Here is a 114,181-nt window from a genome sequence, read left to right on the forward strand (position 1 = left end):
ATGCCGGCACCGGCCACTCGGCCCTGGCCGAGCTGAACTACACGCCGGAAAAGAACGGCAAGATCGACATCACCAAAGCGGTGGAGATCAACGAGTCGTTCCAGATCACCCGTCAGTTCCTGGCCTGGCAGGTCAAGCAGGGCGTGTTGAAGAACCCGCGCTCGTTCATCAATTCCACGCCGCACATGAGCTTTGTCTGGGGCGACGACAACATTCGCTTCCTCAAGAAACGCTACGAAGCACTTCAGGCCAGCCCGCTGTTCCGTCCGATGCAGTACTCCGAGGACCACACGCAGATCGCCAAGTGGGTCCCGCTGATGATGGAAGGGCGCGACCCGAGCCAGAAGCTCGCCGTGACCTGGACGCCCATCGGCACCGACGTCAACTTCGGCGAGATCACTCGCCAGTACGTGAGCTACCTGCAAAGCCGGCCGAACATCGACGTCAAGGTGTCCACCGAAGTGCAGGACATCAGCCGCAACGACGACGGCACCTGGCACGTCGAGTACAAGAACCTCAAGGACGGCAGCACAGGCGCCACCAACGCCAAGTTCCTGTTCATCGGCGCTGGCGGCAAGGCGCTGACCCTGCTGCAGAAGTCCGGCATTCCCGAGGCCAAGGAATACGCAGGCTTCCCGGTCGGCGGCTCGTTCCTGGTCACCGAGAACCAGGACGTCGCCATGCGCCACATGGCCAAGGCCTACGGCATCGCTTCCACCGGCGCACCGCCCATGTCGGTACCGCACCTGGACACCCGTGTGCTGGACGGCAAGCGCGTGATCCTGTTCGGACCGTTCGCGACCTTCTCCACCAAGTTCCTCAAGGAAGGCTCGCTGCTCGACCTGTTCGGCAGCATGACCCTGCACAACACCTGGCCGATGGTGCGGGTGGGCGCGCGTGAGTTCGACCTGGTCAAGTACCTGGTCGGCCAGGTCATGCAATCGGACGACGATCGCTTCGCGGCGCTGCAGACCTACTTCCCCCACGCCAAGAAGGAAGACTGGCGCCTGTGGCAAGCCGGCCAGCGCGTGCAGATCATCAAGAAGGACGAAGAACAGGGCGGCGTGCTCAAACTGGGCACCGAAGTGGTGACCTCCAAGGACGGCACCATCGCCGGCCTGCTCGGCGCCTCGCCAGGCGCTTCCACCGCGCCGCCGATCATGCTCGACCTGCTGCAGAAAGTGTTCAAGGACAAGCTGGCGACCCCGGCCTGGCAGGACAAGGTCAAGCAGATCGTGCCGTCCTATGGCACGCACTTGAACGACGACCCGGTCAAGGTCCAGGAGGAGTGGGAGTACACCAGTAAGATCCTCGAGCTGACCCCGCCGCCGCAGATCGACAAGCGTCAGGACCCGGCCAATCCCGAGCACATCGATCCGTTGGGGCAGGATAATGTCGACAAGGACGCCGATTTGAACCTGTAAGGGCCGTAAGGGCTGTAAGACAAAACCCGGTCGCATGGTGCGCCGGGTTTTTTGCCTTCTCGATACCCCTTTTCCGATGAGGGCGCGGCGGCGATGCGTCCAAGCAGGTTCCGCGCCCGTGCTGCGGACGGACGGCTCAAACGCGCCGACCAGCGCAGTGGACATGCCTTCACTGGCCTCGGCCACAAGCGGCCACTCACAAATCCCGAGCGACGATCCTGACTCGTTCGCAATCGGATGGCCCCAGCGGTTTGCCGCTCGCAGAACGTACGGCCATCGCCATCAACGGCTCACCTGATGCTTTGTCCACTAGCGCCGAGCGCGTCTCATGGGGTTCGAACTGGAAGCGCTCACCCCACTGGCGCAGGCTGACCACGATCGGAAAGATCGCTCGCCCTTTGTCCGTTAGCACGTATTCCTTGTAGGCACTGCCGTCCGACGCCGGGCAGATTTCGAAGACACCCACCTCGACCAACGCTTTGAGCCTCGAAGTCAGTATGTTCCTCGCAACGCCCAGGCTTTTCTGAAATTCGCTGAAGCGACGGATATCGTCGAACGCATCGCGAACGATCAACAGCGACCAACGATCACCGATCACTTCAAGCGTTCTTGCGACTGGGCATTCGCGACCGTCGTGAAATACGGTTCCGGTCATTTTTAACCTCCGGTAACGAGTCTGGAGCGGCTAGCGCTCAACCACACAAATTTGGTTGCAATTTGAAATTGGATTGGGCAACAATCCTATAGAGTTTCAATTTGAAACTAGATTACTCCAATGGAGGCCGTCATGACAGCCAAGTCAAAATCACTGATGACGCGACCCTCAGAATTCGCCTCAGCCAGAGTGCATTCGAGTGGGGATCAGAAAGATGATCAAGGATTGACCAGCCTTTCCCCGTCCATCGCCCTGCTGTTCTCGGTGACCTGTGGACTGGCGGTCGCCAACGTCTACTTCGCTCAGCCTTTGCTCGACTCGATGGCGCACAGCCTGGGCGTCGCTACGGAGCGGATTGGCATCGTGGTCACGATGACTCAGATCGGTTACGCGCTGGGGTTGCTGCTGCTCGTTCCTCTGGGCGATCTGGTCAACCGCAAGCGGCTCGTACTGACTCAGATCGTGCTGTGCGCATTCGCACTGGCTGCGGTCGGTGCTTCATCGACATGGCCGGTGTTACTGGCCGCCATGGTCGGCGTCGGTCTGATGGCAGTGCTCGTGCAGGTGCTGGTGGCCTATTCGGCTGTGCTGGCGGCGCCGTCACAACGCGGGCAGGCTATCGGGACCGTCACCAGCGGGATTGTGCTGGGCATTCTTCTGGCACGTTTCATAGCGGGGCTGATCGCCGACCTGGCCGGTTGGCGAGCGGTCTACTTTGTCTCCTCAGGGCTGATGCTGGCCCTCGCTGCGGTAGTGTACAAATACGTGCCCGACATCCCGACGCGACAGACCAAGGGCGGTTATGCCGGGCTGATCCGCTCTCTGTTCGCTCTGCTGCTGAACGAACCGGTGCTACAGATCAGGGGGCTGCTGGCGCTGCTGATCTTCGCTGCATTTTCCGTGTTGTGGACGGCGCTGGTACTGCCACTGAGCGCGCCGCCGCTCTCTTTACCGCATACGGTGATCGGGTTGTTCGGCTTGGCAGGCGTGGCCGGCGCGTTGGCCGCCAGGAGGGCCGGCGGCTGGGCGGACCGAGGGCTGGGCTCGCGGGTCAGCGGCTTGGCTTTGGGCCTGTTGACGCTGTCATGGTTGCCCATCGGCTTCGCCCAGACCTCGCTGTTGGCTCTCGTCGGCGGGATCGTCGTGCTCGACTTCGCCGTCCAGGCCGTTCACGTCACCAACCAGAGTCTGATTTTCGCCGCACGACCGGACGCCCAAAGTCGTATGGTCGGTGTGTACATGTTTTTCTACTCCACCGGCAGCGCACTCGGGGCGACCGCCGCAACGCAAACCTACGCGCGCTGGGGATGGCCTGCCGTCAGCCTGTTGGGCGCCGCGATCAGCGCCACCGCGTGGGGCTTGTGGTTTTTGACCTCCCGTTGCCCGACATCGCGTCAGGGAAGACCGCTGTGAAGCTCAGACACCTGCTGCTCGCCCTTTCGATCACTGCCGTATGGGGCCTCAACTTCTCGGTGATCAAATTGGGTTTGACCCGCGTCGACCCTTTCATCCTGGCCGGTATCCGGTTCACGCTTTGCGCGCTTCCCGCGATTTTCTTCATCCCTAAACCTGACGTGCCGTGGCGCTATATCGCTGGGTACGGGCTGATCTTCGGCGTCGGTTTGTGGGGTGTGGTCAACCTGGGGATCACATCAGGGCTATCGCCAGGTATCGCTTCGCTGGTGCTTCAATTCAGCGCGTTTTTCACCATTCTGTTGGGGGCAAGGGTCTTCAAGGAGAGCGTGTCGCGTTATCAGATCGCCGGAATGGTCATCGCCCTCTGCGGGTTGCTCAGCATCATTCCCATTACCGACGGGACCGTTACGTTGACTGGCTTGGCGCTGGTACTGCTGGGGGCGATGGCGTGGAGCGTGGCGAACGTGGTCAGCAAGAAAGCCCGGACCACCCAAGTCTTCGGTTTTCTGGTGTGGTCCAGCGCATTCTCACCCATTGCGCTGTTTGCTATCGACTATGCACTGAACGGCACGACCGGGTATCGAACGTTGATCGACCAGGTGGACACGCGGGCCGTGCTTTCCATCCTGTTTCAGGTCTACCCCAACACGCTGTTCGGCTACTGGGTGTGGAATTCCCTGATGAAACGCTATCCGGTCTCTACGATCGCGCCGTTATCGCTGCTGGTGCCGGTGTTTGGTCTGATCGGTTCCGCCATCCTCTTCGAAGAGAACCTGTCACTCGATAAGGTGGTCGCTGTCGTGCTTGTCGTGACGGGACTGGGAGTCGGGCTTTATGGTCAACGCCTCCTGAGCGCGATCATCGACCGCACAACACAGCCTCAGCGCTGAGGCGCCAGGCCGCATTAAAGCGCAAGGTGATCGACCGGCTGTTGGGTTGGCTCCAGGTAAAACGTCGGATCCGTACCCGACATGACAAGTTGGCGAGTGGCTTCAGTGCCATGGCCACGCTGTGCTGTAGTGAAAAGTGCGTGCGGGCCGGCCCTTCAGGGACGTCTTAGACAACGCCTTAGAAAAACCGCCGCTGCGCCCGCAACGTCACCATGCTGTCGCACATGCTGTTGATCCCCGAATACGCATCGCAGCCGCTGCCGGTCAGGCTCGAATTGCTGTACTCCAGGTCCAGATCCACCCCGCGCCAGGGGCGCGAGAACTTCAGCGACCAGTCGTTGAAGCTGTCGATCTGCCCGGCTTCGCCGATGGTGAACGGCGTACCCAGCTGATGGTGGGCGACCTTCAGGGTGAAGTCGGCGTCCAGCAAGGGCAGCCGCCCCAGGTTGGCGAACAGTGTGCCGGTGCGGTTGTCGGGCGAGTCGTTGAAGGCCCCGCCGAAACGGCTGCCGAACAGCGACAGACCACCGTACAGCGCGTAGCTGTTGGCTTCGGGCTGATTGGGCTGGGTGTAGTGGATCACGCCCACTTCGTAGCCGAGGCTGTCAGTGAATTCCTGCTTGTAGCCGGCGTAGTTGTCCAGCTTGAGGGTCGAGGCTTTGGTCAGGCCCATGCTCGGGGCGTACTGGCCGAAATACACGCCATTGGGGTGGCTGAGGTCCACACCGCCGTGGAACGAGCCGACGGCGGCGGGCGAGATCAAGCCTTCGGCCATGGTGCGCGTGGGGGTGGTGGCCAGGGTGAAATCGAAATCGCCAAGCTCACGCTTGATCTGTTGGGCCTGGGTCGTCGGGCTCAGCAGCACGACTGCGGTGAGCAGCCAGAAAGGCCTGTTCAAGGTCATCGTCGAGGGGTTCCTGTGCGCGAGTGGGTCAGGATACCCGGCGCTGCCAGCGAGGGCAAAATTGACCGGCGAGCGGCAGGCTAGAGCCATGTCACAAGGCTTGGACGAGAGCCGCAAAGGGCAAGGCTATGGGTGGCGCGCTGGCTTGGAGGCAGGGGAGAGGCGAAGCTCTGGCGCTGCGGGTGGTGCAAAAGGCGCGGGCCGCGCAAGGCGGCCCGGGCGGGGGTACAGCAGGTCAGTCGATGCGTGGATGCTGCTGGGCCAGGCTGGCGCGCTTGGCTTCCAGTTCGGCGATCTGCGTGTCGATGTCTTCGATCTTCTGCTCGATGGTGTCGTGGTGCTCTTCGAGCAGTTCACGCGCTTCTTCGATGTTCGAAGCCGAAGGCGCCGCGCCGCGCAGCGGCTTGTTGGCGGTTTCCTTCATGGTGACGGCGGTGACGAAGCCGATCACGGCGATGACCATCAGGTAGTAGGCCGGCATGAACAGATCGTTGGTGCTTTCCACCAACCACGCGGCCAATGTCGGCGTGATGCCGGCGATCAGCACGGAAATGTTGAAGGCGCTGGCCAGGGCGCTGTAGCGGATGTGCGTGGGGAACATCGCCGGCAGCGTCGAGGCCATGACGCCGATGAAGAAGTTCAGCAGGATCGCCAGCATCAGCAAACCGCCGAAGATCATGCCGGAGTCGCCGCTGGTGATCAGTTTGAACGCCGGAATCGCCAACACGAACAGGCCGGTGCTGCCGACCAGGATGAAAGGGCGACGGCCCCATTTGTCGCTGAGGAAACCGATCACCGGCTGCACGAAGAGCATGCCGACCATGATCGCGATGATGATCATGACCCCGCTGCTTTCGGTGTAGTGCAGGTTGTGCGTGAGGTAGCTGGGCATGTAGGTGAGCAGCATGTAGTACGTGACGTTGGTCGCGATGACCACACCCACGCAGGTCAGCAGGCTGCGCCAATGCTTGGTGGCGATTTCCTTGAACGAGACTTTCGGGCCGGAGGCCAGGCCGTCGCGGTCGCCTTGCTCCAGGCTGTCGACGTGCTGCTGGAAGGCCGGAGTTTCTTCGGCGGCGTGGCGCAGGTACAGGCCGATGATACCCAGCGGCAGCGCCAGCAGGAACGGAATGCGCCAGCCCCAGGATTCGAACTGCGCCTCGGTGATCATGCTCTGAATCAGCACCACCAGGCCTGCACCAAGCACGAAGCCTGCGATGGAACCGAAGTCCAGCCAGCTGCCGAGGAAACCACGACGGCGGTCTGGTGCGTATTCGGCGACGAAGATCGACGCGCCGGTGTACTCGCCGCCCACCGAGAAGCCTTGGGCCATCTTGGCCAGCAGCAGCAGGATCGGCGCCCAGATGCCGATGGCCGCGTAAGAGGGTATGACACCGATGGCGAAGGTGCTCAGCGACATGATGATGATCGTCGCGGCGAGCACTTTCTGCCGCCCGATGCGATCGCCGATGGCGCCGAACACCAAGCCGCCCAGCGGGCGGATGAGGAAGGGCACGGAGAAGGTCGCCAACGCCGCGATCATCTGCACGCTGGGGTCTGCACCCGGGAAGAAGACTTTACCCAGAACGAAGGCAACGAAGCCGTACACACCGAAGTCGAACCATTCCATGGCGTTGCCCAGTGCGGCGGCGGAGATGGCTTTGCGCATCTTCACGTCGTCGACGATGGTGATGTCCTTGAGCCCGATGGGGCGTACTTTTTTCTTGCGTAATTTCATTCTGCTGTTTTCCTTTCACGTGCCTGGCACGACCGAGCCAATGCGTTCGATAGGGACGCCCGGTCTCAGGGGTGAGATACAAATGGACACTAAATAATTCAGCCCCGGGCCGCATATTTTTTCAATGGTGGCGGGCTGCGGCGCCTTACCCGAGCAAGTTCTTCCACGCTATGAGAGGATGACCACCCATACCCACATGGCCGACCGGACAGGACCCAGACCCGAGCTGATGAAGACGCCAAAAAGAATCGAACCCCTGATCGAAGACGGCCTGGTCGACGAGGTGCTGCGCCCGTTGATGAGCGGCAAGGAAGCGGCGGTGTATGTCGTGCGCTGCGGCCAGCAGGTGCGTTGCGCCAAGGTCTACAAGGAAGCCAACAAGCGCAGCTTCCGCCAGGCCGCGCAGTACCAGGAAGGGCGCAAGGTGCGCAACAGTCGCCAGGCCCGGGCCATGAGCAACGGTTCCAAGTACGGCCGCAAGGAAACCGAGCAGGCTTGGCAGAACGCCGAAGTGGCGGCGCTGTTCCGCCTGGCAGGGGCGGGCGTTAGAGTGCCCAAGCCCTATGACTTCCTCGACGGCGTGCTGCTCATGGAACTGGTGGTCGATGCCGACGGCAACGCCGCGCCGCGCCTGAACGATGTGCACCTCGAAGCCGAGCAGGCGCGCGAATACCACGCCTTCGTCATCCGCCAGATCGTGCTGATGCTCTGCGCAGGGCTGGTGCACGGCGACCTGTCGGAATTCAACGTGCTGCTGGGCCCGGACGGCCCGGTGATCATCGACCTGCCGCAAGCGGTAGACGCCGCCGCGAACAACCATGCCCTGGACATGCTCGAGCGCGACGTGGCGAACATGAGCAGCTATTTCGGCCAGTTCGCCCCGGAGCTCAAGCGTACCCGCTACGCCCGTGAGATGTGGGCGTTGTACGAGGCGGGCGAGTTGCAACCCGATTCGCCGTTGACCGGCGAATTCGCCGACGACGAGCACGATGCCGATGTGCATGGCGTGCTGCGCGAAATCGATGCGGCCCGTGCCGAGGACGCCCGACGCCGTGCGGCGCGGGAAGATGCCGAGCGCGGCCCGGCCGAGCGCAAGGGTGAGGAGCCACCGCCGCCCTGGTTGCAATAGGGCTTGGCGGAGCAGGGGGCAGTCGCATCGAGTGCTGCCCATCCGCAAGGTCGCTGCCCATCGCGCCGCCTCGATGCGCAGCCTGCCGTTTGCGTCGGTGACCCCTCTTCCAGTCTTCCAAGCCTCACGCTAGAGCGCCTGCGCAAGCCTCGCCGCGAAAAAGATGGAACCCGCGGCAACCACCGACTGCCCACTCTTCGTGCATATTACACATCGATCGCAAACGAGGAGCATGCAATGCCTAAACCAGACCGCAAGATTCGCTACGGTGTCGTCGGCGCGGGCGCCATTTCCCAGGGCGCGTTCATGCCCGGCGTCGGCCAGACCGACAACTCGGTGATCACCGCCATCGTCACCGGCGATCCGGTCAAGGCCGACCAGCTGGCCGAGCTGTACGGCGCCAAATCCTATTCCTACGAGCAATACGCCGAGCTGCTCGACTCAGGCGAAGTGGACGCCGTGTACGTCGCCACCCCCAACTTCCGCCACGTCGAGTTCGTCGTGCCTGCGCTGGAGAAGGGCATCCACGTGCTGCTGGAAAAGCCCATGGCCAGCACCGAAGAGGATTGCCAGACCATCCTCGACGCCGAGCGCGAATCCAAGGCCAAGCTGATGATCGCCTACCGCCTGCACTGCGAGCCAGGCACGGTGGACATGATCGAGCGCGTGCAAGGCGGCGATTTCGGTGATCCAAGGCTGTTCACTTCGACCTTCACGCAGACGGTCAAGCCGAGCAACCACCGTGCTCAGGACGGCTTCGCAGCCGGCCCGGTTCTGGACATGGGGCCGTACCCGCTGAACATGGTGCGTCAACTGTTCAACGCCGAGCCCATCGAAGTGTCGGCCATCGGCGTCAAGTCGCCCGGCAGCGAGATTTCGACCTGGGATACCGTGACCGTCAACCTGCGTTTCCCCGAGGAGCGTCTGGCGCAGTTCACCGTCAGCTACACCTTGCCCGATGCCGAGCACTTCCTGCTGCTGGGCAGCAAGGGCGTGATCGATGCTTCACCGTGCTTCGGTTATGGGGAAGGGGTGGCGATCAAGTACCACGCCGAAGTGGAGGGCGACAACCGCGTCCACGTCAGCCCTGTGGTAGACCAGTTCGCCGGCGAGACCGCTTACTTCTCCGACTGCATCCTCAACGGGCAAAGCCCGGAGGCCAACGGTGACGAAGGTTGGCGCGACGTGCGGGTGATCATGGCGATCAAACGTGCGCTGGAGACCGGCCAACCACAGACCCTGCAAGCGCTTGCCGCCCGCCCGCACGCGCGTCGCGAGCAGCGTCGGACGTTCTCGCTGGGCGAGCACCCGGACTACATCAACACCGAGTCGCCCACCGAGTAAGCGGGCGACTCGCAGGGCTTCATGGGTAGCGATAGGTGCCTAAACGCACCACGCTATCCGGCCCAGCACGCAGCGTACCCTCCAACCTGCCCGTCGCTTGGCTGCGCAGCGTTATCCGAACGCGGCGCGGTTCGCTGCCGTCGTCCGGCAGGTGCAGCAGTAGCGCTTTACCCTCACCCAGGCTGGCCTGTGGAGCGGGGTCGATCCGTTCCACGGTCGATTCGCGCAACAGCGGGCCTGCGAGGATCAATTTGACTACCTTGCCGGATTCGCCGCGGACACTGATGTCCAGTGTCTGCGGTGCGCCACTGCGCACTGCGCGGGCATAGTCCACTTGCACCCGTCCATCACTGCTGACCGCTAGAGCCGTGCCCAACCATGCGCGACCTGCATGGCCCACGAGCATCGCCAGTGCGATGAGCCCTCCCACTAGCGCAACCGTCCGCCAGCGGCGGGCGGGGCGGGCGGGGCGGTGGGGGCGCAGACCGTATGAGGGATGCATCGGTAGGGGAGGTTGGTTCATGGCGGCAGACTCGCAGGCTTGTATGGCGAATTCGACGATGCGCTGTGGGCATCGAAGCGCCTTTGACACTCCGTCTGTCCCGGAGGTGCCACTGCGGATGAACTTTATCCCGCCGATCGCCTTCATCTGTACCAGTGGCGGTGCGAACCGCTTTGGCATAAGGCATCACGGAGGACGTGCGACATGTTCGAACTCAACACCTACGTCTGGATCGGTAGCGCAGTGATCGTGTTGCTGGTGGACCTGTGGATCATCGTCAGCGTGTTTCGCAGCGAGAAGTCGCCAGGCACCAAGCTGTTCTGGGCTTTGCTGGTCGTGCTGCTGCCGGTGCTCGGCATGGTCATCTGGGGCGTCGCCGGGCCGCGCGGCATCAAGCCCGGTACTGGCCCTTCCTCACCCAATCACAGCAAAGGCTAAGGAGTTCCCATGAACGACAGCAAACTGCCCGACGCTCGCCCACCTGCCGGCCCGTCCAAAGGTGAGCAGGAGCGCGACAACGACGCCCATCGCCCCGATGCGACCCAAGAGGGCGAACACGAATCCACGGCGCAGCAGACCGGCCGTGAGCAAGGCAAGACACGACCTGACTGACAGCAGGCGCAGATTCTTGCGGTTCGCCCGGCATGCGGCAGGTTGGAGCCAGCTCCGTCAGCCGCACTGAATCTTTCCAGGGCGCGCCGCTCTATTCAGCATCCCGGTGTCTGCGATGGACGCAGGCGTCCATCTAGGCAGGCACATCCTGCAGGAGCCCGACCGTGTCACTGATCATCACGCCCTCCACTCCCGAAGACGAGATCGAGGCGCGTAACACCCATGTCTTCGGTACGCTCAAGGAGCGTCTGGATTTCTACCGCAGCGAAATCCAATACGAGACCAGCATCCTCGCCAACCGCACCGACGCCTATCTGGCCGCTCAATCCTTTCTGGTGATCGCCTTCGTCTCGGCCATGGGCAACCTCAACCCCGAGTGGGGCAAGATGTTCACCATGATCGTTCCCGCATTTCTGGCGTTGCTTGGTGTACTCAGTTCCCTCAATGCCTGGCCCGGTATTCGGGCTGCATACAAGATCATCGACCATTGGCAGATCAAGCAGAGCCACTTGCTGCGCAGCCAGCCGATGATGACCCTGATGTACGACGAGACGCCGCTGTTCAGCGAAACCGAGACTTCGCGTGCCGGCCACAAGAAATCGTTGCTGTTCTCGCTGCGTACCCCGTGGATCTTCCTGGTGTTCTGGATGCTGCTGGGCAGTTATGCCGTGTATATCCAAGTCACCTGACGCCGCTGGTACAGCCTCGGCGCTTTTTATTGAACGCTCGCACTCGGTGTGAACCTGAACATGAGTAGGGCGCAGATCGCCGCCCAGGTTCAGGAGAGCATCATGCAAAAACATCATTACTTGGCTGCGGCGACCCTGCTGGGGCTGGCAGTCGCCATCGGTGGCTGCGCCCGTGATCCGCAGAAGCGCTCGGTCTCGGAGTTGGCCGTTAGCGGGACCAAAAGCATGCTGCGCGCCGATGCGGACATGCAGACGGTACTCAACAAACTGGCCGGCCTCGACGGCAAGGCCATCGAAAAGACCGCACCGCCCGAGGCGAGGCAACAGCCGACTCTGGCCGACGCCGTGAAGGGCGTTCTCACCGATGACAAGCGCAGCACCGATCCACAAACGTTGGTTCCCGGCGTGACCACCCGCGAGGTGACCATACCCGGCGCTGCGGGGAATCTGCCGGCAACGGTCTATACCCCGGCAGGTAGCGGTCCGCATCCTGTCGTGCTGTATTTCCACGGTGGTGGCTGGGTGATCGCCGATCGCACCGTGTATGACGCCGGCGCTCGCGGCCTGGCCAAGCAGGCCGACGCCGTAGTGGTCTCGGTCGACTACCGCCGCGCCCCCGAATACAAATTCCCTGCAGCCCATGACGACGCCTTGGCCGCCTACAAATGGCTGACCACCCATGCACAATCCCTGCAGGGCGACCCTCAACGTCTGGCTTTGGCTGGAGAGAGTGCGGGGGGCAACCTGGCCGTGGCAACCGCAATTGCCGCGCGTGATGCAGGCCTGCCTGCGCCGCGCCACATCCTCGCGGTCTATCCGGTGGCCCAGGCCGATACGCACACCGCATCCTACGAAAAATACGCCGATGCCATGCCGCTCAACCGTCCGATGATGCTCTGGTTCGTCGACCAGATCAGCCGCACGCCGGCCGACGTGCAGGACCCGCGTATCAGCCTGGTCAAGGCCAACCTGCGTGGTTTGGCGCCCGTCACCCTGATCAATGCCGAGATCGACCCCCTGCGCGATGACGGCGCGCAACTGCAACAGGCGCTGGTCCAAGCGGGCGTCAGCGTCGAGCGCAAGGTGTACGAAGGTGTCACCCATGAGTTCTTCGGCGCCGCTGCGGTGGTGGAAAAAGCCCAGCAAGCCCAGGCCTATGCCGGCCAGCGACTCAAGGCCGACCTGACTGCTCGTTGAGGCGCAAAAAATGCTGAACCCCGCGCTTCAGGCGCGGGTCTGACCCCATAACACCTCACTGTTCAATGGAATCAAGCCCAAGGAGTTACGCATGAACATCAAACTCAAAGCCGGTATCTGCGGTGTCCTGTTCGCCTTCGCCAGCCACGCAGCACTGGCTGCCACCAGCGCCGCCGACTTCGTCGACGAAGCATCTGCCAAGGGCATTGCAGAAGTGGAAGCTGGCAAACTGGCGCTGGAAAAGAGCCAGTCGGCCGACATCAAGACCTTCGCTCAGATGATGATCGACGATCACACCAAGGCGAACGCAAAGCTCAAGGCCATCGCCCAGCAGAAGAACATCAAGGTCGCGACCGACGCTGAGCTGTTGGATAAAGCCAAAAAGCTGATCCTCGATATTCGTGAGGAGTCGTTCGACCGCTCCTATGCCAACAACCAGGTCAAGGCGCACGAAGACACCGTCAAGCTGTTCCAGGAAGAAGTGAACGAGGGTAAAGACGCCGAAGTGAAAGCCTTCGCCGGTGAGACGCTGCCTAAGTTGAAAGAACACCTGGAGGCCGCGCGTAAGCTGGCCGCTGCACACGGTGGCGACGCTGCTCACGACAAGGAAGCTGCCAAGCAGTGACCTAGTGACGGCGTGCTTTAAGACGGGTGCTTTGGGCCTATGCCGGTAGTGAAGGCACTTGGGACCGCTCTGCGGTCCATCGCGACTGAAGCCGCTCCCACAGAATCATGTCTATTCTGCGGGAGTGGCTTCAGTCGCTTTAGCGGGTGACGCTATTTTGCAGGACCGGCTTCAGTCGCTTAATCGGGATGGCGTCTTTTTTATGGGTGAGACTTCAGTGTTTCTTGAGGAATGACGCCTTTTTTTTGTAGGAGCGGCTTTAGCCGCGATGGGCTGCGCAGCAGCCCCAACAGACGCTACCAAGGCTAGACGGACTGGCGCCAGCCAGGGCGCTGCAATTTTCCAGTCAGAACTCCGGTTTGGTATGGATGGGTCAAGAACCGCCGCCCTCGATGAAAAGGCGGCGACAGTCTCAACGATCGCGACGGCCGATCGATATGCCGATCAGCAAACCTAGTGCGAGGCCGGCAAAGCCAGTCAACAGCAGGTTGGTGGAGGGGCTTACCGGGCAAGTGTCGGATTCGGACTTATCCGAACCGCTGGTGCCACCGGCATCGTCGGTATGGTCTGCACCATCTGCACCATCTGCATCGCCTGCATTCCCAGCAGCGTCACCGCCAGCGCTCGTCTTCCGCTTTCCGACAATGTCTTCGTCCTGGCCGGTTTTTCCAGACTCACCGGTATCGGCCGTTTGGTCGGATTGTCCTTCGGCACGCTTCGCGGAAGTTTTTTTCGGCTGTGATTCTTCGGCATCGGCACCGGCATCGGTATCTGCTTCCGCCCCGACCGTCGCTTGATCCTCGATTTCATCCATCGGCGTCAAGGCCAGCACCGGCCCATCGATCACGGCCAAGTTCAGATCGCTGATATCCCCCGCATGACGTTCGGGGAACACAGGCTCGCCTTTGCCATCGACCTGGTCATAAATGAAGCGCTGGCCTTCCAGCCAGCCGACCGCCGTCAGCAGATCGGCATCGAGGAAGTATTTGCCATCGAGGAAGAAGCCTTCGAAAGCGTGGCCACTTTCGTTGGGCTCTACCCGATAACGTTGCCCGATTTTCATGCCCGTGGCCGGGTCGAGCGCAGCGATGGCGGATTTGGCGTGTTCAGGCGCGGACATGGTCATCTCCCAGCGTACCTGCGGCGGCGCCCGGAACCAGGATCACCTTGCGGCAGTTGTCTTGTTGTTTGTCGAACAGATCGTAGCCCAGTGCCGCCTCTTCCAGCGCCAGGGTATGCGTGACGATCTCATCCGGTCTCAGGCTGCCGTCCTCGATGTAGCTGAGCAGCTCGGGCAGGTAGCGCTGCACGTGGGTCTGGCCCATTTTGAAGGTCAGGCCTTTGTCGAAGGCATCGCCGAACAGGAAACCGTGGATGAACCCGGCGTACACGCCCGGCACGCTCACCACACCGCCACGGCGTACGGCGGCGATGCACTGGCGCAGTACCTTGCCGCTGCTGCCCTCGAGCTTGAGGGTGGTGAGGATGGTCTCGGTGGTGCTGCCCTTGGCTTCGAAGCCCACCGCGTCGATCACGGCCGCCACGCCCCTTTGGCCGGGCGTCTGGCTGATGATGGTCTGGGCGGGATCGTCGTCTTCGGCGAAGTTGATCGGGATCACGCCATAGGCCTTGTTGGCATAGGTCAGGCGATAGTCGTTGTCGTCCACCATGAAGATCTGTTCGGCGCCGAGTTTGCGTGCGCAGGCTGCGCTGAGCAAGCCGACAGGGCCTGCGCCATAGATGGCCAGGCTAGACCCTTGGGTGACACCGGCATTGATTACCGCCTGCCAAGCCGTGGGGAGAATGTCGGAAAGAAACAGGACTTTGTGGTTGGGCAGTGTGTTGGGCACTTTGAAGGGGCCGACGTTGCCTTTGGGCACGCGCACGTACTCGGCTTGACCGCCCGGGATGCCGCCATAGAGGTGGCTGAAGCCGAACAGCGCGGCGCCTGGCGGAATCTGCTTCTTGTTGAGGATCGCGCCACGTCCTGTGTTGGTGGTCTCACAGGCGGCGAACTGGTCAAGGTTGCAGAAGAAACAGCTACCGCAGGCGATCACGAACGGAATCACCACGTTGTCACCGGGCTGCACAGCCGTCACGCCACGTCCGACGTCCACCACTTCGCCCATGAACTCGTGGCCGAAGATGTCACCGTGCTCGGTATGCGGGATCTTGCCGCGGTAGAGGTGCAAGTCAGAACCGCAGATAGCCGTCGCGGTGACCTTGAGGATGATGTCGTCCGGTTCTTGGAGTACGGGATCGGGAACGGTGTCGACCTTAACGTCGTTTGCCCCGTGGTACGTCAATGCTCTCATGGTGCATAGCTCCTGCTCAGGCGTAGAGACGAAATCGTCTAATGCAGAGGAAGCCTTGGCAGTGGACAAAGTTCAGGTGGAGGGGGCGAGCGGTCTGCAGGAGCGCATTGGATCATACGTGTTAGCTGCTGCCTCGGACGGCACGTACGGTCGGCGAATCGCAATCCTGCTGGTCGCTTTACGCCCAGTCGGGCTGGGCGAGGTACTGCGTGGCGATGACGGACGAAGGGTCTAGGCGCCGCCTTTGCTGATCCAGGCACGGTAGTCGGCCACCAATGGCGCCGGCAGTTCGGGCAGCAGGCGGTCGATCGCGTCGGCCTCGGCCTCACTGCGCAAGTGTTCGGCCAACCAAGTCACCAGCAGCAGGCGCGAGGTGGGGCAGGGGGCGATGGTCTCCAGGGCGTCGGCCAGGCGGCCAAGGCGCTCGATGTTCTGCTCAAGCTGATCGATTGGGTTCATGCAGCGGCTCTCAGGATACTCGGTCGATGAAACGTCGGGCAGGCGCAGGGTGAAGGTGGTCCCCGCCGCCGCGCTGGAATGAACGCCGATCGCTCCGCCATGGGCCGAGACGATCTCCTTGACGATGAACAGCCCCAGCCCCACCGAGCGGACCCCGGCACTGCGGTCGGTGGCACGGGTCATGGGCTCGAAGAGCTGCTGGGCCAGCGGCTCCGGGATCACTGGGCCGTGGTTGTGCACACACAGCGTGACGAAGCCTTCGCGGATGTCGCTGGTCAGGGTGATGCCGTGCTGCAGGTCGCCGTAGGCGGCGGCATTGCCCACCAGGTTGCCCAAAGCCTGATGCAGCCTGTCAGGGTCGACCCAGGCGGCGCCTTTGCCCTTGGCGAGGTGGCGGATGCATGCCTGGGGCAGGGCGATGCGCCACTCGTCGACGCCGTCGTCTATCAGCCTTTGCAAGTCCATGCGTTGCTGCTGGATGTGGATACCTTGGCCCAGGCGTACCGAGGCCAGGTCGAGCAGGTCGGCGATCATCCGCTCGGCGCGGTCGCACGACTGGCTGATGGTGCTGATCAGTTGCGTCTGGCGGGCCGCCCAGCCGCCACGGGCCAGCAGCCCTGTGGCCATCTTGATCGCGGTCAGCGGATTCTTCAGGTCGTGGCTGGCGACCGCTACCATCTGCTCGGCCAAGGTGGCACGACGCTCGGCATGCTCATAGGCCTCGGCGAGCTCGGCGCGGGTCGCCTGCAAGGCGAGGTCGGCGGCGGTGCGCTCGGCCAGCAGTTGCTCTGCGCGTTTACGCGCACCGAGCAGTTCGCGCTCGTAGCGGTCGCGGTCGACCGTGCCGAACATCGCCAGCTCGTAGTGCACGCCGTGTTGCGTTTCGCGGCGTACGCCGTTGAGCAGCATGGTGATCAGGTGGCCATCGGCATGCCGCATCTCCAGCTTGACCTCGGCGACCGAGCCTTGCATGCGCATCAGCGGCGCCCAGTGGGTCTGGTGGAAAATCCGCCCACCGACGGTGAGCAGATCTTGGAAACGTCTACCCAGCAGTGCAGGCGGCTCGAGGCCGAGCCAGCGCGAAAACGTCTGGTTGTAGCGCAGGATGGTGCCGTCCTCGGCCGTGACCACCAGCCCGCAAGGGGCTTGGTCCAAGAGCGCCTCGGCGTCCGGCAGGCAACGCTCACCGACCAGCATGATGGCCAATCCTATTGGCCAGGAAGGCGTCCATGGCAGCTGCGCAGGCGCTGGGCGCGCTCATGTGCGGGCAGTGCCCGATGTTGGGCACGATGGCCAGCTCGCTGTTGGGCAGCACTTCGTGCAAATAGTGACCGACGGCCTGAGGGGCGATGATGTCGTCGGTCGATTGCAGGATCAAGGTCGGCGTCGGCAGGCCGGCCACGTCTTCGCGGTTGTCCGAGAGGAAGGTCACGCGGGCGAAATGGCGGGCGATGTCAGGGTCCGTGCGGCAGAAGCTGTTGGTCAGTTCCTGGCCCAGCTCGGGTTCGCCGGGCGCACCCATGATCACCGGCGCCATGGTGCTCGACCAGCCCAGGTAGTTGCTGTCGAGCGTATCGAGCAACGACTCGATGTCGACCCGGCTGAAGCCGCCGACATAGCCGTCATCGTCGATGTAGCAGGGCGAGGGGCCGATCATCACATGGGCCGCCACGCGGCCGGGATGCAGGCGGTCGGCCAAGGCGCCGATCATCGCGCTGACCGAATGGCCGACGAGCATCACCGTGCCTTCGGCGAAGCGGTCGATCAAGGCGTTGAGGTCGGCGGCATAACCCCACAGCTCACCGTAGCGGTGCGGGTCGTAGGCGCTGAGGTCGGACCCGCCGGCACCGATCAGGTCATAGCTGATGGTGCGGTAGCGCTGGGCGAAGTGGGGGAGCAGGAAGCGCCACATGGCCTGGTCGCAGCCAAAGCCGTGGGAGAAGATCAATGTAGCGTCGCCGCTGCCAGACACGTGCACATTGTGACGACGTTGCAGATCCATGAGAGATTCCAACATACAAGACGGCGAAAAAGCGCGATGCAAGTCGCGCCAACAGGCGGCGATTGTTTACCGGGCAGGCTGCCCGGTGCAATGCTCAGGCCGCCGGGCGCAGCGAAGAACGTCGGGCCAGTTGGCCCTCGATCACTTGGTAGAACTGATCGATCGACCAGGGTTTGGGCAGGAACACGGCGCCCTCGGGCAATGGCATGTTGAAGCCGTCGTGATAGCCGCTCATCACCACCAGACCCAGACCGGGAGAGCGCTCCTGGGCGCGCCAGGCCAACTGCATGCCGTCGAGCTCGCCCGGGGTCTGCACATCCGTCAGCAGCAACGACCAAGGGGCCAGCTCCAGTGCGGCAAAGCCTTCGTCGGCAGTTTCCACCGCTTTGACGGTGGCGCCCAAATCTTCCAGCGCGAATACGATCAGGTCGCGGATCATGCGTTCGTCCTCCACCAGGAGGATGTGCGGTGCGCGGGCCGGCGATGGGGCTTCGATCATTGCGGATGCTCTATGTACGGGTACTTGCAGGGTAATCAGGGCCTGTAAATGGTCCTACGAAAACCCCTCCGATCTCGCTGTGACATCACGGCATTGCAGGAATTCCTCGATCCTCCTGCATTTGCCCCTCCAGCGAGGCTGGAAGGGCAAGTCACGACTCAGGCCAACGCTTTGGTGATGGCGTCGTTGAAGGCATCCAGGTCTTTCGGGGTGCGCGAGGTGATGAGGTGCCAGCCGTTGGCGTCGCAGGTTTGAACTTCGACATCGACCCACTTGCCTTTGGCGTTGACCAGGTCGGTCTTGACGCTGGCGAACGAGGTCAGGGTTTTGCCTTCGATCACACCGGCATCGATCAAAGCCCAGGGACCATGGCAGATGGCAGCAACCACTTTACCGGTGCCGCTGAAGGCCTTGATCAGGCGCAGGGCGTCCTGGTCCTGGCGCAGGTTGTCGGCGTTGACGGTGCCGCCCGGGATGACCAGAGCGTGGTAGTCGTTGGCCTTGACGTCGGCCATCTTGGTGTCAGACTTGACCACGCGATCCTTCTCGGTGTCCTGCAGGAAGGTCTGCGTGTCGGCGCCTCCGATCGACGCATGGGTCACTTCAGCGCCTTGGGCTTTCAGGGCTTCGAGAGGCTTGAGCAGTTCGTCGCGCTCGATGCCGGTGTCGGAAGTGATGATCAGTACGCGTTTGCCTGTCAGTGTCGAGCTCATGGTGTCTCCGAAAAGGTCTGTTCATGAAGCCGCCTGTGCTCAGTGTTCAATGAGGCAGGGGCAAAACGTTGCCTCTGGTTGATCCGCGTAGGCGAGCAAAGGTTTAAATTTATTTGCGCGGTTCGTGCATCGGGCAGCCGTTGTGGCTCGCGCGAAAGCCCGACGACATCTCATAGGAAGGCTTGCGCGAGCGCATGACACCGCCAATCGGGCGGTGTGCCGCCAGGCCGTGCCAGGGGCTGAACGCCATGCCGTCGTCGATGGCACGCACCTTTTCCTCCGACCAGGTCGGCTGCGCCGCCACGTCGAGGCGCGCGACGGTCACGTACGGGCTGAGGTCTTCAGGCCATTGCACCGAAGCGTCTTCGATCGGCATCTGCTCCAGGTCGGTCGCCAACTGCACGCGCACTTCCCACGTGCCGCCGTGCTGCTCGAAGAACGCGCTGACCGCTGTCCGCAAACCATTGGGGTCGCCCTCGAAGTCGACGTGCTGGTCGGTGAGGGCGGTCAGCGCCGGTGCCACCGGCACCAGCGCCACCTTGGCGTAGTAGGGCCCGTACAGCACCGGCACGACGGTTGAGAAACTTTCGCCCAGAATGTGGGTTTGCGGGTGGCCGCCCAGGCTCTTGAGCGTGCCGCTTTCGCCGCCCACCGCTTCGATCGTGGCTTCCACGCCACGCAGCACCGCCGACATCACCTGCTTGGTGCGCGGCATCTTGTCGGTGGTCTTGGCCAGCAGCTTCAAGGTCTTGAGGAAGTCCTTGGGGGTAGCGGCGGTGAAGGCCTTGGCGTTCTGCATGACGAAGTCCTGGGTCACGTCGCCTTCGCTGCCCGGCAGACGCGCGCCTTCGACGCCCACCATCTTCAGCGCCAGGCCACGGGGTGTGGAGACCTTGTCGTCGAGGATGTCGCCCGGGTTGGTCGAAAAGCGCAGGTACGCTTGGAACGTACCCGGTTTGGCGAACGCCCCTTGGGCCAGGTGGGGCGGCAGATCGTCCAGGACCGTCACCTGGCCTTCCAGCAGGCCGTGGCCCTTGGCGTGCACGCTGCGGTCGGCGTGGCCGCGATGTTCGAAGGTGGTCTGCATGATGGTGCGCAGCGTGTCGGCCAGCTCCTGGCTGGTCTGCGCTTCGTCATCGGGAATCTGTTCGAAGCCGGGCTCGAAGACCAACGGCAGGGTAGCAAGGGCAGGGGCGCTCATCGGTATCTCCTCGGCTGATTGCTCAGCGCACGGACGTTGGCTCCGCCTCTGGTCGCGCTGAATATTCGGCAGAGTCTGGCCATGGGCCATGAGTTCCAGGCCGCCCGCAGCTTGCCGACCACTGGATTTGGCATCGTTACCGCGCTGGTTGGCGGCATGCAACGCCGATGAACAGGCAGCGCCTGGTTTGCCGGCCACCGGCGTGCGCTTGAACTTTCATTGGCGCGGTACCTTCGAAACCATGACCCCACCATCACATCGCCCGAGGCGTGCCATGTCGCTCATCCACCCCACCGCTCACTTCAAGCCTTACCTGTCAGCCGCCGGTGGCTGGGGCTCGGCGCGTTCGGTCATGCAGATCCTGTGGCGCGAACAGGCGCTGGCGCAGGGGCCGTTGGCATTGTTCAAGCAGAACAAACCCAAAGGATTCGCCTGCGTCAGTTGCGCCTGGGGCAAACCGGGAGACCCTCACGCCCTGGAGTTCTGTGAGAACGGTGCCAAGGCCACGGCGTGGGAGATCACCCGCCTGCGCACGGGGCCGGACTTCTTCGAGCGGCACACCTTGAGCGAGCTGCGTACCTGGAACGACCACGACCTGGAGCAACACGGGCGCCTGACCCATCCGCTGCGCTACGATCCGGCCACGGACCGCTACCGCACCACCACTTGGGCCGAGGCTTACGCGGGCATCGGCGAGCAGCTGAAACACCTGCCGCCCGAGCAGGTGGTGTTCTACGCTTCCGGCCGCGCCTCGCTCGAAGCCTCGTTCATGTACCAACTGTTCGCCCGCGCCTATGGCAGCAACAACCTGCCCGACAGTTCCAACATGTGCCACGAAAGCACCTCGGTGGGCCTGCAGGAGAGCATTGGGGTGCCCGTTGGCACCGTGACCCTGGAAGACTTCGAGCACACCGATTGCATCTTCTTCTTCGGGCAGAACGTGGGCAGCAACAGCCCGCGCATGCTTCACCCGCTGCAGGAAGCGCGCAAACGCCACGTGCCGATCATCACCTTCAACCCGTTGCGCGAGCGTGGGCTGGAACGTTTCGTCAACCCGCAGTCACCGATGGAAATGCTCGGCCCCGACTCCACCGTGATCAGCACCCAATACCATCAAGTGCGCATCGGCGGCGACCTGGCGGCGATCACCGGCATCATCAAAGCGATATTCGAGCTGGACAGACACGCACGCGCAGCCGGACGCGCAGCGGTGTTGGACGACGATTTCATCGCCCAGCACACCGATGGACTGGAAGCGCTGCGCGCCTGGGTCGAGGCGCAAGACTGGATCGATCTGGAGCAGCACAGCGGCCTGAGCCGCGCTGCACTGGAAGCGGCGGCCACCGTGTATGCCCGCAGCCAGCGGGTGATGGTGATCTGGGGCATGGGCATGACTCAGCACCGCAAGGGCGTGGAAAACGTGCAGATGATGGTCAACCTGCTCCTGCTGCGCGGCAACATCGGCAAGACCGGCGCGGGTGTGTGCCCGGTGCGCGGCCATTCCAACGTGCAGGGCCAGCGCACGGTGGGCATTACCGAAGACCCGCAGAAGGTGCCGGTCGACAAGCTGCGCGCGCTGTACAACATCGCGGTTCCGGAAAAGAAAGGTCTGGCCACCGTCGACACCTGCGAGGGCATCCTCAATGGCACGGTCAAAGGCTTCATCGGCCTGGGTGGCAACTTCCTGCGTGCCGTGCCCGACACCGACCGCATGGAACCGGCCTGGGCCGACCTGTCGTTGAACGTGCAGGTGGCCACCAAGCTCAACCGCACCCACCTGGTGCCTGGCGGGCAGACCTGGCTGCTGCCTTGCCTGGGTCACATCGAGATCGACCGTCAGGACGGGCGCGAGCAGGTGTACAGCACCGAGGACAGCACCGGCTGCATGCGCGCCTGGCAGGGCACGACCGAGCCGGCTGGGGATATGCTGCGTTCGGAGGTGGCCATCATCGCAGGCATTGCCGAACAGACCTTGGGCGTTGAGTGCCATGTGCCGTGGGACGCCTGGCGGCACGACTATGCGCTGATCCGCAAAGGCATCAGCGAAACCTACCCGGAGATTTTCCACGACATGGAAACCCGCATGTGGGAGCGTGGCGGCTTTCACCGCCCGCTGGGTGCTTGCAAGCGTGAGTGGCACACCGAAACCGGCAAGGCGCGCTTCACCACGCCGACGGACCTTGAAGAGAATCCGGACGCCGCGCTTGTCGGCGAGCGCCGCGAGGTGCTGAACCTGATGACGTTGCGCAGCAACGACCAGTTCAACACCACCGTGTATGGCTACGACGACCGCTTCCGCGGCGTCAGCGGCACGCGCAGCGTGGTGTTCATGAACCGCGACGACGTGGTCCGCCTGGGCTTCGCGCCGGGTGACTGGGTCAAAGTGCGCACGGCTGTCGAACCTGAGGTGCGTCGCGAGGTCGGCCCTTTGCAGATCATCGCCTACGACATTCCCCAAGGGTGCGCGGCCGGATATTACCCGGAATGCAACCCGCTGGTGCCGCTGTGGCACCATGCCGAGCGCAGCAAGGTTCCTGCGTCAAAGGCGGTGCCGGTGACCTTCCATCGGGTGGAACCTGGCCGGGCCGATCTGGCGCATGCCGTGCCCGCCCGCGATCAGGTTCAGTGAATGTGGGCGCCCGGCCGGCGCTAGCGCAAAACTGCACGCGGTCACATGGAACACTGTGGCTGCGAGGCCTGCCATTCAGGCCTTTACGGCTGCTCGATGCATTGGATTGGCCAACTGCACACCGACTGCATAAATATTCATTCGAGGGTGAAGAACGTTCGTTTCAGCGGCCAGGTCTACGCTGAAACCACCCCTTGAGTGCCACCCACCATGCAACGTCGCGACCAACGTTCCCTCGATTGGCTCAACTTCTTCCTGGCCGATGTGCGCGACGGCCTGGGGCCGTACCTGGCCATCTATTTGCTCGCGGTGCACAAGTGGGAGCCGGCCAGCATCGGTCTAGTGATGAGCCTGGCCGGCATCGCTGCCTTGCTCACGCAAACGCCGGCCGGCGCGCTGATCGACCGCGTCCGTGCCAAACGCACGGTGGTCGTGGTGGCCGCTCTGGTGGTCACCGGCAGTTGTCTGCTGCTGCCGTTCGTGACCTCGTTCAGCCTGGTGGCCATCACCCAGACCCTGAGTGCCATGGCAGGCTCGGTATTCGCACCGGCCATCGCCGCCATTTCCTTAGGGATCGCCGGCCCGAAAGCCTTCACCCGCCGTACCGGCCGCAACGAAACCTTCAACCATGCCGGCAATGCCTTCTCGGCGTTGTTGGCCGGGGTGTTGGCGTGGCTGTATGGCCCTGTGGTGGTGTTCTATCTGATGGCCGCGATGACCCTGGGCAGCATCGTCGCCGTGAGCCTGGTGCGGGGCGAGGCCATCGACCATGACGTGGCGCGCGGTTTCAGCGAAAGCGACAGCGACAGCCATCAGGCCTCGGGCATCAGGGTTCTGCTGGGCAACCGGCCGTTGCTGGTGTTCGCCGTCTGCTGCGCGCTGTTCCACTTGGCCAATGCGGCGATGTTGCCGTTGGTGAGCCAGAAGCTGGCGCAGGTCAACCTGCACCTGGCCACGCCGTTGACTTCCGCCTGCATCGTCGCCGCGCAATTGGTGATGGTGCCGGTCGCCATGCTGGTCGGGCTCAAGGCCGACGCTTGGGGGCGCAAACCGCTGCTGTTGGCCGGCTTCCTGATTCTGCCACTGCGCGGCGCGCTCTACGTGTTCTCCGACAACCCCTTCTGGCTGGTCGGCGTGCAACTGCTCGACGGTATCGGTGCCGGCGTGTTCGGTGCGCTGTTCCCGGTGGTGGTCAAGGACCTGACCCAAGGCACCGGCCGCTTCAACGTCAGCCTGGGGGCGCTATCGGCGGCGTTCGGCCTGGGGGCGGCGCTGAGCCCGGGCTTGGCGGGGTTGGTGGTGCAGAGCCAAGGCTACGACGCGGCGTTCCTGACCTTGGCTGCCATCGCCGCCGTCGCTTTCTGCCTGGTCTGGCTGGGTATGCCGGAAACCCGCAACTATCGTGGGGATCTGCAAGCGGCGCCGCGTTCGGCGATGACGCCGAGCGCCAGTTGATCGGATTTGGCGCAGCGGCGCCAGCGGATCGAACGGCCGGCTCAGGCGGCCGAGCGTTCCAGGGTGACCGCCGTTCGCCCCAGCGCCACCACCACGCCCAGAGCGCCTGCCAGCGCCCAGAACGCCCCATGCAGCGAAGACCACTGCGCCAGGTGGCCGATGAACCCCGGCCCGAGCAGAATGCCCAGGTAACCCAGGGTCGCCACCGCGCTGAGGCCACTCGCGGCAGCCATGCGTGTCTGGCGCAGGGCTGCGCGGAACAGTACCGGCACCGCATTCGCCAGGCCCAGACCCGCCAGGCCGAAGCCCAGCAAGGCGCCGTTCAACGGCAGGGTCTGCGCCATCACCAGCCCTACGAGCGACAGCAAGGCCCCGCCAACCAGCAGACGGGTATCGCCCAGCCACTGCGCCAGACGATCGCCCACCAGACGGACACAGGCCATGGCCAGGGTGAACAGGCTGTAGGCGATGCCCGCAGAAGCCAGGTCCACCTCGTGCACGTCGCTCAGGTACAGCGCGCTCCAGTCGAGCATCGCCCCTTCGACCAGCAGGGCGATGAACGCCAGCAGGGACAGCACCACCACGATGCCTTTGGGCCATTGGAAACGCGCATCGTCCAGCGCGTCCAAACGGGCAATCTGATAGCGATAAGCCAAGGCCAGGAGCGCCAGCGCCAGTAGAGCTGCGCACAGGGCTGCTTGCCAGGGCGTCAGGCCCTGCTTGAGCAGTGCCGTCACGCCTGCCGCACCGGCAAAGGCGCCCACGCTGAACACGCCATGAAAGCCTGACATCAGCGGTGTGTCGGCGGCCTTTTCGACCATGGCGGCGTGCAGATTCATGCAGATGTCACCCATCCCAAGGCAGGCGCCGAACAGCAACAACGTCAGCGCAAATGCCCAAGGCGTTTCGATCAGCGCCAGCGCCACCAGCGATGCGCTGAACGCCATACCTGCCAGTTGCAGAACCCTGCGCAAGCCCAGCGCCTGGGCCAAGCGCCCGGCGAACGGCATGGCCAGCAACGAACCCAGGCCGATGCACAGCAGCAGACTGCCGAAGGCCCCGTCGCCCAGGCCCAGGCGCTGCTTGGCGTAAGCCACCAGCGGCGCCCAGGCGGCCATGGTGAAGCCCAGCGTGAAGAAGGTCAGGCGAGTGGCGTGACGATAGGCGCTGGCGCCATGTGAAATAGACATGCGAACTCCCTGTAGGCGCAGCGGTGCACTGCTCGGTGACAGCGCAACTGACCCGTCCGGGCTGCTCCAGTTCGGAACAGGAGTGCAACGAGCCTCAGGACGCCGCGCTTCAAGTTGAGCAACTTTAACGTTCATCGCGAAGTTTATGAGTTTGTTTCACCGCGCCAGCGTCGGGACAATGCCTGCCATTGCATCCACCGCACACGAGATCGAACCGCATGGCACTGGCACACACTCTGGGCTTCGCACGCGCCGCCCACGACCTGCAACTCGAGGCCCTGTACACAGCCTGGTGCCTGGGGGAGCGCGATGCAGCCCGATTGCAGGCCTTCGTCGCGTGCCGCCGCGCCGAGCAATGGCAAGCCGAGTGCGACGCCGGCATGTCTCTGGTGTCGGTGGGCGATGGCATCGGGTTCGATCCGGTCCTGACCCAGGCGTTGACCTTCGGGCTCGTTCCCGCGCCGCGGCAATCGGCCACCGAGGCGCAGCCGACGCTTGCAGCGCTCTTCGACTTGGCGGCCAGGGACGGGTGCCGCGCTGGCGAGGCCTCACGGACAACGTTCGGTGAAGCCGCGCTGCGCCAACTCGCGCCTTTGACCGCCGCGTCGTCCTTCACGTTGCACAGTGCCTGGCTGCTGGAAGCGATCAAACAGGCGCAAGCGCTTGGGCATGCCGTCAAACCGGTGCTGCTGGGCCCGCTGTCTTACCTGTGGTCGAGTGAGAGAGCCGGCGCGGCGTTCGACCCGTTGACCCTGATCGACCGTCTGCTGCCGCTCTACGACACGCTGTTCAATCAACTGGCCGCACAAGGGGTGGAGTGGGTGCAGATCGACGAGCCGATCCTCGCTCAAGCCTTGCCCCAGGCCTGGAAGAACGCCTACGAGCGGGTCTACAACATGCTTCAGCGTGCACCGCTGAAAAAGCTCGTGGCCACCTGCCATGGCGCATTGGCCGACAACCTGGGCCTGGCCGCCAACCTGCCGGTGGACGGCTTGCACATCGATTTGGTGAGCGCGCCCGAGCAATACCCGACCCTCGTCGATCGGCTGCCGGCCTACAAGATACTGTCGCTCGGCGTCGTCAGCGGCGGCAATGCGCAGCCGGGTGACGCCGCGCAAACGCAGACGCTGTTGCGCCATGCCGCCGCACGTCTGGGCGAACGACTGTGGGTCGCGCCGTCGTGCCCGCTGCCTTATGGCGAAACGGCGTTCGTGGGCGCTGAAGAGACTGCGTCGTCGCTGGCCAGGCAGAAATGTCGCGAAGTCACCGAATGGGTCGAGGCAGTGCGCGCTTGGGAAAGCGCCGCCTGCGCCCGCGCCGCAGCGTGAGCAAGCGGCGGCGCCAGCCGTGGTCGAAGATCGCTCTGCGCTGGCATACCTTGGCGCCACACCAGCCGTCTGCGTCGCCGAGCGACTCCAGCGGGCGATCGCCGTCCGCCCGAGAGCGAACTGGCGTGTTGCTATCACTTGCGCTGGATCAACACCGGGTCTCGGCCCAAGGCCCATCCTCGGCGCCTTACCCGCCGCTTCGAGGACCGCGTCATGAGCAGCACGTTTTTCATTCCCGCCGTCAACATCATGGGCCTGGACTGCCTCGACGAAGCGATCGCCGCCATCGCCGGCCTCGGCCTGCGCAAAGCGCTGATCGTCACTGACCAGGGCCTGGCGCGCGCCGGCGTGGCGACGCGCATCGCCGGGCTGCTGGCCGAGCGCGACATCGATTCGCGGGTCTACGACGGCGCCAGACCCAACCCCACCGTCGCCAACGTCGAGGCGGGTCTGGCGCTGTTGCAGCGCGAGCGCTGCGACTGTGTGATTTCCCTGGGCGGCGGCTCGCCCCACGACTGCGCCAAGGGTATCGCCCTGTGTGCGACCAACGGCGGGCACATCGGCGACTACGAGGGCGTCGACCGCTCGGGCAAACCGCAGTTGCCGCTGATCGCGATCAACACCACCGCCGGCACCGCCAGCGAGATGACCCGCTTCTGCATCATCACCGACGAGGTGCGCCATGTGAAAATGGCCATCGTCGACCGCAACGTCACGCCCATCCTCTCGGTCAACGATCCCTCGTTGATGGTCGGCATGCCGCGCTCGCTGACCGCCGCCACCGGTATGGACGCCTTGACCCACGCCGTGGAGGCCTACGTTTCCACCGCCGCCACACCGATCACCGATGCCTGCGCGCTGAAGGCCGTCAGCCTGATCAGCCAGCACCTGCGCCAGGCGGTCAGGCAGGGCGACGACCTGCAGGCCCGCGAGCAGATGGCCTATGCGCAGTTTCTCGCCGGCATGGCTTTCAACAACGCCTCGTTGGGCTACGTGCACGCCATGGCGCACCAGCTCGGCGGCTTCTACGACTTGCCCCACGGTGTGTGCAACGCCGTGCTGCTGCCCCATGTGCAGCGCTTCAACGCCCAGGTCAGCGCCGCGCGCCTGCGCGATGTGGCCCATGCAATGGGTATCGAGGTGGCGGGCATGGACCCAAGCCAGGGCGCAGCGGCCGCCATCGAGGCCATCGAGCGGCTTTCGGCCGAGGTGGAGATTCCCAGTGGTTTACGTGCCTTGGGCGTGAAGGTCGAAGACGTGCCATTGCTGGCCGCCAATGCGCTCAAGGACGCCTGTGGCCTGACCAACCCGCGCAGTGCGGCGCAAAGCGAGATCGAGGCGATCTTCAAAGCCGCGTTTTGAGGCATGGCGTCGTGCGGGTGGCGGCTCGCGCCATCCTGCCTGCACGGCGCCGCCCGCTGTCGGCGCCCTTGCAATGAATGCCGTGGCTCGATCCGCGCCTCAGCGTTCGCGCATGAAGAAGCCGGCCACGTACTTGCGGAAGGTCTCCAGGCTCTTGAAGTCGGCATAGCGCTTGAAGGTGTCCACCTCCGGCTCCGGGCCGATCGGCTGTTCGAGCAAGGATACCGACAACACCCGGTCCTGGTCGGACGTCAGCACCAGCTCGTCCATCACCTGGCCGCCGATCACCGGCCGGCGCATCTGCACCTTGACCCCTTTGCCGGCCATCCAGTCGATCAGCGACACCAACGCCTTGAGCGGTTCGCGTTCTTCGTCGCGGTACACCGGAAACAGGTGCGCGCGCGACAGCACCGGCACGCTGGCGATGTGGATCAGCTCAAAGAACTGGCTGCCTGCCGTGGTCGGCGAGTACAGCGCCAAGGCCAGCAACGGCCCGTCGGTGCGGCTGCCGCCCCAGTACAGGTGATGGCCCTGGAAGTCGAAGCCGTCCTCGCTGCGCGTGGTGAAGACCTTGCGCCCTTGGATGCGCTCGACGCAATCGAGCAGCAGGCCATGGCGGCGGTGGGTGCCGAACGCCGTGGCGTCGCGCAGGCGGGCCTTGAGCATCATCATGTGCTTCATGTCCAGGCGCGTTTCCAGGTAGTTGCTGGCCGGCACCCGTGCCAACAGCGGATAGCGTGCGGCCACGGCGCGCAGGGCGGCGAACTGCGCGGTCAGGTCGTGCTTGAGGTGGGTGGCGTAGAGGTTCAAGCCGCTGGTTTCGATCCAGGTCAGCAGCAGCGAGACCAGTTGCGAACTGTCCTGGGGCGTGCCGACGCGGCCGCGCGCGGCAACCGGCATGGGCGAGGCGGGGGCGGCGAAGTCGTTCAACAGGCGCAGCGGCGTGTCGGGCGCCAACCAGGCCGGGGGCGGCGTGCTGCCGGCATTGGCATCGTGGGTGTCGCGCATGGCCTTGCTGAACGGGCAGCCAGGGGCGTGTTCGGCGGTGCCGGGGTTGTTCTTCAGAAACAGCGTGCCGGTGCTGCCGTTCAGGCTGACGTTGAGCACCGGCACGGCATCGGCGCGGCACTCGCACGCCAGCCAGTGGTTGGCGCTGCGCACCTTCATCAGCCACTGGTTGGCCTGCAGCAACTGTGGGCCGACCAGGCTGGCCTCGACGAAACCGGTCAACAGCACGTCTTCGGCGGGGGTGAGGGTGCGCACCAGCGCAGCATTCTTGTCGATGATTCGCATGTCGGATTCCAGGCAACGTGCCACCAGCTTCGGGCAAAGCCGCCAGGCTTTCAAGCCGGCGGCTGGTGGCGCCGTCCGAGCACGGTCAGAACAGGTAGTCGGTGGTCAGGAAACTCGAAGTGCGCTGCCTGAGGATGTCGCCGATCAGCGCTTTGTTGGCAGGTTGCAAGCGGGTCGCCACCAGGGTGCGGATGGAAAACACGCGCAATGCGTCGTGTACCGACAAGGTGCCTTCGGCGCTGTTCTTGCGACCGTTGAAGGGGTAGGTGTCGGGGCCGCGCTGGCATTGGGTGTTGAGGTTGATGCGCCCGACCTGGTTGGCGAAGGTGTCGATCAGTCGGCCGACGGTATCCGGGTCATTGCCGAACAGGCTCAACTGCTGGCCATAGTCCGAATCGAGCACGTAGTCGACCACCGTGTCGAGGTCGCGGAAGGGCACCACGGGCACCAGCGGGCCGAACTGTTCTTCGTGGTAGACGCGCATGGCCGGGCTGACCGGGTAGAGCAGCGCCGGGTAGAAGAACGCGCCGCGGCTCGCTCCGCCTTCAGGGTTGAGCACGCGCGCGCCGTGTTCGCAGGCATCGGCCACCAGGCCTTGCAGGTAGTCGATCTTGCCGGGTTCGGGCAACGGCGTCAGGGCTACGCCCGGGGTCCAGGGCATGCCTGGGACGAGCGCCGCGAGCTTGCGCTGGAAGCGCTCCAGGAACGCGTCGACCACGTCTTCGTGCACGAACAGGATCTTCAGCGCCGTGCAGCGCTGGCCGTTGAACGACAGGGCACCGGTAAGGGCCTCGTCGACCGCGTTGTCCAGGTCCACCTGGGGCAGGACGATGCCAGGGTTCTTGGCGTCCAGGCCCAGCGCGGCGCGCAGGCGATGCGGGCGCGGGTGGAGTTTTTTCAGCGCGGCCGCCGCCTTGTGCGTGCCGATGAAGGCGAACACGTCGATCTTGCCGCTGGCCATCAACGCGCTGACGGTGTCGTGGCCGCGGCCGTAGATGACGTTGATCACCCCAGGCGGGAAGCTGTCGCGGAAGGCTTCGAGCAAGGGCCGGATCAGCAGCACGCCGAACTTGGCCGGCTTGAAGACTACGGTGTTGCCCATGATCAGCGCCGGAATCAGCGTGGTGAAGGTTTCGTTGAGCGGGTAGTTGTAGGGCCCCATGCACAGCGCCACGCCCAGCGGCGCGCGGCGGATCTGGCCAAGCGTGCCCTGTTCGAGCTCGAAGCGGCTGGAGCGGCGGTCCAGGGCCTTGAGCGCGTCGATGGTGTCGGTGATGTAGTCGCAGGTGCGGTCGAATTCCTTTTCGGCGTCCTTCAGGTGTTTGCCGATCTCCCACATCAGCAGCTTGACCACTGCGGTGCGCTGTCCGCGCATGCGCTCGAGGAAGCGCTCGACGTGCTCGATGCGCTCGCCCACGCGCATCGTCGGCCAGGCCCCGCGGCCCTTGTCGTAAGCCAGCACGGCAGCGTCCAGGGCGGTGAGGGCGGTGTCGGCATCGAGCAGCGGGGCGCTGCCCAGGACCACCTGGCGCTCGCCGTCGGGGTGTTTCAGCCAGACCGGGCTGCGCACCGTGGCAAGCGGCCCGGCCCAGTGCCGCAGTTCGCCGGCGACCAGGTAATCGCGCTGTTCCAGCGGCTCGTCCAGGCGCCATTGCTGCGGGACGTCTTCTGGGGCGGGGTAGAGGGTATCGAGCAGATGATCCATGGTTCAGGCACCTCGCAGTCAGCTATCGTGTAACGATTCAGCCGGAGCATGGCCCCAGCCTGGAAAAAACACCAGTGTGGCTCAACATTAGCGTTCCGCTGCCGATACACAGGCAATCGAGTGATCAGCAGGCCTATGAGCACCCCGACCCCAACGCCGCCCATCGACATTCCCTTGCCCGGTGCCCGCAGCCGTCTGCAACGCCTGTTGCCGCTGGCCTTCGCCGTGGCCGGGCTGGGCCTGTCGTTGCTGCTCGGGCATCTGGACACCCAGCGCGACCAGAGCGAGCGCCTGGCCATGCTCAACGCCCGGCTTTCGGCCCTGGGCGCCGGTCTGCAGGCGCAATTGCGCGCCACCTTCGGCGAGACCGAAGGCTTGGCGCAACTGATCATCGCCGACGGCCAGATCAGCACGGTGCACTTCCAGAGCATGGCCCGCGAGGCGCTGCGGGTGTCGCCCTACATGCGCAGCATCACCCTGGCGCCGGACGATGTGATCGCCGAGGTCTACCCGCTTGGCGACAACCAAGCGGTGATCGGCCTCGACTATCGTCTGCTGCCTGACCAATACCCGCTGGTGCAACTGGCCCGCGACCGTCGCGAGGCGGTGCTGGCCGGCCCGGTGGCGCTGCGTGAAGGCGGTACGGCGCTGATCTACCGGCGGCCGGTGTTCCTGCACGGCAACCGTGGCGTGAAATTCTATTGGGGCAGCGTCTCGGTGCTGGCCGACATCGACCGTTTGCTGCGTGCGGCCGGCTTGAACACCTACCAGGATTTCGAGCTGGCCATCCGTGGCGCCGATGCGCGCGGCGCCCAAGGCGGGATGATCTGGGGCGCCGCCGAGGGTTTCGAGGCGCCCAAGGCCAGCCTGCTCCTGGAGGTGCCAGGCGGCACATGGCAGATGGTCGCCGCGCCGCTGGGGGGCTGGCCGCAGCCCAACCCGGTGCGCTCGCCACTGTTTCTCCTGGCGATCGGCTGCACCTTGCTGTTCAGCCTGTTCGTGGCGCAGCTGACCCGTGGTCAGCGGCTCTTGGCCGAACGCAACCTGGCCCTGGACGAGTCCCGGGCCAAGCTGGAACGCCTGGCGCATTTCGACGTGATCACCGGTTCGCCCAACCGCGTGCTGTTCCAACAGCGCTTGGCGAGGGCGCTCGAGCAGGGGCAGAGCCTGGCGGTATTGATGCTGGACATCGACGGCTTCAAACAAGTCAACGACAGTCTGGGCCACGCCATGGGTGACCTGTTGCTGGCACAGGCCGCGCAGCGCTTCATGCAGGCCCTGGACCCGGAGGACTCGCTGTGCCGCCTGGGCGGCGACGAGTTCGCGTTCATGCTGCGCGGCAACCAGGACGCGGTCATGGCGCGTGTAGAAGCCTTGCTCACGGCGCTGCAACGCCCGTTCGACCTGCATGGCACCGCCACCCTGATCACTGGCAGCGTAGGCCTGGCCTGGTACCCGCAGCACGGGATGGAAGTCGACAGCCTGCTGCGCCACGCCGACACCGCCATGTACGTGGCCAAGGAAGCCGGCCGCAACGGCTGGCGCACCTACCACGCCGACATGACCGCACGCTTGCAGGCGCGCCTGGAGCTGGAGCGCGATCTGCGCCGCGCCGTGCAGCATGACGAATTCGAATTGTGGTACCAGCCCAAGCTGGCCTTGGCCGACGGTCGTCTGACCGGTGTCGAGGCGCTGTTGCGCTGGCGCGACCCGGAGCGGGGTTTGATCCCACCGGGGGCGTTCATCCCCTTGGCCGAACGCACCGGCCTGATCATCCCCATAGGCCAGCAGGTGCTGGCCCTGGCCTGTGCGCAACTGGCGCAATGGCGCGACGCCGGGTGCCTGCCCGGCACCTTGGCGATCAACGTCGCGGCCTTGCAGATCGAACGCAGCGACTATGTCGCCAGCCTGCGCGATGCCTTGGATCGGCACGGCCTGGCGGCCAGTCTCTTGGAGGTGGAGATCACCGAGAGCGTGTTGATGGAAAGCCAACAGCAGGCGTTCGCCGTGCTCGAGCGCTTGCAAGCGCTGGGCGTGGCCACCGCAGTGGACGACTTCGGCACCGGCTATTCGTCGCTGGCCTACCTGCGCGCCTTGCCCATCGACCATTTGAAGATCGACCGCGCGTTCGTCAAGGACCTGCCGGACGATGCCGATGCGGTGGCGATCGCGCGGGCCATCATCGATCTGGGCCATGCGCTGGGCTTTCGCATCACCGCCGAAGGCATCGAAACGCCGGGTCAGTACGCATTCCTGCGCGAGGCGGGGTGCGACGAAGGTCAGGGCTACCTGCTGGGTCGGCCGATGCCGGCCGCCGACCTGCAACGCTGGATGAGCGAGCACCATGCTCGGCAGGCATTGCCGGACGTGGCCGGCTGAGGCTACTCGCCCAGGCGCTGCTCGCGCGAAGGCGGATAGCCGAAATAGGCCGCGTAGCACTTGCTGAAGTGCGACACCGAAACGAAGCCGCAGGCCACCGCCACTTCCATCACCGACAGGTCCGAGTACTGCAGCAGGCGCCGACTCTTGGTGATGCGCAGTTCCATGTAGTAGCGCCGCGGCGAAGTGCCGAGCTGGGCCTGGAACAGCCGGTCGATCTGCCGCCGCGAGCGGCCGCTGTAGGCCGCCAGTTGGTCGAGGCTGAGGGTCTCTTCGAGGTTGTTCTCCATCAGCTCGACGATGGTGCGCAAGTGCAGGCTCATGGACTTCTTCGCCCCTGGGCCGACCTGCCGGTAGCGCGCGCCGGAGAACGACAGGATTTCTTCCACGCCCTCGGCCAACGCATCGCCATGCAGGCGTCGGACCAGGCCCAGCATCAACTCCATCGCACCGTTGGGGCTGGCGGCCGTGAGCCGGTCGCGGTCGAGGGTGAAGCTGGCCGGGGTGAGGCGGGTCTGCGGGCTGCGCTCGGCCAGGCTGGCGCGTTGTTCGGGATGGATGCTGCAGCCATAGTCGGCCAGCACACCGGCGCGGCCGAGGAACCAGGCGCCGCTCCACAGCCCGCCCAGGGCCATGCCGTGTTGTGCGCAATCGTCCAGCAGCCGGTCCAGCTCCGGGTACTTCAAGGGCGTGCGCAGGCCGCCGCAAACCACCAGCAGGTCATGCCCCTCCAGTGCGCGGGGTTGCAGGGGGGTGGCGATCAATTCCAGGCCCAGGTCGCTGAGCACCCGATCGCCCGACATCGCCAGCGGCGTGAAGCTGAAACTGTCGGCGCGCAGCAGGTTGGCGGTGACCAGCACATCCATGGCCACCGTGAAGCTGGCCATGGAGAAGTGTTCGAGCAGCACGAAATCGACGCGGTAGGGCGCCTGCGCCTCGACCACACCGGGCTTGAGCCGCAGCATGTTGCTGGTGCTGGCCTTTTTGCTGAACTGACGGGGAATGGTGGCCACTCTGGACTCCGCTGGCACGTGACGGCGCTGAGTGTGCGGCGGGCGTCGGGGAAAGACAACACCGGCGCACGGCGTGGCGCTGGCGACTATGTGGAAGGCGCGTGGGCGGCCGCGCCCGCAGCACCGCCATGCGCCTTCGGCACCAGACCGAGGGCGGGCCTACGTCGCTGGCCGACGCAGGCGTGGCAACGCTGTGTTCAGGGCAGCTGGAAGCCGTGGCGAAGCGGGTCCCGGTCGTCGACGAAGATCGTGTTGTGACCGATGATGTGCGCCCAACCGCCGATGCTGGGCCGGATGCCTGCGTAGGGGCCGATCTGCTGGGCTGCTTCCACGCGGCCTTCGAAGACGGTTCCGATCAGGCTCTCGTTGCGGTAGGTATCGCCGACCTTCAAGCGACCCTTGCCGACCAGTTGGGCCATGCGCGCGGAGGTGCCGGTGCCGCCCGGCGAACGATCGATGGCTTTGTCGCCGTAGAACACGGCCCCGCGGCCATCGGCCGCCGGCGAATGCCCGCCGTCGCACCAGATGGCGTGATGCACGCCGCGGATCCGCTCGTTTTCGGGGTGGACCGGGTCACAGACCTTGGCCAGCGCGGCGCGCAGTGCACGGCTCAGGTCGGCGATGTCGGCCGTGGTCATGCCTTCGAGGCCTGACCAGTTGCGCTGTGGCTCGACCACCGCATAGAAGTTGCCGCCATAGGCGATGTCCACCACCAGTTCGCCCACGCCCGGCACGTGCACCGCCACGTCGGCTGCATGCAAGTAGCTGGCAACGTTGAACAGACGGACCGAGTCGACCTTGTCGCCATCCAGGGTGTAGGCCACATCGACCCGGCCTGCAGGGGTTTCGACGGCCAGCGTACCTGGATCCTGCGGCGTGACCAGGCCCTCTTCGATCACCACCGTCGACATGCCGATGGTGCCTGCCCCGCACATGGGCAGGCAGCCACTGACTTCGATGAACAGGGCGCCGATGTCGCAGTCGCTGCGCACCGACGGGTAGAGCACCACGCCCGACATGATGTCGTGCCCCCTGGGTTCGAACATCAGCGCGGTGCGCACCCAGTCATGCTCGGCTACGAACAGCTCGCGGCGCTCGGCCATCGACACGGCCGGCAGCAGCGGCGCGCCTGCGGCGACGACGCGCACCGGGTTGCCGCAGGCATGGGCGTCGACACAAAAAAAGCTACGTTTCATCGCAAGGTTCCCCAGTCAGGAAGCGAGAGGTGCGTGTGGCGGCGCGGGGCGGACTTCTCCGACCTTTCCCAGGCACGCCATGGCGTGGGTCAATCGACTACGCCATTAAGTAACAAATGACCTGCAGGGCCGTTGTCAGTAGACGCGACAAAAGCTTGCCTGCGCGCGGCAACGGCTTTTGCAACCCCAATCGAAATGGAACCCTTGGCCATTCTTGCGACCGAACGTACTACTCGCTCATTGGGAGAACGTATATGGAAATCGGAACGATCTGGATCATCATCGCGGCGGTGATCATCTTGCTGGACATCTGGGCCATCTGGCACATCATCGGCAGCGAACGTCGCGCCGAACGCAAGATGCTGTGGATTGTATTCGTGGTCTGGGCGCCGATTCTGGGCCTGCTGTGCTGGATGATCAAAGGCCCGCGCGTCGTCAAAGGTCGCGACGTGCTGGAAGAGAAGTAGTCCGATACCCCTGCGTGGTTCCCGTCTTCATAATGCCGCTTCAGCGGTAGGCTCATCGGGGTCGCCTGGTCATTCCGGTTTCATGCCGGTGCCAGGCGACCCTTTTGCGTTCGAGGGTGGCTGCATGAAGCCGTGGCTCTTTCCATGCTTCTGGGCTTCATGTGCGGACGCTGCTTGACGCGGCCTGGGTGTGGGGTCTAATAGGCGCTCGATTTTTCCCAAGAGCGATCCCAACATGGATGTTTCAGCTTTTCGTCTCGCCAATCCGTCCGGGCTCTACGACCCTAGCGCCAATGCCTATTCCCACATTGCCGAGGTGCGTGCCGGGAGCCGCCTGTTGTTCGTCGCCGGACAAGGTGGTGAAGATGCGCACGGCAATCTGCCACCGACCTTCGCCGCACAGGCCAGACAGGCCTTGGATAATCTCGCGACGGCCCTGGCGTCCCAGGGCGCCGGCTTGGAACATGTCTGCAAGTTGACGTTGCTTGTGGTCGACCATAGCCAGGCGCGCTTGGCCGAATGGGTCGAGGTGGCTGGCCAGGCTTGGGCCGAGCGCCTTGCGCCGGTCTGCACGCTGATTCCCGTGCCGTGCCTGGCGTTGGACGGCATGCTGGTGGAAGTCGATGCCGTCGCGGCACTCACCTGACCCCAATCGCCCGCCACCGACCGGTCAATGCGCCGCCAACGGCTTGACCGGCTCGCAGGCGGCCAGATTCACCAGGTAGTCGCCAAAGCCCTCCCGCGCCCGGGCGTCGCCACGGCTACTGGTGGCCACGCTATGGCGTGCGGTCCAGACGATTTGCGCGCCGCTGGCCTGCAGCGCTTGCACCAGGTGCACGTCTTCATGGGCCGCCAGTGGTTGGAAACCGCCCACCCGCTCGTAGGCCCGCGCACAGACCCCCAGGTTCGCACCATGAATGTGCCGATGACCCTCACGCGCTTCATACCGGCTACGGTACAGCGCGCGTAGCGCAGCGGTCTGCCAGGGCTGCCAGCGCTCGATGTGCACGGTGCCGCATACCGCGTCCGCAGTGCATTGCATCTGCCAGCTGAGCCAGTGCGGCGGTACCCTGCTGTCGGCGTCGGTGCAGGCCAGCCAGCGCGCGCCGCGTTCGAGCATGTGCTGGGCACCGGCCTGGCGGGCAACGCCGACATTACCGGCATCCACGCTCAGGGTGGCTACGCCGTGGCGCTTGGCGACCGCTGCGGTGCCGTCCTGACAACGGTCGAGCACCACCAGGATTTCCACCCGATGCCCAAGGGTCTGCGCCTGTGCGGCGGCAGCCTGTACGGCGCGCAGGCAGTGCCCCAGACGTCGAGCCTCGTTGTGTGCAGGAATCACCACGGCAATCATGAGCAGGTCTCCTCGAGGTCGACGGCACGCGGTTGGCGAGCCCAATAGGCCAGTTGAAAATCGATTTCGTCGTGCAGCACCACCTGGTGCAGGCCCAACTGGTCGGCCAGCGCGGCTTGCACCTGCGGGCCGGTCTGTGGGCAACCCTCGATGGGGTGGCGGTAGTGACAGGCCAGCAGTCCGCCGTCTTCGGTCAGGCTGTCGCGGGCGCGTTCGATCACCTGGAGCCAATCCTGCGCCGACAGGTAATAACCCACCTCGCTGAGCACGATCAGGTCGAAGCGCTCTTGCGGCCAGTCATCGGGCATGCGCGCCTGTTGCACGCTGACATGCTCGAAGCCGCTCAAGCGTGCGTGCGCCAGATCCACGGCCCTGGGGTCGAGGTCCTGGCACACCAATCGCTCGCAACGCTCGGCAAGCGATGCGCTCAATTCGCCGTTGGCGCAAGCCGGTTCGAAGATGCCGGCATAGCGTTGGCGGGGCAGGCAGGCCAGGATCAGGTCGCGCTTGCGCCGCTCGTACCAGCGGGTGCGGAAAGCCCAGGGGTCGTCGTTGTCGGTGTAGAGGTTGGCGAAATAATCGGCATCGACGCTCATAGCGACCAGTCTCCCGAAGCGCTTTGCGCAAGCTGTTGGCCCAAAGCGGCGAGGTCGCGCTCGGCATGGCTTTGACGCAGGTAGACAGGCAAGTCGGCGCTGAGCCTGGCGAAATGCGCGGTGCGACAGAAGGGCGTTGCGCCCAGGGCGCGTCCCACATGATGGATGACCTCTTCGGCGGCGGCTTCGACCAGGGCACGGGTGCGCCGCACCGGTCGTTCGGCATCGAGCGCTGGATGGCGGTCGATCCAGTGCGCGCAATCACGCAGGGCAAGGCGAGCGCCTTGCAAGGCGACATCCACCGCGCCCAGGTGCGCCTGGGCATGGGCATCGGCACGCGGTGTGCGGCAGTGCTCACGCAGGTAACGCGCCAGCGCTTCGGTCGCACCGTACCAGCAGGCTGCGATGCCGCCGCCGCCTTGCCAGAAGCCTGGCCGATCGAGGTACTGGCCGGGTGCGCCGATGGCCGTGCCGGGGCTGCGGTCGAAGTCGATCTCGACGCTTGCCGTGCTGGCCATGCCCACGGCCTGCCAGCCCATGGCGGTAACGCGTTGGGCGGGGTGCTTGAGGTCGATGGCCACCAATTGCGGACGATCGTCGTCGCTCCAGGCCGTGATCAGCGCCCGGTCGATCTGCAAGGCGCCCGAGCACCAGGCCTTGCGTCCGGCCAGATGCACCTGGTCACCGTCCCGGGCGACGATCCGCGCCCGTGCGTCCGGCGGTTCGGCCGCCCATACGCCCCAGATACCCTCGCGGGCGAAGCTGGGCGGTGCGCACTCGGCCAGGATGGCCAATGCATCGGTATGGCCTTCGTAGAGCTTGGCCAGGCCCAGGTCGCAGCCTGCCACGCGCGCAAGGGTCTGCCAGCGTTGCAAGGTGCGGCCCTGGCCCGGCAGGGGCAGGGCGTCATAGTGGCTGCCGTGGAGCGAGCGCATCAGCGTCTCGAGCGCAGCGTCGAGCCCAGGCACGGCAGGCCTTGCGGCGAAGTCGTCGAGCAGCGTGTCGAGCGACGGCGGGACGGTAGCGGCGCAACGTGTCATCGGCTCAGTTCCATTGTCCGTTGGGTGGGGGTTGAGGGTGTCGGCGGCGGGTGTGGTGATCATCCATCCAAGCCCAACTGCCGGCGCATGCCTTTGGTGATCGACTGGCGCGTGGTGTGGAGGTCGGCCCAGGGGTCCTGGAGGTCGGTCAGGCGTTCGAGCACCGTATCGATGTTCCATTGGTCGGCGCCCTTCAGGCGCGTGATCTCCTCGCGGGCGATGGGCACCGACACGCTCATGCCCGGTCGGGCGCGCAGCGAGTAGGCACACACGGTGGTGGCGCCCAAGCCATTGCGCAGGTAGTCGATGAAAATCTTGCCAACCCGGTTCTTCGGGCCGGCCACTGCGCTCAGACGGTCGGGGAAGAGCCCGGCCAGATGCTCGACGATGGCCTGGGTGAAGGTTCTGACTTCATCCCATCCGGCACGGCGGATCAGAGGCACGACCAGGTGCAGCCCTTTGCCCCCGCTGGTCTTGATGAAGCTCTTCAGACCCAGGGTGTCGAGCAGGGTCAAGGTCAGTTGGGTCGCTTCGATCATGGCCTTCCATGGCAGGGCCGGGTCGGGGTCGAGGTCGAGTACGAAGCGGTCGGGCTTGTCGAAGGCGGTCTCGGTAGCGTTCCAGGTGTGCAGCTCGACGGTGTTCATCTGCACCGCGCCCAACAGGGCAGTGGCGCTGCCAAGCACCATCGCCGCTTGGCCGGCCTCGGCTTTTGCGTAGGTGCGCAGATCGGGCAGGTTGAGGTGCGCAGCATGCTTTTGGAAGAACAGCTCACCGTCCAGCCCCTCCGGTGCACGGACCAACGCCACGGGACGATGTTGCAGGTGCGGCATGATCCAAGGGGCTATCTGCGCGTAATACTCGGCGATCCGGCGCTTGGTCACCCCCGTGCTGGCATCGATGACGCGCTCGGGGTGGGTCAGGTGCAGATCGCCGCCAGGGTTGGGTCGGCGTCCGGCCGTTGCCGTGCTGGAGCGTTGTTTGCTTACGGCAGGCTCGGCCTGCTCATGGGCGATGCTTTGGGCAGGCTTGTCTTCGCGCAGGCCATGGAACACTGCATGGCGCACGATGCCGTCGCGGGTCATCTGCGCATAGGCGACTTCGGCCAGTAAGGTCGGGCTCAGCCAATGCACGCCACGTGCGGCTGTGCCGGCAGGAGGGTTGAGCAGGGCGGGCTGCTCGGCGTGCAAAAGGTGCAGCCGATCGTGCAGGTGTTGCAGCGTCTGCGCGCTGAAACCGGTGCCGACCCGGCCCGCATAGCGCAATTGGCCTTGGTCGTCGTGCAGCGCCAGGAGCAGGGCGCCCAGGCCCTGACGACTGCCCTTGGGGTCGGTGTAACCGACGATGATGAATTCCTGACGCTGCTGGCACTTGAGTTTGATCCAGTCGTGACTGCGCCGTTCTCGGTAAGGGCTGTCGGCGCGCTTGCCGATCAGGCCTTCGAGCTGCAACTGGCAGGCGCTCGCCAGCAACGAATCGACCGGCGCCTGGAAATCTTCGGAAAAGCGTAGGGCTTCGGAACCGTTGGCCTGCAGCACCTCTGCCAGCGCGGCGCGGCGTTCGTGCAATGGGGCGTCGCGCAGGTCCCGGCCGTCGAGCCAAGGCGCGTCGAACAGGTAATAGGTCAGGGCACTGTCGTCATGCGCGTCGAACGCGTTTTGCAGTGCTTGGAAATCGGCCACGCCTTCGTCGTCGACCACCACCACTTCGCCGTCGAGCCAGCCCGACTTGAGTTTGAGCTTGCGCAGTGCCTCGACCTGGCGCGGCAGCTTGGCGCTCCAGTCGTGGCCGTTGCGGGTGAACAATCGGATGTCCTTGCCGTCGATTCGCGCCAGCAGGCGATAGCCGTCGAACTTCACTTCGTAACGCCAGTCCCCGGCCGGGGGCTCGTTCACCAGCGTCGCCAGTTGCGGGCTCATCTGCTCCGGCAAGGCCGCTTGGCGTCGGCTGCGCTTGCTGGGCGCTTTCGCCTTGCCCGTTTCAGGGGCAGCGGCGTCGGCGGTCCGACCAGGCAAGACGGCATCGCTCAGCACGCTGTCGGGAAGCGCCTGTACGATGCTGTAGTCGTCTTCGCTGCGTGCTTGTTCGTCGTTCGACTTGATCAGCAGCCACTGTTCTTTCTTGCCCGCCAAGTGCGTGCGAAACAGATTCCAGGTGCCCGACAGTTTTTCGCCTTGCAGACGAAAACGCAGTTTGCCTTTCTCGTAGGCCGCACGGGCGTCGCCTTCCGGCTCCCAGATGCCGCGATCCCAGACGATGACGTCGCCCGCGCCGTAGTGACCTTCGGGAATCGAGCCTTCGAAACTGGCGTAGTCGAGCGGATGGTCTTCCACATGCACGGCCAAGCGGCGCTGTTTGGGGTCCAGCGATGGGCCTTTGGGAATTGCCCAGCTTTTCAGGGTGCCGTCGAGCTCCAGGCGAAAGTCGTAATGCAGATGGCTGGCATCATGCTTCTGGATGCAGAACTGCAATGCCTGGGCCTTGCGGGTCTTGCGGCCCGTGCCTGCAGGTTCGGGCGTGGCGGCGAAGTTCCGCTTGCGCTGGTACTCCTGCAACGGCTTGGCCATGACGGTAGGCTCCGTAAGGGAATGGACGTCCGTCAGTTAGGAGCAGGGCCGCACCAGGTGAGTTCAATAAAACGGACGGGGCAAGACGTGCGAGAAACTGAATCATTCGGTCCCTGGCGCAGTCGACCGTATGGACTAAATTCGATGGAGTGCCTCCCATGGCCCAAGCAGACGAAAAGCGCGCGTATACCCCGACCGAGATCGACACCATCGAGGACCGCATCGGCAGTGTCCACCCCCTCGATTTCAACGAGGATGACGATGCTCCCAAAGGCCGCATCGGCGATGAGCTTCCCGAAGCCGAGGCCGATCTGGCGTTTCCCCAGGAGCGCGCTGCCGAAGCCGGCATGACCGGTGGCGAAGCGCTGGGCGAAGGTGTGCACGAAGATGGCGTCACCGAAGACGACATGAGCCCCGAGACGCTGCTGCCGGACGATGGTGCGCTCGACCAGCACGATCTGGGTAGCGCTGCGACCCCCGCCGATCAGGACCTGACCGAGGTGGATGGCAACGAGATTGGTGCTGGCCACGGCCAGGACGAAGCCGAACTGGCCCATACCCATCCGCTGGATGGCAAGCCATGGTCGGATGATGAGGATTCCGGACGACCGGAATAACGCGTGAAACCGGACCACCGGACACGTACATAAACCTTGGAGGAAAGCACGATGACCAGCCAGACCTGTGCCTGCCCGCACTGCAACTGCGAACTCGACAACCACGCCGTCGAGCGCGGCGGCAAGCGCTACTGCTGCGATGCCTGCGCCAGTGGCCATGCCCACGGCGAAGCCTGCCAGATGGGCCAATGCGGCTGCGCCAAAAACGCCAGCGGCGGCGACCGACGCTCGAGCTGATCTCCAGTAGCGGAGCGGACACGGAAAAGCGGTCTTGGCTGATGCCCGTCAACCAAGACCGCGCACAACCAGCCCGTACTACGTCCATGTAGGAGCGCCGAACTGGCCCCTTCTACAAGATCGCGACCCGTTACGGACAGATTTGATGCCGAATAATCTGTAGGAGCGACTTCAGTCGCGATGGCCGGCATCGCCGGCCCAATCCAAGCAACGCGATGCAGCAGATCGATAGTGTCGTTTTAATTAGGCCGGCTGCGCCGGCCATCGCGGCTCAAGCCGCTCCTACAAGATTGTGATGAAGCCGCTTCATGGGATCGTGACTGAACCCGCGCCAGAGGATCATGGGTAAAATCACTTTCATAGGATATTGGCCCTTTACAACAGGCTTGCTGTCGAATCAATGAATGCGGTGGGGAAGCGGAGCGCCGAATCAGCTGCGCTCACACAATCACCATCGCTCAAGATAGTTGGCTGCAAGCCATAGCCACAATCAACGCTTCTGCTCGCCCTCCGGCAGCGCGTACGCGATCACATAATCGCCACGGTCCGTCGACTGCCGCGCACCGCCTGCGGTGATCACCACGTATTGCTTGCCGGTCTTGGGCGACACGTAGGTCATCGGGCCGCCTTGGCTGCCTACCGGCAGACGGGCCTTCCAGATCTCTTCACCGTTGGCGCTGTTGTAAGCGCGCAGGTAGAAGTCCTGGGTGCCGGCGATGAACACCAGGCCGCCTTGGGTCGACAGGGTGCCGCCCAGGGTCGGCAAACCGATGTTGATCGGCAGATGCATGCGGATGCCCAAAGGGCCGGTGTCTTCGACGGTGCCGACCGGCACTTGCCAGGCGACCTGGCGGGTCTTCATGTCGATGGCGGTCAGGGTGCCGAAAGGTGGTGCTTGGCAAGGAATGCCGGCGATCGACAGGAAGCGGTTCTTGTTCACGGCGTACGGTGTGCCCTTGAGCGGTACCGCGCCCATGCCGGTGTTCAGCGCTTCGCCGCCCGACGAGGCAGGCGCGTTCTTCTGCGCCGGCACCATCTGCACCCACAGGCCCAAACGCATGTCGTTGACGAAGATGAAACCATGCACCGGGTCGGTCGACAGGCTGCCCCAGTTCATGCCGCCCAGCGAACCCGGGAAGCTCAGCGAGCGATCGGTGCCGGGTGCGGTGTACAACCCGTCGTAACGCATGCTTTTGAAGTCGATGCGGCACAGCAGTTGATCGTAGGGCGTGGCGCCCCACATGTCCGACTCGGTCAGGGTCTGTGCGCCGATCTGCGGCATGCCCACCGATTTGGGCTGGGTCGGCGAGTAGGGCTCGTTGGGGATGTTGCCGGGCTTGACCGGCACGTCCTCGACTTTGGTCAGCGGCTGGCCGGTGGCACGGTCGAGCACGTAGATCTGCCCCGCCTTGGTGCCGATCACCACGGCAGGCACGGTGGTGCCGTCGTCGCGGGTGAAGTCGATCAGGCTCGGCTGCATGGGCAGGTCGAAGTCCCAGAGGTCGTTGTGCACGGTCTGGTACACCCACTTCTGGTTGCCGGTGGAGGCGTCGAGCGCCAGTACCGATGCGCCGTAGGTGTGGTCAAGGCGCGTGCGTTCGACGCCATAGATGTCGGTCGACGACGAACCCATCGGCAGGAACACCGTGTTCATCGCCGGATCGTAGGACATCGGTGCCCAACTGTTGGGGGTGCTGCGCACGTAAGTCTGACCGGCCTGCGGTGCCTCGCGCTGTTCGGGATTGCCAGGGTCGAAGGCCCAGCGCATCTGCCCGGTGATGACGTCGAAGCCGCGCAGCACGCCGCCCGGCATGTCGGTCTGCACGTTGTCGGCCACGCGGCCGCCGACCACGACCGTGGTCCCGGCCATCAGCGGCGCCGACGACAGTTGGTAGTACGAATCGGGGACGTTGCCCAGGCCTTCCAACAGATCGACTTGGCCGTTCTTGCCGAAGCCTTCGCAGAACGCGCCGGTATCGGCATCCACGGCGATCAGACGGCCGTCGATGGTGTTGGTCAACAGGCGGCGCTGGCAGTTGGCACCGGGCGCCACTTGGGCAACGGGCACCGGCGTGCTGTTGGGCTGGGTCGGCTGCGCCAGTGGCGCGCTGGCGTCGAAGTAGGCCAGGCCGCGGCAGCGCTGCCAGACCTTGGACTGGGCGTTGATGGCGTTTTTCCACAACGCTTTACCGGTGTCGGCATCGAGCGCGATCAGGTTGTTGTGCGGCGTGCAGATGAACACCTTGTTGCCGATCTGCAGGGGGGTGAGCTGATCTTCGGCACCGTTGCCGTCGCTGATCGCCACATCGCCGGTGTGATAGGTCCAGGCCACCTCGAGCTTATCGACGGTGTCGCGGTTGATCTGGTCCAGCGCGGCGAAGCGGCTGCCGCCTTCGGTGTTGCCGTAATGGGCCCAGTCCTTCTGCGCGGCGGCAGGGTCGACCGGCGTCAGACCAGGACCGTTGCCGGTGGGCGCGACGCTGGGGTGGGCGACGAACATGTTGCCCACGGTCACCGCCAGCAGCACGGCCATGACACCCGCCACGCCATAGGCGCCGCGCCCGCCGTCACCGCCATTGGCACGCACCAGCAGTGGATAGACCAACGCCACCACCAAACCAATGGCGCTGAACATGAACAGCCGGGAGAACAGCGGCCAAAATGCCAGGCCGGCATCGGCCACCGCCCAGAGCGCGGTCGCGGCCAGAAACGCGGCGAACAGCCAGGCGCCGAGCGGTTTGCGCAGGGCGATCAGCACGCCGGCCAGGGCCATGGCCGCACCGCCGAGCAGGAAGTACCAGGAACCGCCGCGGCTGATCAGCTTGATGCCGCCAGCGGCCAGGAGCAGGCCGAGCAGGGCGATGACCACGCCCAAGCCGGCCAGAAGGAAAAGAGAAACGCGTGAAGGGCGCGATATGGGTTTCATGCCAAGAGTTCTCGCAAGTGGAATGGGCGAGAGTCTAAGCGCTTAGCAAGCTAATTAACAAGTTGGTACATAAAATTTAGTGACCAATTGTCGCAGGGTATTGCGCTCACTGCGGCGTGCCGAACAGCCCGGTCCAGTAGATTCCGGCGTCGCTTTTCGGGTCGACGGCATAGGCGGCGCCCAGTTCGTGGAAGGCAGGGTTCATCAACGTGGCGCAGTGCCCCGGGCTGGCCAGCCAGCCATCGACCACCTTGCGTGGCGTATCGCGGCCAGCGGCGATGTTCTCGCCGATCTGCTGATACAGGTAGCCGGCCAGCTCGGCGCGATCGCCTGGGGTGCGGCCGTCCCGGTCGATGTGGTCGAAGAAGTTCTGGTTGGCCATGGCCCGGGTATGGTTGGCGGCAACACCTGCCAGTACGTCGCTCCAGGTCAGCGGCGGGGCTTCGGCGAAAGGCTGGCCGCCGCACTGGCGCGGCAGCTTGCGTGCGGCGTTGACCTCTTGCAGCAGTTTCCGGCCTTCGGCCTGCCAATCGCCAAGGCGCCCGCTGAGCAGCGGCCGGGCCAGCACGATGCGCCAATCGCGGCCTTCCTGGCTGACGCCGATATCGACGAACTGCGGGTCGAGCACCACTTGGCAGAAGCTTTCCTTGACGACGTTCATCGCCGCGTTGGCATCGCGCGGCCCGGACAGGCTGATGGCCTGCACGTTGACCATCGGGTAGGCCGCGCGGCTCATGGCCTGTTGCAGGTCGCGGGTGCCCTCGGGCGAAAGTGCCAGGCGTGTGTCGCTGTTGAGCGGCGGCAGCTCCAGGGAGGCTTCGCCACCGCAGGGCTGGGCCTGGCTGCGCCAGAGGTTGATGGCGTCGATCAGGTGCGCTTCTTCGCCGCTGACCGCCAGCGCCTGGGGCGACAGGGTCAGGCCGAGCGACAGGACGGCGCAACAGGCCGCTGAGGTGAGGACGCGCATGGTGATCTCCCTATGACTGGCAGCGGCCCTTTCCCAGGGACGCGCTGCCATCCTACACAAGCGCCGGGCGTTTGGCCCTGCGCCGTGCATCGAGCTGAAGGCGCCGCCGGTAAGCGGCTAAAGGAGGCAGTAGACCGGACATGCCGGCAAAAGTGCGACGCAACCCACAAATGGGGGCCAACGGCTAGGTGCGACACGGCGTTGGTCTGCGATCGGCCACGGCCACATCCAGATCCGAGCACTCTGCGCCGCCTTAGCACGAGACGACCGTCTGGGCCTGGCGCCGAACGCGGGTCAAGCGGGCGGCCGTTCACCACGGCCACGTGCCCTGGCATGGCCATAGCCCTGGCTGATGCGGTCGATGACCATGGCCAGCGCTACGATGGCCAGGCCCGCTTGCAGCCCTTGCCCGACGTTGAGGGTCTGAATACCGGCCAGCACGTCCTCGCCCAGGCCGCGGGCGCCGATCATCGAGGCCACGACCACCATCGACAGGGCCATCATCACCGACTGGTTGAGCCCGGCCATGATGCTCGGCATGGCCAGCGGCAAGGCGACCCGGCGCAGGCCTTGCCAGCGGCTGGCACCCAGCCCCCGCGCCGCCTTGAGCAACGACGGGTCGATCTGCGCAAGGCCCAGGTGGGTCAGGCGCACCAGTGGGGGCAAGGCGTAGATCAGCGTGGCGAACACCGCCGGTACCTTGCCCAGGCCGAACAGCATCAGCACTGGAATCAGATAGACGAATGCGGGCAAGGTCTGCATGACGTCCAGCACCGGCAGCAGCAGCCGCCGCGCCAGCCTGCGGGTGGCCAGGAGCACGCCCAGCGGCACGCCGATCAGCACACAAAGCGCGGTGCTCACCAGTACCAGGGCCAAGGTCTGCAACAGTTTGTCCCACAAGCCGAGCATGCCGATGCCGGTCACCAGCGCCATCAGCACCAACGCACGCAGCACGCTGCGGTTGGCATGCCAGGCCAGAACACCGACCACGGCCACCAGCAGCCACCACGGCATGACCCGCAACAGGTCTTCCAACCCCACAAGAAGGCCCAGCAGCTGGTTGGACACACTGCGTAAATGGTCGCCGTAATGCAGCACCAGCCAATCGACCCAGGCGTTGATCCCGTCCGCGAAGGAAAACTGCAGATTCTCGGGAAAGCCACCGTTCACAGGGCGGCCTCGACCCTTGCCGCCTGCTCGGCAGGCAGCCAGGCTTTCCACACCTGCGGATGACCCTTGAGGAACGCCTTGGCGGCTTCGCGGGCAGGCTGACGGGTGCTGCTCATGTCGGCCAGGGTCTTGTTCAGCACATCGATGGGCAGGTCGACTTTTTCGAACACCGCGACCAAGTCCGGGTATTGCTGGCGAAACGCTGCCGACACGCCGATCGACAGCTTGGCCGGCAGCGAGCGGCTGCCGCGTGGCGCGGCGTTGCGCGGATCGGTCAGCGTGGCCCAGGCGGCCGCATCGTAGGGCGGCTCTTCCAGGCGCACCAAGTCATACCGGCCCATCAGCGGCGTGGGGCTCCAGTAATAGAACAACACCGGTTTGCCGAGTTTGATGGCCGACGTCACTTCGGCGTCCAGCGCGGCGCCCGAGCCGCTGCGGAAGTTGTTGTACTGGCCGTCGAGACCGTAGGCCTTGAGTTTCTGGCTGTTGACGGTCTCCGAAGTCCAGCCGCTGGGGCTATTGAGAAAGCGGCCTTTGTCGGGCTGTTCCGGGTCCTTGAATACCTGGGGGTAACGCTTGAGGTCGGTCACGCTGCGCAGGTCGGGTGCCAGGGCGGGCAAACCACGCGCCGCATCGCCCTTGATCACGTAGGCCGGCACCCACCAGCCTTCTTCGGCATTTTTCACCGTATCGCCCAGCGCGAACACCTGGCCGGCCTGCTCGGCCTTGACCCACGCTGGGCTGCGTCCCGCCCATTCCTCGGCGATCACCTGCAGGTCGTTGCGCGCCAGAGCCACCTCCATGCTCACCGTGCTGCCCGGCAGGGTGTCGGTGGTGTAGCCGTACCCAAGCTCGGCGATCAGACGCAGGACTTCGGTGGTCAGCGCACCGCTCTCCCAGCCGATGGCGCCGAAATGGATGGGTGTGGCGGGGGCGGCGGCCGCGACGCGCTCGGCGCCGAGCAGGCCCAGGCCCAGCGCAAGGCTGGCCAGCAAGGCGGGAAGGGTTCTCATGGCGGGGGTGTCCTAGGGAAAAGGTGAGGGCAAGTGTAGACGAGCCGTCACTTTTCCCAACGAGCCCCAGGGTCGGCGTTGCGGCAAGGCCGAATCGCCTTGCCCAGGGCCCGACCCGCCTCAGTGTGGCAGTTGCGCCAACGCCGTACGCAATTGCGCGACATCGCTGAAGCGGCGTTGCTGCACCATCTGCCCCTCTTCGAGTTGCACCCACTGCACGGTGTCGCGGTCGCCGCCGTAGCGACCGGCCACTGCGCCGGTCTGGTCGAGCACGATGCGGTAGCTCGCCGAGCGCATCGCCGGCACCATCACCATCTTCGCCACCGAAGGCATGCGCTCGACATCGGCCACGTAGATCACCTTGCGCGCTTCCAGGTAACCGGCAGGCTCATCGCCGAGCGCTGCGTTGACCATCTTGGCGCTGGCCATGCTGCGGGCCACCAGCAACACCTGGGTCGTGTCGTCCAAGGTATAGGGGGTGTCGTGCTGATCGAGCAACGTCCAGGGCGCGCGCGCATCGCTGCCGTCGGCGTTGCTTTCGGCGGCAGCCAGGGCAGGGGCGGACAGGCACAGGGTCAACAGCAGGGGAAACCACTTCATGGCGGGCCACTCAGGTCGAAAGGGCTGAACGATAATGGCTGAGCGCCAGATTGCCAACCGATGCTTTGACGGCGGGCCCGCTGCGCCGTGCTGGCTCGGTCCGTGAGGGATCGTATCCGTTGGTAGCGATGTGCCTGCACCCTGTGGAACTTAAGCGGCTTGGCGCCTGTCACTAGCACAGGCGCGCATGACCCGGGCCTGTATCAAGGCGCTTGCCAGGGGGATGCCGGATGGCTTCGAAAAAACAGCGTGAGACCAGACTGCGAGCCACCATCCTTTGCCTGCGCAGCCGCCAGGTCTTGCTAGTGAAGAAAAAAGGCGGCAAGTGGAATTTCCCAGGCGGCGCGATAGAGCCGGGCGAAACGGCCGAACAAGCCGCTGCGCGCGAACTCGAAGAAGAAGTCAGCCTCGGCGACCAAGGCTTGCTGGCGCTGTGTTCGGTGACCACCGACAGTACCCTCCACCACGTGTTCACTGCGCAGTTCGACGGACGCACCAAGCCTGTTCCCGCCAACGAGATAGCCGAGTGCAAATGGGTGGGCTTGGACGCGTTGCAACGTACGCCCTTGACGGCCGCCGCCATGGCGCTGCTGTCGATGCAACTGCCCGCGCTGGTGGACTTTTTCTAGTCAGGCGAATCGTTTAAGCCAACCGACGCACCTTGGCACGAATTTCTCATTCCTACGGCGGTTGTCCCGATAATGAGTTGATTCGCACACTTTCCTTTCCCCAACAACACAATAAGGGGGTTCCATGAGCTGTTTGATCTGTGCTGGCCAGGCAGAGTCCGTCGAGTGTTCCTCCGGTTGGGAGGAAAGAAGCTGCTCGCACTGTGGTTGTTACCGAATGTCCCAAGCCCTCATCCTGCAGATGATGGAGGAGGGACAGATCTTCGACTCCACCAAGATGCGTGCCTGGTTGACCCGTCAGCGAAGCCAGGTCGCCGTGCCGTCGATCGAGTTCTCCCACGCGATCCTGATGCAATGACCCTTCATCTCGCAACGCGCGGCGTACTCGATCGAGACGCCGCCCCATGCCTTCGATAGCCTGGCGTTCACAAACCCTGCAGCACGCATGAACCCCCATGCCGGCAAGCGGTCAGACAGTCCAGAGTCAGGACCGAGGCAAATGATGGACCTCTTCGACAAGCCCCCCGTCGATCCCCAGGAAAACGCTGAACGCGAGCCGCGCGCCCCGAGCGAAGCACAGGAACGTCTGCAGTTGGCACTCGATGCCGGCGCAATCATCGGCACCTGGGTGTGGAGCGTGCCTGACGACCGCCTGACGGCTGACGAGCGCTTCGCCGAAGCCTTCGGGCTGTGCCCGCAGCGTTGCGCAGCCGGCATCTGCGTGAAGGATGCCTTCGCCTCGATCCACCCCGACGACCGTAACCACGTCACTGCACTGATGAACGCTTCGCTGCAACATGGCGGTGCCTTTCGCTGCGAGTACCGCGTGTTGCGCAGCGACGGCCAGTACCACTGGACCGAAGGCAGCGGCCGCGCCGAGCTCGACGCCCAAGGGCGTGCGGTGCGTTTCCCCGGGGTTCTGCTGGACATCGAAGCGCGGCGCGCGGCCGAGGCCGAGCGCGACCGTGTCACGGCCATGCTGCACACCTTCACCTCGGCCGTACCGGGTGTGGTCTACGCCAAGGATCGCCAGGGCCGCATGCTGGTGGCCAACCACGGCACCACGCTGTTGATCGGCAAGCCGCCGAGCTTCTATCTGGGCAAGACCGACCTGGAGTTTCTCGAAGACGAGCGACAGGCGCGGCAGATCATGCAGACCGACCAGCGCATCATGCGCCAGGGCCGGCCCGAGCAGGTCGAAGAGCGTGTGGACATGCCCGACGGCACCGAGGCCATCTGGCTGTCGAACAAGGCGCCGCTGTTCGACAAGCAGGGTGTGGTGATCGGGCTGATCGGCTCGTCCGTGGACGTCACCGCGCGCAAGACCACCGAAGCGGCCTTGCAAGAGCTCAACCGTGAGCTGGAAACCCGCGTCGACCAGGCGGTAGCCGAGCGCGAGGCCGCCCAGGCCGCGCTGCGCCAGTCGCAGAAGATGGAAGCGGTGGGCCAATTGACCGGCGGCATCGCCCATGACTTCAACAACCTGCTGGCAGGCATCAGCGGCAGCCTCGACCTGATCAGGCTGCGTCTGGGTCAGGGTCGCCTGGCCGATGCCGAGCGCTACCTGGGCGTGGCCCAGGGTGCGGCCCAGCGCGCCGCAGCACTGACCCATCGCCTGCTGGCCTTTTCGCGGCGGCAGAACCTGATGCCGGTGCCCACCGACGTCAACGCACTGATCCGCGGGCTGGAAGACCTGGTGCGGCGCACGGTCGGCCCCTCCATCACGGTCAAGGTCGACCTCAGCAGTACCGCCGTCACTTGCCTGGTAGACCCGGCGCAGCTGGAAAACACCTTGCTCAACCTCTGCATCAACGCCCGTGACGCGCTCAAGGGTGGGGGGTGCATGACCATCAGCACCTGTGACCAATGGCTAGAAACCGGCCCCGGGTTGGACCCGGAGCTGGCCGCCGGGCGTTACTTCACTCTGTGTGTGGCCGATGACGGCACGGGTATGAGCCCGCAGGTCCTGGCCAAGGCGTTCGAGCCGTTCTTCACCACCAAGGCGGTCGGCGCGGGCACCGGCCTCGGCCTGTCGATGATCTACGGATTCGCCAAGCAGTCCGGCGGCCAGGTGCGCATCGAGTCGGTGGAAGGCGAGGGCACGCGCGTCTATTTGCAGTTGCCGAGCCAGGCCGTGGCCGCGACGCCCGTCGCCGAAGTGGCGCCGATCCTGCCCGAGGCCATGGCGGCCCGGGGCGAAACCGTGCTGGTGGTCGACGACGAGCCGTCGGTGCGCATGTTCGTCAGCGAAGTGCTGGTCAGCCATGGATACCGCGTGATGGAGGCCGCCGACAGTCAATCGGGTTTGCAATTGCTGCGCTCGGACGTGCACATCGATCTGCTGGTGACCGACATCGGCTTGCCAGGCACCCTCGACGGTCGCCAGATGGCCGACGCCGGCCGCCTTTGTCGGCCTGCGCTGCCGGTGCTGTTCATGACTGGCTTCGCCCAGCCCCATGTGCTCGAAGATCGGCCCCTGGAGACCGCGATGGCGGTGTTGACCAAGCCCTTCGCACTCGAGCGCTTCTTCCATGGCATCAACACCTTGCTGGGCAAGACCCCGGAGTCTGACGACGCGCCTGGCTGAGCCACGCCAAACACCTGGAAATAACCTACGCGGCAACGCCCTGGCGGCGTGCCGTTCTGATACCCTCATGCACACTTCGCCATTTACACCGATCGGCCTGCGAGCTGCGCCGATAGCACACGACCTCATCGAGGATAGGGAGATTCACCATGACCGTTACAGACCGTCTGAGCCTGCTTCAGTACGAGCATTTGAGCCTGGGTGGGTCCGCAGCGGCTCAGTTCACCCAATCCCTCGACGCCCTGCGCGTACTCAATCTGGCCGAACGCTACGAGCATCCGGCGGCGCTGTACCTGGGCGACATCGCCGACGTCGAAGACCGTGACGAACTGCTGTGTGCCAAGAGCCTGGCGTTGGGTTTCGTGCATGGCTTGATCGTCGCCAAAGTCATCAGCGAGAACCAGGGCGAGGACTTGCGCCAGGTGTTCCAGGACGCCGCCGACCGCGCCTTGGCAGCACTGGCCGACCCGACCTGATCACCGATCCCGATTGCAGGTCGCTTTCTAGCGCAGCCCACTTTGCACCCAGTACCTGTCTGGAATCACGCGCATGTATCCCACCACCCCCGACGGGCGCTACTTCGTGGTCAAGGGGCAGCTATGGCGTTGTACCAATCCTGGATTGAGCGAGGCAGAGCGCCAGCGCCTGGTCAAGGCGTTGATGACCGCGCGCCGTGCGGTGAAAGCCGCCAAAACCTGCGATGATCCCGAAGCCATGCGCCACGCCCGTGCTTCGGTGGATGACGCGAAGATCGCCTTGGGCGAGCGCGGGCCGGTGTGGTGGGACGACGGCAGCCCCGACTACAACCGCAAACGTGTCGCCAATAGTCCCTACGCGCAGTGGTTCAGCGATGAGGTCGAAAGCGGCGACGCTTCATGATGTCGGTGCTCCCTGTCTTGCGGCAAAGCCTATGCAAGGGCAGCTCCGGGCGTGCCTGACGAACTAATTGCTGACTGATGGGTCAGCATTTTGTGTTCGTTGTCGTCATCCCATTCTTTTGGAGCGCTCTGTATGCCTTTCTATACCCTCGACTATCGTGTGGCCGGCCAACCTCACAGCCATCGTCTTGAGTTGCAACAACCGCAACTCTCTGAGCACGAAGCAGCGATGCATCTGATCCTGCTGCACTTCGGCGACAGCGAGAACAGCCTGGTGATCCCTGCGGCCGACGCCACTGCAGAAGAAATCATGGCCCAGGCACAACTGCTGGGATTGAGTGATATCGAGGTCGCCGAGACATGCGCCTGAGGTGTCTCACCTATGCCGCGCACTGGGTGTGGGCCGGTCTGGCATGAGCGGCGTCCCTGCCGCACGTCTGCAGCTGTGGCAAGCCTTGTCGCAGCTGTTTCTGGACTGCGAAGTCAGTGAAGCGACCCTCGACCACATCGCTCGCACCGTCCACAGCAGCGGCTATGCCCCAGCCCAAGCCGAACGCATCCTCTGGGCAGAGGTGTATCCGGTGCTCAGGCACAACCTCTACAGCCCGGCCGGCGAATGGGCTGGCTGGAGCGACGACTGGCTGTTGGCGCACGTGCGGGTCGACTGTTCATCCGCACGCCCGCGCAACACTTCGGTGGCGCGGGAAATCGCCCGTTGCTGGCGGTGCGTACTGGATCAGATCGAAGGCAAGCGGTGACCGCACGGCCTGGCCCAGGCCCTCTGAGTCACATGCCCGTCCAAATCCGATCAAACTTTGCCGCAGCGCGGCAGGTCATTCCTAAGTAGCCATCGCTCACCAAGGGCTGGCAGCTTTTATCAAGGAGAATGACATGAGCTTGTTCCATTCCATCTTGGAGAAACTCGGTTTGGGTAAGCACGCTGCGCCGTCCGCCGATGCCGCGCCAGCGCCGCAGGGCACCGGGGCCGCGCCGACCACCGGCACCGCGAGCGCGCCACAGACGTCCGGCACTGCACCGGCGGGTATGAGCCAAGTCGATGTCGCCCAGCACTTGGAGTTGCTGGCCAGCCAGCACTCCGAACAACTGAACTGGCGCACCTCGATCGTCGACCTGCTCAAACTGCTGGGTCTGGACAGCAGCCTGGGTTCGCGCAAAGAGCTGGCCAACGAACTGCACTACACCGGCTCGACCGAAGATTCCGCCGCCATGAACACCTGGCTGCACGCCCAGGTCATGAAGAAGCTGGCCGAGAACGGCGGCAAAGTACCGGCTGATCTGCTGGATTGATCCTCCAGGTTCACCAGTGAGGGGCCAAGGCCCCTGCTGGTGAAGTTCACCGCGCTCTAGCGGTGTATTCCATCCCCAGGATTCCTCCGCGTATCGACCCATCCCACGCCGTTTGGCAGCCCACCCTCTCAAATTTCTTATACACCGAACTTTCCGTGTACAAGTCGCGTCCGAGCATTGATGTCGATCGAATATCGAATAGCCATACCCCATGGCCATCAAGCGGCTGCGAACCCATGACCTGCTGTACTCCAGGCACGACCGCACCCAGCCCCCACACCGCCGACGAACACCGGCAATACCCCGGCTCAACCGGGGGCGAACGTAGAAGGAGCGCGCCTGCATGAACAAGATCTATGACGCCTTGCGAGGCCTGTTCGGCCATGACCCGGCCAACCCCGACGCACCGGGGCCGGTGTTGGTCGAGCCGGGCGAAGTGCTGTTCACGCTGCCGACCCTGGCCGACGACACTCCCCTGGTGGAGCCGTTGACCGACGCGCCGCCCCGGCACGGTCTGGTCCTGCACGAAGACGACTGGCGCCAACTCGAATTTCTGCCCGCCGCCCAGTTGCCGGAAAGCCAGCGTCTTTTGCGCGACTTCAAAACCTTCGAAGCCACCCACCGCGAGGCCTCGGGTTGGCGCCAGGCCTACCCGCGGGTGCTGAGCGAGAGCATCGTCATTCCGGGCGTCGCGGCCGAAGCCGAGTTGGTCTGCGTGTTGGGCGCGACGCCCGAACCCACGCCGCTGATCTGCACCAGTGAAACCGTGTTGGGCTGCCTGACCGGCGGCTTCAGTCTGCCTATCGGCAATGAAGTCACCTTGTATGGCTTCACCAACGCAGCCGGCATCGCCGTGCTCGGCGCTTCGCTGGGCGAGCATGCCGACCATCAGTGCCTCGTACGGGCATTCTGCGCGCTCAATGCGCGTTACGGCGTGGTGTTGGTGGATTGGTGCCAGCAGCGGGTGATCGTCGGTCAGAGCGAGCAGGGGCTCCAGGTATGGCAAGCCTGATGCGTCAAGAAGGTCGCCGGTCCGACCCGTTGCCATGACCACCCTGATCCTGCGCGCACGCCCTGCGGTGTGGTGTGACACACTGCCACGTTCTCCCGCCGCCGCGACCATCGATTCATGAACCAGACCCTGTTCGTCGCCGTCGACGGCCCCAAAGGCGTCGGCAAGACCACACTGCTCGAAGCCGTCGCCCAGGCGCTCAGGGCCGAAGGCCATACCGTGGTCCGGCTCAGCGAGCGCAACCACGACCCCCACCGCGCGGCCACCATGGCACTGGTCAACGCGCTGGCCCGAACGCCCTGCGCCGAGCTGGAGTGGCAGGTCTGCGAGCGCCTGGCCGACAGCCGCGCGTGGATCTCGCAGCAGGTGTTGCCCAAGCAGCCGCCGGGCAGCCTCATCCTCATGGACCGCTGGTACGCCTCCGACGCCGCGTTTCGTCACAAGGTGCCGTTCGCCGACATTCTGCGCCTGAACCTGGCGCGTGGCGTCCGCGTGCCGGACCTGCAGATAGGCGTGACCACCGCGCCGCAGCTGTCTTGGGCGAGGGCAGCGGCACGCCGGCAAGGGTTGCGCAGTACGGTCGTGCAGGGTTTCGACGCGCACGCGGCCTGCACGGCCGCGTTCGAGCGGGCGATGGCGGAGCATGAGGGGTGGCTGTGCCGCAACGAAGGCACCTTGGCCGCGGCGACCGCCGAGGTCGCCATGGCCATTGCCAGGCTGTGCGACGTCAGGCGTTAGCCCTTTGGGCGTGGCGCCCGATTCAGGCGTTGGTGTCGCGCGCCACCTAGTCGTCCTTAGGCGTACGACGTCGGGGGCCATGAGCCCGCAGCAGTTCCCAAGCAGACTCACAGGTTGCCGTTGAACGGCAACAACGCCTTGGCCAGTGAACGCAGCCGCGCCTTGTCCTCTTCCAGTGGCAACGCCAATTCGGCCCGCTTGAGCAGCAGGCCGGCATGCACCTGGCACTCCCGGGCAAACCGCTCGGGCGCGACCTGCGCGAGGCTCGCCAGCGACTTGACGAAGCGGATGTCGATCTCCAACAGCCCCGCGCCGTCCCGGGCGATCAGGGTGAAGAAGTCGTCGAACAGATCCTGGACTTCGATGCCGCGCACATGCACGCGGCGGCACTCCGGTTCGATGCCTTCGGCAGCCGGCGCCTGCAAAGCCCAGGCTGAAAGACAACGCACGCCGCGGCCGATCACATCGATCGCCGTACCGGAGTCATTGGTGGCCGGCGACAGCGCACGCGAGGCGATCTCGGCCAGCACCGACAGCGCGAAGCGCGGGTCCTGATCGAACGACCGACGCAGGCCGATGGTCAAGGCGGCCAGTACATCGGCGTCCAATGCGTCGTCGGCCGTGCCGTCCTGGTCCCAGACGATACGCGCCAAAGGCGCGCCGATGTGCACGAAACTGCCCGGCAGCACATCCAGATAGAGCTCGACCCGGTGCGTCTTGGCTACGGCGGCCAGCGCGCTCACATCGACGTGCTGGACATAGCCCGTATCGCTGCTCAGCACCGTGGTGGCGGTGGCCGGCGGAGTAAAATCGCTCGGATAGGCCGCCGCCCCAAGAAACGGCCATTCGGCCCTGCGCCGCAGAGCGACCAAAGCCGCGCGCTCGACCCGGTCGATGGTCTCGCCGACCCGGCCGAGCTTGGACAGGTGGTCGATCCAGCGCAGCAGCGTGTACACGATCAGGATCACCACCAGCATCGTCACCGCGAACAGCACCACGCGTCCTTGCGCCCCGTAGGCCCCCGTGCTCAACGCGATGATGCCGACCAAGCTGAACAGGAACGAGCCGATGAACGTGGCCAAGGCGTTCTGCGTGGTCGAGTCCTCCATCACCAGGGTGGTGGCGCGCGGGGTGACGCCGCTGCTGGCCGCGCTGTAGGCCGAGACCATCGTACTCAGCGAAAAGGTGGTCACCGCCAGCATGCTCGACGCGATGATGCCGAGGATCTTGTCCACCGAATCGGCACCGACCTTGGCCGGCAGCGTGGGTGGCACGAAGTCGCGAAAGACGATGGCCAGCAGTGCCGTGACCACGCCCGCGAGGGAGAACAGCGTGGCGCGGAACCAGAGCCGCTTCGTGGTTTGGCCCAAAGCCCAGCGCCAGCGAGCGATCATGCAGGTCTCCTTGAAGATGAGTGCGTTGGCCGATTGAGTGGATTTGCGGCGCGATAGTTTCATTGCCGCCGGCGAACCAGGACCGCCTCGAGCGCGGCTGGCCAGCTGCGCTTTGGAACATATCGCCTTGCGGCCTTCTCCAATGATCCACCCACTGGAGGAAACACCCATGCAACCGCAAACCGAAGGTCTCGAAGAGCAAGGGCCAAGCAAGGTGCCTTACGTCAACGATCCGCAGAAACCTGCCAACCCCCCGAGCGAAACCGAAGAAGAAGACGAGGCGGAGGGTGAGGAGTATTGAAGCGATGGGTCGGGCCAGGTGAAGCCCGGCCAGGTAAGGCCCGGCCAGGCGAGGCCCGGCCAGCTAAGCGCTGGGCATGTCACAAAAGGCCCGGCCGGGCCTGCCCCGCACTAGGCCGCTACGAGTCTGAGCCACACCGACTCGCTCATGCGGCCTTGGGCGCGGGCCGAGCCATTCAGCGATCCGCCTTGTCCGAGAGACTCAGCAGGTCGAGCACCGCCTCCGCGAACACCAGCGGCGCTTCCTGCGGCGCGTTGTGCCCCACCCCTTCGATGCGCGTGCGCCGCACCGGCCCTTCGAACCGTTGCAACGCCAGCGTCTCGGGCAGCGGCGGGGCCACACCGTCGTTGTTGCCCGAAAGGATCACACTGGGCACGGCAATCTGCGGCTGTCGCGCGAGCCCGGCCTCGATGTCGGCATAGCGCGGGTCGCCCGCGACCAGCCCGAAGCGGTGCCGATAGGAATGGATCACCACCTCGACGAAGTCGGGATTGTGGAACGCCTCTGCGGTCGCCTGGAATTGCGCGTCGGTGAAGCGCCAGGTCGGCGACCACTGCGACCAGAGCAGACGGCACAGCGCTTCGCGATGCGCCGTCAGGCCGGCCTGGCCGCGCGCACCGTGGAAATAGTACTGGTACCACAGCCGTGCCTCGGCGTCGGGCGCGGCGGGCTGCTGACCATTGGCGATGTCCTGGATGTTGTAGCCCGGTTCGCAACTCACCAGGCCCATGACCCGCTCCGGCCACAGCGCCGACACCACGCAGGCCGCTCGTCCGCCCCAGTCGTAACCGGCGAGCACGGCCTTGGGCAGGTTCAGCGCATCCATCAACGCCAGCAGGTCGGCGCCGAGCGCGGCTTGTTCTCCCGAACGGGGGGTGGCGGGGTCGAGGAAACGCGTCGCACCGTAGCCGCGCAGAAAGGGGACGATGCAGCGGCAACCGGCGGCGGTGAGCAGGTCGGCGACCTCGTCATAGGCATGCGGGTCGTAGGGGAAACCATGCAGCAGGATGATGGCCGGGGCATCGGCGTCGCCGAGGTCCCGATAGGCGACGTCGAGGACGCCGGCGTGGATGTTTTTCATTGAGGCCTCGCGTTGCTGGAGTGGAGGGCGTCGCGGCGGAGCGCGTGAACGTATGACCTGCGTGAGGGGTTGGATCGTTCAGTGGAGCGTGAGCCTTATCTGCGTCGACCAGGGCAGCCAGGCTTTCTGATCTGTGTGTAGAGGCGGGCCCAGTCTCAGCGCGGGTAGGGCGGCCACGCCTCTGCACACCACCCTCGAACTGCGAGCCGGCACGCGGGGTCCAATGCAGGGCTCGAAACCTGGGTTCCGAGCGTCCCCCATCGCCGCCGACCGGAGACAGGCACAGGTGAAAAAAAGCGAGCTTCCCGAGAAAACCTGCGTGGTCTGCCAGCGGCCCTTCACTTGGCGCAAGAAATGGGAGCGCTGCTGGGACGAGGTGCGCTACTGCTCCGAACGCTGCCGTCGGCAGCGCAATACGGCGCAAGCCACCGACGCGCAGTGAGGCATCCCGGCTGACGCTATGCGCCTTCGTCCTGACGCCCCACCTTGGCGATGTAGCCGATGAACAAACGGAACAGCTCCGCGTGGCTGGAGATGCCCAAGCGTTGATAGAGATTGTGCTTGTGCACCTTCACCGTGCCTTCGGAGATGCCCAGCTGCTGCGCGATGGACGCGTTGCTATGGCCTTGCAGCAAGAATCTGGCGATGTAACGCTGGGCTTCGGTGAGCTGGCCCAGCGCGCCCACGAAGGCGCTTTCCAGTTGGCTGTCGCCGTCCAGGCCTTCCAGCGACTGCGGCAGTTGCCGTCCATGCTGTTCCAATACGGCGCGCACCAATGGCGCCAATCGTTGCAGGCAATCGACCTCGACATCGCTGAACGGCCCGTGCTTACGGGCTTTCATCAGGGTGAACACCAGCGCCGCACGGGCCTGCAACTGCACGATGTAGCCGATTTCGTCGATCTGCGTGCCATGTGTGGACGACACGCAGGGGTGCAGGTCGGGCGAAATGGCGAAGCCTGAAGAAAAGAAGCTGTCCGGCGCCAGTTCGCTCATGCGCCACAGGCCGCCCGGATGGCGGTGGGTACTGGCCACATAGAACGGATCGAGCAGGTACCCGCCGCGGCTGTAGGCCTGTAGCGTGCGCGCCGAGACCTGGCCGTGGTAGCCGTCGTGCAACAACTCGGCAGGCTGATCGAAGCGAAAGAGGTACAGGCAGCTCATGTCGAACCCGACCTTGCCTTCGAGCAGGGCGCAGAGGGCGCGGCCCATGCTGGGACCGCCGATGGCGGCGACCAGTTTCGCCACGGCATTGGCATCCTGGCTGTTCATCTCGAGGCTCCTGGGCAAGGCACCGAACGCTGCGACGCGGCCGGTGTCGATGGGGGGCCGTGAAACATATCAGAAACCTCTGCCGCAAGCGGACCCGCCATCCGCGAAGGCGGGCTCAGGCTGCGGCAGACTGCGCGAACCTCAAGCGCTGTTGAGTGGACTGAGCGGGGCGGTGACCGGGCCCGGCGCGTCGAACGCCGTCAAGTGCAGTCGCTTGTTGCGGTTGACCAGGTAGTACAGCACCCCAGGCACGACCAGGCCGGGCAGCCAGGAGATATCGGTGCCGATCAGGTGCGCGATCGGGCCCTTGTAGAACGACAGCTCCATGAAGGGAATCTGGATCAGTACGGCCACGGCGTAGATCGACAGTGTGGTCCAGTTGACGCGCCCGTAGATGCCGTTGACGTCGTACATCGCCGCCACGCTGTAGCGGCCCTTGCGCACCCAGTAGTAGTCCGCCAGGTTGATCGCGCTCCACGGCACCAGCACGTACACCTGGCCGATCAGGATGTCGCTGAAATAGGCGCCGAAGTTGTACTGCGCGGCGATGGCGATCCAGGTCACGATCACCGCGACGATGGCCATGATCACGAACTTGGCCAGCTTGCCGATGCGCACGGTGCCCTTGAAGCCGGTGAAGATGGTGGTCGTGGACATGTACGAGCTGTACAGGTTCATCACATTCCACTCCAGCACGCCGACGATGATGATGAAGTACGCCAGTTGCTCGTAACCGGGGAACAGCCTGGCGATGGCGCTGCCGGGGTCGGCGATCACGTCCATGGCGGCGCTCGCCATGATCGCCCCCAGCAGCATCACCACCGAAGAACCCACCACGATGCCGAGGTAGCTGTACCAGAAGGTCGAGCGGGTCGTCGTGCTGGTCGGCAGATAGCGCGAGTAGTCGGCCACGTAAGGGCCTGCGCCAAGCGTCCAGGAAGCCGCCTGGGTCACCACCAGACAGAAGGTGGCGAACTTGAAGGTGCTCCCCGACACCTGCCAGACCCCGGCCGGCAAGCCACGACTGAGCACCACGTAGGCCGCCAGGGCGAACACGATGCCCGACAGCACGCTCATCCACACGCCAAGGCGATGGATCAGCTCGTAGCCGACGTAGCCGACGATCAGCGTCAACACGCCGAAGAGGATGATCGCGTCGTTATCCGATACCGGCACCACCGCCTTGATCGAGTCGCGCATCACCACGCCGTTGGCCGCCGTGAACAGGATGTAGGCGAGCACCACGATGGCCAGCGGCAGGCCGGCGCCGACCACGCCGAATTGCGCACGGCTCTGGATCATCTGCGGGATGCCCAGGTGCGGGCCTTGTGCCGAATGCGCGGCCATGAAAATGGAGCCGATCAGGTTGCCCAACAGCAAACCGATGAAGGTCCAGCCCAGATTGAGGCCGGCCACCACGCCCAGGGCGCCGATCACCATGGTGGTGACCTGCATGTTGGCGCTGCACCAGATGGTGAACAGGCGCTTGGGCGAACCGTAACGTTCATTCTCGGGAATGAACTCGACGCTTCTGCTTTCGATTTCCATGAATCGTTCCTTCTTGCCGAGGTGTTGTAGGTATTGTTCTGGCAGTACAGGTCTTGGCGAGCCGCGCCTCGTTCTCGAGGCATTGGGCGCGGTCTCGGGGTATCAGGCGGCGGTGTAGCCGTTGTCGACGAACAGGTGCGTGCCGTTGACGAAGCTCGATTCGTCGCTGGCCAGGAACAGCGCGGCCTTGGCCACTTCGTCCGGGTCGCACAGACGGCCCTGCATGGAGTGCAACATGTCGTCGGAGATGTGCGTGCCGTGTTCGCGCAAGAGGTCGAGTTCGCGGCGGCCATGGGCGGTGCCGATGAAGCCCGGGCAGATGGCGTTGCTGCGGATGTTGCGCTCCCGGAACTCCACGGCGATGGCGCGAGCGAACATGTGGCAGGCGCCTTTGCTGGTGCAATACAGCACTTCCATGGGCGTGCCGACCACACCGGAGATCGACGAAGTGCAGATCACGCTGCCGCCGCCGGCCGCCAGCATGCCGGGCAGCACCGCGCGGGTCACCAGGTACATGCTTTTGACGTTGATCGCCATCAGCCGGTCCCAGTCGTGTTCGGTGGTCTCCAGGAAGGGGCCGACGTGGATGGTCCCGGCGTGGTTCATCAGCACCGTGATCGCGCCCCACAACCCCTCGACCTGGGCCACGGCCGCTTGAACCTGTGCACCGTCGGACACGTCCGTGGCGATGAAGCAGGCGCTGCCACCGGCCGCCTCGATACGCTCGGCGACGTTGACGCCATCGCTGCTCGGCAGATCGAGAATCGCCACCTTGGCGCCTTCGGCCGCGAACAACTGCGACGCCGCCAGACCGCATCCTCCGGCGCCGCCGGTGATCAGCGCCACTTTTCCCGCAAGACGTCCCATTGCCGTTCTCCTTGTTGTCTCGTGCATGAGCGATGCACAGAAACTAAGAGCGGGCGGGGCGGGGGTCCATATGCCGAAGGGTATACGTGTCGGATTTTCCGCGGTCTCGAGGGGCGGGCATGCTGGATCACGTCGAGCGCCGTCGCGGCGGCACTGCGATGAATCTTCTAACGGATGGGGGTCGTAACTCGAGGGCGAGGCGAACGCTCGCGGATATGCGAGCGCGCCAGGATGGGCTCTGTCCAGGTAATGGGTGTGCCCTTGGGCAGGCCGTGCGCCCGATCAGCAGTCGAGAGGGGGACGATGCGTGGGCTCGGAATCTGTTGCGTCGCGGTGCGGCTATCGATCAGATCGTCTTGCCCAGCACTTCGAGCAACTGCGCGACCTTTTCTTCGTTGCGCTTGTAGTAGGTCCACGGCCCGATGCGCTGCGAGGTCACCAACTGCGCGCGCTGCAGCGCCGCCAGGTAGTTCGACACCGTCGACTGGGACAGCTTGACCCGCTCCTGGATGATGCCCACGCACACGCCGATCTGCTCCGGGTCCGCCTGTTGCTCGGGGAAGTTTTCCCGCGGGTTCTTCAGCAGGGTCAGGATGGTCAGCCGAGTGGGATTGTCCAGGGCCTTGAGCGCTTCAATGAGATCGATGGGCATGACGAGACATAGGTAGCGGGGAATAGGCGCGATGTTACCGGTTTTCCGCAGGGCGTGCTGCACGCATCCCCAGGACGCATGCAGCCAGGTGCCTCAACCCTGGTAACGCGGGTAGTCGATGTAGCCGATCTCGGTGCCGCCGTACATGCTGCTCGGATCGACCGGGTTCAGCGGCCAGCCGTTGGCGATGCGCGCGGGCAGGTCGGGGTTGGCGATGAACGGCCGGCCGAACCCGGCCAGATCCGCCCAGCCGCCCTCGATGGCCGCCGCCGCACGCTCGGCCGTGTACTTGCCGGCATACAGGATGCGCCCGCTGAATGCTGCGCGCACCGCTTGGCGGAACGCTGCCGGCAGCTCGGGCGCACCGTCCCAATCGGCCTCGGCCAGAGAGAGGTAGGCGATGCCCACCTGTTCGAGGATCTTCACCGCTTCGACGTAGGTCTGCTGCGGATCGTCTTCCACCAGGCCCAAGTAAGCGCGCGCCTCGTCGGTGGTGGCGAACAGCGGCGAGAAGCGCACGCCCAGCCGCTCGGCGCCGACCACCTCGGCCACGGCCTCGGTGATCTCGCGCAGGAAACGCAGACGGTTCGGCAGGGAACCGCCGTATTCGTCGGTGCGCTGGTTGGTGTGCGCCGAGATGAACTGGTTGACCAGATAACCGTTGGCGCAGTGCAGTTCGACGCCATCGAATCCGGCTTCCAGCGCATTACGCGCGGCTTGGGCGTACAGCTGCACCAGGTCCTTCACTTCGGCGGTGGACAGCGCGCGGGGCGCAGAGGGGTCGGCCAATGCGCCGGCGCCAGGGCCGGTTTCGACGAACACCTGCACCCGCGTGGTGCCCAGTGCGGAAGGCGCGACCGGCGCGTCGCCGTTGGGTTGCAGCGAAGTGTGCGAGACGCGGCCCACGTGCCACAACTGGGCGAAGATCACACCACCTTCGGCATGCACGGCCTGGGTGACTTTCTTCCAGCCCTCGATCTGCTCGGCGGTGTGGATGCCAGGGGTCCAGGCGTAGCCTTGGCCGCGGGGTTCGATCTGGGTGCCTTCGGTGACGATCAAGCCGGCGCTGGCGCGTTGGCGGTAGTAGTCGGCCATCAGGTCGTTGGGCACATCGCCGGGTTGGCTGCTGCGCGAGCGGGTCAGCGGGGGCATGACTATGCGGTTGCGCAGGGTGTAAGGGCCGAGGGTGGTAGGGGTGAAGAGGGAAGCGTGGTTCATTTCAAAAATCTACATATCGAGAATTACAGATATGACAGGGCGTGAGCCCTGCCCAGGTCAAGCGGTGGCAGCGAGCGGTGGCCGACGAACAGCAGCGCTCACGGCGGACCGGTGGCGCACAGCCTACACCCCATATCTATAAATGCAAATATCCAGATTGGCGGCGCGCAGCGCGTGCCGTGTACCGAGCAAGGACAGGTGGCCGTACACGCCGCTACGGATCGACCTGGCAGGAGCCGACGGCGTCGAGGTTCCGAGGCGTGGCAGATGCTGCGATCGCTGCTTGACCGAGCCACAGAAGCTGGAATTCTCCTGTGGCAGTCCATGTGCGTCAGTAGCGCACTTCTACCGCCACATAAGCACCGATGCCGTCGCCGGGATACAGCGCCGCCGTATCCTGGCCGTTGGCGTTGTAGATCGGCTGTACGGCCGTGACGTACTTCTTGTTGGCCAGGTTCTTCACGTCCAGCGACACTTTCCAGTCTTTGTTCGGCGCCTCTAAGCCCACGTTGGCGCCGAAGAGGGTATAGGAGGGCGCATAGAAGGTGTTGGCGTAGTCGACTGCGGTGCGTGACGCCGATTGCACGTTCACCCCGGTGTAGAAACCGCTGGGGTGTTCGTATTGCAACTCGCCCTGATAGATGTGCTTGGGAATGCCAGGTAACTGATTGTGGCTAAAGGTCGGGTCATGGCGGTAGTAGAAGTCGTTGTAGGTATAGACCTGGCGGAAGCTGGCATGCTCGCTGGGTTGGTTTTTTTCCACAGGCCGATCAGGCCAGCAAGCGCCGCAGAAGCCCTTCGATCTGAGTGTCCTTGTGTTTGGCACAGAGCGCGTCGAGCTGCGCACTCCGTCGTTCACCACTCGCCAGGCTCAGCCCATGCAGCGCGTTGACCAGTTGTTGCTGCTGTTCGATACCTTCGCGTACGTCCTGCCACATCGAATCGACCCGCTTGGCCATCAATTCCAGCTCGGTGGCCAGAGCCCGTGAATCGGGGAGGGCGTGGCTGTTCACCGCCGAGCGGAGCGCCTCGGCGCATTGCCCGAGCGACCGAATTTGCTCGCCTAGACATTCGGCCTGCTCGATCGATGCAGCGACGCCCTCGACGAACACCCGGTCTTGCTGAACATCGAAAATGGCCAGTGGGCCTTCGGCGCCACCGTTGATGTCCAACGCCAGGACATTGCCCAGCCTGAGCGGCTGTGGCGTCCAGGTATGGCCGACGCACACGCGCCATACACCCGGCACGCCACCACGGTGGTGCCCGACGATTCGATCCCGGCCCCACAAGGCGATGTCCTCAAGTGCCGGGTTGTCGAGCTGTTCAACGAAGCTGGGCCAGGCCATGCCTGCCGGCACATCAGCATGGACGACGCCGACGATGCCCCGATCCGACTCGATTTCTATGGCGATCGGCAGGCTTCTGAGTTTGCCAATGATCATGGCTTTGGACTCGTCAGCGATGGTCATCCACCAGCCGGCGCCATGGGCCGAATAGCGTGCTTCGGGGTTGGCTTCATAGGCGTCGATCAACATTCGTTCGTGGTTGCCTTGGACGGTGAAGAACCAGGGTTCGCCGAGCAGTTTCAGGCCGTCCAGGACGCCACGGCCGCGGTCGATCAGATCGCCCACGGCGATTAGCCGGTCCTGGGTCTTGTCGAAGCGCAGTGCGTGGAGCGCGCGGTGGAGATCGGTGGTTTTGAAGTGAATGTCGCCGACGACGAAGTCGCGGCCGTGGGGGTTCTTGGGGAGTTGGAGGACTTTGGGGTGCATGGGGACGTGTGGCTCCGTGCCCGGGTGGAGGCTGTCCATTTTCCGCTTTTGAAGTATGAAGGTCGAGGAAAACCGCTGGTTTGATAACGATTTGCGTGACTCTTTGGCACGGGAATATCAAGGGGTCTTAACCGAACGCTCTCTTAAGGGAATCTGTGAGAAGCCTTGGCGAGCGTTGGGTTCAGGTGCGCAGCAGGACGTGGCCGGTCGTTGCAGACTTGACTGGCACAACTGCGTTAGGAGGACCATTCGCGTAAGCCATAACTTGATTGATGCACCAATCGCGATACAAGTGGAAAGCCCCAAAGCCCCGTATTTCCTAGGCCAAACCGAGCCCTTTGATAAATTAGTGGAACCATTTATGGTTTTTCCGCTGAAGAAACAAAATAAATCGTGATTTTCCACCAATTATTTTCACCAGATTCGTGATTTTCCACTGATTGATTGAAGCGATTTTTGAACCAATATGTACGTAACTCACGCGAAGTTTTCAGCTGGACGAGATGGGGTAGAGCGGGTCACTGCCACGCCTTTCCATCAAGGCATTAGCGGTCGCCTTGGCTCACTTTTGACAGGCTTGTGTGGGCAGAGCTTCTAAAAATCGACTATGGAACCATTTCAACCTACGGTGCCATCGCTAGGGGCATCGGTAAGCCAGGTGCAAGCCAAGCAGTGGGCAATGCAAATAGACACAATCGCTTATCTATTGTCGTGCCCTGTCACCGTGTCATAGCGACAAATGGTGCACTCGCCGGATATGGCGGAGGACAGCCCAGGAAAGAATTTTTACTGCGTTTGGAGAAGACCCCTTTGCAAATGACTCAACAGAACGAATTCCTGTTGAATTAGTTGCTAAGCAGTGTTGCCGCTGACCGAAAACTGACCCAGTAGAGGCTGTTCTGCCGACTGAAAACTGACCCAGGTGTTCAACTACTTCTGCTCACTTTTTGAGCAGGAGAACACAGGGGGATCAGCATGGAAATGTTGGGGAAAATCCGGCGGATGTACTTCCGCGACAAGCTCTCGCTCCATCAGATAGCCAAGCGTACCGGGCTTTCTACAAACACCATCCGAAAACGGGTCAGAGCGCCCCAAGCCACTCAGCCAGCGTACCAACGGTGCGCAACCTTTCAAGAACGTCGTGATACTCAAATATCTGGAATCCATTCCGTAGGCCTCCGAGCTGATGAGGCATATTGCCTTTCCAACGGCAGCGATCCAGCTGATCCTCTGAGTAAGGGGCATCCGCTGTGGTGCAGCTGGTAATTGCTGTTGGATGTGATCAAGCCCTACCTGCGCGATATGCGTGAGTTGTTTACACATTCACGGTGCTGCCCAGGTCTAGTAGAGCCACTGGCTGAGCTCGTCCAGGTTAGCCACGATGAGCTGCTGGGCGCTTGGTTTCATATGCATTTTGGCGGTATCGATCTGGTAGCGATTCAAGACGTACTGAACCAACGCGCCGCGGGTTTCTATCATCAACTGTCCGTTCTCCATTCCGTAATCGGCTTCGAGAATGGCCCGCTGCCCAGCCTTCAATCTCGAATCCGCTTCCAGGATCACTGTCGCCGGCGTCGTCCACCCAGGGTCGAGCTGACGTGAATGCTCTGTGAAATCATTCATCAGCTCCGGAGTACCCCGAAACCGGCTCAATACAAAATCACGGTACTCACCATTTTTCTCGCAGTATGCACGCACGTGCCAGCGCATGCCGGTATGGATAAGCGTATGCGGCGCAATGAGTCGGGTTTCCCCATCTGGCGTTTTGAAAGAAGCGTACTCACACTCAAGTCGTTGACCTTCTCGACAAGCCTTCAATAACGGCCTAAGCACTTCGGGGCGGATAGAGCGATCCTGCACGTCAAGGATGTCAATGTGCGCATACGCCAACGTCAGTCCTTCAATGTGCGGAGCCCGCTCGTGATTCTGGTTCAGCAGGTGCAGATATGCACTTGCACTTTCCTTCATGAACAGTGGTTTGAAATGCTTGGTGGGTACGTAACCTTTTAGGTGCTTGTCATACGATAGATTTCGGGGCGCATGCTCATCGATGTAGGTGTTGATGTCCTTCGACGCCTGCTGACGACTGATGCCAAAGCTCTGCATCAAGTGCCCCGTGGTCAGGCGACCTTCCCACCAGGCAACGGTCTCTATCAGTTTGTAACGCAATGCCAAATCCCAGCGTACAGCCTCAATCGCTTTCGCCCGTTTCATACCGTCACCATGTGCTCGAAAAGTTTACCTGTATGCGTAAACACCGTAGATGTGTCAGGTATATCTACATATCGTTGAGTGAGAGCGCAAGCACCGTCGAAGGAGTAGATGGACGCTGCGAAGGGATGCCGAGAAACCGTCGGCGGTATTGATACGAGGTTAGCCAGAGAGGCAGCTGATGTCGCAACTCATCAAAATTGTACTGATCGATTCACTATGTGCGGGCGCCAAAGCAGAGCTTGTCATGGAAGGTAACACCAGCGTCACGGGTGAAAACGGAATCGGAAAGTCGTCCTTCATAAAGCTCATCCCTGTGTTTTATGGCGCGTCTCCAGGGCGCTTGGTGAAGGCTGGAACCAACCGTGAGAGCTTTGCCAACTGGTATCTCCCACGTTCCTCGAGCTTCATCGTATTTGAATACGTGAACTTTGCTGGCGATGCTCGCTGCGCGATCATGCATCGTAGCGGAGAAGGGTATGCATATCGACTGGTATCAAGCGCTTGGAGCCCGGAACTTCTCTACCGCGACTATGATGCAGGCCTGTTGGTACTTCCAGGCGAACTACATGGCCACCTGACCCACCTTGGGATCGCCTGTTCCCCTGAGCTGCAACCGTACCACTACCGGCAGATCATTCAATTCAATAGCGGCACAGCCCATCTGGAGAAAATCACCGACGCTACCAAGCGCAAGCTGATCGTGAGTCTGCGGATGGGCTTCTCACTCGCACCAAAGCGCAAGGACTTCAACGGCATCGATTTTGTGACTCTGGCGCTTATCGAGAGCGGCGGCACCTTCGACACGATGAAGGCAACCATGGCCGAAATCCTTCAGCAGGACAACGCAGATCCAAGCCGCACTCTAATGATGCTCAACGCGCAGCCGTTCAGGAATGTCATTGATAACCGCGCGGGCTATCTCCTGATGGAGTCGCTGAAACCCGTGATATTTGAAATGAATCGCCACTGCCACGAGTTTCGTGCAGTCCTGCGGCAGTTGGGCGTGCACAAGCGCCGAGCACTCATGGTCGAAGAGAAACTCAAGGAACGACAAAACGGTCGAGTGGAAGCGCTGGCCCAGCTCAGTTCAGAAGATGAGCAGCTACAAAACCGTAACCGAGATCATATGAGTGGACTCAGCGGTCTAAAGGGCGAAGCTCAGACCCTGGTGACAGAGGCGGAGTCCTGGCAGCATCGGTTCAACGAAAAGCGGGATCGCTACCTGCAAAATGGTACACAGGCGCTCTCGGAGGAATTCGACCAGCTTGGGGAGATACGAGACCAGTTACACCTCAAGCAAGAACATCAGGTCAAATTGAACCGCCAAGGGGCTGACATCCGAAGCGTGTTTCTGGAACTCGAAGCGGCTGCGAAGCAGGCTGCTGCTGATGGAAAGAGTGCTGCGTTCTCCAAGTACCATGCGTCCTCACACGCGATCCAACAACGGCATCAGGAGTTGTCCGCTACTCAAGATAAATTGCTTGATGAGAGACGGGTCGCTCATGAGGACGAGCTCGCCGTGCACCAGCAAGAACAGCTCCAGGCAACTGGTACTCAGGCTCGCGAGCTTGCACGTGCTGAACAACTCAAGTCCCTCAGCGCGCTTCCTGATGCCCAGATCGCGCTGGATGCCTCCCAAAAGGGTATCAATGAGCAGATGCTGCTCATTGCCGAGTTTCAAAACGCGCTGAGTGTTGTGTCAGCCGAGGTAGAGAGCCTATCGCTGGAACGACAGACCCGCGCTGCGGAGTATAGCGGCTTGCAAGCCAGGCGAGACGCGCTGGTCGAGTCCAGAAATACCATCAAGCTGCAGATCAACGCCGGTGCCGAAACATTGCTTGGTTTCCTGCGACGGCATCACCCTACCTGGACAGATAATATCGCTCGACTTGTCCCGACAGAGACGTTGATGCGTACGGATTTGAATCCCGCGCTGCTAGAGGCAGTTCAAGAGAGTCTCTACGGTGTTGAGATCAATCTCGACGTGCTCCCCCAGGCCACTGTTGCCAGTGTTCACGCTCTCGAAGCTGAGGTCGTTTTATTGACCACCCAGATTGGAGCGCTCGGCACTGATATGGAGGTGATAGAGCGACAGCAGCGAGGAGTAGAAGATCGCCTGCGCCAGACAGGTATCCGGGCGTCGGCAGCTCAAAAAGAACTGACCAATGCGAGTCTGGATCTGGAGACGCTAAAAGGGGATCACGCCGGTTTGGTTGATCGGGCTCGCGACGAGGTCGTGCAGGAACTCGAGATACAGGCGGCCCGCGTCTTGGAAGCAGCACATCGGCTTGAATTGATCGCCAGCCACCTAGACAGTTTGAAAAAACGGCACAGGCAGGAAATTAGTGACCTGCAAGGTGAAGCAGACAAGTCTCGACTGCAGTTGACTCAGGATCAGTCTCGGGCCGAGCTGGAACTGCAGACCGCAGAAGAACGGGTCGACGCCACCCTCGCGGCGGAACTGGAACGAGCTCTGGCAGATCTTGAAGCCCAGCTCAAATCAGCTGGAGTTGATGACACGGCGAGCAAGCGGCTTGGCTCCGAGATTGCTGAGCTGGAGAAAACGATCAAACGTTTAAGGGATCATGAATCGGAGATCGATGGCTATCGACTTTGGGTTAGAGAATCAGTACCAGCAGTTCCTGAACGTAAGGCGGCCTTGGCTCGCGCAATCGCAGAGTTTGAGCGGATCAGTCGCGCCATTGAACAATGGCAACTTGAGCTACGGGCTGCGCAAAAAACGATTTCCGAGCGTCGCAAGGCATTGGTCACCGAAGGACACGCCGATGACCAGGAGCTAGGTGCAGTATCACGGGTACTGCGCGATCTTGAACAGATTGACGCAGCCGCTGAGGCCCACTTGGGTTCTACGCTGAAGGCTGCAGACATCGAGGATGAGGTCGGCAAGCTCAAACGTCGCAAATCAGAACACCACCGCAAAGGCGCCGAGCTTTATCGCGACGTTCACCATCGTTTCGTCAGAGAACGGCTGGTGCATACGCCGCAGGGCGCGGCCATCGAACAGATCATCAATCACGCCTCAAACAGTGCAGATGTGCTTGAGCTGGCGTGGTTGGAAGCCGCTGCGAACCTCCAGGAATACATTGAGATATCTCACCCTGACCAGAAAACCAAGCTGATTATTCAGGCTAAAAACCTCTCAGACGAGCTCTGCGATAACCGCTCGAAGCTGCAGCACCTGCACCGAAGCATTTTGAAGTTAGGAAAGGACGCGACAGAGAAGGCGAGCGAGGTACTCGGCTCTTTCGCCCAGATCCGCCAGTTTGAGTTCAAAGTTTCATCACGCATCCATGAGATGTCGTTTTGGGACGACATGACGAACTACGAGCAGCAGTACAAGCGGTGGAGTGGGATGGGAGTTGATTATCTACCAACTGATGGCTTCATGGACGCCTTGCGCACCGTGGAACGCCAGATTGAAGGCGGTGCGTTCACGTCTCAGCTTTCCGATTGTTTCGATGTCTCCGTCACCTGCAACGACCAAGGCAGGGTGAAAGTCGCGACAAATAACGCGGAGCTGATCCACCTCAGCAGCACAGGGCTGACGAAGATCATCGTGGCCATGATCTACGTATCGCTGTTCGAGCTTTTGCGAAATGAGGCGGATTTTCAGATGTCGATCCCCATCGACGAAGCATTGGAGCTGTCACCAGAAAACTACGTTGCGCTGGTCAACTACTTCAATGATCGCGGGCTTTCCATGTTGGCATGCTTTCCTGGAGGCGCGCCGGAGCTGCTCCGGCAGTTTAATAATCGGTACAGCCTGGAGCGCCGGTCTGACACCGATTCGATTGTGGTCAAGGAGTTCGGCATGGAGGAAAAGGACGAGCTTGATGACCTTAACGATGCACTGGGAAGCGATGATCGGAAGGATGCACAATGAGCCCACTGAGAGACGTACTGAGTAAGCTTCTTGCCGGGCGCTTCATTTGCCAATATGCCTATCCAGAGCTTCACCGCCAGCTACGAGAGGCTGATTTTGCGGCCAGCGTCGAGAGTGCGCTCGCGCCCCTGGGGCGAAAATTGGCAACACTCGGTGAGCCCGAGGCTCCCGATACGTTCTTTGCACGGTTCATTGACCTTTCTGAACCTGTAGATCGAGAAGCGGCAACGGCGCAACTGATCGAGCTACGCGACCAGATTCGGCCTTGCCTTGAATTCATCCGGCTAATCAATCGTGCGGGACGCAGTGAGACATGCCTGGCCCCGGGCGACGTCATTTCATTCGCCGACATGCTGGACTCAATCGAGAATCATCCCACCTACCGTACGCAGCTCTGGGATCTCAGCGGGTACGACTTTTTCAACAAATCCAAAAGCGGTAAGGACAACAACGACAGGCTCAAACTTGTCCTTCGCGCATTGGCTGACGCCGGGTACATCGTCAAGCGCAACAGCGAGTCGGCAAACTACATCGCCACAGGCAAGATGGGCTACGTTCATACGATCTTGGCGTGGATAGCCGAATACAACTCGCTCAGCCTCGACATCGGTGCCAGCGACCAATCGCATACTGAACATCAGGGAGGGCTCAATTTGTGAAGGAGCCAGACTGGATCGAGCTGGGTGATGCACTCACACGAAATGCACCTTTTCTCGAAGCATTAGCGATGGCAGACGAGGACGGAGTGGCGCTGCCTGAGCGACGGACAAAGGGGATTTCCTATCTGATGTCCAAAGGGCTCATCGAAGAAGATGATGAGCTCTACTACCTCAGTGGCTTGCTGCTGGACGTCGGCGCGCAAATTTCGCTTCAGGGCTTTGGTCGTGCTGCTCCTGACCTGAAAGAATCCCTCATAGCCATTGAGCAGCACTGCGAGGCATACCGTGACGCCAAAGCGGCCAACTCCTCCAATGAGGCCGAACAGCACCTGAAACGATTGACGTACAGCTGCCGTCAAGTCACGAACCATTTACGTAACGAGCAAGCGCAAACCCGAGCGTTCATCGAAGGGGGGTATGGGTTTTCTCCACGGCTGCGAGATCGGCTGCGAGATATCAATAATGCGATCAACAGGCTCAAACGGCTCCACGAAAACCTGGGTTTGTTCACTCATGTAGGCCTTTCAAGTATGGCCGGCAGTGATCGTTCTCTACGGCGTGTCCTCCTGGATAACCTTCTCGGTGCTGTTTCACGAAACCGCCTCGCTCTGGACGAGATGATCGGACGCTTAGATCGGTTGAGTTTGGCGGTGCGTAAGCGCAATCACATGCGCCAGATAGCCCATGCCGTTGACCTGTTCCTTCAGGCGGGCAACCCGATTGATCTGGAACCGCTGTTTGACGGCAGAGACGCGGCTGCCTGGGTTCCGGCCGTGGAAATGACCTTGGCGGGTAGCGCGTACTGTGACGTCGAGGCAGGGGAGAGCCTGGAGCAGTTAGAACTGTTGATAGCCTCACTCCCTCCTCCGAAAGAGCGACGAATCGAACAGCCCGCGAAAGCTCGTGAGTCGAAGGCCGTGATTCCAGCCGAAGAGGCCCCCAAGGCTCTTGAGAAACCCTTCGCGCGTGATCATCTCATGCGCATGCTTGAGGCCCTGAACAAGACCAATCAAGCGCAGTCTGCAGTTGCCTATTGGAGTGCCCATGGCGACAGTGACATCTCGATGAGCATCTGGCTTTACGCGCTGGATGGATACGTTCGTCTGCAGTCGGCGGTAGCCAAGGTGCGACACAAACCGCTCAACTACCGGCTCAACCCGACTTATGCCCCATACCCGCGCATATCTGCCAACCGGCGTGTCATTGACCTGATTTTGGAAAGAGCTGAGCGGCGATGAGAATTTTTGACAACATCAGGGCCATCAAACCCGTGGTGATTGCAATCAGGCAAGACGCGTGCAAGGTGAAAATCAACGCTACCTGGTTGTCCCTGCACACAACCTACTGCATTGGCAAAAGGCTTGGGGCTACCTACCTGACGCTGACAAACGCTGAATTGCACACCGTGCGCATGATGCTAGAGAGGGAAACAGGCATAGACGCTCTGGTTGTTAGCATGAAAGAGCTAGAGGGTGACCGCTTGGCTCTGGCCAAAAAGTCACGTAATGAGAAGTTGGCTCGATTGAGGCCCGGGGATTTCGTTGTCATGGCCGCGTCGCTGTCCGGACAAATCCAGTTGGCAACTGGCGTGTACAGCCACCCGGCCGGAGGCACTCTGAACGTACCTGCAGAGGAGCTTCACGGCCTCGATACGGTGATTTTGGTAGAGAACCAAGCTGTGATGTTCGCGGTCAACGAGTACCACTGGCCAAGCAATGTCATGCACCTACCCATGCTCTTTCGTGGGAGTCCTCAAATCACACCGGCCGCAGTGACGAGAGCTCTTGCCGGCGTAAAAAACGTCATCTGTTTTCCCGATTTCGACCCTCAAGGTTGGATGAATACGCTGACTGCAAAAGCACAGGGTATTGTCGTGCCGTCGGCGAACACGATTGCCGAAATCGTCGCCTCCAATTGGGACAAGCCACAGGATTATGAAAACCAGGATGTTGCGCGTGAGTGGCTACAACGTGCGACCATACCTATGGTGCAAGACATGCTGTTGAAGAAACTGGCATTGTCGCAGGAGTCCATGGCAGGTATGGAGCTGGAATATCTACCACTTAACCCAACGGGTGCTAGCGACGACATTAATTGTAATTAGTGCTCAGTTCTGGAGGGTGCCAGGGCGTGGAGCCCTGGCACCGTAGTCACACGTTCATACTTCCCGGGACGAAATGCTAGACGATGACAGAAGGGGCCCCTCTAGTCCGGCTCAAATCCCCTCAGTGGTAGGTATCTGTCTGACAGACCTTGCTGATAGCATCACCACTGCCTTCCGCTTTCGATGATGCAGCCTACGATACGTGCCAAGCAATCGAAACTAAGGGGCTACCGCGCCGCTAGCAGGGATCGACAGGGTTTTGAAGGTCTCAATCTTCTCGGATTCCAACTCCTTCAGAATCGTTTCCTTGGCGTCGTTCTTGTCGATAGACCGCCCTGTGTTGTCAAAGCTGATCTGCTTGATTCTCAGCTCAATCTCACTGTCTTTTTTCTGGCCCGCAGAAAACTCTGGGAAGCTCAGCGAAATGACGCAGTCACCATCCAGGCCCGACGTGCTGAATCGGAATTTTGCATCGATCCTGTGCAGGAAAAGGCTCGGGCGATAAGACACATCTGAAAGAAAATCAGAGTGCTCAAGGCTGAAGCCCTTCAAGTCCAGATTTCGAATCTTTTCCTTCATCCAGTCCAAGGCTGCCGGGAGGAGGATGTCTGGATCGGGCGAGATCCCGATATCGACGACCTCTACAAATGACAGGGCGGTCAACCTACTGTGCTGTGTGAGCCCTAAGAGATAGCTGAACCTGTTTTGGTTGGTGAAATCGCAAAAACGGATCGATGTCGCCTGCTCACTTTCGCTGATCTGCTTGATCGATTTGAAATGTGAAATCAGATGCTTCGACATCGCTTTGTTGGTTGTCCGTGTTTCTGGCGCAGTGTGTGTGGAAATAAGGATGAGCTCGTCCTGAGCCTTGTTTTTCTTGATCTCGATGGAGCCTTTGAAATGTTTATGCGAGTCAGCCCAGCTTTTGGAGCGGTCAATCCGCTCCAGCAGGTAGTCCATCCGGATCATGTCGAGGTCTTTGTTGACTGGATAGAATTCCGGGGTTCCCAGAACCTTGAAGTTCACGAAGTCAAGATCCAGCAGCTTGTTGACATCCATGACGGTAGGTATGGCATCCAGCAGAGTATCCTTACCTTGCCACTTGATTGTCTGAGTGGTGATCTTAGGGTTGTCTTCCTTAGTCGTGTAGGCGAGCTGAAGCTTTGAAAACTCACTCGGACGAATCAGTGACAGGGTAAGGGCAGGGATGGAATGCTCTTTCTCTGAGCTGCCGATAAAGACGCCTCGGCTCTTCAGAACCGTTTTGATATCGCCAGCACCGATGTAAGGCTGAGCCAGATAGGTGCGCAGCGCCTCACCTTGGGGAAGGATAGAGTCAATATTTTGATTACTCACTGCATCATCCCCTGAAATCTGCTTGATAGGATTCGAATCCGACGATTGAAGCGAACTCCTTGTTCGCGATCGACAGCTTTGCGATGTCTGCGATCTCCTCATGATCTACATAGTTGTAGTCAGGGAACGCGAGGGCCACCTTGTCGGGAAACTCCATGGCGATATCCATCGAGAATCCGATCATGCGTTTTACCGCTTCGATGCTGAATGGATCTTGGCAGCAGATGAGCAGCGATTTCCTTTCGTGCTCCTGGATGAAGAACGGAATCAAGCCACTGTTGAGGTATTCGGGAGGCAGTATCGTCCCGTTGGTGACCCTCTCTATGGGGCTCACGTTTTTCCCAGTGGAGGGGTAGAGGAAGCGAACATTTTCCGCACCGAAGCGATTTCTTGCGTATGTGATGGTCTCGAACAGGAAGTTCGCTCGGTGATTATCAATCACGTAGATCGTGCCGTAATTCGCGCTGTCCAGATTCCGCGATCCTGCGACCTGGCTGACCACATCAGCGTCTGCGTCCGATGCGGCGCTGAACCAGCAAAGGATGCCTGCGAGCGACTGACCACTCGCGCTGGGATAGCCTTGATTGACCGACCTTTTCAATGGCGAGCGATTGAAACATTCGACTGTCGTGGCAAGGTCGGAGAAATGGTCTTTGAATATTGTCCCAGGTGAAGTCGGGTAGGGGCCCGATGTGAATTTAGAAGAAATGACCAGGTGCTTAAGGACGCCGTCTTCCAGAGGGGATAGGCAGCTGAAGACAAAATCGGCGCCATGAGTTTTTCTGGGGTTGCCGGTTGTGCTGTGAGGGACAGGTTTAACACAGTCGAACTCGTGTCCCTTGCGTGCCGCTTTCCAACCTATCAAGTTGAGCAGCGACTCAGTGATGTTCTCACCTCGCTCGCCCAGTTTTTTTGACCATTCGCCCATCACACGTCCCTTGAATAATAAATGTCTAGCAACCCCATGCCGTCAGAACGCTACGGAGGTTGAAGCATCATGTCTAGTGGCAATTTGTCAGCAAATCGACGATGCATCGGCTGGCTCGATCGACAATGGCTAACCCACCAAGCTGGTAATGCTGAGGTCGGATCTGGCTTCAATCCCCCAGCGGTGACATTATCTCGCCATCTATGAATATCGCTTGTGGAGAATGGACTTGCTGGATCTTAAGGATGACGAACAGCTGAGGGCTGCGTGTATTAGCCTCCAGGAGCAGGTAATGTCCTTGGCGGGTAATCAAAGCTGGATTACCGAATTCCAGAAATGGTTGGTGCGTGTCAGAGATGTGTCCCATGAGGAGTTCCTAAGCAAGGACTTCCAACTGGAGCTCTGGGACACCGAGGCTGTTTCGGCAACTGGCATGGGCCGCATCAACATTTCTGCGGTCGCCGAAGATTCGGCTATCGCAGAGAGCCTCTGGCATCTGAAGCAAAAGTACGCGCAGACCAGCGATCCTTCTGAGAATGAGATGCTCATTGCTGACGCTTGGGCTCAAATTGCCTCCGCGGTTGCGGGGCTGACCAAAAGAAACCCTCGACTCAAGATGTACCGGGTTTTCGCGTTGCTTTGCCCAGGCGCTTTCACATCGATAGCGCATCATCGAAAACTGCGCGAGCTGGCTCATGCCATAGGGCTTCCTCTCAGCGGTCAGAGACGTCATCTGCACCGCCTCGTATTGAACCGGTTAGCTGCCGTGCTGGGTGAGGTTGCTGACATCTATTCCAGAGAGGGCGTCTCACGTTTGACGCTGCCTTGGCTGCTTTTCGTCAACTATGTTCAGAACCCAGAAGGCGAATCCACCGAAATATCCGACCTGGAGACAGGGGACGAAGTACTCAAGCCGCTGCCTCCTGAGAGAAGGAGGCGCGGGCTGCTGGCGATTGGCGGAGGTACAGCCACCATCCAAAGCATGATCGACTTTGCGACCGATGGATGCACACGTGAAGACTTCATCCAACACTTGCACTCAATTAGCCCTCAATCAAAAACGTCGACTTGCAGCACTCAGCTAAACGCTCTGATCGCCGAATGGGGCGTGCTGCGTGCCAACGCAAGTAACCTGCAGTTAACTCCCCGTGGCGAGGCATTCCTGGAGTCGGGTGATCCCGATGAGATCATTGACTGGATGATCACCCGCATCCTGGGGTTTGATTACTTGCTAGCAGCTTTGCGTGATTCCCCTTTATCTAACCGTGATGCCATCCTTACACTCAGAAAGGCGAATCCTGGGTGGACGTCTGACTTTGCCCCGTCAGCAATTATTGGTTGGTTCAGGTACCTTGATCTGGCCACAATCCAAGAGAAAGTGCTCAGCCTCACCGAAAGAGGTAGGCAGTGGGTTAGTCGAATTCACTGGGAGCCTAAAGGCCTTGCGAGCATTCCAGGCATCAGCCCGTCCTTGCCTCAAGTACCCCCAGCACAGATCGATATCGCGATAGAGAGGCCAAAGCTAGGCGCACTGATCGCCCGGTTTGATCAAGAGTTTCGCTTTCCAGAAGAGCTGATCGGACAACTTGATGCTGGATTGTGGGGGCATCCGAGGCGTCATTTCGCCGTGCTCACAGGTTTAAGCGGTGCGGGAAAAACACAACTTGCCCGCAATTATGCCCTGGGTCTTTGGCAGGACGATCCCGAGCCGAGTGAAGGGTTGCTGATCGTGCCCGTCCAGCCAGGCTGGCACGATTACACGAGTCTGCTGGGTTACGTAAATCCGCTGGAGTCAGACGCGTATGTGCGTACCGGCGCTCTGGATTTCCTCCTGCAGGCAAGCGCCAACCCGACGAAGCCTTACACACTCGTTCTTGATGAAATGAACCTCTCTCATCCGGAACAATATCTGGCGCCTCTGCTTTCAGCGATGGAGACCGGCGAAACAATCATTTTTCACGGTCAAGTCGACGAGATTGATGGTGTTCCTCCGGGTATTCCGTATCCGAGCAACCTCGTAATCATCGGCACTGTGAACATGGACGAGACCACTCATGGATTGAGCGACAAGGTGCTGGATCGAGCATCTGTGATCGAATTTTGGGACATTGAGGTCAGAGCATTTCCTGGCTGGCAGAAGAGCTCGCTTGAGGATGAACATATTTCAATCGTCAGAAATCTCATGTCCTCACTCATGGATGTGCTTCGTCCAGCACGACTGCATTTCGGGTGGCGCACGCTCAGCGACGTGATCGGCTATCTGCAGCAAACACAGGCGGGTGGTGTCATCGAGTTCTCGCGCGCACTCGACCATGCCATTTATTCGAAGATACTCCCCAAGTTGCGCGGTGAAGACAGCCCTCGACTTCAGGAGGTCTTCACATTGCTCCATACCACGCTCAAACAAGCGGGGTTGGGAATGTCGATGCGCAAGGTCAAAGAAATGGCCGACGACCTGGCTCACTCCGGCTCGACCAGATTCTGGCGGTAGACAATGTCGATCATCTTGCAGGTAGAGCAGGGGGATGCTCGATTTGACTTGCACCCAAATCAGTTGAACCCAGGTTTCATGGAGAGGAAGGCTTATCGTTTTACCCCCCTTGAAGGTTTTTGCTTCTACATTGATGACGTCTTGATCGAGACGGTCGACCAAAACGGGGTGTGTGCGTGGTTATGGTCGCCAGGCTTTTATGCAGGAGAGGTCGCGGCAGAGCTTCTGGATGACCAGGGTCGGACTGCCGCAAGTTTCCGGCTGGACGTCTCAGCTGCCGATAACAAGCTTGGAGGTCAGGAATTCACTGCCATGATTGAGGCAATTCTTGATTTCGACCCGGCTCTCGTTCTGGGCACAGAAGAGGCTCAATTTGGAATTGGCCATGATGGAGCACTAACCAACCCGCATCTGCAGTACGCGAGGCTGAGACGCTACGGGGATCGGCTGCAGCGCGCGCTCAAGCAGATATCCCAGAGTCCGTTAACATCCTTGAAGAGCGATCGCATGTCGGTGAGTGCGCACACGGTCAAGCGGTTGGACTCTGCATCCGTGCGTAAGGCACTGAGAGGGCCAGCGGGGCAGGCAATCTTGCATCCAGGTAGCACTCAGCGTCCGGCCTTGAACACTTTTCGGTTTGAGGTCAACAGATCTTACGAGGAAGAGGACAATCCGGCGAATCAGGCCGTTGGACTTGTTCTCTTCGATGTCCTTAGACGTTGCAGGCAAGTGGTGAAGGGGCTTCAACATGCTGCTGCCACTGAGGTGGCCAGCGATACCCGATCAGCTTTGGCGTCAAGGCTCGTACGTCGAATCGCGTTCACCGAGTCGCTTGCTCGCAAGCTTGAACGGCTTCAACGCGCAAGACCTTTTTCCATCCTGACTGACAGACGTCTATCGGCCGCAGGATTGAATGCGATCTCTGCTCACCCTGTATATGCGCGAGCTTATCGGTTTGGTTGGTACGCGTTGCGTTCAGGATGGTTGGGAAAGGATCCTGACGAGACGCTGTGGATCAGCCCAACATGGGAAATCTATGAGCGGTGGTGCTTTGTAACTGTAGTCTCACAGCTGCAACGTCAGTTCCCTGAACTCGTTTGGAGTCGTGAATATCAATCAGTGGGTTTAAAAGAAATCCTGTGGCGGGGAAAAGCGGCTGATATCACCGTTGAGGCGTGTTACCAAGTCCGATGCCCCGCGATCGATCAAGCTGCGCACCGCGGTTTTCAAAGCTTATCGCGAGAACGATGTCCGGACATCGTTGTGACTTTGGAATCGCCATGGGGGAAGCGCTTCTTGGTTTTCGACGCGAAGTATCGCAGCGCCCGCTCCAGCGTCCTGGACGCGATGGAGTCAGCGCACATTTATCACGATTGTCTCCGCTGGAAGGGCATAAAGCCTGACACTTCATTGCTTCTTATCCCAAGGGCAGACGAGGTTCCGCTGCTGGCCAGCCCGACCTACCACTCGGACTATGGGATCGGAGCTTGGCAAATCGGGGCTGAATCAGAAGGTGAGGCGTTGGGGGTTGAACTCAAACGAATTCTAACGTCAATACCTATTGCGGCGGCTCAGCTACAGTCAGGCGCTACTGGATCGGCTTCGTAAGCCATTTCGTCTCCAGTCTGAGTGCAAATTTATGTCGGCTCCTGTGAGCTCTCAGAACTGGATACGGAGTGTCTATTGAGTTTAACCGCAGATAAGTGCCACTACTGAATCACCCCGGGTTTCGTGGAGGCCTCAACTCTTGAGAAGATGAGGCCATGAGAAAGACTACGACCTATTCCCCTGAAGTCCGTGTACGTGCCGTGCGCATGGTTCAGGAGCACCTGAACGACTATCCGTCCGAGTGGGCGGCCATTGAGGCCATAGCGCCGAAGATTGGCTGTGCTGCGCAAACCCTGCACGGCTGGATTCGTCGCCAGCAGACCGATGCCGGTCAGCGTCCTGGGCCGACCACCGATGAGCGCGATCGTCTCAAGGCCCTGGAACGAGAGAATCGCGAATTGCGCAAAGCTAACGAGATTCTGCGTCTGGCCAGTGCGTATTTTGCCCCGGCGGAGCTCGACCGCCGCACCAAGTTCTAAGGGCATTTGTCGATCAGCATCGTGACCGTCTTGGGGTCGAGTCGATCTGCCGTGTCTTACAGATCGCCCCGTCCGGTTACCGGCGGCATGCGGCACAGCAGCGCAACCCGGCACTGCGATGCTGCCGTGCTCGGCGCGATGACGCATTGATCCTGGAAATCCAGCGCGTATGGGACGCCAACATGCAGTGCTATGGCGCGGTGAAGGTCTGGAAGCAGCTTCGGCGAGAAGGCATCGAGGCAGCCAGATGCACGGTTGAGCGATTGATGCGCCAGGCTGGGTTACAGGGCATAAGGCGCGGTCAGGTCGTGTGCACAACAGTGGCCGGGGACAAGGCGCTGTGCCCGCTGGATCGCGTGCAGCGCCAGTTCCATGCCGACCGCCCAAATCAGCTGTGGGTGTCGGACTTCACGTACGTATCGACCTGGCAGGGCTGGTTGTATGTGGCGTTTGTGATTGACGTGTCTGCGCGGCGGATCGTCGGTTGGCGAGTCAGCACCAGCATGAAGACCGACTTCGTGCTGGACGCCTTGGAACAGGCACTGTATGCGCGTCAGCCACATCGCATGGGTGGTCTGATTCATCACAGCGACAGGGGTAGCCAGTACGTATCAATCCGCTACACCGAGCGGCTGGCAGAGGCCGGTATCGAGCCCTCGGTGGGTAGCAAGGGCGACAGCTATGACAACGCCTTGGCTGAAACCATCAACGGGCTGTACAAAGCCGAGCTGATTTACCGACAGTCATGGAAGAGCCGCGAGGCTGTTGAAATGGCGACGTTGAAATGGGTGCACTGGTACAACCACCAGCGCCTGCTGAGCCCAATCGGGTATATCCCACCTGCGGAGGCTGAGGCAAACTTCCACCAGCAACAAACAGATCAGGCCGTGGCGGCCTGACTTAAATGAAATGGCCTCAACAAAACCCAGGGCGATTCGCGCAACCTCCGAGGACGCTATCGACGAGACCGCAACCTCTAAAACCGCAACCTCGTCGCAGTCCTGATGCTCCCCCGTGGCTTTGCTCGAACACGCTCGTATACGCCCCCTTTCAGATGCATTCGATTGCCATCAGCGATGTACTCGATTGCCATCACTCCCACCCATAAAGCCTTCAATACAATATTGCTAATATTAAGCAGAGCATCGCCCACTCTGTCGATGACCAATTGACAATATATCTATAAATATTTTGGCAATTTACCTCTAAATAATTTCGCTATCTACGGTCAACGCTCGAAAACATCACCTTTATGAATCTCACGAAAAATCTAGAAGATTTTGGAATATGAATATCGTGGTTTGAAGGCATGTCGCTAACTGGAAGTTATAACTGGAAGTCAATATTAATTTAAAGGCTTGAAAATTAGCGAGCCACAATAAATATTAAAAATTCCTGAAGGCCCCGTGGGGCGAGGCTTTCAGGGTTTCTGCTGATTAAAAGCACTAAGCGAAAGAGTGATTTATTTATATATTGACATGGCCGATCGACACTCTTGACCATCGAATTCTATTTGGGTTTACTTCGCCCAGCTCAGTCGCTGGGCAGATACAACCCGCTCTTTAACAAATCGAAAGTGGTCGTCGTGAAGGTTGGCCTAGGGTTAGTTTTTTGAAGATCCCTACATGAGGCATTTGCATTCTCGCAGGACGAGGTAATGAATGAGCGATGATACGGTAATAGCACATGCAAAGGCTTTACGTCTGACCACAAATCAGGGAATGAAGAAATGACTGAGCTTAACTCAGACGAAAAGTACGACGAAGTACAGACACACAACAACAACCCCCACCCAGCCCGCATGGAAGCGGCCTTAACTGCCGGCAGTGAAGTGGGCGAGATCGCGCGACATCAGCAGGCGGTCAATCGGTTTGACGTTCTCACTGACTACTTGGCCGGCAAGATCAGCGCTGAGGTGGCGATGGAGATCTTGCTAGTCAAGAAGTCTCGCTTTTATAAGCTGCTCAGGTACATGAAGGGCGCTAAGAGCTACAGGGCGTTGGTGTGTGATCAGTCCGGGCGAAAGCCAGGGCTCACGGTCACCGATCCAGAGACGCTTAAGCTGATCGAGGAAATGTTTGAGGAACATTACCCTGCGTATAAGACGGTGGCCGGGGTATGGAAGCACTGCCAAACGCAAGCTGATAACCGAAGAATGCTCAGGCCCAGTTACCACACTGTTGCGACATGGATCAAAGCTAAGAATGAGTCCCTACTGCACCAGTTAACTCATCAAGCAGACCAGAACAAGCAAAGGTATGGGGCCAAGCCAGGCTACAAGGTCACTACAAGGCCGCTAGAGTGGGTGCAAATCGACCATACGGTTGTAGACCTGATGGTGGTTGATGAAGACGACCGAAAGATCGTTCTCGGACGGCCCTACATAAGCCTCGCCGTGGATTTGCATACTCGGGTCGTACTGGGGTTCTACGTATCACTCCTTCCGCCGAGCGCTGTCTCAGTGGCAATGCTGATGGAGAGCTGCGTTTTGCCCAAGGCGGCGTTCCTGCAAGGCCTTGGACTCCCGGAACACCTGCTTCCCTACTATGGCCTTCCGGAAGTCATCCATACCGACAATGCCAAGGAGTTCATCTCAGACGTGTTCGTCCTCAATGCCAAGGATTTTGGCATCAGGGTTGAGCACCGGGACATCCCCGCCAAGCACCAAGGAGGTCACATTGAAAGTCTGATTGGCAAGCTGATGCTTAGGGCAGTGCACGCGCTGCCAGGCACTACAGGCTCAAATGCCCAGCAAGGTAAGCATCTGAAGAGCGATAAGAAGGCTGCGATTGGGTTAACCGGGCTGCGCCGAATGTTGGTCTACACCTTACATGCCTACCATCAGACCAAGCACTCAGAACTGGGGAAGCCTCCGGCAGAAGCATGGGAGGGCCATTTTGCCAAAAAACCACACAACCGGATCCTGAATGTTTCCGACCATGAAGACTTCAAATACCGGTTCTACCCAGAAGTGCCGAATAAGCGGGTTGTACCCGGTGGAATTGAGATTTTCCGCAGGTTCTACTACGGGCGCTCACTGAAGGAGTTGGTTCGGGAAAAGCTCACGGTTAAATATGATCCTTATGACTTGAGTTTCATATATGTAAAGCTTGGAGATCTCTTTGAAAAAATTCGATGTGTGCGCAATGGTTTCAATAGGAGCTCTGATTATGAAATGTACCGCTGGCAGCGCCAGCAGAAGGGAAACCGGGATGGCACCATGACGAAAGAGGGGGCTCAATCGTATGGTGAAGTAACCAAGCAGATGAAACAGGAGGTGAAGCTAACTACCCAGGAAAAACGTACTCGGAAAGCCACAAAGGGGAAGGCTGACTACAGGAAACAGGCAGCCCTGCATGGTCATAAGGCGGGAGGCGACAACGCGCCAGGTCGTTCTAATGCCGATGACAGCTCGCCCAATACTCACTCCGGTATGAGTAGTAACAATGTAAAGCAACCTAGTGGTAAGCCAAAAAACCAGGGGAAGGGATCAAGCAAATCCAATGTCTTTGACTTCAGGGGTTTCTTCAGGAAGTCGGACGATGTTGACTATGATGAACCTCCAACTTTTTACGACAGCAATAAATCGTAATCTAACTATTAAATAAACTAGTGCGCATGATCCTGTATCTGCTATCGGGAGACTTGGAGTTGCTCGTGGTTCCTGTCGCGCTAGTCAGGGCTACGAAAGCAGGTACTGCAGCGGAAGACTAGGAACTCGAGTAATGCCCGCAAGAGATAGGGATGCATGCGCTCATATCTGAGCGGTTCTAAATGATTGACTACTCTCACGTACACCCCGCATCTCGGATCCACTTCAATCAGCCTGATGATGTTCGCTTGATTACATGCTCCGACGATTTTTGGGTGCATCATCCTAGTGCCGAAAAAATCATCATGCGGATGGAGATGGCAATGAAGATGCGTAACAAAATTAACGCACCCAGCATGCTTGTGACAGCCCCTGGAGGTGGAGGTAAGACAGCGTTGATTAACGAGATGAAAGTTAGAAACGCTACAAACCCAAACAAGATGATTTTTGTAACCATGCACCAAAGCCCTAATGGCTACTCACTGAAGGATCTGATTCTGACCGAACTAGGGCTTGGGGTCGGTCGAAGGGCGCGGCAAGGTCATAACATCACCCCTGAACTTCAATACTTAATCAGAATAGGAAATATTCGTGCGATTGTGATTGACGAAATTCATGATGCACTGACTTTGACCGAACTCCAGCAGCGTATCAACCTTTCTTTGTTGAAAAATCTGTCAGGTTCTACCTACGGGCTTTCAGTGTTTGCGTTCGGCGTGCCGGCTGCCGCGCGTGTACTGCGGCAGGATCCTCAGCTGGAACGTCGATATCCGGTGGTGGCTCTCAATGGTTGGGAAAATGGCCCAGAGTTTAGAAATTTTGTGTCCACGTACATCCGCCACCTGCCATTGAAAAATAAAACGAATTTCCAAGATCAGGCGCTGTTCCTCAAGATCATGAACAAAGGGCAGGGGATCACCGATAACGTCGTTAAAATCCTGCAGGCATCGGCGATGGCTAGCATTATTGATGGTACTGAGCACATCAACCATCGTCACCTTGATAACATTGAAGAAATCATGGGGAACTTCAACTATGCACTGCGCGGTGCAGAGATTCCATCTGAAGAGGAAGAGGCTTACGCATGAAATGAAATGTGATCTGTCACTCCGTAAACGACGTGAGATCGCCCGCGCAGTACTGGAAGGCCTTCATGGCTTCCAGTACTGCTGGCCTGAACGTACCGAGATTTACAGCGTGCTTGACTCCATGGCGGAGGCAAAGGAGACAAAATTTGTAATGTTAAGTGGTCAGGCAGGCGCAGGAATTAGTTCAATCCTAGAGGCGTTCGCTTCGAAATATCATGATCAGGTGATTGTCGTTAGGCCGCGTGTTTACTCAGAACGGCTTAACATGATCGGTCTAGTCATGCATGCCATATTTCCTTTCAGTGAGTTTCGTAACCATAAGCGTGTTCCGGATAGCCTGATTGCTTTTCGGAAGGGCGCTCGAAAAATCATGGTTTTTGATGATCTGGACATCATTACCAATCAAAACAACATGCATGAGGTAGCTTTCGATCAGCTCTCGCAGCTGGTTGGGTTTCCAGGCTACTTTACAGTCATTATTTCTACTAGGTGCAAAAAACTGCTGAGAGAATATTTCGCGATCAAGCGTACACCCACAACGCTCATCCCGGTATCCGGGCTTGTACCAGCGTCCTGTACGCAGGACGTAATCAACTCATTCTTCGAATGCTGCAATCGACAATATCGAACTAATGTTCATCCCTCCTGCATGGCCCGCCTTGGAGCACCAGAGGCGGACATGCCAATCGACCGTATCGTCTTCGAATGTGAGTCTGTGTATTGCGCTGAGCTTCTAAATATATTCCCACGGGTCAGCGAGGAGGAAAGACAAGCTGAGGGTAAGCGATGCTTATCAATCTCGCAGGAAAGGGTATCTCAAATTCGTCACGCGGCTGAATGCTGTGTGTTCAGCTGAAACTTGGCACTGATTAATCACTTAGAAGCAATACCATGAAGTCAAAAAAAAATTCCGTTCCACAACCTTTACCTGACGAAACCCTTTCCTCATGGATGTGGAGGGTCAATTCGACCGCAACTATACCGTTCATATCTCATGAACGATTCAGTTCATCAGAGGGAGAAATTAAGGAGCGAGATGAGCGAGGACTTTGGGGCGAGGGGTTTGCAGACCGCGACGTATTGTCTGAAAATAGGTTAATTGAACCACTCATGAGGATCTTCGGTATATCTCCCGAGTGGTTGACTAAGCGATTTCCGGAGTTCAGTCAACTCACCATACCAACACAGTTTCGACGAGCATTCTGCTCGGAATGCTTGATGGAATCTTTTCAGCATGTAGGCATTCCGGTCAGCAAAGTGCAGTGGTGCTATCTCGCCAAGCCGATGTGCGAGCTGCACGGTATCCCACTTCATGACTCAACAAGGCTTTTCATAGAGCACGACGATTACTCGGTACAAGCGCTTGTCTCTTACTTAGATGACCCAAAATTCAAAGAAACTCAGGATCATGTGCGAAGCGCTGGGAGGTTAACACTTAGCCTTGCCTTTAAAGCACAAAAGCATTTCCAAAAGCTGATAAAGCGAGCGCACAAGTCAGGTGATGGCCTGAAGGTGCAAATGTTTATGATTACTCTAATGCGTACGATGATGATGCCTGCCTACCACCATGCGTATCCAAATATCGCGCTCCACAATTGGGGCGGGACTAATCCTTATATGGGACTTGGGATTCATGCTGATTTCTTTCTGGAAATCTACAGAAGCACTTGCCTGGCAAGGATCTACGCGCTTTATTTCAGTGCAATCGCTTTGGGCTGGATTAGCAGTAAACAAGCCTTCACCACTATTCGAGAGTGTTATTTCGCCCCGTGGCGTGTCGATCAAGTATGGTGCAGGCTAGATAATTATCCCGGCATTCTCAGATTAGTGGCTCTAGAGCTCAAGAGTTATCAAACTCAGTACCTTAGTCTCGCCGACCTAGATAGCCCTGCATTGAATAGAATGAGCTATGATGAATAAAATCGCTACGCTTTGCTGGGTGCCTGGCTGCACCGTGCATAATCCTGGCAGCTATTCACGCTATCATTTTATTGTAGTATTACAGGTGGACGTCGTTTCTTGGACGATCTTGACTTACACTATCAGGTCTGATGAAGGGGTTGGAAGTCAATTCGCACCAGCATTGATCGATATGAGACACCCCAATCGTTTCTGGTTATGGCAGGCGGACAAAGTGAACTTGGCGGCGAAGGCGACTTGGGTCATCCCGAAGATGCGGCCTACTCGGTTCGACTATGACGTTCTCGGCCCTTGGCGTATTGTTGGAAAGCTGCCTCCTGCGAAGCTGTCACACCTGACCAAAAGCCTCATGAAAGGTTTCTACGATCTGAACGCCCTGCATCTCGCGCACTTCTACAGGCCTACAGCCACTACCAACACCCTATTGCTTCAACGGATTGAGGGCGCTATTCAATACGCCAACTCTGTTGCCAGTCGTCCTACTGCGCCGCCGCACATCTGATTCCAAAGCACAGCAGCGACTTACAAAGCTGACCAATACTCGGGCGGCTTTCACTGAATAAAGCTCAGATTGCCATGTAGGTGGTGGCGCTCTAGTTCCCGTCAGTCAGCAACCTGCCGTCGACAAATGCCAGCATGGCAAAACCTCAAGCAGGCCTCACTGAGGTGAGGACTCGGTCGCGCCTCATGCTGTTGGGTTATGCCAGCACTCTTAGCCCATCTTCTTCAGATGGCTGCTAACCGCCTGGCGAGAGACACCCAAACGCCTAGCCACCTCGGCCTGGCTCAGACCTTGGGCGATGAGTGCTTTGACTTGCGCCCGCAACTCTTCTGAGGCAGTAGCTACCGGATGGGATGTCTTAGGGGGTAGGGAAGGGACTTCGCATTCCAGTAGGCCAGTACTGGTGAGGTTGTCCAGGAGATTGGCAACTACCTGCTTCGGCGTCTGGTTCCGCTCGGCGGCGTAAGCCAAAACCAGCAGGGAAAGGGGCTCTACGCCAAGGGCATGCGCAATGTCATGGCTGACGTCGATCGTCACTGAACGCTCACCGGTTTCTAGCCGGCTGATGTAAGAGCGATCGGCTGCCTGGCCCAACGCGTCCTGAGTCGACTCGCGGCGCATGCGCAGGAATTTCAGAGCAGAGCCGTAGGCATTACGAAGCGACATAACCGTTCCCGTTCAAACGGAACGATATGCTGAATTTGCCATGTCATACGCAAGTGTCTATAGTCACGCTGGTTGACGCAAGGTTGCTGTTTGCCCGCGAGCCCCTCTGGCAAGCGGCTTCTATCAATATATGCTTAAACCGAATTTTAGCTTTGGAGTGCAGCGAATCGGGTCTCCACCCGGTAAGCCGCGCCCTAGTGATCAGGCCAAACCACCAGCCCCATGAAAGTCCTTATCTACTCAGATCTGCACAACGAGTTCGACCGCTTCATCCCGCCAGGGCTGCCGGCGGATTTGGTGATCCTCGCTGGCGACATCGACATCCAAGCGCGCGGTGTTTTGTGGGCAAACGAGACCTTCCAATGCCCAGTGATCTACTGCGCTGGGAATCATGAGATCTACAAAGGCCACCTCGACCGGACATTGGAAAAGATGAAAGCTGCTGCAGCTCCTCACGTCCATGTGATGGAGAACGAGTCATGGATATTCCGCGGGGTGAGGTTCCTGGTCGCAACTGCGTGGACTGATTTTTCGAGCACGGGCGACGTTGTCGCTGCATCGATGACCTGCGCTAGGCAGATGAATGATTTTCGGATGATCAGAGCCGACTCGAACTACCGCAGGCTGCGGCCGGCCGACCTGGTGGCCAAAAATGAGGCCACCAGGTCGTTTCTAAGTCAGGTGTTGGCTGAGCCATTCGACGGGAAGACCTTCGTTGTCACCCATCACTGTCCAGTACCGGAGGTCGCCAGAGATGAACATGAGGGTCATCTCAGCGCTGCCTATTACAACAGGTGGCATGGCTTAGTCGAGCAAGTGGATTACTGGGCGTTCGGCCACACGCATCATTCGGTGGATACGATGCTGGGTGGGTGTAGGTTGCTTTCTAATCAGCGCGGTTATCCCGGTGAAGACTGCGGATTCGAACCAAGAAAATTAATTGAAATCGGTTGAGGGATGGTTAGTAGCGTGAGTGCTTGTGAATTGTTCGATCTTCCACTGCAGGTCGCCCAGGCAACCCGGATTGATTGGGGAGTTACGATTGACGCGTATCTGGTGGACGCAGCGCGGGTGGGCGATCGCCTAACGGCGTTGGTCTATTGCGACCTGTCGGGAGTGAGTACCGATGGCATGACCGTAGTTACCCCTGCGGTCTCTCCCGTGAGCCATATCAGCGGTTATACCCTCGTGCGTAGCCGGACTGGCAGCGATCACTATGTGATTGTTTCTGAGCTGTTGGAGGGCGCGTAGGAGGAGGCTGACACCCTTTAGGCTTCCTTCCTCGCAGAGTAGTTAATCACGCCTGCTGTCTGACAAGACTCAGCCAAAAATGGCGATTGATCCACTAAACCCAGCCTGTTGAGCACGCCTGCACGTGACACCAAGCCTCATCTGCGCACTAATAAAAGTTAGTGTTCTAGTACTTAAGGAAAGGTATGTCTGATCTGAAGAAAATGACACTAACCGTCAAAAACTACAACCTAAAAGCAAGTGGAGATCTTGATGCACTTTATAATCAAGTTCGTTGCGAAGATAGCGAAGGTAAAACCTTTCACTTTAATGAAGTTGTGATGCTCGGGTATCTAAAGAGGCATGGGGCAATGGTGACTGATACGCCGGTCACTTGGTATTACAAACACCTCGGCAAGAAAGCGATTGTGCTGATTGCGTTTGAAAAGGCAAATGGCAAGGTCGAGTATGATCTTGACCATATGCGGCAGGTTGCTAAGTCGAGCATCTTGAAGGGCAGCGTGTTCGCGCTAGCAGCGATTCCTGCGGGAGTAATCATCGCCACTGCGACGTACGGTTTGGGGCTGCTGGTGATCCCTGTGGGTTTTTTCTACGCTTACAGAAGCATCTTCAAAATCCCGGGTATGCTGCGTCGTACAACGCTCGTGAATGACCTAGCCAACCACGGGGTGGTTGTACAATAGCTGTAGCCGGGCGATCGCCTAGCGTGGGTTGAGATTTCCGTGTCGGTGACGGGTACCACATGATAGCAGCAGTGATTTTTGATCTCTTCGGTACGCTCCTTGACGTCCGGAACCGGCAGAACCCCTACAGGCAATTGCTTCGTATTGGAGCACAGCAGGGCCGGGCGGCATCCCCGAATGACCTGCGCATTGTCATGGCTCTCAATGGTGGGATTAGAGAGGCCGCTGAGGCATTTGGAATACATCTCTCTCCAGCTCAGATGGCCGACCTGGGATCGATGCTTGCGCGGGAGCTCGAATCCATCTGTCTGATTGATGACGCCATGCCTGCCATTGGGCTGCTGCAGGAACATGGGGTGAAAGTCGCGGTGTGCTCAAACCTCGCTGGGCCGTATTGCTCAAAAGCCCGGAGCCTGCTCCCAGGTCTTGATGCCTATGCACTCAGTGCTGAGCTTGGCCTCCTAAAACCCGATCCTGGGATCTACCGCAGCACCTGCACAATGCTCGGCGTCCTTCCGGGGCAGGTGGTGGGATCGAACTCCTCGCAAGTTCTGATGATAGGGGATTCAAGGCGGTGTGACGAGCAAGGGCCACGTTGCTTTGGGATTCTGGGGCATCATCTGGATCGCACTGGGGGAGGGGGCATTAGGGATTTGATTTCATTTGCTGAGGCAATCATAGAAAATGCGTCTGACTCTTAAAAACCTTCAGGGCTAGCTTTAGAGATTAGTCTCTCTCCACCGCCTAGCAATCCTGTTTGAAACACTGGTACCTTGCCTAATGCCCGGTCGGGCGAGGAGGGAGCGAACCCTTCCTGCATACCCGTTTCCTGCGGTGCTTAGGCAGGCAGGTTCACATTCCATTAAGTCCGCGGCTATAGCTCACACTTACGTTGTTTTCAACCCGCCTAACGTTCTTCTGCATCATTGCGACTTCCCCACGAGTTAGAATTCCGCATCGCCATGGGAAGTGGAGGGCTAATTCATCAAACAATTTTGCCTCATATTCAAATTGGTTAACAAGACCTTCGACGTGGTACAGCTGCTCCGCATCTATCGCAAAATCATTTTGATCTTTTATTGTTGCATACAGAGCGCGCATATTTTTTAGAATCTGCCCGATTTCTTTTGATGTGGCTGGGGAAACCAACGCTTGTAGTTTTGCTCCGCATGCCGGCGTTAACTCGTCAGCTTGTAAATCGATGATTATTGCTTGAGATTTTCCGCCGTTTTCGTAGCATTCTGTCGCCGTGACAGGCTTCCAATAGACCTTTTCCTTGCTCAGATCGACACACACAACAATTATGGGAAGACAAAATTTCTTCCAATACTGAATGTGATTACCTTTCACATAGATTTTTTTCGAACTGGCTTTAGAGATGGAGTTGAATGTTTTTACCTGAACCTTGATTACATCAGAGGTTGAAATACCAGCGCTATCAAGGATTTCGATTTCACCATCTACGCCTATATCTATATCTAACATGCGATATGGCCATTGCAGTAACTTCGAGAATTGGTATGCTGCAAGATATTCCCCTGCGTTACCGTTCACCGAGCGTTTTTTATATTCTTTCAAGCCTATAAATCCTATTCTTGAATATTACGTAAGTGCACTGAGTGTCGATAAGGCCACCGAAGAGGCGTCGCGACTGCGGCAGCAGTAAGGCGGGCCTGATTTGGTTGATTAAACCTTCAGCCCCATCTGGAAGAGCGCGGCTTCTACCGATCGGAGATCCGGGAAATTGACGGGCCGACTGGCCTTGGCAAAAGCAGCACCTAACAGCCAATTGGCCCTCACGTTCCACATATAATGCTCTGCGGGATTGCTTCTCAGCGTGGTGAAGACGGCTTTGTCTGGGTTCCTAAAAGGCGCCATTTTTCCGTTCCCAGGCAAGCAACCGAATCTCAGCAACGGTGGCAAGCCGTTCACCGACTTCCTCAGGTCGACTACCCACCAGCGGTGTACCAGCCAGGCCAAAGCAGCTGCGACACGACTGTCGTAAATGATGAAATCATCGATCAACAGGGAGTAGACCTTGGTCATCCCAGAGTTGAAGCGCAGGCCGGCGATCGTTGTGGTGTCATCCCCTCGCGAGTGATCGAGCTCAACGCCCCGGAGCACGGTGTGTAACGCAAGATGATTCTGAAGCAACCAGGGTTTGTTCCCTTTGCTTGTATAGACGCCTCCCCAATGAAATATCGCAGCCACTACACCTGCGAGCTCAAGCGGGTTGGCCGTGCCTCCGCTGTAAGCCTTACGGAGCTCACGCTGTAGCGTTGCTAGAACAGCAGCGTTTGTGGCCAGGTTGCTGTTGCGCAGCAGCGGAGGTACGACAGGATGTCGATATAGGAATCCTGGAGCCGATATTGGAAGTGGAGCTTTAGCTCTGGGTGGCCATTGGTACGCGCTCAATGCATGGTGGAGATGAACATAAGACGCAGTGCCAGGGGCTGAAAAATGGATAGGCGCGCCGTTGAGTCGGCTTGCTAGCCAATCTGCGAAATCGCTGACCTGTCCGGCGAGGTATTGAGTTTGGTTCATACGCAAAACAGTTCTCGCAGGCAAAGAATTTAAGGCTGATGCTGCCGATTGGGCGGTAATGAGCGACTCTAAACCTGCCCGGTCATTCCTGGCAGATCACACATCCGAAAGCACCGACCTCGGTACAGGCAGCAAAAAAGGACGACAGCAACCAATAAAGCTGGACGAAGTAGGGGCTGGCGGTGTGGCCCGCCGCAATATCCCTGAAGGCCTGCTCAACAGCCGCTTTGCTCAGCGATGAGGTTACGATGGCGACTCGCTTAAAGGTGTGAGGGGCGTTCCTGCAGAACTCGACCGCAGTTATGGATTCAGCCGGAGTGCCCCTACACGTGCGGTGAATACGAGTCCTCGTCCGGTTGTTCGTGTACATCCGGTTCCATCGAGCGAATTTCTTGGTCATGGCCGGAGCGGGCAAATTAAGATTGCCCAAGTTTTTGATGGCCTGGCCGACAGAAACGTGGAATGCGCTAGCTCCGAGAGTCAAGTCGCCGTGTTTAGCATGGTAGAAGGTGATTCGCGGAGAGGCTGCATCCGTTCGAAAACCGATGAAATCGGCCCATTCATCACCGAGGTCATCACAGACCATGACATTGTCCTCCGGGGCGATAGTGGACAGTACCGCGCCAAACGTGGAGTCAGGGTCGAACGTATGATGGGCAGCGGTGAAGGCGCCTTTTTCATCCGTGATAGTTGCCAGCTCTGCATTGCCGAAGAGATAGCCCAAGAACTGAGAGCCACCGTTTACCAAGGTATCGTCTTGGTAGAGATTGCCGTCCAGATAGGCAAAGCGAGGCTGGTCGAACAGGACGATGAATATGTCCTCTTTGTCGATGAATTGCTTAAGCAGCACGCGATCTTCGTCCGTCCCGAGCGCTAGCTGGGCATTTTCTACGTAGACATCGGCGAGCAGAGGCAGCGCCAGGCGTTTCAACGCGATACGCGTTTTGTTGATCGCGACCTCGCCCACTTCGATGCCTGCCGCAATCTGGGACACGAGCAATTTTCCAGCGGCATTTTTGGCAACGCGCAGAACATCTGTCAGCTCTGCGAGTATCAATTCGACCTCAGCCTTAGGCAGCTCTCGATAGCCCACTCCGTCACGCCTAACCAAGCGGATGATTTTTTCGTCAAAGATGGCCTGTCCGAGGATGGCTGTATCAACGGCGAACTGAGTAGGGTTGGCGGTCAGATCCGATAGCTCAAGCGGTCGCGCGAAAGCGGCGAGGAACGAAGAGGACGATGGTCTGCCGGGGCGAGGGTGCAGGCGGTCGATGATGTTGCAGGCATAATCCACCAGCTCCAGGTAGCCAGCCCGATCAGCCCGAAGCGAGATCCGCCCGGTTCGTGGTGTCGTTGAGAAGTGTTCGTCCGCTTCCGTGAAACTGTAACCCAGTGGAGCAAACCGAGCCGAGGAGGCCATGCCTACGTTGTTTTGAAGGTTCTCGCCCTCAAGTGTCTTACTGCGCAACGCAAAGCGAGACAGCGTCATGTGTCGGAGTCGTACCCGGGCAAATACAGATTCTTTGCTGGTGAGTCCACGATCAACGTCCTGGGCGCCGATACGCTGCAGGTGCCGTCTGGCGAATTCAGCAGGAACATCGATTTGAGATTTGAAGATGGCGACGTAATCACGGTGTTCGACGATCAGCAGGTATCCAGTTACCCGGTCTACCACATCGTCAGCGCCAGGCAGGAAAGCGGGCTTCTTGTCGAATTGAAAGGACAGAGCAGACCAGGTTGATGCCCCCTGGGCTTGCCGTATGAAAGAGAAGAGGTTGTTCGAGGGGGAGGTTTGGGCCCCTCTTATCGCCCGGAACATGGCTGTGATCGCGACAGCTGTGATCGGCGCCTTTAGGCGATAGAAGTAGCAGGATTTGCTGGCTTGCAGTTCGTCAATCATGTCCGTGTCCCTGCGACGGGTTTGAACCGTGAAGTCCGTGAGATTCGCACGGTAGCCTAGTGCCATTAGTACTGTCTACATCCGCTGCGACACCAACTCCTACATAAGGAATAGAGAGGTATCTGGCACTTGCCACCCTCCCTCTTGCTGCCGAGCTTCGTTGGTGCGGGGAGGAAAATTGAGGCGGAGGCACTCGTCGTGCACAGGGGATCGCAGTACGGAAGGACTCAAGGTTGACTGTCAGTCATCACGAGGTGCTTCTCAACAATTGCTGACCCCATCTTCTAACCGCAAGGTCGAGATGATTTGTGAGCGACTTGCCCCTGGTGCGCAAAGCCAGCAACTGCCTGGCAAGGGGGAACAGATTGGTTGCCCACCAGCTTCCTGCAGGTTCTGCAGTTACGCTACGGACTGTCTTTGAGTTGCGAGCCCGACGTCTGATTGCGCTGAGGGCCGAGGGCAAGATTGCTTGGCTTCAAGATACTGGAGCCAAGGTGCGCCTTTTGGAGTTCGTCGAACATGTACTGCTGCCGAGCGGGGTAGATTGGGCGAGCCCTGTCGATCCCGTTTCAGACGATTTCCTTTCAGGGATACTGAGATGGGCCTGGCAAGATACTGAACTCAAGTCAGATGTACGTGTGGCATTCAGGCTGGACAACGCGCAGGATCCTGACTCCGTCAAACCCATATTCTTCGGCATCATTCGGCAGTGGGTACGTGGCGCAACGTTCGCTAAAATCGCTCAATCAACGCAGATGGAAGTTGATGAGATCCTGGGGATCCAAACTCGGGCGATCACCTATGTTCAGGACATCGCCGCATCGGGCTACGTCAACGGCTCCCCATTCACCACAGCTTTTAACGTGGATATCAACACTGAGTACGGTGTGAACTAGTCACCTGAAGAGCTCACCGATTTGGCCAATGCCAGGACGATTGGGGATCTGTCTAAGGAAGACTATTTGCAAGAGCTGAAGCGTTGTGGGTTGCTCAGGAATGACTTTAGCCTAGCAGACAACGCAGACCGGCTCTCCACGGAGCTCGCCTGATACCGTGCCACGGTGAGCCATGGCATAATGATGGCCGATCAATCACAAGGATGTTTCCATGAATTTCCTGAGGCTACCGGCAGTGAGATGGCTGCTTGTTCTCCCTGCTGCAGTGCTCGCTGCTCTGGTTGTGGTTTTCCTGATTCGGCTGGTTAATGGGATCTGGGCAAGCGGAGATCCGAATAAGCTGACCCTGTTTGGATCTTTCGGCGAAGCCTTCGTGAACGGTATGGGATGCGCTGTTTTAATCTGGGTTGCTGCCTGGATGGCTCCCAAGGGCAAACTCATCATCAGCGTAATCTTGGCTACATTGCTTGGACTGGCTTATATTGGCGGTGGCATCTTTTCCGCATACAACTCCCAGTACCTAATGATTATCGTCTGTCTTGGCGGCTTGCTGGGTGTCGGATCTGCTGTTTATAGCATCAATGAAGATCCGCCTGATTTCGGCTCTTGAATTTTATTAAGCACTAATTTCTGAGGTGTTACATGTCCCGTCTTGCTGAATTCCGTCAACTCGAAAAACATCTGGCTGAGCAACTGGCAGCCCTCGAAGCAATGAAAGGTGACGAAGGCCTGAAGAAAGAGGTTGAGTTCGAAACCAAGCTGCGCGCCTTGCTCGCTGAATACAGCTACAGCCTGCGCAACGTCATCGCCATCCTTAACCCCCAGGCATCCACTCGCCGCGCTCCTGCTGCCACCGAATCCAAGGCAGGCTCCCGCAAGCCACGCCAGGTCAAAATCTACAAGAACCCGCACAGCGGTGAAGTCGTCGAAACCAAAGGCGGCAACCACAAGATTCTGAAAGAGTGGAAAACAGAGTACGGCAGCGATGAAGTTGAGTCCTGGTTGGCTTAGTAAGACTGCTTGAGTACAAATGAAGGCCCCAGTGGGGCCTTTTTGCTATGTAGCACCTGAATCTATGTCCGCCGATTTGAAATCCCTTACTCATTGAGACTGACAGATCATGAAGAAAACAGAAGATAGTGAGAAGATAAAGGCCCCGCCTGGATTTGACCGTTTCCTCCGGCTAGGGATGCTAATAGAGAGTGACACCAAAACGCTGATGGTTAGGCTGCTGCACTTAATTCGCGGAAATGGGATCTACAAAATGATTCCGTCACGCGAAAACCGTGAGAACTATCAAGAATTCATCTCCGCCGTGCATGATGGCTGGAAGCTAGCACAAAAACTCATAGTAATAGAAGTCTGTAAAAACCTCTCCGAGATATCATCGCTCGAAGCGCAGAAAAGTGACTTCCATATAAGAAAGGACTCAGTCGAGAAATCCAAAACAATTGAGAAAATAAAAAAGCTAAGCCTTGAAAACAACCTGCTTCGCAGGTTTGTCGACTCTATTGTTTGGCATATGCTTTTTGATGAGCAATCAACAATTAGGCGATTGCCCATGAACAAACATGGAGATAATCTCTCTATAAAAAATATTGAAGATATCCAAGAGGTCATAGACCAATATAACGAATGCCCTATGACCATAGCCATCATGGCGGATCTTACTACATTCGTTCATCATGGAGACATCGCACTTAGAAATAGTCAAGGAACATCGTTCGTTGAGGTTAAAAGCGGCAGCAAAAGCAAGGTATTGCTTGATGTCATGGAGTACTCAGAAGGACTTGGCTGTAAATTGGCAGAAACAATCCTCACCAAGGATTTTACTAGATCTGAAAAGCAGCAGTACAAGCGAACTAAAAATCAGGCTGATCGAGCGAAGAACCTGTCATCAACACTGAAGACGAATGAGGGGTACGATCAATTAACTGGCAGAAAAGTAAAGATTACGGAAACCAAGTGCGATATAAAATACTACAATAAGGAACTCTTGGATTGCCGAAAGAGGCTGGAAGAGAATGGTACATATGCAATAAGCGTCATTGATTCATGCCTTTACATTGGAATGTACAAAAAGCCGGAGTTCGCATATGTTGGGTTTAGCTCATGGATGAGCATGTTGAGGTGCAGCAACCCAATATACAACCTAACAGATAGTTTTTTTGATGCGCTCGCTAGGCCTTTACCATCCCTCAATATGCCGACTGAATTTATTGAGGAGATAATAAACGGGAAGATCATTGTGATGGGATGCCTCAACACAAGGGGCTTTTTTGAATTATCACGAAGACTGTATCCGAGCATGATTACCTTGGCGCGACCTCCCCAAAACGCTGATATAGGAGCGATGCATGTTGACGGGAAAGCCATGGCAATGGCTATGAGCGACCAGGGAATTCAAGGATATCTAGGGGATGGACTAATGAATCGTATGAGATTTGATCTTCAGAGTCCGAGGAGTATTTTGGAGAATCAGTACGCAACGACCAACAAATATTACTATATTCCAGTGCATCACCAGGCATCGGATGACCTTGCGGAGGAATCCATTGGCTAGCTGAGGATCTTATAGATCCACCCCAAGTTGGCCAACCCGGCAGTGCTGGCAGTATGATATTGGCTTGAGTGCAAATGGGCTTCGCAGAGCTTTTTTCAACTGATGTACAAATGAGGTAATCATGGAACGACATCTCTACAGATTCAGGACAGCAGACCGTCTATTTGGAAAGGACAGCACTAACAGTGAGCCCGCTGTACCTGGCGAGCTGGAAATGCTGGAGATTTACTTTGCCCCTCCCGAACAGTTGAATGACCCACTGGAGGGATACCGTGAGGTCTATTGGTCAGGCGACAGAATCGTCTGGATAAATCTATTTCGACATTAGTTGTTGGTATTGGCATTTCGTAGTTGGCAACTTAATGACGTGCGTTATGGGCATCCTTTGCCAAAGGAGCTTCCAGTTGGAATTTACCCTTTGCAACTTGAAGGTGTTGAGCTTGCTGCATACCAAGAAATGGATGAGCTGCTGAGAGCGGATGAAATCTTTCAAGCATATGCAATTGCGTTTGCGAAAGATGAGAATAAGCATTACAAGCCTCAACTGTCGTACTACTTGATTGGATTACACTCTAGATTTCTATCTATTGTCCTTACAGTGAATGAAAGACACCAACTGACGAATATTAAGCATGCAGAGGGCCCGTTTGATCCTCTGGTTGACTGTGATTATCATCTACCCCTAATCGCTCAAATCGAGAAGCACGGCGGCGTCGGCAGAAATTTTCACACTTACAGACAAATAGCGCTTAACTTTTCAGCTCTTGAAATAAAAACTGCCAATGCTTTGGAATATCACGTTGCTATACTCAAGGAAATTACTGAGGGTTTTGCGCCTAGATACGTAGATCAAATCGAAGTTCTGATGCATCCCAAGTGGTATATATCCTGCTTCATGAAAGAGTGTGACAACTCGGCAATATGGGGTAGCTACGGAGACAACCACAAGGGAATATGCTTAAAGTATCTCGTATCTGCTCAAGACTCCGAATTGTCAATGGAAATAAAAAAGCCAGTTGGCCTTGGAGGCAGAGGCAGAGACATAGATTTCAGTTTTCAGAGCATGCGGTTCAAAGAGGTACGCTACGACGGAGAACACTCAGGGATTGATTCCTTTAGATCGCTAGGCAATGTTCCAAACGAAGCGCTGGGTGGCTTTTGGTATAATGACGGCAATAATTATCTGAGCAATAAAAGCGAATGGTATAAGACTGACTCCAGTGACTTTAGAAAGCAGCACTGGGATGAATTTTATCTAGCATTGACTTCAAAGCTACCTCAATGGAAGTCCGAGAAAGAATATCGTTTAGTGCTGAATTCTGGGATGGATCTTTCAGACAAGAAAAACCGGACATTGAAATATAAGCTTTCAAGCCTCTCAGGAATTATCTTCGGGATCAGGACGCCTTTAGAGCACAAGCTTAAAGCGATGAGAATCATAAAGGCCCACTGTATACGTGAAGGCCGTGAAGGTTTTGACTTCTATCAGGCCTACTACGATCCGGAGACCAAAAGTATTCAACATGCCTTGCTGCCAATATCTATCGATGATGTTGAAACCTAGCCAGGAATCAAGAGGCTCGCAAGGGAATGCTGTTCTCAATATTTAAGCTCAAAGCTTAGGCAGTTAAGTAACGCTAGAGGCAAAAAAAGATTTCAACCTGATTTCTTATATTGGAGATTCACTGAGTCAAGACAACCATATATCTGATCCGGCATTTGTATCTGCTTTATCTTTGACTGCGCAAGCTAATAGCGACGTCCACCTTGTACTTCTAGCCTGCAGAAACCACAGGTATTTTCGATGGGTAGTTAAAGATCTTATACTTTTTCATCACGAAAATTCGGACCTGTGTTATCGTGAAATGAAAAATGGCCATGTCGAGGCCCTTCGTTTGTACTCAAAAAGTCCTACTGAGCCAACCAGTTCTCGACTTCCTTGGAACCATACTGGCCTTTCCATTCCTTGAGGGTCTTGTGGTTGCCGCCTTTCGCTTCGATCACTGACCGTCCTGACCAACTTCCACCGCTCTACAATTCATATTATCCATTTCTCTCCGTTACAGATAGCATCTGCTCGAGATAGCGCCTTGCCGCAGTCTGTGGCATATAGCCAGTCACACTGCGTTCGGCTTGGAAGCCCAGAGGCCGATAGAAGCCAGGCTTAGGGAGAAGTGGGGATGTACCTTTCAGCGCTGTCTATCCGTAATTTTCGCCAGTTTGGCGATCTGACTCCAGGCTTTGTCATTCACTTCAACGAGGGCGTCACTGCGCTTGTGGGGGAGAATGATGCCGGCAAAACCGCAGTGATCGACGCCGTCCGGCATGTCCTGCAGACCCGTGACTCCGACTTCCTGCGCCTTGAACTCGAAGACTTCCATGTCACAGGGCATGGCGAACCTGCGACCGACATCACCCTGGTTTGCACGCTGTCCGGGTTATCCACGCTGGAGCTCGGAGCCTTTGCTGAGTACTTAACCTTTTCGAGTGGGGAGGGCCTGCTTCATGTGCACTGGTCAGCTCGTCGACTCGCGCTGCCAACTGCGTCACGTCGCTGGGTCGATATCCAAGTCCGCTGCGGGGTGCGTGGAGAGGGGCCGGCGCTGGACGTTGGAGCGCGCCAGTTACTGGCGACCTCGTACTTGAAGCCGTTGAGGGATGCTGAACGTGAGATGTCGCCGGGTCGTAACTCTCGCTTGTCCCAAGTCCTGTCCAGCTTTCCGGGAATCGAAACCGGTGACTCCTACGTCGGTACAGCTCCGCTGGCGTCAACAGCCGAGGCTTCCGGCCTGAGCATTGCCGGCATGGGCGATTACATGCGTGAGCTCGTCACAGGCCACGGAGCAATCAGGGTTGCCCAAGCAACGATCAACGAGCGCTACCTGGAACCTCTCTCATTGGCGGGACAGCCACTTCATAGCCATCTGGGCTTCGGCGACAACGGCAGTGAGAGCGCAAAGCTCAAACAGATTCTCGAGCGGCTCGAATTGGGACTTTTGGACAAGGGCTCGGGGCTTGCAAGGGGCAGTTACGGCCTGGGTTCCAATAATCTGCTGTTTATGGCCTGCGAGCTCCTCCTGCTGGGCAAAGAGCCGGACGGTCTGCCACTGCTGCTGATAGAAGAGCCCGAGGCGCACCTTCATCCGCAGCGCCAACTCAGACTGATGGAATTCCTGGAGCGAGCCTCGCAGCCCCAAACTCAAGCTCAGGCACACGTTCAAGAACAAGCGCAGACTCGGCCCGTCCAGGTGATTCTGACAACGCACAGCCCTAACCTGAGCTCCAAGATCGCCTTGGAAAACCTCGTGCTCATTCAAGGCCAGCGCGCATTCTCCATGGCGCAGGGGCGAACCAAGCTTTCGGTTGATGACTATCGGTTTTTGAGTCGTTTCCTGGATGTCACCAAAGCCAGCTTGTTCTTTGCCAAGGGGCTGCTCATCGTTGAAGGGGATGCCGAGGCGATTCTTCTGCCGGCGCTAGCCGGGCTGCTTGGGCGCGACCTGACCGAGCATGGTGTGTCGATCGTCAACGTCGGTGGGGTCGGTTTGCGTCGATATGCCCACATCATGCAGCGCGCCGACGAGTCTGAAGGCGTCATTCAGATCCCGACAGCTTGCATCACCGACATGGACGTGATGCCTGATTGCGCGCCAGCCATTATGGGGCTGAACCCGAACAAGCGCACACCCAATGGTAAGCCGGCGCCTCGCCGGTGGCTCATGCTGAGCGACCTCGGTGCAACTGATGTGGAGCGAGAACCCAAGCTAGCGGCTCATCGGCAAAAACGGACACGTGGCGATGGTCAGAACGTGAAAACCTTCGTGGCCGATCATTGGACGCTTGAGTACGACCTAGCTGTTGGGGTACTCATGGATTGGGTACATCGAGCCGCTGTGCTGGCTTTGCATGACGCGAAGATCAACGAGCGTAAGTTAACTCGGGAGAAAGTCCTCGAGAGGGCAAGCAAGACGCTGGAGGCCCTCAAGGCTCGTTATCCCAGCGATGAGGAGCGTGCGACGGAGATCTACCGTCTTGTGGATTCCGGCTCCAAGTCGATCACCGCACAGCACCTGGTCGACCTGTTGCTGCTGGCATTTGATGAGGGTGAGCTCGATCAGGCGAGCTTGCGTACAGCGCTACCGGCCTATGTCGTTGAAGCGATCGACTACGCCACCGGCGGCTCTATCCTGGCTCAAACACCAGAGTCACCAGCTCCTGCAACCACGGCCGATGCACAAGCAGCCGGTGTGGAGGAACCTGCGTAATGCGGCTCCAGGATCTTGTCCCGTCGGTCACGGATGCAGACATCGCATGGGTCAGCGAGCTTATGTCGCTGCGCGATCTGGATGAGCCTCGGAGGGTGTTTCTCAAACGTCTCGATACGCTCGATGTGGCGGCATGCCCCGGGAGCGGCAAGACCACCCTGGTGGTTGCCAAGCTCGCCATCCTTGGTCGTCACTGGCGTAGCCGTACTCAGGGGATTTGTGTGCTTTCACACACAAATGCGGCGCGTGAGGAGATCGAGCGTCGGTTGGGTGCCACGGAGGTTGGCCAGAGGCTGCTGAGATACCCCCATTTCATCGACACCATCCATGGTTTTGTCATGCGGTTTTTGGCGTCGCCTTGGCTGCGGTCGAGTGGCCACCCGCTGGTAATGATCGATGACGAGGCGACCGGGCGTGCCAGGGGTAGGGCGCTGGGACATGAACGGAGAAATATAGAGGCTTTCCTTGGTAAAAAAGAAAAAAGGCTTGCTGATCTTCGTCTTCAAACGGCTGATTTTTCGGATCCGCTTGGGGGCGTACATTACATTTGCTCACCCGAGGCTCCCTCATATGGAAAACTAGGTAGAGCAATGGGCGCTGCCGCTTCGGAAGGTTACTTTTGCTATGACGAGGTCTTCACGCTCGGCCAGGCCATGATTGAGCAGGAGCCAAATGTCGCTCAGTCGCTGCAAGCGCGGTTCCCCTGTGTACTCATCGACGAGATGCAGGACACGGATGTCGTGCAGAATCAGCTCTTGAGCCACGTGTTTCCACGCGATGCCGTGAATACAGTCGTGGTCAGGGTAGGGGATCCCAATCAGCAGATCTTTGAGGGTGACGGCGAGTCTGATGGTGCTTTTCCTCATGGAGAGACAATCGATATCTCCACCAGCTTTCGATTCAACCAGGCCATTGCTTCCTTGGCGAACAACTTCGCAGTCACTCCCATTGCCGGGGGATTGATCGGGAGGGGCAGGGCCGGCGATGTTTGTCCAAACACGATCTTTGTCTTCCCTGACGACGATACGAGCGGTGTTCTCGGTGCGTTTGCGCAGCTGGTTTCCCGGTGCCTGCCTGTCTCGGATCGCAAGGATGGGGTGCATGCGATCGGCGCCGTTCACCGGCTAAAAAACTACAAGGAGGAGCAATTCCCGAAAGCTCTGGAGCACTACTGGAGCGCCTATCGCCCAGATGCCAACAGCTCGAGGTATACGCCGAAAACATTCGTTGAAGGTATTCGCAGGGCGAGAGCGCATCTGGCCGTTAGCGGTCATGCACACGAAAGCGTTGAAATGATCGCCAAGTGTTTGCTTCATTTGGCTGAGCGTGCGGGTTTGAGGAGACCTGTCCAGATCAGGACAAGGCTTCACCGCTTCATAGAGCGCGGCTTGGCGTTGCACACGACGCTTCTGGAAGCCTACCAGCGAGGCATCTACCTCTATTTGTTCCATGCCCATCCGCTGCGAGAGGAGCGTTGGGTTCAGCGGCATGCCGTGCTGCTTAAGCTCCTGATTGCAGAGCTGCATCCTGGCGAGGCGATCTCAAACGAACCCGAGATAGAGGCGTACCTGGCGTGGACAGAGCCGCGTGACACCGACGAGTCCGAGATACCCCGTGAAACCATCAACACATACCGATCCGACGAAGGTGAACATGACCACGTCGATGTCAAACTGTCATCCATGCACGCCGTCAAAGGCAAGACTCATTCGGCGACACTGATCGTGGAAACCTTCAGTGGACAGCATTTCCTGGAGATGATGTTGCCCTGGCTGGAGGGTAAGCCGCTGGTGAAGAAGGAACATCAGGTGACTTACCGGAAAAACAGGATGCTCATGTACGTTGGAATGACCAGGCCTACGCACTTGCTGTGCCTGGCTATTCGAACCAGTGGGCTGGGTGTAGGGGAGGCGAGAGCTGAGCGAAGGGCAGCGCTGGAAGCGCAGGGATGGGTGATCAATGAGCTCGGTGCACGAGTGACTCACTAACTAACGCACCTGAATGTGGGGCACCGGGAAGACCGCCGCGACCACTGAATCGGTGCCCGATCCATGACACGCCTTCAGACGGCCAGCGTCAGGCAGGGGGCATTAGAGACAGAGGGTAGGGCGGATGGTCTGCAAGGGCACCGGCATCAAGCGGTTTCAGGAGACCTGGGAGAAAGTGCTCCAGGTTGAGTTGAAATCAAAACAGCTTAAGGGCATTGATACATCACCGTTCATCAGTGAGGTACAGCAATGCGTGGAAGTTACAGCAGCAGCTCGTCTGCCGGGATCTTGATCTGTTTGGCCTTGGTTTTGTGTTTCTGTGCCGTGGTCACCTTGGCTGCCCAGGTACATCTGGACATCGCCACGACCGGCGTTGTCCTGGGGAGGCTGGGGCTGGCCTGGCTCTTTGGATACTGCCTGGGCCGAGGGATACTAGGCGTGGGCCTCAACTACAGCTGGCCAGTGTGCCTCGGACTCTCTTGGATCGCACTCATGCCTGCGTTCAGCGTTTGGCTTGACGAGGATACCTACGCCTGGTTCGAGCCTTTTGGGTCTCAATGTGTAGGTGTGGTAGCAACAACGCTTCTCGCGTTTCGCATCAGATCATTCGTAGCTTAAGTCGGATCGGGGCGTGACCATTAACACCTCAGACTGAGGTCGAGGCGCGCCCTGCGATCGATGGCCCCCACGAAACCACCTCAGCGGCGCTTGTAGCCGAGCGCTGCTGTCGCTCATCACTAGTGGTAGTCAGTATCAGACAGCAAGTATTCAGCTTCAGCTAGGGCAGTCGACAGGTTCGAGAACTACTAGGCGAACGCTCTGGAAAAGCCAAGGCTCTACCATCTCAGCCCCCTTGCACCGCCTTTTACTTTATGGACTTCCATTTGCTGCATGATACCTCTGCACCGCCGCCTGCATTTCTCCCACGTACCGTTGAAAATCGTTGACGGCATGCTCCAAAAAACGTTCGTCCATCAGGACACCGTCAAAAAAGTTGACAGACACCCCCTCGGTTTTGCGAATGGCTGACAAGACCCTTTTTTCCGAAGGGCTCTTTCTACCATTGCGCGTGCTTATTTCGCTGTAGCCCTTAGCGGTGCCGTCGCTGTGAGCCATTACATTCCTGATAACAGTCAGATGATCCAGGTCTGTGATGCCTTGGCCACCAATGACCTTTTTGAGCATAGCTTGGGCCTTTTCTATTGGCCCCATACCCTTGAGCTCCCCCTCAAACCCAGTCAGTTCAAGCATAAACACCAGGCATTGACTCATACGGTGTTCGAACAACCCAAACATCGTAAGAAATGCTGAGCGGCGCGTGAGTTGGGTGATCATGAACTTGTACGTCGATAGCACTTCGTCAGAGTCATATCCGATAGAAGAGCCGCATGAGAAGAAAGTCCGTTGCCGCACGTAGCTTTCACCGTACTGATCGTACGCTTCTTCTTCGTGCTCATGCTCCTTTATCAAATCTTCGGCTTCCTTGAATGCAAGCGCCACATTTTTTTCTGCCTGCTCTGCGAGCATTCGCATGACAGAGATGGACTCGCTGAGGGCACACATATGAACACTGAAAATAAAGTCGAGCTTGGCCAAATTGCCTCCCTGCAGGCTCATTTTGAAGACACACGATTTTCTGGGCAGATCTGAGATCTGCTCAGCGTACATAATCCATCCGCGTCTCGATATCCCAGCCTGAGCTGGCGCCCGCATAATCGTCTGCGCATCAAGTGCACGCCTTGAACACGGGGCCATCTAGGCAGGGCCTGGCAAGCCATAAATTCCGGACGTCGGACGCCATGGGCGGCACTGCTGCTGAGCGCTTCATGCTCACGAATCGGCGCTTCACACTGGCTGGTTCGAGACCCTCCAACCTCAGCAGAGAACTCAGAGTCGGCTGCCCTGTGGCCAGCGATAGACCTCTTGGCCCCTTTAGCTGTCCGGGGACTGATCTGACACCTGCATGGCTTCCAAGAGCACTTCAAGCGCATCGAGCAAGCGTTGATCTTCACGGGCATCCCCGGTTTCCGGCCTGTGCGTTTGGCAATGCCGCATCAAGGCATCAAAATCGTTGCGGTTCAGGTCAAACTCAATAAACATCAAAATTCTCCAGGCTATCGCATGAGCGAAAGCCAGTTTAAATGACGACCTAGCGGCCTTGCTCTCTCGAGGACTAGAAAACATGGTTCGGGACAAGCGTATTGAACACCAGTGTCGAAACGGCTGTATAGACACGAGCCTCTGAGCGCTATGGCGCTGACGTGGGACGGATACTCGACTCAGCTATCACAACCTACCGAAGGCCACCTGGGCTAGATTCGCTTTCGCGCCTTTATGCCCAAAATATCGGTGAAGAAGGTATTGATGCATTGCACCATGCCTTGCTTCGCAATCGAGCAAGACAGTTCCATGTGCTCGATCCGGGCATCGAGATGCGTCACTGCCTGCGCTTTTATCTGGTTCACTGCTTGCGCACCTCGTCAATGATGGAGACGCGCCTGGCTGTATGCGCAACGAGCATTTTGCCGCCGACTTGGGGTTGTAGCTTGGTGCTGTTTCAGATCTGAAGGATGCTAACGTTGAGAGCGGTACCGTCTTGATTGCTGATTCAGGTGCTTTCGGGGGGTGACCCTTTTGGATTTAGCCCAGTGACCCAATGAGGTAGGATTGCCGCTACCTGGCAATTAGCCGGCCAGTACCCATCATCGCCTCATCAAAGGGCAGCGATCGGGAGAAATCAAAGGAGGGATTTATGAAGAAACGGAAGCTTGAGTTCTACGTGCTGCTAAAGGACATCGAGGGCAGCCGTTTCGCCGCCACGGGCCCTATCCAGACACATCTGCTCAATGATTGGTATGTCGCGGCCACCGTTCGTGATGTGCTCGCACTGGACGTCAGGCAAGAAGACCTTCAAGGGGAGCGCTGCTTCCTTTTGGACGAAGGTTGGGAGGAGGTTGAGCCGTCAGACCTAGTCGACGAACCTGCTGATCGATCCAATCACTATGTTGGCCCCTTGCCATCGTACGCCTCTCATGCAGACCGCTCCAGATTGGTCAGCATCCTGTGTACGAACTGCGTTAAGACGCGATGGGCTACCCTCACGAAGCCCTTCCCTGGGATTGAAAAGCTCAGGGCCGCCGCTATGTACGAGTATCGAGCAACCTGTCTCAAATGTGGGGGCGAAGCCTCGGACAACTACAAATGGTTTCGCCCCTGAGCACCCGGGAGCGGTTCACTGCAGACAACTTCAGGGCGACTAGCAATTGGAACCAATGAACCTGCATGAGACTGGCTCCGGGATTGCTTGGATTAAACAATTCAAGGTGCAAGACCAGCCTGCCGCCCGGGAACTCCTGAAGGCCGTGCGTTGGGTATCCGCAGCTGAGTTCACGGATGCCCTGACTAAAAGCATCCTGGAGGAGGCCGAGTCGATTACTGGTCCCATCGCGCTTTTCGTCGAACAGGATCTCAAGGTCAGAAACGGAAAGGTCGAGAGGTTCTACAAGCAAAAGCGTAAGCCCAAACGGGCTCATGGTGTGGCGATACCACCGGTGAGAAGCAAGCAGCTTTTTAACCATGAAGTGGGCTCGGAGGGTGTAGTGGGAAGCATCGCCACCGCGTTGAAACGCCAATCTCGGGACAAGTTTTTGTTGCATCCCACCGCCGAAGCGATACGTCGAAAAAAAGTTCGGGCGTTTTTTATCCTTGCCGATACGGTCGGATCCGGGAAACAGGCAGGTAGGATGCTCCAGTCACTGTGGAACCTGGCCTCTGTGAAAAGCTGGATGTCCGCAGGCTTGATTACCACCAGGGTGATCGCATTTGCGTCGACCTCCGTAGGGCGAGCCTACCTTGAGAAGCATCCCATGCGCCCAGCGGTTGTCTACGACGTGCCATGCCCAACCATAGCGACTGTCTTTGATGCCTCCGACGCCGAGCGGCTGGTTGATCTTTGCGCTCGTTACAACCCTAATAAGTCCGATGATGGACTCGGCTTTGGTAAGGAGGGTGTATTGTTGGCTTATGCTCATGGCATCCCCAATAACGCCCCAGACCTGTTCTTCCGCAGCACTGCCAAGTGGAGGCCCCTGTTCAGCGGCAGGGTGACGAATTCGGTGGCCACGCTGGTTGAAACTGGGCTTCCTCGGGTGCCCGTCGCAGAGCGTCTGGCGAAAGTCGAGGCCGACAAGCTCGCGGCATCTCGGTGGCTAAATCGCTTGGGTGAGGATTCCAAGAAGATGCTTCTGGTCATGGCATCCTTGTCGAGGTCGCCCAGGACGGAAAACGCCATCGCCGTGCGTACTGGCCTGACCATGCCTGATGTTCGCCGGTGGCTGGAGGTCGGAATACATTTCCAGTGGATCAGCGTTACACATCGGCTGACCGACGATGGCCTGCTGCAGCTCAAACACATGCAGAAAAAGCCTAAATATGAAATGCCGGCCAATCTACCTTGGCCAGAAAATGTCGTGTACCATCCGACCTCGCTGAGAGCGCCAGACTGACGTTTCTAGTGTTGGTACGGCGACGTACCCGGTATCAGAGATGATGCATTTGGGGGACATATTTTGTCCCTTACGGAGTAGCATGCGCTTAAGTGTAAGCATCAACCCCCCTTCGCAAAAGCGTATGCTCGGTCGCAAGCTCGCCTCGCAGCTCGGCGGGTTAATTCTCACCCTTCGGGTGTCAAAGTAGATGCCTGTCTGGCGCCCTCAGCCCTACAAAAAAGCGGGCGAGCTGGCCGGCGCAGATCCTACTGCGCTCGCCCACGCTGTCCGCTATGGGCAAAGAATCATTAGAAACAATGCTGAGTTGACGCCGGTCTTCACACTGAGGCATTTGTCAGTGCTGTCCGGCACTCCCTACGGAGTGTTACGAGAGATTGTGGGCCGGCACGCAACTTCAAAAAAAGATCTGCCGTATCGTATTTTTCGGATAAGAAAGCGCATGGCTCGGCCAGATGGCATCGAGCGATTTCGAACGATCTGTATACCGTCGCCTGTGTTGCTCAGGGTTCAGCGCTACATACACGAGCACATCCTGGTTCACCTGCCTGTCCACCCCGCCAGCATCGCTTATAACCCCGGCAAGACACTAATCGACGGTGTAGCGGTTCACTGTGGGTGCAACTGGCTCATCAAAGTCGACATCAAGAACTTTTTCGAAGCCATTCCAGAACAGGTGGTTTACCGGGTCTTCAGGCAGGCTGGGTACCCGGCGCTGATTTCATTCGAAATGGCTCGGCTGTGCACGAGGACAGTGATGCCCTTTTCGCCAGAGGGGCCTTTCAACTTCACACAGAACCGACTCGATAAATACAAAATTTCCTCCTACTCGAACCGTCTCCAAGGTTCTCTCCCACAGGGGGCGCCATCCAGTCCTCTGCTGGCGAACCTCTGTTCGCGGGGGTTGGACGAACGGATTGAAGAGCTGGCACTGCTCCATGGCTTGGTTTATACGCGGTACGCCGACGACATCGCGTTGTCCTCAGAAGATAAGGGTTTCGGAAGGGGACAGGCCAAAGACGTCATTCGAAAGCTCTACGCGATCATGCGGGAATGCGGGTTTGCTCCGAATCTTGCGAAGACTGTCGTCGTGCCGCCTGGTGGTCGCAAGGTTTTGCTCGGCCTATACGTCGACACCAACCGGCCAAGGTTGTCGCGCGAGTTCCGCTCAAACCTGGAGCAGCATCTTCACTTCTGTCTGCATCCCGGTGTAGGAGCTGTAGCTCACGCCAAGCATAAGGGTTTCGACGCGGTACTAGGATTCAGAAACCACGTGAGGGGGCTGGTTGCGTATGCGACCCAAATTGACCCTGCCTATGGCGCCAAGCAGCTGGCTAATTTCAATAAGGTCAAATGGCCTTTCTAACCGCATTTTCTCATCCAAGTCAGGTGTAGTGTCCCGACTGAATGACCGACCTCCATGGTATCGTCGGGGGATATCTCGAGCTATTTTCCCACCATTTACACCCATACGATTCCGTGGGCCTTGTATACAAAGGTGCTAGCCAAGGCAAACAGGGGCAAATCAGATCAGTACCTCGGTAACACCCTGGATCAGCGCTGGATGGGCATGCAGGATGGGCAGACCATTGGGTTGCCGATTGGCCCGGATACGTCGCACATCCCTGCGTTGGCTTTCCAACTGAGACCTTGAATCCATCCAGGGAGAACCATGCTTCGCCGCAATGCTGGCGGCTGGCGTAGGCTTTTACAGTGAAGCGGCTCAGCTTCCGCCTATCTTCCAGTTTAAGCAATCAGCGCTCAACGACTTCGATTTCGACTCCGACGATGCCATCGAAGACGATTTTGACTTCGATGACATGGACGCAGAGTACTTTGATTCCACCAATCGGGGTGATGAGGATGGGGGGTGAGCCAGGGACGGCCGCGCGCCCACCTAGCACAGCCGACGACTCCGATCGGACGAAGTCTGGTAGGCGGGCGAATAGGGCGCAGCTGGCGGTGGGTAGGCAGGTTCGCCCAGGCGACGCCCCTGGGCAGCCCTCCGGGCGATTTTGGAAGTACACCGTAGATACCGATGACGCCTTGACCTCAGCATCCCACTGCTGGGTCTACTTACGTTCCCAAGCGCGGGCCGGCTCAGCAGCATGGCAGCCACGGCCTAGCCCCCATCGTGTGCTTGGGGGGCCGCGCAGGAGTCGCAGGCTATCTGTCATACTTGGAAGGCAATGGACAGTCGTAATTGATGTCAATCATGTCCAAGTTCTTCAGCTCGAAATTGGCATAGCTTGTTCCGTTCGATGTACGCACAGTGGGCTGTCCATATAGAAACACGAATGCGGTCGGTTTAGGCTCCTGAGAGATCTTTGAAAGCCTGGTTGCCATGAGATTCTTGAGCCTGTAGCGGTCGACGAGAGCATCCGAGACGAAGCTTGAGGTTGTGAGACTTTCGGTTCCGCGCATCAAGCATTTCTTGAACTTGATCCGGTATGCATCGTCTTTTCTGGTGCGGTCAATATAGGCCCAGCCGTAGTAGATGACGGGGTGGTCGGGGAGGTCGTTCAGATCCTGCTCCCAAATGCATTTGAAAATGCTGTCGTACGCTACGTCCTGGCCAGCGATGTTGAGGCGGCGAAACTCGAGGGTGTTGTCAGATCGATAGCGAATGTACCGGCTTACCACCGAACGGACGGAGTAGATGGGGCCAACGATCCCAGACTCACCCAGCTTGGTGGTGTATGGCCTGGTGCTCTTAGCGCGCTTTTTCGCTACATGCACATCAGCAGTGGAATCCTGGGTGGGTTCGTCGTAGTACGAGTCGGGACGCTCGAGCTTGAAGACGTCAACAATGGATTCATCGACAGTTCTGCGCTCCTGTCCGTCAGGGCCGTTCTTTTCAACCTCCAGGTCGACCGCCTTCCCGTTGACCACCCCGCACGCCTCACTATGGTCGCCGTAGACCTTGAAGTGCGGCACCACCCGCATGCTCTGCACGTCCTTGTCCAGATTCGCACAGGTCACCTGGGCTGTGCAGCCCGCGCCCGGGCAAACGAAGAAACGTTTGTTGGTGATGACTCCTGCCCAGTACAGGTCATAGGCTCGATCGGGGTCGACAAAATCTCCAGCCTCAAGGCTAAACGCTACATCCAATGCCATGTCTTTAGTAAAACCTCCTGTAATCATCATGATGGCGTCCAGCGCCACAGCGAGGTAGATCAACGGCTCGATATCCTGATTACCGTCTAGCAAGCCCTTGAGCCATCACTCTGACCGAATCCTCGCACAGAATCCGGAGCATGGCGATCTGCGAAGATGGCAAAATGAAATCGTCGAATTTCTGCCCATCCGCCTGTCGAACGACACCGTGAGCGCGAGCTGGCGCTGGCGCGGTGAACCGGATCAGTAATCGGAATCTGAAGTCAGGGATTCAGCAGTTCGAT

At 59.8% G+C, this 114,181-nt stretch carries 104 protein-coding genes, 2 pseudogenes and 1 other annotated feature (1 of these 107 cut by a window edge); of the genes and pseudogenes, 60 read left to right on the top strand and 46 right to left on the bottom strand.

Annotated elements, in window-relative coordinates; genetic code table 11:
- Positions 1-1,424 carry the 3' portion of a malate dehydrogenase (quinone) gene (gene mqo / locus AA0Z93_RS18445; RefSeq protein ID WP_413047523.1) on the top strand. The gene continues 211 nt to the left of window position 1, outside the view, so only the last 1,424 of its 1,635 coding nucleotides appear in the window; its start codon lies off the left edge, out of view; the stop codon is at positions 1,422-1,424.
- A gap of 196 nt (positions 1,425-1,620) precedes the next feature.
- On the opposite strand, the gene AA0Z93_RS18450 is transcribed toward mqo, so the two are convergent.
- Positions 1,621-2,079 carry a winged helix-turn-helix transcriptional regulator gene (locus AA0Z93_RS18450; RefSeq protein ID WP_413047522.1) on the bottom strand — a complete coding sequence of 153 codons (459 nt, stop codon included), beginning with the start codon at positions 2,077-2,079 and terminating at the stop codon, positions 1,621-1,623.
- 132 nt (positions 2,080-2,211) lie between these two features.
- On the opposite strand from AA0Z93_RS18450, the gene AA0Z93_RS18455 reads away from it, so the two are divergent.
- Together AA0Z93_RS18455 and AA0Z93_RS18460 are read left to right on the top strand one after the other, a co-directional pair.
- Positions 2,212-3,492, top strand: coding sequence for an MFS transporter (locus tag AA0Z93_RS18455; protein ID WP_413047521.1), 1,281 nt, complete (start codon positions 2,212-2,214; stop codon positions 3,490-3,492).
- Entirely contained in the window at positions 3,489-4,385 is an 897-nt protein-coding gene (locus AA0Z93_RS18460) for an EamA family transporter (RefSeq protein ID WP_413047520.1), read from the top strand. The genes AA0Z93_RS18455 and AA0Z93_RS18460 overlap by 4 nt, the downstream gene beginning before the upstream one ends.
- 178 nt (positions 4,386-4,563) lie before the next feature.
- On the opposite strand, the gene AA0Z93_RS18465 is transcribed toward AA0Z93_RS18460, so the two are convergent.
- Both AA0Z93_RS18465 and proP read right to left on the bottom strand, forming a co-directional pair.
- On the bottom strand, positions 4,564-5,283 hold the full coding sequence (locus AA0Z93_RS18465; protein ID WP_413048403.1) for a TorF family putative porin: 720 nt from the start codon (positions 5,281-5,283) through the stop codon (positions 4,564-4,566).
- Between the two features lie 241 nt (positions 5,284-5,524).
- Positions 5,525-7,027, bottom strand: coding sequence for a glycine betaine/L-proline transporter ProP (gene proP, locus AA0Z93_RS18470; RefSeq protein WP_413047519.1), 1,503 nt, complete (start codon positions 7,025-7,027; stop codon positions 5,525-5,527).
- A gap of 229 nt (positions 7,028-7,256) precedes the next feature.
- Between proP and AA0Z93_RS18475 the strand changes: the two genes are divergently transcribed.
- Both AA0Z93_RS18475 and AA0Z93_RS18480 read left to right on the top strand, forming a co-directional pair.
- Entirely contained in the window at positions 7,257-8,156 is a 900-nt protein-coding gene (locus AA0Z93_RS18475) for a PA4780 family RIO1-like protein kinase (RefSeq protein ID WP_413047518.1), read from the top strand.
- A gap of 237 nt (positions 8,157-8,393) precedes the next feature.
- Positions 8,394-9,500 carry a Gfo/Idh/MocA family protein gene (locus AA0Z93_RS18480; protein WP_413047517.1) on the top strand — a complete coding sequence of 369 codons (1,107 nt, stop codon included), beginning with the start codon at positions 8,394-8,396 and terminating at the stop codon, positions 9,498-9,500.
- Positions 9,501-9,519: 19 nt separating this feature from the next.
- Here the strand turns inward: AA0Z93_RS18480 and AA0Z93_RS18485 are convergent, their stop codons facing one another.
- Complete coding sequence (locus AA0Z93_RS18485) at positions 9,520-9,834, bottom strand: hypothetical protein (RefSeq protein WP_413047516.1); 315 nt, start codon at positions 9,832-9,834, stop codon at positions 9,520-9,522.
- A 372-nt stretch (positions 9,835-10,206) separates the two neighbouring features.
- On the opposite strand from AA0Z93_RS18485, the gene AA0Z93_RS18490 reads away from it, so the two are divergent.
- The 5 genes from AA0Z93_RS18490 (at position 10,207) to AA0Z93_RS18510 (ending at position 13,125) form a co-directional block, all read left to right on the top strand.
- Positions 10,207-10,440, top strand: a complete 234-nt coding sequence (locus AA0Z93_RS18490; protein WP_413047515.1) for a PLDc N-terminal domain-containing protein — start codon at positions 10,207-10,209, stop codon at positions 10,438-10,440.
- 9 nt (positions 10,441-10,449) lie between these two features.
- Complete coding sequence (locus tag AA0Z93_RS18495; RefSeq protein WP_413047514.1) at positions 10,450-10,614, top strand: hypothetical protein; 165 nt, start codon at positions 10,450-10,452, stop codon at positions 10,612-10,614.
- A gap of 164 nt (positions 10,615-10,778) precedes the next feature.
- Positions 10,779-11,303 (top strand): hypothetical protein, encoded by a 525-nt coding sequence (locus AA0Z93_RS18500; RefSeq protein WP_413047513.1) that lies wholly within the window; start codon positions 10,779-10,781, stop codon positions 11,301-11,303.
- 102 nt (positions 11,304-11,405) lie between these two features.
- On the top strand, positions 11,406-12,500 hold the full coding sequence (locus AA0Z93_RS18505; protein ID WP_413047512.1) for an alpha/beta hydrolase: 1,095 nt from the start codon (positions 11,406-11,408) through the stop codon (positions 12,498-12,500).
- 91 nt (positions 12,501-12,591) lie between these two features.
- Positions 12,592-13,125, top strand: coding sequence for a DUF4142 domain-containing protein (locus AA0Z93_RS18510; RefSeq protein ID WP_413047511.1), 534 nt, complete (start codon positions 12,592-12,594; stop codon positions 13,123-13,125).
- 412 nt (positions 13,126-13,537) lie between these two features.
- Here AA0Z93_RS18510 and AA0Z93_RS18515 read toward each other — a convergent pair whose 3' ends face one another.
- The 7 genes from AA0Z93_RS18515 to AA0Z93_RS18545 form a co-directional block, all read right to left on the bottom strand.
- The gene (locus tag AA0Z93_RS18515) at positions 13,538-14,245 is read right to left on the bottom strand and encodes a hypothetical protein (RefSeq protein WP_413047510.1); all 708 of its coding nucleotides are present in this window, start codon (positions 14,243-14,245) and stop codon (positions 13,538-13,540) included.
- Entirely contained in the window at positions 14,232-15,440 is a 1,209-nt protein-coding gene (locus AA0Z93_RS18520; RefSeq protein WP_413047509.1) for a zinc-dependent alcohol dehydrogenase, read from the bottom strand. Before AA0Z93_RS18520 ends, AA0Z93_RS18515 begins: the two co-directional genes overlap by 14 nt.
- A gap of 231 nt (positions 15,441-15,671) precedes the next feature.
- Positions 15,672-17,096, bottom strand: coding sequence for an ATP-binding protein (locus AA0Z93_RS18525; RefSeq protein WP_413047508.1), 1,425 nt, complete (start codon positions 17,094-17,096; stop codon positions 15,672-15,674).
- Positions 17,083-17,901, bottom strand: coding sequence for an alpha/beta fold hydrolase (locus AA0Z93_RS18530; protein WP_413047507.1), 819 nt, complete (start codon positions 17,899-17,901; stop codon positions 17,083-17,085). Before AA0Z93_RS18530 ends, AA0Z93_RS18525 begins: the two co-directional genes overlap by 14 nt.
- 94 nt (positions 17,902-17,995) lie before the next feature.
- Positions 17,996-18,400, bottom strand: coding sequence for a response regulator (locus tag AA0Z93_RS18535; protein ID WP_413047506.1), 405 nt, complete (start codon positions 18,398-18,400; stop codon positions 17,996-17,998).
- Between the two features lie 158 nt (positions 18,401-18,558).
- Positions 18,559-19,113, bottom strand: a complete 555-nt coding sequence (locus tag AA0Z93_RS18540; RefSeq protein WP_413047505.1) for a type 1 glutamine amidotransferase domain-containing protein — start codon at positions 19,111-19,113, stop codon at positions 18,559-18,561.
- A 109-nt stretch (positions 19,114-19,222) separates the two neighbouring features.
- Entirely contained in the window at positions 19,223-20,314 is a 1,092-nt protein-coding gene (locus AA0Z93_RS18545; protein WP_413047504.1) for a catalase family protein, read from the bottom strand.
- A gap of 274 nt (positions 20,315-20,588) precedes the next feature.
- Here AA0Z93_RS18545 and AA0Z93_RS18550 point away from each other — a divergent pair, with 274 nt between their 5' ends.
- Together AA0Z93_RS18550 and AA0Z93_RS18555 are read left to right on the top strand one after the other, a co-directional pair.
- The gene (locus AA0Z93_RS18550; protein WP_413047503.1) at positions 20,589-22,943 is read left to right on the top strand and encodes an FdhF/YdeP family oxidoreductase; all 2,355 of its coding nucleotides are present in this window, start codon (positions 20,589-20,591) and stop codon (positions 22,941-22,943) included.
- A 210-nt stretch (positions 22,944-23,153) separates the two neighbouring features.
- Complete coding sequence (locus AA0Z93_RS18555) at positions 23,154-24,398, top strand: MFS transporter (RefSeq protein WP_413047502.1); 1,245 nt, start codon at positions 23,154-23,156, stop codon at positions 24,396-24,398.
- A 41-nt stretch (positions 24,399-24,439) separates the two neighbouring features.
- On the opposite strand, the gene AA0Z93_RS18560 is transcribed toward AA0Z93_RS18555, so the two are convergent.
- Positions 24,440-25,588: an MFS transporter gene (locus tag AA0Z93_RS18560; protein ID WP_413047501.1), complete on the bottom strand. Its 1,149-nt coding sequence runs from the start codon at positions 25,586-25,588 to the stop codon at positions 24,440-24,442.
- Between the two features lie 218 nt (positions 25,589-25,806).
- Here AA0Z93_RS18560 and AA0Z93_RS18565 point away from each other — a divergent pair, with 218 nt between their 5' ends.
- Both AA0Z93_RS18565 and yiaY read left to right on the top strand, forming a co-directional pair.
- Positions 25,807-26,916, top strand: coding sequence for a hypothetical protein (locus tag AA0Z93_RS18565; protein ID WP_413047500.1), 1,110 nt, complete (start codon positions 25,807-25,809; stop codon positions 26,914-26,916).
- Between the two features lie 213 nt (positions 26,917-27,129).
- The gene (gene yiaY, locus AA0Z93_RS18570; RefSeq protein ID WP_413047499.1) at positions 27,130-28,278 is read left to right on the top strand and encodes an L-threonine dehydrogenase; all 1,149 of its coding nucleotides are present in this window, start codon (positions 27,130-27,132) and stop codon (positions 28,276-28,278) included.
- Between the two features lie 99 nt (positions 28,279-28,377).
- On the opposite strand, the gene AA0Z93_RS18575 is transcribed toward yiaY, so the two are convergent.
- On the bottom strand, positions 28,378-29,571 hold the full coding sequence (locus AA0Z93_RS18575; protein WP_413047498.1) for a hypothetical protein: 1,194 nt from the start codon (positions 29,569-29,571) through the stop codon (positions 28,378-28,380).
- Between the two features lie 85 nt (positions 29,572-29,656).
- Entirely contained in the window at positions 29,657-31,276 is a 1,620-nt protein-coding gene (locus AA0Z93_RS18580; protein WP_413047497.1) for an NADP-dependent glyceraldehyde-3-phosphate dehydrogenase, read from the bottom strand.
- A gap of 135 nt (positions 31,277-31,411) precedes the next feature.
- Between AA0Z93_RS18580 and AA0Z93_RS18585 the strand changes: the two genes are divergently transcribed.
- A complete protein-coding gene (locus AA0Z93_RS18585) occupies positions 31,412-33,655 on the top strand; it encodes a putative bifunctional diguanylate cyclase/phosphodiesterase (protein ID WP_413047496.1) in 2,244 nt (747 codons plus the stop codon).
- Positions 33,656-33,657: 2 nt separating this feature from the next.
- Here the strand turns inward: AA0Z93_RS18585 and AA0Z93_RS18590 are convergent, their stop codons facing one another.
- Both AA0Z93_RS18590 and AA0Z93_RS18595 read right to left on the bottom strand, forming a co-directional pair.
- Positions 33,658-34,620 carry a GlxA family transcriptional regulator gene (locus tag AA0Z93_RS18590; RefSeq protein ID WP_413048402.1) on the bottom strand — a complete coding sequence of 321 codons (963 nt, stop codon included), beginning with the start codon at positions 34,618-34,620 and terminating at the stop codon, positions 33,658-33,660.
- A 245-nt stretch (positions 34,621-34,865) separates the two neighbouring features.
- Positions 34,866-35,864 carry a 4-hydroxyproline epimerase gene (locus tag AA0Z93_RS18595; RefSeq protein WP_413047495.1) on the bottom strand — a complete coding sequence of 333 codons (999 nt, stop codon included), beginning with the start codon at positions 35,862-35,864 and terminating at the stop codon, positions 34,866-34,868.
- Positions 35,865-36,118: 254 nt separating this feature from the next.
- On the opposite strand from AA0Z93_RS18595, the gene AA0Z93_RS18600 reads away from it, so the two are divergent.
- Both AA0Z93_RS18600 and AA0Z93_RS18605 read left to right on the top strand, forming a co-directional pair.
- Positions 36,119-36,331, top strand: coding sequence for a PLD nuclease N-terminal domain-containing protein (locus AA0Z93_RS18600; RefSeq protein WP_413047494.1), 213 nt, complete (start codon positions 36,119-36,121; stop codon positions 36,329-36,331).
- Positions 36,332-36,566: 235 nt separating this feature from the next.
- Positions 36,567-36,977 (top strand): RidA family protein, encoded by a 411-nt coding sequence (locus AA0Z93_RS18605; RefSeq protein WP_413047493.1) that lies wholly within the window; start codon positions 36,567-36,569, stop codon positions 36,975-36,977.
- A gap of 24 nt (positions 36,978-37,001) precedes the next feature.
- Here the strand turns inward: AA0Z93_RS18605 and AA0Z93_RS18610 are convergent, their stop codons facing one another.
- The 4 genes from AA0Z93_RS18610 to ligD are packed head-to-tail and all read right to left on the bottom strand — an operon-like array spanning position 37,002 to position 41,888.
- Positions 37,002-37,685 carry a glycosyltransferase gene (locus tag AA0Z93_RS18610; protein WP_413047492.1) on the bottom strand — a complete coding sequence of 228 codons (684 nt, stop codon included), beginning with the start codon at positions 37,683-37,685 and terminating at the stop codon, positions 37,002-37,004.
- On the bottom strand, positions 37,682-38,281 hold the full coding sequence (locus tag AA0Z93_RS18615; protein WP_413047491.1) for a class I SAM-dependent methyltransferase: 600 nt from the start codon (positions 38,279-38,281) through the stop codon (positions 37,682-37,684). Before AA0Z93_RS18615 ends, AA0Z93_RS18610 begins: the two co-directional genes overlap by 4 nt.
- Positions 38,278-39,321, bottom strand: a complete 1,044-nt coding sequence (locus AA0Z93_RS18620) for an acyl-CoA dehydrogenase (protein ID WP_413047490.1) — start codon at positions 39,319-39,321, stop codon at positions 38,278-38,280. Before AA0Z93_RS18620 ends, AA0Z93_RS18615 begins: the two co-directional genes overlap by 4 nt.
- A 59-nt stretch (positions 39,322-39,380) precedes the next feature.
- On the bottom strand, positions 39,381-41,888 hold the full coding sequence (ligD, locus tag AA0Z93_RS18625) for a DNA ligase D (RefSeq protein ID WP_413047489.1): 2,508 nt from the start codon (positions 41,886-41,888) through the stop codon (positions 39,381-39,383).
- A 158-nt stretch (positions 41,889-42,046) separates the two neighbouring features.
- Between ligD and AA0Z93_RS18630 the strand changes: the two genes are divergently transcribed.
- Positions 42,047-42,505 carry a phosphotransferase system, HPr-related protein gene (locus AA0Z93_RS18630; protein WP_413047488.1) on the top strand — a complete coding sequence of 153 codons (459 nt, stop codon included), beginning with the start codon at positions 42,047-42,049 and terminating at the stop codon, positions 42,503-42,505.
- Between the two features lie 51 nt (positions 42,506-42,556).
- Positions 42,557-42,742 carry a metallothionein gene (locus AA0Z93_RS18635; RefSeq protein ID WP_413047487.1) on the top strand — a complete coding sequence of 62 codons (186 nt, stop codon included), beginning with the start codon at positions 42,557-42,559 and terminating at the stop codon, positions 42,740-42,742.
- Positions 42,743-43,232: 490 nt separating this feature from the next.
- Here the strand turns inward: AA0Z93_RS18635 and AA0Z93_RS18640 are convergent, their stop codons facing one another.
- The 5 genes from AA0Z93_RS18640 to AA0Z93_RS18660 form a co-directional block, all read right to left on the bottom strand.
- On the bottom strand, positions 43,233-45,668 hold the full coding sequence (locus AA0Z93_RS18640; RefSeq protein ID WP_413047486.1) for a glucose/quinate/shikimate family membrane-bound PQQ-dependent dehydrogenase: 2,436 nt from the start codon (positions 45,666-45,668) through the stop codon (positions 43,233-43,235).
- A 106-nt stretch (positions 45,669-45,774) separates the two neighbouring features.
- Positions 45,775-46,635, bottom strand: a complete 861-nt coding sequence (locus AA0Z93_RS18645; RefSeq protein ID WP_413047485.1) for a CAP domain-containing protein — start codon at positions 46,633-46,635, stop codon at positions 45,775-45,777.
- Between the two features lie 294 nt (positions 46,636-46,929).
- Positions 46,930-47,805 (bottom strand): ABC transporter permease, encoded by an 876-nt coding sequence (locus AA0Z93_RS18650; RefSeq protein ID WP_413047484.1) that lies wholly within the window; start codon positions 47,803-47,805, stop codon positions 46,930-46,932.
- Positions 47,802-48,818, bottom strand: coding sequence for an ABC transporter substrate-binding protein (locus AA0Z93_RS18655; RefSeq protein WP_413047483.1), 1,017 nt, complete (start codon positions 48,816-48,818; stop codon positions 47,802-47,804). The genes AA0Z93_RS18650 and AA0Z93_RS18655 overlap by 4 nt, the downstream gene beginning before the upstream one ends.
- A gap of 120 nt (positions 48,819-48,938) precedes the next feature.
- A complete protein-coding gene (locus AA0Z93_RS18660) occupies positions 48,939-49,418 on the bottom strand; it encodes a hypothetical protein (protein ID WP_413047482.1) in 480 nt (159 codons plus the stop codon).
- A 230-nt stretch (positions 49,419-49,648) separates the two neighbouring features.
- On the opposite strand from AA0Z93_RS18660, the gene AA0Z93_RS18665 reads away from it, so the two are divergent.
- The 10 genes from AA0Z93_RS18665 to AA0Z93_RS18710 all read left to right on the top strand — a co-directional run bounded on the left by AA0Z93_RS18665 (position 49,649) and on the right by AA0Z93_RS18710 (position 56,570).
- Positions 49,649-50,047: an NUDIX domain-containing protein gene (locus AA0Z93_RS18665; protein ID WP_413047481.1), complete on the top strand. Its 399-nt coding sequence runs from the start codon at positions 49,649-49,651 to the stop codon at positions 50,045-50,047.
- A 217-nt stretch (positions 50,048-50,264) separates the two neighbouring features.
- Positions 50,265-50,405 carry a hypothetical protein gene (locus AA0Z93_RS18670; RefSeq protein WP_413047480.1) on the top strand — a complete coding sequence of 47 codons (141 nt, stop codon included), beginning with the start codon at positions 50,265-50,267 and terminating at the stop codon, positions 50,403-50,405.
- Positions 50,406-50,546: 141 nt separating this feature from the next.
- A complete protein-coding gene (locus tag AA0Z93_RS18675) occupies positions 50,547-52,634 on the top strand; it encodes a PAS domain-containing protein (protein ID WP_413047479.1) in 2,088 nt (695 codons plus the stop codon).
- A gap of 149 nt (positions 52,635-52,783) precedes the next feature.
- Positions 52,784-53,110, top strand: a complete 327-nt coding sequence (locus AA0Z93_RS18680; RefSeq protein WP_413047478.1) for a hypothetical protein — start codon at positions 52,784-52,786, stop codon at positions 53,108-53,110.
- Between the two features lie 73 nt (positions 53,111-53,183).
- The gene (locus AA0Z93_RS18685) at positions 53,184-53,513 is read left to right on the top strand and encodes a hypothetical protein (RefSeq protein ID WP_413047477.1); all 330 of its coding nucleotides are present in this window, start codon (positions 53,184-53,186) and stop codon (positions 53,511-53,513) included.
- A gap of 132 nt (positions 53,514-53,645) precedes the next feature.
- The gene (locus tag AA0Z93_RS18690; protein ID WP_413047476.1) at positions 53,646-53,882 is read left to right on the top strand and encodes a hypothetical protein; all 237 of its coding nucleotides are present in this window, start codon (positions 53,646-53,648) and stop codon (positions 53,880-53,882) included.
- 43 nt (positions 53,883-53,925) lie between these two features.
- Positions 53,926-54,270, top strand: a complete 345-nt coding sequence (locus tag AA0Z93_RS18695; protein ID WP_413047475.1) for a hypothetical protein — start codon at positions 53,926-53,928, stop codon at positions 54,268-54,270.
- A gap of 133 nt (positions 54,271-54,403) precedes the next feature.
- On the top strand, positions 54,404-54,820 hold the full coding sequence (locus tag AA0Z93_RS18700) for a DUF3597 domain-containing protein (RefSeq protein ID WP_413047474.1): 417 nt from the start codon (positions 54,404-54,406) through the stop codon (positions 54,818-54,820).
- 343 nt (positions 54,821-55,163) lie between these two features.
- Positions 55,164-55,832, top strand: coding sequence for a hypothetical protein (locus tag AA0Z93_RS18705; protein ID WP_413047473.1), 669 nt, complete (start codon positions 55,164-55,166; stop codon positions 55,830-55,832).
- Between the two features lie 117 nt (positions 55,833-55,949).
- A complete protein-coding gene (locus tag AA0Z93_RS18710; RefSeq protein WP_413047472.1) occupies positions 55,950-56,570 on the top strand; it encodes a dTMP kinase in 621 nt (206 codons plus the stop codon).
- Positions 56,571-56,677: 107 nt separating this feature from the next.
- Here the strand turns inward: AA0Z93_RS18710 and AA0Z93_RS18715 are convergent, their stop codons facing one another.
- Positions 56,678-57,964, bottom strand: coding sequence for a DUF2254 domain-containing protein (locus AA0Z93_RS18715; protein ID WP_413047471.1), 1,287 nt, complete (start codon positions 57,962-57,964; stop codon positions 56,678-56,680).
- Positions 57,965-58,133: 169 nt separating this feature from the next.
- Here AA0Z93_RS18715 and AA0Z93_RS18720 point away from each other — a divergent pair, with 169 nt between their 5' ends.
- Positions 58,134-58,265, top strand: a complete 132-nt coding sequence (locus AA0Z93_RS18720) for a hypothetical protein (protein WP_413047470.1) — start codon at positions 58,134-58,136, stop codon at positions 58,263-58,265.
- A 175-nt stretch (positions 58,266-58,440) separates the two neighbouring features.
- Here AA0Z93_RS18720 and AA0Z93_RS18725 read toward each other — a convergent pair whose 3' ends face one another.
- Entirely contained in the window at positions 58,441-59,346 is a 906-nt protein-coding gene (locus AA0Z93_RS18725; protein WP_413047469.1) for an alpha/beta fold hydrolase, read from the bottom strand.
- A 286-nt stretch (positions 59,347-59,632) separates the two neighbouring features.
- On the opposite strand from AA0Z93_RS18725, the gene AA0Z93_RS18730 reads away from it, so the two are divergent.
- Positions 59,633-59,788: a DUF2256 domain-containing protein gene (locus AA0Z93_RS18730; RefSeq protein WP_413047468.1), complete on the top strand. Its 156-nt coding sequence runs from the start codon at positions 59,633-59,635 to the stop codon at positions 59,786-59,788.
- Positions 59,789-59,804: 16 nt separating this feature from the next.
- Here the strand turns inward: AA0Z93_RS18730 and AA0Z93_RS18735 are convergent, their stop codons facing one another.
- From AA0Z93_RS18735 to AA0Z93_RS18765, 7 genes are all read right to left on the bottom strand, one after another.
- On the bottom strand, positions 59,805-60,617 hold the full coding sequence (locus AA0Z93_RS18735; protein ID WP_413047467.1) for a helix-turn-helix transcriptional regulator: 813 nt from the start codon (positions 60,615-60,617) through the stop codon (positions 59,805-59,807).
- Positions 60,618-60,758: 141 nt separating this feature from the next.
- Positions 60,759-62,165: a purine-cytosine permease family protein gene (locus AA0Z93_RS18740; RefSeq protein ID WP_413047466.1), complete on the bottom strand. Its 1,407-nt coding sequence runs from the start codon at positions 62,163-62,165 to the stop codon at positions 60,759-60,761.
- Between the two features lie 102 nt (positions 62,166-62,267).
- Entirely contained in the window at positions 62,268-63,032 is a 765-nt protein-coding gene (locus AA0Z93_RS18745) for an SDR family NAD(P)-dependent oxidoreductase (protein WP_413047465.1), read from the bottom strand.
- A gap of 346 nt (positions 63,033-63,378) precedes the next feature.
- Complete coding sequence (locus AA0Z93_RS18750; protein WP_413047464.1) at positions 63,379-63,684, bottom strand: ArsR/SmtB family transcription factor; 306 nt, start codon at positions 63,682-63,684, stop codon at positions 63,379-63,381.
- Between the two features lie 93 nt (positions 63,685-63,777).
- Entirely contained in the window at positions 63,778-64,902 is a 1,125-nt protein-coding gene (locus AA0Z93_RS18755; protein ID WP_413047463.1) for an alkene reductase, read from the bottom strand.
- A 331-nt stretch (positions 64,903-65,233) separates the two neighbouring features.
- Complete coding sequence (locus AA0Z93_RS18760) at positions 65,234-65,665, bottom strand: TonB-dependent receptor domain-containing protein (protein ID WP_413047462.1); 432 nt, start codon at positions 65,663-65,665, stop codon at positions 65,234-65,236.
- 7 nt (positions 65,666-65,672) lie between these two features.
- A complete protein-coding gene (locus AA0Z93_RS18765) occupies positions 65,673-66,674 on the bottom strand; it encodes a metallophosphoesterase (protein ID WP_413047461.1) in 1,002 nt (333 codons plus the stop codon).
- Between the two features lie 55 nt (positions 66,675-66,729).
- Here AA0Z93_RS18765 and AA0Z93_RS18770 point away from each other — a divergent pair, with 55 nt between their 5' ends.
- The 3 genes and pseudogenes from AA0Z93_RS18770 to AA0Z93_RS18780 form a co-directional block, all read left to right on the top strand.
- Entirely contained in the window at positions 66,730-67,071 is a 342-nt protein-coding gene (locus tag AA0Z93_RS18770; RefSeq protein ID WP_413047460.1) for a hypothetical protein, read from the top strand.
- 158 nt (positions 67,072-67,229) lie between these two features.
- Positions 67,230-67,523 (top strand): annotated as a pseudogene (locus tag AA0Z93_RS18775) (methylated-DNA--[protein]-cysteine S-methyltransferase); the annotation flags it as partial.
- A 135-nt stretch (positions 67,524-67,658) separates the two neighbouring features.
- Positions 67,659-67,811 (top strand): annotated as a pseudogene (locus tag AA0Z93_RS18780) (IS21 family transposase); the annotation flags it as partial.
- A 204-nt stretch (positions 67,812-68,015) separates the two neighbouring features.
- Here the strand turns inward: AA0Z93_RS18780 and AA0Z93_RS18785 are convergent.
- Entirely contained in the window at positions 68,016-68,888 is an 873-nt protein-coding gene (locus AA0Z93_RS18785; protein ID WP_012724236.1) for a transcriptional regulator, read from the bottom strand.
- Between the two features lie 178 nt (positions 68,889-69,066).
- On the opposite strand from AA0Z93_RS18785, the gene AA0Z93_RS18790 reads away from it, so the two are divergent.
- The 4 genes from AA0Z93_RS18790 to AA0Z93_RS18805 are packed head-to-tail and all read left to right on the top strand — an operon-like array spanning position 69,067 to position 75,555.
- A complete protein-coding gene (locus AA0Z93_RS18790) occupies positions 69,067-72,792 on the top strand; it encodes an ATP-binding protein (RefSeq protein ID WP_413047459.1) in 3,726 nt (1,241 codons plus the stop codon).
- Entirely contained in the window at positions 72,789-73,451 is a 663-nt protein-coding gene (locus AA0Z93_RS18795) for a hypothetical protein (protein ID WP_413047458.1), read from the top strand. The genes AA0Z93_RS18790 and AA0Z93_RS18795 overlap by 4 nt, the downstream gene beginning before the upstream one ends.
- On the top strand, positions 73,448-74,689 hold the full coding sequence (locus AA0Z93_RS18800; protein WP_150294599.1) for a hypothetical protein: 1,242 nt from the start codon (positions 73,448-73,450) through the stop codon (positions 74,687-74,689). Before AA0Z93_RS18795 ends, AA0Z93_RS18800 begins: the two co-directional genes overlap by 4 nt.
- Positions 74,686-75,555, top strand: coding sequence for a hypothetical protein (locus AA0Z93_RS18805; RefSeq protein WP_413047457.1), 870 nt, complete (start codon positions 74,686-74,688; stop codon positions 75,553-75,555). Before AA0Z93_RS18800 ends, AA0Z93_RS18805 begins: the two co-directional genes overlap by 4 nt.
- Positions 75,556-75,774: 219 nt before the next feature.
- Here the strand turns inward: AA0Z93_RS18805 and AA0Z93_RS18810 are convergent, their stop codons facing one another.
- Together AA0Z93_RS18810 and AA0Z93_RS18815 are read right to left on the bottom strand one after the other, a co-directional pair.
- Positions 75,775-76,911: a hypothetical protein gene (locus tag AA0Z93_RS18810; RefSeq protein WP_122250714.1), complete on the bottom strand. Its 1,137-nt coding sequence runs from the start codon at positions 76,909-76,911 to the stop codon at positions 75,775-75,777.
- A gap of 4 nt (positions 76,912-76,915) precedes the next feature.
- Positions 76,916-77,839, bottom strand: coding sequence for a hypothetical protein (locus AA0Z93_RS18815; protein WP_150294605.1), 924 nt, complete (start codon positions 77,837-77,839; stop codon positions 76,916-76,918).
- A gap of 292 nt (positions 77,840-78,131) precedes the next feature.
- On the opposite strand from AA0Z93_RS18815, the gene AA0Z93_RS18820 reads away from it, so the two are divergent.
- From AA0Z93_RS18820 to AA0Z93_RS18855, 8 genes are all read left to right on the top strand, one after another.
- Complete coding sequence (locus tag AA0Z93_RS18820) at positions 78,132-80,330, top strand: McrB family protein (RefSeq protein ID WP_413047456.1); 2,199 nt, start codon at positions 78,132-78,134, stop codon at positions 80,328-80,330.
- A gap of 3 nt (positions 80,331-80,333) precedes the next feature.
- Complete coding sequence (locus tag AA0Z93_RS18825; protein WP_413047455.1) at positions 80,334-81,938, top strand: DUF2357 domain-containing protein; 1,605 nt, start codon at positions 80,334-80,336, stop codon at positions 81,936-81,938.
- Positions 81,939-82,093: 155 nt separating this feature from the next.
- Positions 82,094-83,316, top strand: a protein-coding gene (locus tag AA0Z93_RS18830) for an IS3 family transposase (protein WP_413047454.1) whose coding sequence is annotated in 2 segments (ribosomal slippage) — positions 82,094-82,379 and positions 82,379-83,316 — 1,224 coding nt in all. Because the reading frame shifts where the segments join, the coding sequence is not laid out codon by codon here.
- Positions 82,372-82,488, top strand: a sequence feature (AL1L pseudoknot). (Overlaps the previous gene by 117 nt.)
- 830 nt (positions 83,317-84,146) lie before the next feature.
- Positions 84,147-86,009, top strand: coding sequence for a transposase (locus AA0Z93_RS18835; RefSeq protein ID WP_413047453.1), 1,863 nt, complete (start codon positions 84,147-84,149; stop codon positions 86,007-86,009).
- A 182-nt stretch (positions 86,010-86,191) separates the two neighbouring features.
- Positions 86,192-87,097, top strand: a complete 906-nt coding sequence (locus tag AA0Z93_RS18840) for a TniB family NTP-binding protein (protein WP_413047452.1) — start codon at positions 86,192-86,194, stop codon at positions 87,095-87,097.
- A 1-nt stretch (position 87,098) separates the two neighbouring features.
- The gene (locus tag AA0Z93_RS18845; RefSeq protein WP_313739318.1) at positions 87,099-87,953 is read left to right on the top strand and encodes a hypothetical protein; all 855 of its coding nucleotides are present in this window, start codon (positions 87,099-87,101) and stop codon (positions 87,951-87,953) included.
- Between the two features lie 362 nt (positions 87,954-88,315).
- On the top strand, positions 88,316-89,017 hold the full coding sequence (locus tag AA0Z93_RS18850) for a hypothetical protein (protein ID WP_413047451.1): 702 nt from the start codon (positions 88,316-88,318) through the stop codon (positions 89,015-89,017).
- Positions 89,007-89,519 carry a hypothetical protein gene (locus tag AA0Z93_RS18855; protein WP_413047450.1) on the top strand — a complete coding sequence of 171 codons (513 nt, stop codon included), beginning with the start codon at positions 89,007-89,009 and terminating at the stop codon, positions 89,517-89,519. Before AA0Z93_RS18850 ends, AA0Z93_RS18855 begins: the two co-directional genes overlap by 11 nt.
- A 210-nt stretch (positions 89,520-89,729) precedes the next feature.
- Here the strand turns inward: AA0Z93_RS18855 and AA0Z93_RS18860 are convergent, their stop codons facing one another.
- Positions 89,730-90,185, bottom strand: a complete 456-nt coding sequence (locus AA0Z93_RS18860) for a transcriptional regulator (RefSeq protein WP_313739315.1) — start codon at positions 90,183-90,185, stop codon at positions 89,730-89,732.
- Positions 90,186-90,407: 222 nt separating this feature from the next.
- On the opposite strand from AA0Z93_RS18860, the gene AA0Z93_RS18865 reads away from it, so the two are divergent.
- The 3 genes from AA0Z93_RS18865 (at position 90,408) to AA0Z93_RS18875 (ending at position 92,820) form a co-directional block, all read left to right on the top strand.
- Entirely contained in the window at positions 90,408-91,139 is a 732-nt protein-coding gene (locus AA0Z93_RS18865; RefSeq protein ID WP_413047449.1) for a metallophosphoesterase, read from the top strand.
- A 482-nt stretch (positions 91,140-91,621) separates the two neighbouring features.
- Positions 91,622-92,119, top strand: a complete 498-nt coding sequence (locus AA0Z93_RS18870; RefSeq protein WP_122250705.1) for a hypothetical protein — start codon at positions 91,622-91,624, stop codon at positions 92,117-92,119.
- 59 nt (positions 92,120-92,178) lie between these two features.
- Positions 92,179-92,820: an HAD family hydrolase gene (locus AA0Z93_RS18875; protein ID WP_313739312.1), complete on the top strand. Its 642-nt coding sequence runs from the start codon at positions 92,179-92,181 to the stop codon at positions 92,818-92,820.
- A 151-nt stretch (positions 92,821-92,971) separates the two neighbouring features.
- On the opposite strand, the gene AA0Z93_RS18880 is transcribed toward AA0Z93_RS18875, so the two are convergent.
- The 3 genes from AA0Z93_RS18880 to AA0Z93_RS18890 all read right to left on the bottom strand — a co-directional run bounded on the left by AA0Z93_RS18880 (position 92,972) and on the right by AA0Z93_RS18890 (position 96,563).
- The gene (locus tag AA0Z93_RS18880) at positions 92,972-93,697 is read right to left on the bottom strand and encodes a DUF4365 domain-containing protein (protein WP_413047448.1); all 726 of its coding nucleotides are present in this window, start codon (positions 93,695-93,697) and stop codon (positions 92,972-92,974) included.
- 108 nt (positions 93,698-93,805) lie between these two features.
- On the bottom strand, positions 93,806-94,663 hold the full coding sequence (locus AA0Z93_RS18885; protein ID WP_413047447.1) for a hypothetical protein: 858 nt from the start codon (positions 94,661-94,663) through the stop codon (positions 93,806-93,808).
- A gap of 82 nt (positions 94,664-94,745) precedes the next feature.
- On the bottom strand, positions 94,746-96,563 hold the full coding sequence (locus tag AA0Z93_RS18890) for a hypothetical protein (protein WP_413047446.1): 1,818 nt from the start codon (positions 96,561-96,563) through the stop codon (positions 94,746-94,748).
- Positions 96,564-96,871: 308 nt separating this feature from the next.
- On the opposite strand from AA0Z93_RS18890, the gene AA0Z93_RS18895 reads away from it, so the two are divergent.
- The 5 genes from AA0Z93_RS18895 (at position 96,872) to AA0Z93_RS18915 (ending at position 101,586) form a co-directional block, all read left to right on the top strand.
- Complete coding sequence (locus tag AA0Z93_RS18895; RefSeq protein ID WP_413047445.1) at positions 96,872-97,459, top strand: hypothetical protein; 588 nt, start codon at positions 96,872-96,874, stop codon at positions 97,457-97,459.
- A gap of 211 nt (positions 97,460-97,670) precedes the next feature.
- A complete protein-coding gene (locus tag AA0Z93_RS18900; protein WP_313739307.1) occupies positions 97,671-98,069 on the top strand; it encodes a hypothetical protein in 399 nt (132 codons plus the stop codon).
- A 32-nt stretch (positions 98,070-98,101) separates the two neighbouring features.
- The gene (locus AA0Z93_RS18905; RefSeq protein WP_313739306.1) at positions 98,102-98,470 is read left to right on the top strand and encodes a histone-like nucleoid-structuring protein, MvaT/MvaU family; all 369 of its coding nucleotides are present in this window, start codon (positions 98,102-98,104) and stop codon (positions 98,468-98,470) included.
- 109 nt (positions 98,471-98,579) lie between these two features.
- The gene (locus tag AA0Z93_RS18910; protein ID WP_413047444.1) at positions 98,580-100,022 is read left to right on the top strand and encodes a hypothetical protein; all 1,443 of its coding nucleotides are present in this window, start codon (positions 98,580-98,582) and stop codon (positions 100,020-100,022) included.
- Positions 100,023-100,440: 418 nt separating this feature from the next.
- The gene (locus AA0Z93_RS18915; RefSeq protein WP_413047443.1) at positions 100,441-101,586 is read left to right on the top strand and encodes a DUF2971 domain-containing protein; all 1,146 of its coding nucleotides are present in this window, start codon (positions 100,441-100,443) and stop codon (positions 101,584-101,586) included.
- Between the two features lie 347 nt (positions 101,587-101,933).
- Here the strand turns inward: AA0Z93_RS18915 and AA0Z93_RS18920 are convergent, their stop codons facing one another.
- On the bottom strand, positions 101,934-102,026 hold the full coding sequence (locus AA0Z93_RS18920) for a hypothetical protein (RefSeq protein WP_409522260.1): 93 nt from the start codon (positions 102,024-102,026) through the stop codon (positions 101,934-101,936).
- 176 nt (positions 102,027-102,202) lie between these two features.
- Between AA0Z93_RS18920 and AA0Z93_RS18925 the strand changes: the two genes are divergently transcribed.
- Together AA0Z93_RS18925 and AA0Z93_RS18930 are read left to right on the top strand one after the other, a co-directional pair.
- On the top strand, positions 102,203-104,287 hold the full coding sequence (locus tag AA0Z93_RS18925; RefSeq protein WP_413047442.1) for an ATP-dependent nuclease: 2,085 nt from the start codon (positions 102,203-102,205) through the stop codon (positions 104,285-104,287).
- Complete coding sequence (locus tag AA0Z93_RS18930) at positions 104,287-106,275, top strand: UvrD-helicase domain-containing protein (RefSeq protein WP_413047441.1); 1,989 nt, start codon at positions 104,287-104,289, stop codon at positions 106,273-106,275. The genes AA0Z93_RS18925 and AA0Z93_RS18930 overlap by 1 nt, the downstream gene beginning before the upstream one ends.
- Before the next feature lie 870 nt (positions 106,276-107,145).
- Here AA0Z93_RS18930 and AA0Z93_RS18935 read toward each other — a convergent pair.
- The 3 genes from AA0Z93_RS18935 to AA0Z93_RS18945 form a co-directional block, all read right to left on the bottom strand.
- Positions 107,146-107,871, bottom strand: coding sequence for a hypothetical protein (locus AA0Z93_RS18935; protein ID WP_413047440.1), 726 nt, complete (start codon positions 107,869-107,871; stop codon positions 107,146-107,148).
- 336 nt (positions 107,872-108,207) lie between these two features.
- Positions 108,208-108,375, bottom strand: coding sequence for a hypothetical protein (locus tag AA0Z93_RS18940; protein ID WP_313739300.1), 168 nt, complete (start codon positions 108,373-108,375; stop codon positions 108,208-108,210).
- A 212-nt stretch (positions 108,376-108,587) separates the two neighbouring features.
- Positions 108,588-108,740, bottom strand: coding sequence for a hypothetical protein (locus AA0Z93_RS18945; protein WP_313739299.1), 153 nt, complete (start codon positions 108,738-108,740; stop codon positions 108,588-108,590).
- A gap of 287 nt (positions 108,741-109,027) precedes the next feature.
- Between AA0Z93_RS18945 and AA0Z93_RS18950 the strand changes: the two genes are divergently transcribed.
- The 4 genes from AA0Z93_RS18950 (at position 109,028) to AA0Z93_RS18965 (ending at position 112,654) form a co-directional block, all read left to right on the top strand.
- Positions 109,028-109,492, top strand: a complete 465-nt coding sequence (locus AA0Z93_RS18950; protein ID WP_313739298.1) for a hypothetical protein — start codon at positions 109,028-109,030, stop codon at positions 109,490-109,492.
- A gap of 55 nt (positions 109,493-109,547) precedes the next feature.
- The gene (locus AA0Z93_RS18955) at positions 109,548-110,780 is read left to right on the top strand and encodes a hypothetical protein (protein ID WP_313739297.1); all 1,233 of its coding nucleotides are present in this window, start codon (positions 109,548-109,550) and stop codon (positions 110,778-110,780) included.
- 190 nt (positions 110,781-110,970) lie between these two features.
- Positions 110,971-112,146 (top strand): reverse transcriptase family protein, encoded by a 1,176-nt coding sequence (locus AA0Z93_RS18960; protein ID WP_313739296.1) that lies wholly within the window; start codon positions 110,971-110,973, stop codon positions 112,144-112,146.
- 319 nt (positions 112,147-112,465) lie between these two features.
- Positions 112,466-112,654: a hypothetical protein gene (locus AA0Z93_RS18965; RefSeq protein ID WP_413047439.1), complete on the top strand. Its 189-nt coding sequence runs from the start codon at positions 112,466-112,468 to the stop codon at positions 112,652-112,654.
- 292 nt (positions 112,655-112,946) lie between these two features.
- Here AA0Z93_RS18965 and AA0Z93_RS18970 read toward each other — a convergent pair whose 3' ends face one another.
- On the bottom strand, positions 112,947-113,960 hold the full coding sequence (locus AA0Z93_RS18970; RefSeq protein WP_413047438.1) for a hypothetical protein: 1,014 nt from the start codon (positions 113,958-113,960) through the stop codon (positions 112,947-112,949).
- Positions 113,961-114,181: the final 221 nt, after the last annotated feature.

The sequence above is a fragment of the Pseudomonas phoenicis genome, from assembly GCF_047302395.1.
In the GTDB taxonomy this organism is placed as follows: Bacteria; Pseudomonadota; Gammaproteobacteria; order Pseudomonadales; family Pseudomonadaceae; genus Aquipseudomonas.

What these genes read in the sequence shown, in the direction of transcription:
- AA0Z93_RS18715 (WP_413047471.1), bottom strand. Translation starts at nt 57,964, where the DNA reads ATGATCGCTCGCTGGCGCTGGGCTTTGGGCCAAACCACGAAGCGGCTC.
- AA0Z93_RS18590 (WP_413048402.1), bottom strand. Translation starts at nt 34,620, where the DNA reads ATGCTGCGGCTCAAGCCCGGTGTGGTCGAGGCGCAGGCGCCCTACCGC.
- AA0Z93_RS18600 (WP_413047494.1), top strand. Translation starts at nt 36,119, where the DNA reads ATGGAAATCGGAACGATCTGGATCATCATCGCGGCGGTGATCATCTTG.
- AA0Z93_RS18875 (WP_313739312.1), top strand. Translation starts at nt 92,179, where the DNA reads ATGATAGCAGCAGTGATTTTTGATCTCTTCGGTACGCTCCTTGACGTC.
- AA0Z93_RS18530 (WP_413047507.1), bottom strand. Translation starts at nt 17,901, where the DNA reads ATGGATCTGCAACGTCGTCACAATGTGCACGTGTCTGGCAGCGGCGAC.
- AA0Z93_RS18655 (WP_413047483.1), bottom strand. Translation starts at nt 48,818, where the DNA reads ATGAGAACCCTTCCCGCCTTGCTGGCCAGCCTTGCGCTGGGCCTGGGC.
- AA0Z93_RS18765 (WP_413047461.1), bottom strand. Translation starts at nt 66,674, where the DNA reads ATGCACCCCAAAGTCCTCCAACTCCCCAAGAACCCCCACGGCCGCGAC.
- AA0Z93_RS18540 (WP_413047505.1), bottom strand. Translation starts at nt 19,113, where the DNA reads ATGAGCTCGACACTGACAGGCAAACGCGTACTGATCATCACTTCCGAC.
- AA0Z93_RS18595 (WP_413047495.1), bottom strand. Translation starts at nt 35,864, where the DNA reads ATGAAACGTAGCTTTTTTTGTGTCGACGCCCATGCCTGCGGCAACCCG.
- AA0Z93_RS18870 (WP_122250705.1), top strand. Translation starts at nt 91,622, where the DNA reads ATGTCTGATCTGAAGAAAATGACACTAACCGTCAAAAACTACAACCTA.
- AA0Z93_RS18835 (WP_413047453.1), top strand. Translation starts at nt 84,147, where the DNA reads ATGACTGAGCTTAACTCAGACGAAAAGTACGACGAAGTACAGACACAC.
- AA0Z93_RS18480 (WP_413047517.1), top strand. Translation starts at nt 8,394, where the DNA reads ATGCCTAAACCAGACCGCAAGATTCGCTACGGTGTCGTCGGCGCGGGC.
- AA0Z93_RS18685 (WP_413047477.1), top strand. Translation starts at nt 53,184, where the DNA reads ATGTATCCCACCACCCCCGACGGGCGCTACTTCGTGGTCAAGGGGCAG.
- AA0Z93_RS18630 (WP_413047488.1), top strand. Translation starts at nt 42,047, where the DNA reads ATGGCCCAAGCAGACGAAAAGCGCGCGTATACCCCGACCGAGATCGAC.
- AA0Z93_RS18690 (WP_413047476.1), top strand. Translation starts at nt 53,646, where the DNA reads ATGCCTTTCTATACCCTCGACTATCGTGTGGCCGGCCAACCTCACAGC.
- AA0Z93_RS18705 (WP_413047473.1), top strand. Translation starts at nt 55,164, where the DNA reads ATGAACAAGATCTATGACGCCTTGCGAGGCCTGTTCGGCCATGACCCG.
- AA0Z93_RS18660 (WP_413047482.1), bottom strand. Translation starts at nt 49,418, where the DNA reads ATGAAGTGGTTTCCCCTGCTGTTGACCCTGTGCCTGTCCGCCCCTGCC.
- AA0Z93_RS18700 (WP_413047474.1), top strand. Translation starts at nt 54,404, where the DNA reads ATGAGCTTGTTCCATTCCATCTTGGAGAAACTCGGTTTGGGTAAGCAC.
- AA0Z93_RS18845 (WP_313739318.1), top strand. Translation starts at nt 87,099, where the DNA reads ATGAAATGTGATCTGTCACTCCGTAAACGACGTGAGATCGCCCGCGCA.
- AA0Z93_RS18615 (WP_413047491.1), bottom strand. Translation starts at nt 38,281, where the DNA reads ATGAGCGTCGATGCCGATTATTTCGCCAACCTCTACACCGACAACGAC.
- ligD (WP_413047489.1), bottom strand. Translation starts at nt 41,888, where the DNA reads ATGGCCAAGCCGTTGCAGGAGTACCAGCGCAAGCGGAACTTCGCCGCC.
- AA0Z93_RS18505 (WP_413047512.1), top strand. Translation starts at nt 11,406, where the DNA reads ATGCAAAAACATCATTACTTGGCTGCGGCGACCCTGCTGGGGCTGGCA.
- AA0Z93_RS18545 (WP_413047504.1), bottom strand. Translation starts at nt 20,314, where the DNA reads ATGAGCGCCCCTGCCCTTGCTACCCTGCCGTTGGTCTTCGAGCCCGGC.
- AA0Z93_RS18490 (WP_413047515.1), top strand. Translation starts at nt 10,207, where the DNA reads ATGTTCGAACTCAACACCTACGTCTGGATCGGTAGCGCAGTGATCGTG.
- AA0Z93_RS18750 (WP_413047464.1), bottom strand. Translation starts at nt 63,684, where the DNA reads ATGCCCATCGATCTCATTGAAGCGCTCAAGGCCCTGGACAATCCCACT.
- AA0Z93_RS18905 (WP_313739306.1), top strand. Translation starts at nt 98,102, where the DNA reads ATGTCCCGTCTTGCTGAATTCCGTCAACTCGAAAAACATCTGGCTGAG.
- AA0Z93_RS18640 (WP_413047486.1), bottom strand. Translation starts at nt 45,668, where the DNA reads ATGAAACCCATATCGCGCCCTTCACGCGTTTCTCTTTTCCTTCTGGCC.
- AA0Z93_RS18670 (WP_413047480.1), top strand. Translation starts at nt 50,265, where the DNA reads ATGTCCCAAGCCCTCATCCTGCAGATGATGGAGGAGGGACAGATCTTC.
- AA0Z93_RS18495 (WP_413047514.1), top strand. Translation starts at nt 10,450, where the DNA reads ATGAACGACAGCAAACTGCCCGACGCTCGCCCACCTGCCGGCCCGTCC.
- AA0Z93_RS18725 (WP_413047469.1), bottom strand. Translation starts at nt 59,346, where the DNA reads ATGAAAAACATCCACGCCGGCGTCCTCGACGTCGCCTATCGGGACCTC.
- AA0Z93_RS18520 (WP_413047509.1), bottom strand. Translation starts at nt 15,440, where the DNA reads ATGAGAGCATTGACGTACCACGGGGCAAACGACGTTAAGGTCGACACC.
- AA0Z93_RS18900 (WP_313739307.1), top strand. Translation starts at nt 97,671, where the DNA reads ATGAATTTCCTGAGGCTACCGGCAGTGAGATGGCTGCTTGTTCTCCCT.
- AA0Z93_RS18605 (WP_413047493.1), top strand. Translation starts at nt 36,567, where the DNA reads ATGGATGTTTCAGCTTTTCGTCTCGCCAATCCGTCCGGGCTCTACGAC.
- AA0Z93_RS18740 (WP_413047466.1), bottom strand. Translation starts at nt 62,165, where the DNA reads ATGGAAATCGAAAGCAGAAGCGTCGAGTTCATTCCCGAGAATGAACGT.
- AA0Z93_RS18450 (WP_413047522.1), bottom strand. Translation starts at nt 2,079, where the DNA reads ATGACCGGAACCGTATTTCACGACGGTCGCGAATGCCCAGTCGCAAGA.
- AA0Z93_RS18620 (WP_413047490.1), bottom strand. Translation starts at nt 39,321, where the DNA reads ATGACACGTTGCGCCGCTACCGTCCCGCCGTCGCTCGACACGCTGCTC.
- AA0Z93_RS18565 (WP_413047500.1), top strand. Translation starts at nt 25,807, where the DNA reads ATGGCACTGGCACACACTCTGGGCTTCGCACGCGCCGCCCACGACCTG.
- AA0Z93_RS18820 (WP_413047456.1), top strand. Translation starts at nt 78,132, where the DNA reads ATGTCCTTGGCGGGTAATCAAAGCTGGATTACCGAATTCCAGAAATGG.
- AA0Z93_RS18585 (WP_413047496.1), top strand. Translation starts at nt 31,412, where the DNA reads ATGAGCACCCCGACCCCAACGCCGCCCATCGACATTCCCTTGCCCGGT.
- AA0Z93_RS18675 (WP_413047479.1), top strand. Translation starts at nt 50,547, where the DNA reads ATGATGGACCTCTTCGACAAGCCCCCCGTCGATCCCCAGGAAAACGCT.
- AA0Z93_RS18580 (WP_413047497.1), bottom strand. Translation starts at nt 31,276, where the DNA reads ATGGATCATCTGCTCGATACCCTCTACCCCGCCCCAGAAGACGTCCCG.
- AA0Z93_RS18550 (WP_413047503.1), top strand. Translation starts at nt 20,589, where the DNA reads ATGTCGCTCATCCACCCCACCGCTCACTTCAAGCCTTACCTGTCAGCC.
- AA0Z93_RS18825 (WP_413047455.1), top strand. Translation starts at nt 80,334, where the DNA reads ATGTCGATCATCTTGCAGGTAGAGCAGGGGGATGCTCGATTTGACTTG.
- AA0Z93_RS18755 (WP_413047463.1), bottom strand. Translation starts at nt 64,902, where the DNA reads ATGAACCACGCTTCCCTCTTCACCCCTACCACCCTCGGCCCTTACACC.
- AA0Z93_RS18475 (WP_413047518.1), top strand. Translation starts at nt 7,257, where the DNA reads ATGAAGACGCCAAAAAGAATCGAACCCCTGATCGAAGACGGCCTGGTC.
- AA0Z93_RS18940 (WP_313739300.1), bottom strand. Translation starts at nt 108,375, where the DNA reads ATGTTTATTGAGTTTGACCTGAACCGCAACGATTTTGATGCCTTGATG.
- AA0Z93_RS18695 (WP_413047475.1), top strand. Translation starts at nt 53,926, where the DNA reads ATGAGCGGCGTCCCTGCCGCACGTCTGCAGCTGTGGCAAGCCTTGTCG.
- AA0Z93_RS18925 (WP_413047442.1), top strand. Translation starts at nt 102,203, where the DNA reads ATGTACCTTTCAGCGCTGTCTATCCGTAATTTTCGCCAGTTTGGCGAT.
- AA0Z93_RS18720 (WP_413047470.1), top strand. Translation starts at nt 58,134, where the DNA reads ATGCAACCGCAAACCGAAGGTCTCGAAGAGCAAGGGCCAAGCAAGGTG.
- AA0Z93_RS18455 (WP_413047521.1), top strand. Translation starts at nt 2,212, where the DNA reads ATGACAGCCAAGTCAAAATCACTGATGACGCGACCCTCAGAATTCGCC.
- AA0Z93_RS18785 (WP_012724236.1), bottom strand. Translation starts at nt 68,888, where the DNA reads ATGAAACGGGCGAAAGCGATTGAGGCTGTACGCTGGGATTTGGCATTG.
- AA0Z93_RS18525 (WP_413047508.1), bottom strand. Translation starts at nt 17,096, where the DNA reads ATGCTGGTCGGTGAGCGTTGCCTGCCGGACGCCGAGGCGCTCTTGGAC.
- AA0Z93_RS18680 (WP_413047478.1), top strand. Translation starts at nt 52,784, where the DNA reads ATGACCGTTACAGACCGTCTGAGCCTGCTTCAGTACGAGCATTTGAGC.
- AA0Z93_RS18610 (WP_413047492.1), bottom strand. Translation starts at nt 37,685, where the DNA reads ATGATTGCCGTGGTGATTCCTGCACACAACGAGGCTCGACGTCTGGGG.
- AA0Z93_RS18930 (WP_413047441.1), top strand. Translation starts at nt 104,287, where the DNA reads ATGCGGCTCCAGGATCTTGTCCCGTCGGTCACGGATGCAGACATCGCA.
- AA0Z93_RS18815 (WP_150294605.1), bottom strand. Translation starts at nt 77,839, where the DNA reads ATGGGCGAATGGTCAAAAAAACTGGGCGAGCGAGGTGAGAACATCACT.
- AA0Z93_RS18965 (WP_413047439.1), top strand. Translation starts at nt 112,466, where the DNA reads ATGCTGGCGGCTGGCGTAGGCTTTTACAGTGAAGCGGCTCAGCTTCCG.
- AA0Z93_RS18805 (WP_413047457.1), top strand. Translation starts at nt 74,686, where the DNA reads ATGAGAATTTTTGACAACATCAGGGCCATCAAACCCGTGGTGATTGCA.
- AA0Z93_RS18735 (WP_413047467.1), bottom strand. Translation starts at nt 60,617, where the DNA reads ATGAACAGCCAGGATGCCAATGCCGTGGCGAAACTGGTCGCCGCCATC.
- AA0Z93_RS18955 (WP_313739297.1), top strand. Translation starts at nt 109,548, where the DNA reads ATGAACCTGCATGAGACTGGCTCCGGGATTGCTTGGATTAAACAATTC.
- AA0Z93_RS18865 (WP_413047449.1), top strand. Translation starts at nt 90,408, where the DNA reads ATGAAAGTCCTTATCTACTCAGATCTGCACAACGAGTTCGACCGCTTC.
- AA0Z93_RS18850 (WP_413047451.1), top strand. Translation starts at nt 88,316, where the DNA reads ATGGAATCTTTTCAGCATGTAGGCATTCCGGTCAGCAAAGTGCAGTGG.
- AA0Z93_RS18860 (WP_313739315.1), bottom strand. Translation starts at nt 90,185, where the DNA reads ATGTCGCTTCGTAATGCCTACGGCTCTGCTCTGAAATTCCTGCGCATG.
- yiaY (WP_413047499.1), top strand. Translation starts at nt 27,130, where the DNA reads ATGAGCAGCACGTTTTTCATTCCCGCCGTCAACATCATGGGCCTGGAC.
- AA0Z93_RS18560 (WP_413047501.1), bottom strand. Translation starts at nt 25,588, where the DNA reads ATGTCTATTTCACATGGCGCCAGCGCCTATCGTCACGCCACTCGCCTG.
- AA0Z93_RS18510 (WP_413047511.1), top strand. Translation starts at nt 12,592, where the DNA reads ATGAACATCAAACTCAAAGCCGGTATCTGCGGTGTCCTGTTCGCCTTC.
- AA0Z93_RS18960 (WP_313739296.1), top strand. Translation starts at nt 110,971, where the DNA reads ATGCCTGTCTGGCGCCCTCAGCCCTACAAAAAAGCGGGCGAGCTGGCC.
- AA0Z93_RS18890 (WP_413047446.1), bottom strand. Translation starts at nt 96,563, where the DNA reads ATGATTGACGAACTGCAAGCCAGCAAATCCTGCTACTTCTATCGCCTA.
- AA0Z93_RS18795 (WP_413047458.1), top strand. Translation starts at nt 72,789, where the DNA reads ATGAGCCCACTGAGAGACGTACTGAGTAAGCTTCTTGCCGGGCGCTTC.
- AA0Z93_RS18885 (WP_413047447.1), bottom strand. Translation starts at nt 94,663, where the DNA reads ATGAACCAAACTCAATACCTCGCCGGACAGGTCAGCGATTTCGCAGAT.
- AA0Z93_RS18535 (WP_413047506.1), bottom strand. Translation starts at nt 18,400, where the DNA reads ATGATCGAAGCCCCATCGCCGGCCCGCGCACCGCACATCCTCCTGGTG.
- AA0Z93_RS18745 (WP_413047465.1), bottom strand. Translation starts at nt 63,032, where the DNA reads ATGGGACGTCTTGCGGGAAAAGTGGCGCTGATCACCGGCGGCGCCGGA.
- AA0Z93_RS18555 (WP_413047502.1), top strand. Translation starts at nt 23,154, where the DNA reads ATGCAACGTCGCGACCAACGTTCCCTCGATTGGCTCAACTTCTTCCTG.
- AA0Z93_RS18950 (WP_313739298.1), top strand. Translation starts at nt 109,028, where the DNA reads ATGAAGAAACGGAAGCTTGAGTTCTACGTGCTGCTAAAGGACATCGAG.
- AA0Z93_RS18635 (WP_413047487.1), top strand. Translation starts at nt 42,557, where the DNA reads ATGACCAGCCAGACCTGTGCCTGCCCGCACTGCAACTGCGAACTCGAC.
- AA0Z93_RS18910 (WP_413047444.1), top strand. Translation starts at nt 98,580, where the DNA reads ATGAAGAAAACAGAAGATAGTGAGAAGATAAAGGCCCCGCCTGGATTT.
- AA0Z93_RS18790 (WP_413047459.1), top strand. Translation starts at nt 69,067, where the DNA reads ATGTCGCAACTCATCAAAATTGTACTGATCGATTCACTATGTGCGGGC.
- AA0Z93_RS18575 (WP_413047498.1), bottom strand. Translation starts at nt 29,571, where the DNA reads ATGCGAATCATCGACAAGAATGCTGCGCTGGTGCGCACCCTCACCCCC.
- AA0Z93_RS18840 (WP_413047452.1), top strand. Translation starts at nt 86,192, where the DNA reads ATGATTGACTACTCTCACGTACACCCCGCATCTCGGATCCACTTCAAT.
- AA0Z93_RS18770 (WP_413047460.1), top strand. Translation starts at nt 66,730, where the DNA reads ATGAAGGTCGAGGAAAACCGCTGGTTTGATAACGATTTGCGTGACTCT.
- AA0Z93_RS18665 (WP_413047481.1), top strand. Translation starts at nt 49,649, where the DNA reads ATGGCTTCGAAAAAACAGCGTGAGACCAGACTGCGAGCCACCATCCTT.
- AA0Z93_RS18710 (WP_413047472.1), top strand. Translation starts at nt 55,950, where the DNA reads ATGAACCAGACCCTGTTCGTCGCCGTCGACGGCCCCAAAGGCGTCGGC.
- AA0Z93_RS18855 (WP_413047450.1), top strand. Translation starts at nt 89,007, where the DNA reads ATGATGAATAAAATCGCTACGCTTTGCTGGGTGCCTGGCTGCACCGTG.
- proP (WP_413047519.1), bottom strand. Translation starts at nt 7,027, where the DNA reads ATGAAATTACGCAAGAAAAAAGTACGCCCCATCGGGCTCAAGGACATC.
- AA0Z93_RS18645 (WP_413047485.1), bottom strand. Translation starts at nt 46,635, where the DNA reads ATGCGCGTCCTCACCTCAGCGGCCTGTTGCGCCGTCCTGTCGCTCGGC.
- AA0Z93_RS18515 (WP_413047510.1), bottom strand. Translation starts at nt 14,245, where the DNA reads ATGTCCGCGCCTGAACACGCCAAATCCGCCATCGCTGCGCTCGACCCG.